The organism is Anaerotardibacter muris (assembly GCF_943192915.1).
In the GTDB taxonomy this organism is placed as follows: Bacteria; Actinomycetota; Coriobacteriia; order Coriobacteriales; family Eggerthellaceae; genus Anaerotardibacter; species Anaerotardibacter muris.
The window spans coordinates 57,672-173,014 of record NZ_CALPCD010000003.1; the positions used below are offsets into that span (position 1 = coordinate 57,672).

Below are 115,343 nucleotides of genomic sequence, written 5' to 3' on the forward strand. Positions count from 1 at the left end.
CTCCTATCTTGAAATGGGTATGCCGCGCTGCGCGCCTGAATGAAACCGAGGCGCTCAAGACCTTCAACATGGGCTTGGGTATGATCTTGGCGGTTGCCCCGCAGGCAGTTGAAGAGGTAGCTCAGATCCTGGCCGATGCAGGCGAAGAGGTATACCTGGTCGGTCAGGTGGTCCCTGGCACGGGCAAGGTCCTCTACGAAGACAAGGACCAGCTCTTCGTCGAGTATGTCGATGAAGACGAAGAAGAATAGAGCCGATCACTATAAACGTTGCGCTTCAGAGCGCGCGAAGGAGTTCAAATGACCCAAGACCTGCAGCGCACCAGCACCAGCCCGCTCAAGATAGGCGTGCTCATCAGTGGCAGTGGCACGAATCTGCAGGCGCTCATCGATGCTATCGCTGCTGGTCAGCTCAATGCGCAGATCGTGTTGGTCATCTCTTCTAAGCCTGATGTTCAAGGATTGATACGCGCCCAGAAGGCAGGCATCCAAACGCTATCGATGAACCCGTCGGTCTATCAGAACGAACGGGTTGCTAACGGTCTCATTGCCGAAGAGCTGCAACGTGCGGGCGCTGAATATGTGGTGATGGCTGGCTACATGCGCAAGGTCACCGAAGAGGTGCTCCACGCATTCCCTGACAAGGTGGTGAATCTGCATCCTGCGCTGCTTCCTTCATTCGTTGGGGCACATGCCATTCGCGATGCGTTCGAATCAGGCGTGAAGGTCACGGGTGTCACCGTTCATTTCGCCAATGAAGACTACGACCGCGGTCCCATCATTGCTCAGCGCGCGGTCTCCATCGAAGAAGAGGACACACTGGAAACGCTCGAACAGCGCATCCATGAAGTCGAGCACGTGCTCTTGCCTGAAGTGGTGCAGCTCATCGCAGAGGGCAGGGTAGTGGTGCGTGAAGACCGCACGGTCTCGATCTTGCCCCAGAGCTAAAGGCTGGGAATAGGAATACGAATAGAAATAGGAACAGGAAAGCTTCCGTGTCGAAGCGTCACGGAACGATCATAAGGAGTATCACATGGCAGATCCCGTAATCAAGCGAGCATTGCTCTCGGTCACCGACAAGACTGGCATCGTCGATTTTGCGAAGGCTCTTGTCGATGAATTCGGCGTAGAGATCATCTCGACTGGCGGCACGGCACGCGTGCTCGAAGAAGCGGGTGTGAAGGTCACTTCGATCGATGCTGTTACGGAATTCCCTGAGATGATGGATGGTCGTGTGAAGACGCTTCATCCGCGCGTTCATGGTGGCCTGCTGGCTCGCCGTGATCTTGAAAGCCATATGGAGCAGGCGAAAGAGCACGGCATTCAGATGATCGATATGGTTGTGGTGAACCTCTACGAATTCCAGAAGACGGTTGCGAGCGGGGCTGATTTCGCTGAGTGCATCGAGAATATCGACATCGGCGGCCCTTCCATGCTGCGTTCTGCTGCGAAGAATTTCGCTTCAGTTGCTGTGGTCACCGATCCAGGTTCCTACGACGCTATCTTGGCCGAGATGCGCGCTAACGGTGGCGCCACCACGTACGCAACGCGTCTTGACCTTGCATTCAATGTCTTCAATACCACTGCGCAGTACGACGGTGCCATTGCCGCTTGGCTCACGCAAGAGGTGAATCCTGCGGTCACGTTCCCTGAAGCGAAGGCAGTGAACCTCTCTAAGGTCCAAGACCTGCGCTATGGCGAAAACCCGCATCAAAAAGCTGCGTTCTTCCGCGTGATCGACTATCCGAATGCAGCTACCACCTTGGCTTATGCGCAGCAGAAACAAGGCAAGGAACTGTCTTACAACAACTATCTTGACCTCGATGCCGCGTGGACTGCAGTTCGCGAATATGACGAGCCTGCCTGCGTTATCGTGAAGCACCTCACGCCCTGTGGTGTTGCGGTTGCGGGTGATGTGGTCGAGGCGTACGAACGCGCTTACGATGCTGACCCAGTTTCTGCGTATGGTGGCGTGATCGCTTTCAATCGTCCCGTGAACGGGGAAGTGGTGGTGAAGATCTTCGACAACAAGCAGTTCGTCGAGGCTATCATCGCTCCTGAATTCGCGCTCGATGCGCTCGATATGTATACAGCTAAGCCCAATACGCGTTTGCTCGAGACGGGCGGCGTGAATCCTGCTGGCAGGGCTTATGAATACCGCGCGGTCGAAGGCGGCCTGCTCTGTCAAGAATCTGATGCTGTGCTGGAACCTCAGGATGAATTCACGGTTGCTACCAAGCGCGTGCCAACGGAAGCTGAGATGAAGGACCTTATCTTCGCGTGGAAAGCGGTCAAGTCCGTGAAGTCGAATGCGATCCTTATCGCGAAGGACGAAGTGAATGTTGGTGTAGGTGGCGGTCAGCCTAATCGCGTGAATTCGGCGCGTATCGCGGTCGAGCAGGCGGGCGATAAGGCCAAGGGTGCCGTTGCGGCATCTGATGCGTTCTTCCCGTTCCGCGATGGTCTTGATGAACTGGCCAATGCAGGTATCACCGCTATCATCCAGCCTGGCGGTTCTATCCGCGACGAAGAAGTGATCGAGGCTGCCAACGAACACGGCATCGCTATGGTCTTCACAGGCCACCGTCACTTCCGCCACTAGTCAACGGGGACAGGTCAAAAACTGTCCCGGACAAAAAAGGGGACAGGCCAATACATCGATCATTTAGGGGTCGGAGACAGAAGCGTCATGGATGTTTCTGTCTCCGCCCTTCTTTTATTCGAGACCTGTCCCCAAAGTTTCCCGGACAGTTTTGGACCTGTCCCCTTTATTGGTCGTTGATCTTTTGTTTCAGGGTCTTGATCAGGCGATAGTGCCGTTGCAGGTTGCTTATATCGAAGCCTGCAGCAATGGCGAAGAATGCAATAGTGATAAGCCCCGCAGGGCTATTCGCTACGGGCATGAACACGAACGCGAGCAACAATAGCGGCATTACCAGGAACGCGCTGAAGATGCTCAGGCGTTTATAGATACCCTGCCCGATAGAGATCACGGTATAAAGATAGAAGCCCAGCGCAGGGAGCGAGAACAAGCAACAAAGCGCAAGGATAACAGCCTTCACTCCGATGAATTCAAGGTCGACCTTCAGCGAGCGCTTCTCCTTGTCCAGCTGCTGCTCAGGTGTGAGCGGGGTGCCGAACCCTGAAAAATCGAAGGGGATAGAACCAGTGAAAGGATTCGCGGTACTGAAGGGATCGTTTGCTGAGCCCCTTCCGAAAGGATTCGATCCATCCCCAGGACGATAGGTGTGTGGATTGCCTTGTGCATCCCATGTTGTCCACACGAAGCTTGCACCTTCGAACGGCCAGCCTGCAAAGGGGTTTCCTGCGCCACCGTTTCCGCCTACGCCACCACCGCCAGTTCCGCTTGCAGGACGTGACGTGTAGGGATTGTAAGAGAATGGCGCACCATAGGGTGTGCCTGCTGTGGCATATTCAGGATCCCATTTGTGCGAGATCAGCACATCGCGCGCTTCGTTGATCAGCTTGGTCTTCTCTTCGGCTTTAGCTCGCGCTGCTTCATCCTGGCCGAACTTGTCGGGATGATTCTCGATCACGAGCTTACGATGGGCCTTCTTGATATCGTCATCACTGGCACCATCTTGCAAGCCAAGTATTTTGAGCGCTTCAGACTTCTTCATATCTTCACTATACCTAACATCATGTTCGTCCCAAGAACAAATGAGCATTTCCAGGGGGTCTCTACAAGGTTGCCACGATGACGTAATGGTTTCAGTTTTGCGGTGGAGCCCCTGATACAAGGCAATGAACTGATATCTTATAGACTGGGTCGTGTAGAATATATACGGTCTACTTTCTACTTAAGAGCTTCCGCGTTTCGGCGCGCGATCATACTTCAAAGCAAAGGTGCCATGAAGAAAGCGATCATCATACTTGTCATCATCATCGCAGCGGGCTTCATCGTTGCGAATTTTGACTATCTCATGAGCATCATCAATGCCATGCAGGGTGGTGCGCTCATTCCGCTGGTGGTGGCTATCATCATCATGGTGGCGCGTCATGTGGTCCAGGCGATGTCGTACAACGAAGCCTTCGGTGCAGTCGGTCATAAGACGGGCCTTTGGCACAACATCGTGCTGATCTTCTCGCTCGTGTTCATCAACACGTTCTGCCTGTTCTCAGGTGCAACGGGTGTGGCCTTCATCATCGATGACGCTCATCGTCGTGGATGCGATATCGGCACCTCTACCAGTGGCGCGATCCTCTCTCAGATCGGCTACTTCGCTGCGGTCTTCCTCATCTCCATCATCGGTTTCACCACCATGCTGGTCGCAGGCACCATGAACGTGGTGTTCTTGATCGGCGGCTTGTTGCTTGCGGGTACGTTGCTGGTCTTGCTCAGCTTCTTCTTCATGGGCTACTACAAGCCTGGTTGGCTGGTGAAGATCTTCCGCGTGGTCGAGAACATCATCAATAAGGTCATCGGTATCGTGAAGCGTCAACTGCCCAAGAATTGGGGCAAGTCCACGGCGCAGTCTTTCATCAATTCCGCGCTGGTGCTCGCCCATAATCCTAAGGGTGCGCTCATCACGGTGTTCTACGCAGCGGTCTCAGCGCTTCTGAACATGGCCTGTCTCATCGCCATCGGCGTAGCCTTTGGTTTCGAGGATATCCCCACGTTGGTGGCTGCTTTCTCGGTCGCCGCTATCGCGGTCATCTTAAGCCCTACGCCGCAAGGTGTTGGCGTGGTCGAGGCCGCCATCGCAGCAATCCTTACCAGCGCAGGTTGCTCGCTTTCGGTAGCAACTGCTATTGCGCTTGTCTATCGTGGCATCATGTTCTGGATCCCGTTCTGCATCGGTGCTATCTTGCTTTCCCAGTCGGGCTTCTTCCAGTCGAAGAAGGACACCTCGCTCAAAGGCAAGTACAAGGACACGGGCTGGATCGCTGGTACGTTGGTCATCATCACGGCCGTGGTGAACCTGGTCATGGCCTTCTTGCCCGATGTTGCTGACACCTACAGCATGCTCACGCAGTGGATCGACATCGGTAATGTGGTCGGTGGTCCGTTGCTCGTTGCAACAGGTGTGCTCCTGCTCATCCTTGGCGTAGGCCTTATCTTCCGCTTCCGTATAGCCTGGGCTTTTGCCCTTACGCTCATCGTCATCCTTGCAGGCTTCGAGTTCGTCTTCCATGAAACGGTGAAGGTCGCTATCCCTATGACGGCATTAGCGCTCTGGCTCTTCTTTAAGCGTGATGCCTTCAGCGAGCCGTTCACGTTCGACTACAAGAAGCGTGAAAGAGCGCTCGACCAGTCTGCTTCGCACGGTGAGAAGAAGCTTGAAGAAGCCAAGGATAAGAGGGACGAAGCGGTGGACGATCTGGTGCCTGAATCAGTGCGCGAAGGTGCCCAAGAAACCGTTGATGAAGCGGTGAAGATCAAGACCAAGATCGACGCTGAGATCAATAAGGCCTAGATACGTTGCATTGACCGCTACGAAGGAGCCCTGAGGGGCTCTTTTGCTGTATAATAACCTGGCTTTACACGATCCACTGAAACACACGTCAGACAAGGAGAGCATATGGCACGTCCGATGACCATGGCTGAAAAGATTCTTGCTGCTCACGCGGGCCTTGAAGAGGTCGTTCCGGGGCAGCTGATCGAATGCGATCTTGATCTGGTGCTCGCGAATGATATCACGGCTCCGATCGCGATCCAGGAATTCAAGAAGGTTGGTGTTGATGAAGTATTCGACCCCACCAAGATCGCGTTGGTACCCGACCATTATGCTCCCAACAAGGACATCAAGAGCGCTGAACAGGCGAAGATCGTGCGCGACTTCGCGCGCGAACAAGGCATCACGCATTATTACGAAGTGGGCTGCATGGGCGTTGAGCATGCGCTCCTGCCTGAACAAGGCGTGGTGGGCGCAGGTGATCTTATCATCGGCGCAGACAGTCACACCTGCACGTATGGCGCGCTTGGCGCATTCTCCACGGGTGTTGGCTCTACTGATGCGGGCATCGGTCTTGCCACAGGTAAGGCATGGTTCAAGGTTCCCGAATCCATCCTCTTCAATATCGACGGCCAGCTGAACCCAGGCGTTACGGGCAAGGACATCATCCTGCACATCATCGGCCTTATCGGTGTCGATGGCGCGCTCTATCAGGCCATGGAATTCCGCGGTAGCGCCATCGAGAGCCTGAACATGGACGAGCGCCTTTCTATCTCCAATATGGCTATCGAAGCAGGTGGCAAGGCAGGCCTCATCCCGGTCGATGATGTCACCCGCGCTTATATGGATGGACGCGTAGAACGCCCCTATACCGAATACCACTCTGACCCAGACGCGGAATACGCGCAGGTCATCAATATCAAAGCTGAAGACATCGTACCCACGGTAGCCTTCCCGCACCTGCCTTCCAACACGCGTCCTGCAAGCGAAGCGCGCGATATCAACATCGATCAGGCGGTCATCGGTTCGTGCACTAATGGTCGTATCGAAGACATGCGCCAAGCCGCTGCAGTGCTGAAGGGCCGCAAGGTCCATCCTTATGTTCGTTGCATCATCATCCCTGCTACTCAGCAGGTCTATCGTCAGTGCATCGATGAAGGCCTGATGGATATCTTCATCGAGTCGAATTGTGCGGTCTCCACGCCCACCTGCGGTCCGTGCTTGGGTGGCTACATGGGCATCCTCGCAGCAGGGGAGCGCGCTATCGCCACTACCAATCGTAATTTCGTTGGCCGTATGGGCGACCCCACCAGCGAGGTGTATCTTTCCTCGCCAGCAGTAGCAGCAGCTAGCGCTGTGCTGGGTCACATCGGTCTGCCTGAAGATCTAGATTAGGAGCACGCCATGCACTTCAAAGGAACCGTTCATCGCTATGGTCGAGACGTCGATACCGACGTTATCATCCCTGCTCGCTATCTGAACACCTCCGACCCAGCTGAACTTGCCAAACATTGTTTGGAGGATCTGGATCCCACGTTCGTGGAAAAGGTGCAGCCCGGCGACATCATCGTTGCTGAAGAGAACTTCGGTTGCGGTTCATCTCGCGAACATGCCCCTATTGCTATCAAGGCAGCGGGTATCGATGCGGTCATCGCGAAGAGCTTCGCCCGCATCTTCTATCGCAATTCCATCAACACAGGCCTTGCGATCCTCGAATGCCCCGAAGCTGTTGACGCTATCCAGGATGGACACGTGGTGTCGGTCGAGACCGAAACGGGCACTATCACTGACGAGACCACTGGTCAGACCTTCACGGCTCAACCGTTCCCGCCGTTCATCGCTGACATCATCGAGCAGGGCGGCCTGATCAATCGCACGCGCAAGGTCTTAGGCAAGAACTAAGCGCATCACAACAACCCACGAATACCAAGGAAAACAACAATGGCTCAAACCTTCAAGATCTGTCTTCTCCCTGGCGATGGCATCGGCCCCGAGATCATCGCTGAGGGTGTTAAGGTCCTTGACGCTATCAGCGAAAAGTATGGCGTCACCTTCGAATACACTGAAGCGCTCATCGGCGGTCGTGCTATCGATGAAACGGGCAACCCACTGCCAGAAGCAACGCTTGCACTGGCATCTGCCTCTGATGCGGTGCTGTTGGCTGCGGTCGGCGGGCCGAAGTGGGACACCACCGATCCTACCAAGCCGCGTCCTGAACAGGGTCTGCTCGCTATCCGCAAAGGTCTTGGTCTCTATGCGAACTTGCGTCCCGTGGTCATCTTCAATGCATTGGCCGATGCCTCTACGCTGAAGCCCGAGGTCATCGATGGTGTTGATTGCGTCATCGTGCGCGAATTGACCGGCGGTCTCTATTTCGGCGATCGCGAACGTTCCTTCGATGTTGAAGGAGCGGGCATGAATGGCACCGCAGGTCAGCAGGCCTACGACACGTTGCTCTATTCCGAATACGAGATCGAACGTATCGTTCGTCATGCGTTCGAGACGGCGCAGAAGCGTCGAGGCCGCGTGCATTCTATCGATAAAGCCAACGTGCTCGAGACTTCTCGCATGTGGCGCGAGATCACGCATCGCATTGCCGAAGAGTACCCCGATGTCGAGCTTATCGACATGCTGGTCGACAATGCCGCTATGCAGCTGATTAACGACCCGAAGCAGTTCGATGTTATGGTCACGGAGAACATGTTCGGCGACATCCTTTCCGATGAAGCATCCATGCTCACAGGCTCGCTTGGCATGTTGGCATCTGCTTCGCTCGGCGATGGCACGGCGCTCTATGAGCCCAGCCATGGCAGCGCGCCCGATATCGCAGGCCAGGGCATTGCCAATCCGCTGGCCCAGATCCTTTCGGTTGAGATGATGCTGCGTTATAGCTTCGATATGAACGAAGCTGCTGACAATATCGCTCAGGCAGTGAATGCGGTGCTCGACGAAGGTTGGCGCACGGGCGATCTAGCTAACGCAAGCACTCCTAAGGACAAGGTCGTTGGCACCAAGGCCATGGGTGACCTGGTCGTTAGCCACCTTTCGTAAGGTAGGGTAGGGCATGGCTATCCAAGCTCCTAAGGGCACTACCGATCTTCTACCTCGCGAATCGCGTATTTGGGATCACTTCAAGCGCACTGCGTTCGGGGTGTTCTCCCGTTATGGTTACGAACCTATCGAAACGCCCATCTTCGAGCAGACCGAGCTATTCGTGCGCGGCATCGGTGAAGCCACTGATGTGGTCTCCAAAGAGATGTTCTCCACGATAACGGGCGAGAATCTGAAGACGCTGCTCGGTGGCGGGCACGTGAAGAGCAACAGCCGATTCAGCTTGCGACCTGAAGGCACGGCATCGGTGGTACGCGCGGTGGCGCAGCATAACCTGGTAACTCCTGGTGGTGTGCCCGCGAAGCTCATGTATGCGGGTCCGATGTTCCGCGCAGAGAATGTGCAGAAGGGCCGTCAGCGCCAATTCAACCAAGTGGGCATCGAATGCTTGGGCTCGGTCGATCCAGCTATCGACGCAGAAGCCATCATCATGCTGATGCGCTTCTATCACAAGATCGGCTTGAAGCCCGAAACGCTGCGCTTGCTCATCAATTCCATGGGCTGCGAGAAGTGCCGTCCCGCTTATCGCGATGCGGTCGCTCATTTCTTGCTCGATCACGAATCGGAATTGTGCGAAGAATGCGTGAGCCGTGCTCATACCAATCCGTTGCGCGCTTTCGACTGCAAGAAGGAAAACTGCCGCGAAGTGATGAAGAACGCTCCGCTCATCATCGATGCGCTCTGCGAAGAATGCAAAGACCACTATGCTGCAGTGAAGGGCTATCTTGATGAAGCGGGTATCGCTTACATCGAAGATCCCACGCTGGTGCGCGGACTGGATTACTACACCCGCACAGTGTTCGAAGTGCAGGTCGTTGAAGGTATGGGTGCTCAGAATGCCATCGGCGGTGGCGGACGCTACGACAAGCTGATGGAAGAAGTAGGAGGCAACCCTACGCCAGGGCTTGGATTCGCGCTCGGTTTCGAGCGTTGCATCCTGGCGCTAGAAGCTCAAGGCTTCCAATTCGATGAAGCGCGCGTGCTCGAATGCTACGTGGCGTGCGTCGACCCTGCGGTGAAGCCGCAAGCCTTCATGTTGGTGCAGCGCCTGCGCGATGCAGGTTTTGCCACTGATATGGATCATCAAGGCAAGAGCCTCAAAGCTCAGTTCAAAGTTGCAGGCAAGCAGCATGTTCCTTATGTGTTCGTGCTCGGTCCTGACGAATTGGCCGCAGGAAGCGTTACCTGCCGCAACATGGATGCGCATGATGAAGTTACGCTCAACTTGGAAAAGCTCACCAAAGCGTTGGAACAAGCCGCTTTGACCGATGAGCCTACCGCCTTGGGCGATGTCATCACGCAATCGTCATAACACCCTGCTTTAATAGGGAGCCAAGCAAAGAACCACGCATCGATGCAGCGAACCTGCATCGTGCGCGAAAGTAATACGAAAACGAAGTACGGAATAGTACGCAAGGAGAGAATCGAGAAATGAGCGAACTTAACAACAAGTTCAGCATGCACACCAAGACCTGCGGCGAGCTTCGCAAAGAAGATATCGGCGAAGAGGTCACGCTTACTGGTTGGGTCTGGCACAACCGCGACCACGGCGGTCTGATCTTCGTTGACCTGCGCGATCGCGATGGTTATACCCAGGTTGTCATCGACCCTGATTGCGTCACTCCCGAAGAATTCCAGACGGCTGAACATCTTGGCCGTGAATGGGTCATCAAGATCACGGGCACCGTTCGCGCACGCCAGGAAGGCGCGGAGAACCCAGATATGGCCACTGGTCAGATCGAGGTGCTCGCTCGCGCGCTCAAGGTGCTGAACACGTCGCTCACTCCTCCGTTCTCCATCGAAGACGGTATCGAGACTGACGAGACCACTCGCATGAAGTGGCGCTTCCTCGATCTTCGTCGTCCTGAGATGTATCAAGCGCTCGCGCTGCGCCACACCGTGGCTCAGGCCATGCGCAAGGCCCTTAACGAACACGGTTTCCTCGAGGTTGAAACGCCCATCTTGGCGAACTCCACCCCTGAAGGCGCCCGTGACTATATCGTTCCCTCGCGTCCGAACCCGGGTACGTTCTATGCGCTGCCGCAGTCTCCGCAGCAGTTCAAGCAGATGCTCATGATCGGTGGCGTGGAACGCTATTACCAGATCGCACGCTGTTTCCGCGATGAAGACCTGCGCGCCGACCGTCAGCCTGAATTCACCCAGGTGGACATCGAGATGAGCTTCGTCGAAGGCGAAGACGTCATGAACATGATGGAAGAAGTGTTGCGCGAGACCCTTGAAGCGGTAGGCGTCGAACAGCAGTTCCCGCTGCAGCGTATGCAGTATCGCGAGGCAATGGATCGCTTCGGTTGCGACCGTCCTGACACGCGCTTCGGCATGGAGCTAGTCGACATCACCGACATCGTGAAAGATTCTGGCTTCAAGGTCTTTTCGAGCGTTGCTCAGTCTGGCGGCATCGTGAAAGCCATCAACGCGAAAGGCGCAGGCGACTGGAGCCGTGGCGACATCGAGAAGCTGGCATCTATCGCAGAAGCGAATGGCGCGAAAGGTATGGCTTGGATCGCCTTCACTTCTGATGGAAAGGAAAAGAGCCCCATCATCAAGTTCTTCTCTGATGAAGAATTCGAAGGCATCAAGAAGGCGCTCGATGTTGAGCCAGGAGACCTGGTACTGTTCGCAGCCGACACCTATGAAGTAGCGAATGCGGTGCTGGCGGCGCTTCGCTTGCACATGGCGGATGCGCTCGGTATCGAACGAAATGGCCACGAACTGCTGTGGGTGGTCAATTTCCCGATGTTCCGCTACGACGAAGATGAAGGCAAATATGCTGCTGAGCATCACCCCTTCACTCATGTGCTCGAAGAAGACCTGGACAAGATCGAATCCGATCCGCTGGCTTGCGGTAGCTATTCATACGACCTGGTCATGGATGGTTATGAAGTGGGCGGTGGCACCATTCGTATCCACGATGCTGAAGAGCAGAAGCGCATCTTGAAGGTCTGCGGACTTTCCGATGAAGAGATCGAAGAGAAGTTCGGCCATCTTATTCACGCACTCGAGTTGGGCGCACCACCTCACGGTGGCATTGCGCTTGGTCTTGACCGCTTGGTCATGCTGCTGGGCAACAAGCAGTCCATCCGTGATGTTATCGCGTTCCCGAAGACCTCTTCGGCTTCAGACCCGATGACGGGTGCACCGAACCAAGTAACCCCACGTCAGCTCAAAGAAGTTGGTCTTCGTATCCTCTAGGGGACCTGCAAACGTTCTTTGATGAAGGCGTAGGAAGTAGGAAGAGAGAAAGAACAACATGACAGAACATACGCAACCCGCCCATGCGCAAGCAGCAGCAGAAGCTGCAGTGACGGGTTCGACCGACGAACAGAAGAAGATGAGCACGGGCAAAAAAGCGTTGCTTATCCTTGGTGCGGTCGTTTTGGTTCTGCTGCTCGTGGTTTATGGCGCAGGCGCGGTGTTCTTCTCGTCTCATTTCTATCCGAATACGCGCTTCAATGCTCAGGATATCTCCTTCCAGGCAGATACGGAATTCGTCTCTGAAGTTGAGGCTTTGGTGCCTTCTTATCAGCTCACCATCACGGGCGACGGCTACGAACAGGTGCTCACATCTGAACAGATCGAATTCGGTGTCGATCCTGATCGCGTACGTACTGACGCACTGGCTTCTCAGAATATCTGGCTGTGGCCGATCGAAGCATTCTTCGACCACGACATCAGCGATGCCATCCATGCATACTTCAACCATCGCAAGGTCTCAGACATCATCACGCCTACCGTGACCGAATATAACAAGACCGCGAATGTGAGCGTTGATGCCACCATCGGCTATAACGAAGTGTTCAACACGGTGGTGGTCCAAGATGAGGTCTATGGCAACCAACTTGATCTGGACGCGTTCCTTGGCAAGATCGATGAAGCGCTCACGGGCATGGAGACTACCTATATCATCGATGGCGAGGCATGCATCCAGCCTGCTATCCTTTCTGACGATGAACGCTTCACAGCGGCGCTTCCTGCTGCTCAGACCATCGTTGGTGGTGATATCGACCTGACCATGGCAGAAGGTGCGGTCTCTGCGGGCAAGGTTTCCAAGGAGCTGTTGGTATCTTGGCTTACGCTCGATCCCGAAACGCTGATGCCTTTGCTCGATGAAGCGCTGGTGACTGCATGGGCTGATCAGAAGAGTGCAGAGCTGAATACGGTCGGCACCACCCGCAAGTACACACGTCCTGATGGCAAGAAGGTGACCGTTGGCGGCGGCGTGTATGGTTGGCGCGTGAATACGGCTGATCTGGCATCGACCATCATCGCGAACGCTACTGCGGGCAATTTCGAAGCCATCGATATTCCCTGTGAGCAAACCTCCGATATCTACAATGGTCCAGGTGGACGCGATTGGGGCGCCTATGTGGACATCGATCTATCCGAACAGAAGGTGCGCTATTTCAACGAGAACGACGAAGAGCTCTTCATAACCGATTGCGTGACGGGTAACATCTCTAACGGTCATGGCACGCCCACGGGCCTCTATTATCTGCGCATGAAGAAGAGCCCTGAAACGCTCACGGGTCTGAATGCAGACGGCTCGACCGACTACGAAACGAAGGTAACCTACTGGCTGCCCTTCATCCGCAACAGCATTGGTTTGCATGATGCCAGCTGGCGCGGCAATTTCGGTGGGTCTATCTACAAGACCAACGGTTCGCACGGCTGCGTGAACCTTCCTACCAGCGCTGCGAAATGGTTCTACGATAATCTTGAAACGAACGTAGCGGTCATCGTCCATGAATAGCGATCAAGAACAACCCTATCGTTTCTTCGGCACCCAAGAAGAAGGCATCAATGGTGTACGTTCGGCTGTGTTCGATAATGCGCCTATTGGAGTGTTCGATTCTGGTTTTGGTGGCCTTACCGTAGCGCGCGAGATAATGAAAGCGCTTCCGAATGAGAGCATCACCTATTTCGGTGACACGCTCCATTGTCCTTACGGTCCGCGTTCGCTCGAAGAGGTGCAAGGCTTCGTCGATGCTATCTGCACTTGGCTGATGGATCGCAAGGTCAAGATGATCGTGATAGCCTGCAACACGGCAACAGCCGCTGGTCTTGCATTCGCTCAGACGAAATTTCCGGTGCCTGTTATCGGCGTTGTCGAACCTGGTGCGCGTGCTGCCGCGCGTGCAACGCGCAATAGAAGGGTAGGGGTCATCGCCACCAAGGGCACGGTGGAATCGGGCGTCTACACCGATGCTATCCGCAACATCGATGCGGGGATCACCGTGTTCTCCACGGCAACGCCGCGTTTCGTCGAGATAGCCGAAATGGGCTTGCGCATGGCGAAGGGGCCTATCGAGAGCTACACCTCGCTTGCTTCGCAAGTCTATATTCGCCCCGAATTCCAAGAGATCGCCCAAGACTACCTTGATCCGCTACGCCGCTGCGATGTTGATACGCTCGTTTTGGGCTGTACGCATTTTCCGCTGCTGAAGTCGCTCATCGGTGGCGTGATGGGCAGGGATGTTGTCCTGATCTCTTCGGCTGCTGAAGTGGCGCGCGACTGTGTTGATGTGCTCACTCGTCAGGGAATCTGCGCAGAACAAGGGCACGAACCTATCTATGAATTCTTCACATCGAGCGAAGATCTTGACGATTTCCGTCGTTTTGGCGAGCGTGTGCTGCGTTTTCCGCTCGATGATCTTCAGCATATCGTTCTCTAAAGAGCGTTCTTGTAAGGAGCCGCCATGAAGCGCGTGATCATTGCTACGAACAATGCCCATAAGGTTACCGAGATTCGCGATACCTTCGCTGATATGGGTTGGGAATGCTTGAGCTTGAAGGAAGTTGGCATCCAGTCTGATCCAGAAGAGAATGGCACCACGCTGGTGGAGAATGCGCGCATCAAGGCACGCGCAGCCCATGAGCTTTCAGGGTGTGCGGTGCTCGCGGATGATTCTGGCTTGCTGGTCGATGCGCTCGATGGTGCGCCTGGTGTTTATTCCTCGCGTTATGCCGGCGAAGACGCAAGCGATGGCGACAACAACGAACTGTTGCTCAAGAATCTTGCGGAAGTTGCGCCTGAAGACCGTAAGGCTCATTTTTCTTGCGTGCTCGTTTTCATCGATGAAGATGGCAGCGAAACGGTAGCTGAAGGCCGTGTTGATGGTTTGATCGGTTTTGAAGAGCGTGGCAACGAAGGGTTTGGTTATGACCCGCTCTTTTTGCCTGATGATTTCGGCAACGAAAAGACCTTCTCTGAACTCGGCCTTGAAGAGAAGCAAAAGGTCTCGCATCGCGCCCGCGCTCTATCGCAGCTTGCCTCTCAACTTCAAGGATAAAAAGTTGCACGATGCTGCGGATGTAAGGTGAGGGTGCAGAACTTACTCTGAACACTAAATTGAATAATAGAATTCAGCAAAGCTGAATTCGCGTATCAATGCATGAGGCAGTGCAGCGCATGAGCCGAAGACGAACAGCGCCAGCGGGTAAGTTATGCAGCATTACCTTGCGGCCACAGTATCCCAGTAGACTAAAAAAGCCCTCATCCGAGGGCCTTTGTGTGATGGAGCGGGTGACGAGAATCGAACTCGCGTGACCAGCTTGGAAGGCTGGAGTTCTACCATTGAACTACACCCGCATATAAAAAATGGTCGGGATGACAGGATTCGAACCTGCGACATCCTGCTCCCAAAGCAGGCGCGCTACCAAACTGCGCCACATCCCGACGCGTGATAAATAATTATAACAAACGCATTTTTATTCAAAACTCTAATCTGGTAAACGGGTTCGCAGCTCCATATTGCGATATGATGGACATAAAGATATTTTGCTTCGCCTTCTCACGCAGAGCCATTCACCTGATTCATGCGCGAAGGGCAATGAAGCTGACAGGTGCGCATAAGGGAAACGCGCCAAGGAAGGGGAGCTATGCCTAACATCTCTGGACACACGAAGACGGTCTGCCTTATTGGCTCACCCGTCGAGCATTCGCTATCGCCAGCAATGCACACGTTCTCTTTTGAGCATCTTGGTGAAGACGCGGTCTACCTTGCCTACGAAGTGCTGCCTGAAGACCTTGAGGCAGCAGTCGCAGGCATGAAAGCGATGGGCTTCTTAGGCTTCAACGTTACCATGCCTCACAAGACCAATATGTATAAATACCTCGACGAACTTTCCGATGCCGCCGAGTTGATGGGCGCGGTGAACACTGTTGTTATCAAGAACGGCAAAGCGGTTGGCCATAACACCGATGGCGCTGGTTTCATGCGTAATCTGAACGAAAATGGCGTGCATGTGGTTGGCAAGAAGATGACGCTCATCGGTCCTGGTGGCGCAGGTTCCGCCATCTATGTGCAAGCTGCCCTCGATGGTGCCGCCGCCATCGATATCTTCCGCCGCAATAACGACCGTCAAGACGCTACGGTCGATCGCGTGAAGAAGGTGGCAGAAGCAACGGGTTGCAATATCCGTTTGCTCGATCTTTCTGATCAGGATGCTCTCAAGCAATCCATTGCTGAATCAGTGGTGTTGGTGAATGCTTCACAGATCGGTATGGGTGAAACTGAAGGTCAAAGCTTGGTTCCCGCTGAATTCCTTTGTGATGGTTTGGCGGTTGCTGATGTTATCTATGTACCGAGCAAGACCAAGCTGCTTGAAGATGCAGAAGCACGCGGACTGAAAGCGATTAATGGTTTGGGCATGCTGCTGTGGCAGGGTGCTATCGCTGAAGATATTTGGATCGGAAAAGAAATGCCCACGGATCTTGTCCAAGAGAAGTTCTTCAACTAGGGCTTGATAGGAAGGAATATCATGGCAGTAAAACTTGCAGTTTTGGGCCTAAATCAGGGCTCGAAGATCGCGCGTGACGCGAAGGCAAATGCAGATTTCGACCTGGTCGCAGTTGCAGGCTTTGGCCAGCAGGCTGAAGATGTTGCTGCTGAACTCGATGTACCGCTGTTCGCAGATTACAATGACCTACTGAAAGAGGTCGAACTTGATGCGGTAGCTATTGCGCTGCCGAATGGTTTACACGTAAGCGCAACGCGTGCATGCTTGGATGCGGGCATCAAGAACATTTTGCTTGAAAAGCCTATCGCGAACACGGTTGCCGAAGCTGACGAGATCATCAACATGTGTGCAGATGCGGACGCAACGCTGCTCATCGGGCATCATCGCCGTTCGTCTTCGAAGTACCTGTTCCTGCGCGACTTCATCGAATCGGGCAAGCTGGGCAACCTGGTAGGTATCCAGGGCACGTATGCCATTGCTAAGCCGTTCGCGTATTACGACATCGAATGGCACACCAAGAAGGGTGGCGGTCCATTCTTGATCAATGCTATCCACGATATCGACGACCTGAATTACACCACTGGCATGAAGATCGTGCGCGTCTATACGGCAGCACGCAACTTCATTCGCGGTAATGAGATCGAAGACTCCGCTTCGGTAGTGCTCGAATTCGAGAATGGCGTTACCGCAACTTATTTCATCTCCGATGGCACACCTGGTCCTTGGAATTACGACCTGGCGGCAGAGGAGAACGTTTTCTTCAAGTGGTGTCCGGGTGAGAACAGCCTGAAGTTCTTCGGCACGAAGGGCTCGTTCGGCTTCCCGAACATGGACTTCTATCACTATGCTGATGATGACCATTATGGCTGGGCTGAAGACCTTATCAAGGAACATTTTGTGGTTGAAAAGAATGACCCTATGACAGCAGAGATCGAGCATTTTGCCGACCTGTGTTTGGGTCGTGAGACGAAGCCACGTTGTACAGGTGAAGATGGGAAAGCGACTCTCAAGGTCATCAATGCGATCCTTGAGTCAGCAGAGACGGGCAATTTCGTCGATATCGATTAAGCCACTTTCCTTTACTTCAATACAGCGGGAAAAGACTCCTTCGGGGGTCTTTTCTCTTTTCGGGGCATACTACGCTGTAGGCTATGCCGCTGGTGGGGTATAATATGTGCGGTTTGCGCCCATAGCTCAGCTGGATAGAGCAGTGGACTTCTAATCCGAAGGTCGCAGGTTCGAATCCTGCTGGGCGCGCCAGAAACAACAAGCCAGAAGCCCTTCGCTTCTGGCTTTTTTTGTTGTGCGTGCTCAGGCGAATGATCCTGTAATGGTCAGGCAACGGATGCTGTTTCCGTTGTTGTCTAGCGAATAGATCGTAGCCAGTTGTGGTCCATTGATCGCCAAGAGTGCTTTACTCATATACCCCCAGGGGGTATAATCGCTCCAACGAACGAAGTGAGGAATCTCATGAGCGAACCATGTATCCATCATAAGAATACGCCGCGAAGCGAAGAGACCCAGGCGAACCTTCAGCGCCGCCTGAACCGCGTGATCGGCCAGCTCAACGGTGTGAAGGACATGATCGATGAAAACCGCTATTGCGGCGATGTGCTCACGCAGCTGGCTGCCGCCGAAAGCGCAGTGCGTCGCATATCTGAAATGGTGTTGCGCGAACATATGCGCACCTGCGTGGTCGAAGAGATCCAAACTGGAAACACCGAAGTGGTCGATGAAGTGATGGATCTGATGCGCAGGTTCTCTTAAGCCCGCACACGTTTTCGAAACCGACCCAGACGAACCAAGATAGGGAAGCAGACCATGGCTCAAACTATACGACTCGCGATCGAGGGCATGCATTGCGCTAACTGCGCTGCTAACATCGAACGCCATTACCGTGAAACTCCAGGTGTTGAAGATGTTGCGGTGAACTTGGCGAACAATACTGGCAAGGTGACCTTCGACCCCAACGTTGCCAGCGTCGATGATATGTTGCACGTCTTCGACGATCTTTCATTCACGGCAGAGGTCATCGCGGAAGATGCTCCGCTCGTTGACGAAAAGCGTCGCGCACGTGAAGCAGTTCGCGCAAAGCGGGACCTCTTCACGTTCATTCAAGCTGCAGTGCTCACTGCTATCATCGTTGCCATTGGTATGATTCCTGGCTGGCATATGGCGGTGGGTCATTGGCTGGCTGGCTGTGTGGTCGACCAGCCTACGCACGTGCAGTCGATGTTCGCGGGCAATATCCTGCTGCTCGTGCTCACGCTTCCTGTGCAGTTCGGCTGTGGTCTACGCTTCTATAAGGGCGCATTCAGCTCGCTGAAGAGCGGCAGCGCGAATATGGATGTATTGGTTGCCCTGGGCACCTCGATCGCGTTCTTGTTCTCGCTCTGGATCACGCTGCTGCCAGTGGTCACGAACAACTGGACTGATGCTGAAGTAGCGCTGGGTGTGAACGATGGGATGCCGTATTTCGAAACGTGCGCCATGCTCATCACCTTCGTGTTGCTGGGTAAGATCTTGGAAGCCCGAGCGAAGGGCGCCACCAATCAAGCTATCGAAGCGCTCATCAACCTTACTCCGCCCACCGCAACGGTGGTGCGCGGCGGCGTGGAGCAAGAGATCCCGCTGGCTCAGGTGGTAGTGGGCGACACCGTGCTCGTTCGGCCAGGCGAAAAGATCCCGGTCGATGGCAAGGTGGTCGAAGGCGTATCAGAGATCGATGAATCCATGCTCACGGGCGAGCCGCTTCCCGTCAAACGCACAATAGACGACGAAGTCACGGGCGGCACGGTGAACACCACGGGCACGCTCACCTTGCGCGCGCTTCACGTGGGTGCCGAATCAACGCTGGCTCGTATCGTTCGCGCGGTAGAAGACGCACAAGGATCGAAGGCGCCCGTGCAACGCATTGCGGACAAGATCGCTTCTATCTTCGTACCCGCTATTCTGATCATCTCGCTCATCACGTTCTGCGTATGGTTCTTCCTGGTTCCGCCCGAGGGCATGAATACGTTGCTGGCTCAGTCTCTTATGCCAGCAATTGCGGTCATCGTGGTGGCGTGTCCGTGCGCGCTCGGTCTAGCAACCCCTACCGCGTTGATGGTGGGCATGGGTAAGGGTGCTCAACTGGGTATCCTCATCAAAGACGGCGAAGTGCTCGAGCGTCTATGCAAGCTTGATGCTGCTGTGTTCGATAAGACGGGCACCATTACGGTTGGCGACCCGCAGGTAACTTCCTGCACGGTACCTGCGCGTGAATTGCGCCTTGCTGCTGCGATCGAGGCAAAGAGCGAACATCCGCTGGCACGTGCGGTAGTGAACTATGCGGCAGCTTCGGGAGCGCTGGGCGAGCGCGTACTGCTCGCCTATAAGACCGAGCACCATGGTGAAACAGTTGGCACTTCTACACCTGCGCAAGATTCGTACGCCAAGGTGCTCGCGGAAGAGCTGCCTGAAGTGAGCGATTTTCACGCCATCGTGGGCAAGGGTGTTGAAGGCGTGGTCGAGGGCCACAAGGTCTTCGTTGGTTCGAGCGTGGTGGTCGATGGGGAAGAGGTTGGCACGTTCACCTTCAAGGACGAACCAAAGCCAGATGCCCGCGCTGCTATCGAATCGCTCGATCGTGCGAGTGTTTCAACCTATATGGTCACGGGCGACAACCGCGAACAAGCAACCGTGATCGCAACCGAAGTTGGCATAGCGGCCGATCATGCATACGCAGGCATCAAACCGCTCGAGAAAGCTGAATGCGTGGATGAAGTACGCTTCGCTACCGCAGCTAAGCAAGGTCAAGGGAAAGAGCCGATCATCGCCTTCGTGGGTGATGGCATCAATGACGCCCCTGCGCTTGCAGCTGCCGATGTGGGCGTGACCATGGCTTCAGGCACCGATGTTGCTCTTGAGGCTGGCTCAGTGGTGCTCATGCGCAACCGTCTTACCGACCTGGTAACCACGCTGCGTCTATCGAAAGCAACCATGCGCAAGATCAAGCAGAACTTGTTCTGGGCTCTTATCTATAACTGCATCATGATCCCGCTTGCTGCCGTTGGCATTCTGGCACCCGCTCTTGCTGGGGCCGCTATGGCGCTCTCCAGTGTCTCGGTAGTGAGCAACTCCCTGCTCCTCAAGCGCTTCAAGTAAAATTCCTTCACCCGCGTGTGGACAAATTGGGGGCGTAGCCCTTTTTGTCCACACGAACAGCGAAACGGATGAATCCGAGACCCCACCCGGTCAGACAGCTCGCATGCGGTACAATGGTTCTTTCGCAAGATAGACCTTCAAGGAGGACCTATGTCACAGGCTTTGTCAGGCAGGCACTTTCTGAAGCTGCTCGATTTCACCCCGGCAGAGATCGCGGGGTTGGTCGACCTGGCTCAAGACCTTAAGCAGAAGAAGCACGAGGGCATTCCTCACCGCTATCTTGAAGGCAAGAACATCGTCCTCATCTTCGAGAAGACCTCCACGCGTACGCGCTGCTCATTCGAGGTTGCTGGTCATGACTTAGGCATGGGTGTTACCTACCTCGATCCTTCTGGTTCGCAGATCGGCAACAAGGAATCCATCAAAGACACCGCGCGTGTACTCGGTCGCATGTTCGATGGCATCGAGTATCGCGGCTACGGCCAAGAGATCGTCGAAACCCTTGCGGAATATTCTGGCGTTCCTGTTTGGAATGGCCTTACCAATGAATTCCACCCCACGCAGATGATCGCTGACTTGCTCACCATCCGCGAGAACTTCGGAAGCTTTCCAGGCTTGAAACTGGTGTTCATGGGTGACGCGAAGAACAATGTGGCGAATTCGCTCATGGTTGCTTGTGCCAAGATGGGCATCAATTTCGTGGCGTGTGGCCCAGCAGAATGCATGCCTGATGCGCAGCTTGTGGAGACCTGTCGTGCCATCGCTGCCGAAAATGGTTGCGAAGTGCAGTTGACCTCGGATGTTGAAGAGGCTTGCACGGATGCGAACATCATCTATACCGATATCTGGGTTTCCATGGGGGAGCCTGCCAGCCTCTGGGAAGAGCGTATCAAGTTGCTCTCACCCTACCAGGTGAACGCTCAAGTTATGAGCTACGCTGCCGATGATGCTATCTTCATGCACTGCCTTCCGGCCTTCCATGACACCGAGACCGCGGTGGCGAAGGATATCGAAGAGCGCTTCGGCCTAACCGAAATGGAAGTGACCGACGAAGTGTTCGAGTCACCTCGCTCGCGCGTATTCGACGAAGCCGAGAATCGCATGCATTCCATCAAAGCCATCATGCTGGCAACCCTGGGTTAATCAACTCTCAGCCCAAGCCATCGCACTCAAACCAACCAGTAGGGAAGGAACCGACGGATGACCGTTCGTAATTCGTTAGAAGATATTGTCGCCGCAGCCATTGCTGCCTCAGTCGAAGACGGCAGTTTGCCGCTTGAGGAGCTGCCCGCACCCAGCCTGGAGCGTCCGCGCGAAGAAGCGCATGGTGACTGGGCTTGTACGGTGGCCATGCGTTTGGCCAAGCAAGCGCATATGAATCCGCGCCAGATTGCGCAGATCATCGTCGACCATCTTCCTGCGAACACCATGATCGATCACTGCGATATCGCAGGTCCAGGCTTCATCAACTTCACGCTCACGCCGCAGTCCTTCCAGCAGGTGGTAAGCGACGTGCGTAGCCAGGGTGTGGAATACGGCAAGTCCACGCTCGAGGTGCCCTGTAAGGTGAACCTTGAATATGTGTCTGCGAACCCCACTGGTCCCATGCATGTGGGTCATGGCCGCTGGGCGGCGCTGGGTGATTCCATGGCTCGCGTGATGCGCCATGCTGGCTACAGCGTTGACGAAGAATTCTACGTGAACGATGAAGGCAACCAGATGAATGTGTTCGCCGATTCGCTAGTGGTGCGCTACCTGCAGGCGCTCGGTGAAGACATCGAGATGCCTGAAGCATCTTACGGTGGTGCCTATGTTACCGAACTGGCGAAGCAGATCGTTCAGACCGACGGCGAAAAGTGGCGCGATGTGGACCCCGAAGAGCGTCGTCGGGCATTCCGTGAGCGCGGCTATGCTGCCATGATGGATTCCGTCCGCGAAACCCTTAGCATCTTCGGCAACAACTTCAATACGTTCTTCTCCGAACATTCGCTCTTCATCCCCGACGATTCAGGCAAGAACAAGGTCCAGCAGGCCTTCGATGCCATGAAAGAGCGCGGCTACATCTATGAAAAGGATGGCGCCACCTATTTCAAGTCCACCGAATTCGGTGATGAGAAGGATCGCGTGCTGATCAAGCAGAACGGCGAGCTTACCTATTTCATGTCCGACGTGGCTTATCACTACAACAAGAAGCAGCGCGGCTATGATCTGCTGCTGGACATCTGGGGTGCCGACCACCACGGCTACATCCCGCGTTGCCAGGCTATGATGGCTGCGTGGGGTTACCCCAATGATCTTGAAGTGTTACTCGGTCAGCTGGTGAATCTCTACCGCGATGGCAAGGCGGTTCGCATGTCCAAGCGCACGGGTGAGATGATCACCTTCCGTGAGCTCATCGATGAAGTGGGCGTGGATGCAACGCGCTATCTTATGCTTTCGCGTTCGTCCGACCAGCCTATCGACTTCGACATCGAAGTGGCGAAGAAGCAAGACGCCAGCAATCCGGTCTACTACGTGCAATATGCCCATGCGCGTATCTGCTCCATCTTGCGCAAGGCAGCCCAAGAGCAGGGTATCGAAGGCGCGCAGAATATGTCGGCCGCAGAACTGGCTGAAGCGCTCGCGCTTGATGATGCTGCGCTCGACCTGCTCACTCACGAAAGCGAACTGGCATTGATGAAGCAGATCGACGGCTTTACTGACCTAGTGGCAGGTGCTGCCCGCGACCGTGCTCCGTTCCGCCTTACGCACTACGCACAAGAGCTGGCAGGCCTGTTCCATTCCTTTTACACCAACTGTCGCGTGCTCGACCCTGAAGCCCCCGAGCTTTCAAAGGCTCGCTTGGCGCTGGTCGACGCAGCTCGCGTGAACCTAGCCCAAACCCTGGGTCTTCTTGGCGTTTCCGCCCCTGAAGCTATGTAGAGTCCACCTGGGACCTCAGCTAGGGACGAATCGGGCAAAACAGGGACAGAAGCAAAGCTGCCTCAGTTGCCTCAAGAACCAACCACCGCACGAAGCGCCCCGCACAGGGCGCTTCTTTGTTACGGCTCTGTTAAAGCACGGCCAATTCTCTTTTCCACCCTTCTAAGTTTGGTTAGATTGAATCTGCAATCAAATCCACTAGGAGGTCACATGAGTTACGTCGATAATGTCATCGAATTGGTGAAGCAGAAGAACCCCAACGAGCCTGAATTCATCCAGGCTGTTACCGAGGTTCTTACTTCCTTGAAGCCCGTCATCGATGCACATCCCGAATACGAAAAGGCATCGCTGCTTGAGCGCCTGGTAGAGCCCGAGCGCGTTATCATGTTCCGTGTTCCCTGGGTAGACGACAAGGGCAACGTTCAGGTAAACCGCGGCTATCGTGTTCAGTACAACAGCTGCATCGGCCCTTACAAGGGCGGCCTCCGTCTTCATCCGTCCGTGAACCTGAGCATCATCAAGTTCCTGGGCTTCGAGCAGATCTTCAAGAATTCCCTCACCACGCTCCCCATGGGCGGCGGCAAGGGCGGTTCCGACTTCGACCCCAAGGGCAAGTCTGATAACGAAGTTATGCGCTTCTGCCAGTCCTTCATGACCGAGCTGTACCGTCACATCGGCGCAGACACCGACGTTCCTGCTGGTGACATTGGCACGGGCGCTCGCGAGATCGGCTATCTGTTCGGTCAGTACAAGCGCATCAAGGACGTTTGGGAAGGCGTGCTCACTGGTAAGGGCCTTTCCTATGGTGGTTCGCTTGCTCGTACCGAAGCAACCGGCTATGGCTTGGTCTACTTCACTCAGGAATACCTGAACTGCCACAACGATAGCTTCGAGGGCAAGACCGTATGCGTCTCTGGCTCTGGTAACGTTGCCATCTACGCTACCGAGAAGGCTCAGCAGCTCGGTGCTAAGGTAGTCACCCTTTCTGACTCTACTGGTTGGATCTATGATCCTAACGGCATTGACGTTGAACTGGTCAAGCAGATCAAGGAAGTTGAGCGCGGCCGCATCTCAGAATATGCAAAGCGTCGCGAAGGCGTTGAATACAAGGATGGCCGTGGCGTTTGGTCCATCAAGTGCGACATCGCGCTTCCTTGCGCAACCCAGAACGAGCTGAATATCGACGACGCAAAGCAGCTTGTGGCTAATGGTTGCAAGGTTGTTGCTGAAGGTGCGAACATGCCCACCACGCTCGACGCAACCGAGTACCTCATGGAAAACGGCGTGGTATTCATGCCAGGCAAGGCTTCCAATGCGGGTGGCGTTGCAACCTCTGGTCTGGAAATGTCTCAGAACTCTGAGCGTCTTTCCTGGACCTTCGAAGAGGTGGACAACAAGCTGCATGACATCATGAAGAACATCTACCATGCTGCAGACGACGCTGCGAAGGAATACGGCGTTGAAGGTAACTATGTGATGGGTGCGAACATCGCTGGCTTCAAGAAGCTTGCCGACGCCATGATGGCTCAGGGTATCGTCTAGTCACGACCTGAAGATCACTCGATCTTGAAAGGACCCACCACACGGTGGGTCCTTTTATTTTGGGATGATTGAGAAGTGTACGAAGCGGGACACTCGCGGGTCTGACTCGAAAGCTGTCACGCGAAGCGGGACTGTTTCGTGTCTGACCCGAAAACGTGTCCCGTTTCTGGTAAGAACCCCCAGGTAGTTTGACAACACGCCAAACCCCTTGGTAGGATAGACAAACATATCAAACGACTGGAGGAGACCATCATGCTCAACCCAACAATTTTGTGGGGGGGGCACATTCTAAAGCCAATTGTTGTGAATCCAAAAAATTTACGACTGCGGTAAAGCTTCAGATCCTTCTTCTCTCCCTCCTGTTCGCTTTCGCAGCAGCACTGTTGTGCGTTCCTGTGAAGAACGCGTATGCGGCTTATATCGTAGATAATGAAACAACAACCATAGATGGTGTTACATATACGTATCAAACATGGTCTGATGATGCTGCTATCCAGATTACAGAGATCGTGAGTAATAGCAGTTATGTCGCTGTTCCAGAAATGATTGATGGTAAATATGTTGTATATGTAGGAAATAATTCTATGGATTATTATCCGGTTAGCATAGGGAAGAATATCCGAACCCTTGATCTGTCGAAATGCACCCATCTTTTAAGCGTATCTATCACTGCTGATTTAGACGGAAATTCGAATCTTGAATCGATTAATGTCACGGGATGTAGGGCTTTAGAAACCCTACACTGCTGCGATACTAATCTCTCTTCTATAGATGTATCTAGCTTAGAATCTTTAAAAAATTTATGTACGAGTAACAGTCAGATCGCTTCTTTGGATGTTTCAGCAAATTCAAATTTGACCACTCTAGCTTGCTCAAACAACAAACTTACAACGTTAGATGTTTCAAGTTGCAAGAATCTGAGACATTTAGATTGCAGTAACAACAACCTGAACTCGTTGAATGTTCAAGGTCTTTCAAACCTTTATTGGTTCTACTGCGAATACAACGATTTAACCTCATTGGACATCACTGGTCTATCGAGCCTTGCTTGGTTCTCCTGTGCATATAATGCCTTTCCGAGTTCAATTGTTTCGCATCTTAAAACGGTTGCCAGTCAAAAAGGCTATGACATTATTACCGAAAAAGAGTATACGGATGAGGGTCTGATTACTGATGGAAATCCGCGTTGGTGGATCGACCCTCAAAAAGATCGGGGCACACAAGCACCTAGCAACCCAAATACTGGTAATAATTCTAGCGATGCCAATAATTCTAATCCCAGTACATCAAATAACGTTTCGGGCACCTGGAAGCACAACTCTAAGGGTTGGTGGTATGCCTATTCGGATGGCTCCTATGCCAAGGGTCTGACGAAGATCGGTATCGCCACCTACTTCTTCGACTCCAACGGCTGGATGAAGACCGGCTGGCAGCATGCCACGGGCAATAGCGATTGGTATTACTTCGGCACCAGAAACGATGGCGCTATGAAGACCGGTTGGCAGAAGGTCGGTGGCAGATGGTACTACCTCGGTACCGACGGCAAGATGCAGATCGGCAAAGTAACTATTGGCGGTAAGAAGTACTTCCTGGCGTCCTCTGGTGCTATGTGTACTGGCTGGGTCCAGAGCGGCAATGATTGGTACTACTGCAACTCCTCAGGTGCTGTCACTACTGGCTGGCAAAAGGTGAAGGGCAAGTGGTACCTAATGGCATCCGATGGCAAGATGCTCACCGGTAAGCAGACTCTCTCTGGCAAGAGCTACTTCCTCACCTCGTCAGGTGCCATGAAGACTGGCTGGAACAAGGAAAACGGCACCTGGTATCACTATGCATCCTCTGGCGCTATGTCCAAGGGTTGGGTGAAGAGCGGAGGCAAGTGGTACTACATGGATCCTTCCACTGGCGCCATGAAGACCAACTGGCTCGATCTTGGTGGCAAGACCTATTTTCTTTATGCGAGCGATGGCCGCATGCTCACCGGTTGGATCAAGGTCGATGGATCTTGGTATTACTTCAACAAGTCTGGCGTGATGCAAAAGAGCAAATGGATTGGCGATTACTACATCACCTCTAAGGGCACCATGCTCATTTCTGATTGGGCTGAGTATGACGGAATGCTGTACTGGTGTGGAGTAGATGGCAAATGGACAGGAACGATCGGATACCTTGGTGCCTATCCAGGCTTCGTTAACCCGTAAGCAAAGAGAGTTTTCTTATAGAAAGTGAGTGATTGAATATGATCATTGATGGAATCGAAATATCTGACCCTGAGCTTGAGTTGGATCGCAATATCGTAAGAGCTTTGGTTCAAAATCTCGCTGATACTAACGACTCGATCTCTTACGGCGAGCTTGCAACGTTGGCCTCAAGCTATGGTATTGAAGTACACTATCGTCAACTGGATATCCACCTTGAGCATATCCAGCGCTTTTGTAGAGAATGCAAGTTGCCAACATTGGCTACTATGGCGGTCAATGCTGAGTCTCGTATCCCAGGTCCAGGCTATTATGGTCTCTACCGTGAGCTTTATCCCGACACTATTGAGTTCTCGAATGAAGATATCGTCGCATCCTCACAGAAAGCCTGCAAGGATTGCACCGATTGGCAAAAGCTCTACAATTTCCTCGAGATTCCCGAGTCCGCACCATCGAAATAGCAGATCGAATGGTTAGAGGAAGGCTCGAACCATTTGCCTTTAAAAAGCCCGTACCCCCCCGCGGGCTTTTTGCTTTCCCCGGACACTTCGGGACTGGTCCTCAAACTGTCTGGGATAGCAACACCCCCGGCCTCAAACTGTCCGGGGCAGTTTGAGCCAGTCCTTGAAGTGTCTGAGCTACGATAAGTGTTAGAGGCTCAAGACTTTCAGCGCATGGGGGAGAAGAGTCACGTGGTAATCCAACGCTTCGATGGGTTCGCCGTCGAGCTGAGCGGGAACTGCGTGATCGAAGGATATCACCAGTTCTTTGGCTGTCTCGAAATGAATATGACTATTGTTCACGTGTTTGCCGCTCTTAGCTTTGATGAACACGCGTACTGCCTCGAAGCGTGAAAGCGGGGGAGCAGCGTAGCAGATATCGAACTGTCCATCATCAAGCTGCGCCTGTGGAGTGATATTGAATCCTCCTCCGTAGGTGGTACCGTTCTGTACCGCGAACGTATAGAAGCTCAATTTCTGAGGATCCCTGTTATCCAACTGCACCGTGGCATCGATGGCGTTCAGGTGATTCTTAATTTGGTTGAATCCACTCTCAATATAGAGGATGGTTCCCGTACGTTTGGTCTTCTTGCGCCTCTCCATGGTCTCGAGCGCAATGGCTGCATCCACGCCGAAGGAAAGCGTTTCAGCAAAGTAACGATCATTCACTTTACCAATATCGATGGTCTTCACTTTAAGGTTCGCGGCTTCCTTGAATACCTTCATCGGGTCCAGGGGCAACCCAAGGCTACGAGCGAAGTCGTTGCCCTGACCTGCAGGCAGCACGCCCAGACACGGGCGGTCCTCTTCGGGAATCTGCATAAGGCCATTCACTACCTCGTGCACGATACCATCTCCACCCAGCACGAACACCGTGTCGAAGTGTGGGCCCAATTCATGCGCGATGATCACCGCATCGAGCGGGTGTGATGTTTCGATCATCTCGTAGAAGTGTCCACGGTTCATATCGGTGATGTCTTTGAAGAACTGGCAAACATCATGGCGTGTGCGACGTGCTTTGCCGCTTCGTGCGGTGGGGTTGATGATCAAGAGGATATTTCCGAACATGTGTTTTCCTTACGCTTTATATCAAGCTTTCGCTTCGAAGCGACACAGTGTTATCTGTGCGCTAAAATCACTATAGAAGATTTGATGCGCGCGTGGTGAGGAACCAATATCGGTAACTAAACTGACACGCAGCTGCTAGATTCTCATCAGAAACACCAGCGCGCAACCACCGGGCACACAAGGCGAAAAGAGCATTTCATGGCAGAAGAGAAGAAGACCAAACGACGCGGCGCAGACACTATAGCAACCCTGGGTCAGGTCGATCCAGAGCATGCCACGTATTTCACCTATACCAAGGAAGACGGATCTGAGGTTCGTAAGCTGGTGCGCTATCCTGAGGTCACCTTTGAGCGCAACTACCTGCTCCATGAAGACGCCCCTGGCATCTTCCATAGCAGCTACAAGGTGAACGATTTCTACTTCACTGACCGCATTGATGAATTTGTAGCGCTCGACCCTGGCAAGCAGGCGCTCTTCGTGGATGTAGGCTATAGCGACTTGTGCGGCGTTGAATTCCTGGACGAAGCGCTCGATCAGCAGGGCATTGATTGGCATGATGCTGAACTGTTCATCACCCATTCTCACGATGATCACGATGGCAACACACGCTATTGTTTGGACAAAGGCGCGCGCAAGGTCTACATCGGTTTCATTCCAGACTACGAGCCCTCCATGACCACCGACTACATGACCATGACGGGTATCGAGCGATTCCCTCATAACGATAAGCTCTCGTTTTATGTGGATCGCTTGCTGAACCGCGAAGGCCAATTCGACGGCTACGAAGACCGCGTGCAGGTGATGCATGAGGGTGACCGTATCGAGGTGGGGGACTATAGCTTCGAAGTGCTGGAGACCCCGGGGCACACAGTGGACCATCTGTGCCTGCTCGATCGCGAGAAGGGCATCTTGTTCGCTGGCGACCACATCCTGGATACGGCACCAGGCTTGATGTCTTACTACGCCGACATTCATCTACTAAAGCGCTACCTGGACAGCATCGCTCATCTGAAGACCCTTGGTCTGAACCATGTATTCATGTGTCACACCGATTCCTTAGAGGGAGCCGAGAACATCAACGCCTTCCTGGACAAGATCCTGGCAACTTATGAACGCCCCATTCAAAAGATGGAATCCATGCTCGAGACCAAGCCTCTAACGGTCTATGAGCTGGCTAAGAAGTACTATTCCTACCTGCCTGATTGGGAAGGCCAACCTCCCATCCTCTTGTCCCGTCGAGTCTCCATAGCCTTCAGCTACTTAGACTACCTCTACGACACTGGCCGCTGCCGCCGCCGCCGCGCTGAAGATGGCGCCTTTGAGTATTGGGTGGATTAACCCTGCAACAAAGTAGAGATAGCTTAGATACCAGTGAGGTATCAGATTCTCTCGATGCACAAATACTTATTAGTAGAACATCGAGCGACCGCACGAGCCCGAAGGGCGAGTAGGGTAGCGGGAGAATATGAACCTCACAGGTACCTAAGCTATCGATGTTGCGTCGTTGAGACTAGGTTTTCGGGCAATAAAAAAGCTGGTCAAAGACCAGCTGAGAGTTTCTGGTGGATCGCCGGGGACTCGAACCCCGGACCTTGGGATTAAGAGTCCCCTGCTCTACCAACTAAGCTAGCGATCCGTGAAAATATGTTCTGCGTTTGAGCGCTTAGCTATTTTAGGCGATGAACCAAAACGGTGCAAGCGATTTCAAATAGCTTCTGCTCAAAAGCTGCGCTGGGGTGGATGAAGGGACTTGAACCCTCGATCTCCAGAGCCACAATCTGGCGCCTTAGCCAACTAGGCCACACCCACCATTTGCGCAAAAAACATTATATGGGAATTCGTCCAGCTTGCAAGCTTTCCCAGAAAACATGTGAATTGTGCGCAGCAGGCGGCTTCGAGCGGCAATCCATCGGCGCTATCTATTAGTGTAGAATTGAAGTGTGACGATTTTGAAAGGGAAGAAGCGTTGGCAACATTCGAACTGATATTGCTGCTTGCAGTGGCGGTTCTGTTGTCTTCAGTGCTCGATCAGATCGTGCCCAAGGTTTCGCTTCCGCTCATCCAGATTGGCCTGGGCTTTGTTATTGCCGCTCTGGCTTTTTCACCTATCAGCATCAACATCGAACCTGAGCTGTTCCTTATCTTGTTCATCGCGCCGTTGTTGTTCAGTGATGCAAAGGAAGCGAACAAGAAGAACTTATGGGACAACCGTGTGACCATCGTGTCCTTTGCTATTGGTCTGGTGCTTGCTATCACGCTCTGCGTTGGCTTCACGGTCCACTGGCTCATTCCTTCTATTCCGCTGGCTGCAGCATTCGCCTTGGGCGCAGCACTTGGTCCCACGGACGCGGTAGCGGTGCAATCTCTTCGCAAAGAAGCATCGCTGGGCAAGCGCGAAGGCGCCATCCTGCAGGGTGAAGCGCTGATCAACGATGCATCGGGCGTTGTCTCATTCCAGTTCTCCATCGCAGCTGCTATCACAGGTGCGTTCTCGCTGATCGATGCTACAGAATCATTCGCTATCAGCTTCTTCGGTGGTATCGCCTTCGGCATCTTGCTGGCAGCGGTCTTCCTGCTCATCTCTTCGAAGGTGCGCGATCTGGGCCTTGACAGCATCACCTTCCATGTGCTCTTCGAGATATCCATGCCCTTCGTGGTGTTCTTGGTGTCCGAACTCATCCATGTGAGCGGCATCTTGGCGGTGGTCGCGTGCGGCATCGTGTGGTCGCTCTATAACGATCGTAAGATATCGCCTTATCGTTCCAGCTTGAACATCGCGCTCTCAAGCGTATGGAAAGTGATCGGCTTCACGCTCAATGGCATCGTGTTCGTGCTCTTGGGCATGCAGCTTCCTATGGCCACGCAATCCATCTGGAACGATGTCTACATCAATAACATCGCGCTGATCGGTTACGTGCTGCTCATCACGCTGCTCATCGTGGTATTACGCTGGCTGTGGGCAATCCTCATGCTTCGCATCACCAAGAACCCAGAAACGCATAAGCGCGATCGCATCAACAAGCGTACGCTGCATAATGCCCTTGTTACCACCGTCGGTGGTCCAAAAGGCGCCATCACGCTCTCTATCATCTTCTCCATCCCGTTCTTGCTCTCCGATGGTTCTGCTTTCCCGCAGCGCTCGCTCATCATCTTCATCGCTTCAGGCGTTATCTTGTGCACGCTGCTGATAGCGAATTTTGCGTTGCCTATTCTGGCGCCGAAGCATGCTGAAGAAGATGAAGAAGAGATCGCGGAACTGGAGATGACACGCATCGAGATCTTGCGTACTGTTATCGAACGCCTTATTGCTGAATCTACGCCAGAGAACGACTACGCCACCAAGATCGTGGTGTCTTCGTACAACAATCGCATCGCCTCGATCCGCGATTCGGTCGATATTGAACATCCTTCGTCCACCCAGATCAGGATCCAGGTGATCAACCACCAAGCGAATATGCTCATCGAAGCTATCGAACAGCACGAAGTCGATGCCTACGAAGGTTTTGCCACCCTGCGCATGCTGCTGCATCAGAAGAACTTGCTCACGCATCGCAAGGAGCATTTCATATCCATGCGCATGGTGCTGATGACCATCAGTCGTTTCTTCAAGCAGCTTACCAGCAGCGTATTCAGCTTGTTCCGTAAGGAAGACAAAGAAGAGAGTGTTGCTCAGAGGATCATCCGTATCGCGTGCGAGCGTGAAGCCATCAATTATCTGCACACGCTGGTGGATGACCCGCGCTATCCCAGTGAAGTGGTTGCGAAGCTGCTCATCGCGCATGAGCGCACGTTGGCGGTGTTGAAGTCCAATGATGGCCTTGCGGATCGCGCAGTGAAACAGGCCACCACCAACGTGGAATCCATCCAGCGCACGGGCTTGCTCATCGAACTGGAAGTTATCGCTGACTACGCCACTGCGGGCCGTCTTACGCGCCAGCAAGCCAAGGAGATGCGCGACAACGTTGCACTGATGATGCTCGACCTGGACGATCATATCTAGCCAGTCCATAGCACGTTCACATCCGCGTGATACCATCCGAACTATCTTATGGAAAATCCAAAGCTCGAACAGATCAAGCAGCAACTGGCTTCGGTGCCTACGCTTCCTGGTGTTTACCTGTGGAAGGACAAGGACGGCAACGTTATCTATGTAGGCAAAGCCAAGCAGCTGCGTGCGCGCATGCGTCAATATGTGAACTTCCAAGATTCGCGCGAGAAGATCCCGCTGCTGGTCTCCCAGATCGATTCCTTCGAATACATCGTGGTGGAGAACGAGCATGAAAGCTTGGTGCTGGAAAAGAACCTGATCAACCAGTATTCACCGTATTTCAACGCCGACTTCAAAGACGACAAGAGCTACCCATTCATCGCGCTTACCACGGGCGATGTGTTCCCAGCCATCAAATACACGCGCGAGACCCACAAGGCCAACACGCGCTACTTCGGCCCTTATACCGACAGCCGTGCTGCACGCGAACTGGTGGACATCACGCGGCGTATCGTGCCCATCTGCGCTTCTTCGTGTGCCGATTGGCGACGCTTGAAGCGTAGGCTAGAGTCGTGCCCTTATGACGAATTGGAGCTTTCCGATCGCCCTTGCTTCGATGCTCATGTTGGCTTGGGGCCTGGTGCCTGCTGCGGTGATATCAACCCTGAAGACTACCAAGAATTAGTGAAGCGCGTGAGCCGTTTCCTTTCAGGCCAGCACAAGGAATTCCTTGATGAACTTGAGTCCAATATGGAACACGCCATCGCCGAATTGGATTTCGAGCAGGCAGCGCGCATCAAAGGGCGCATCGACACCATCAATTCTTTGGAGTCCAAGCAGCACGTGGTCTCCTCGCTGAACCTGAATTCTGATGTGATAGGTATCTATCGTGAAGAGACCATTGCAGGCATCTCCCTTTTGAACGTACGCGGCGGCAAGGTGATCAACACCAATGAATTCATCTTCAATAAGGGTAAGGACGTGCCCTTCGAAGATCTTTCGCGCATGTTCATCTTGCGCTATTACGACCAGACCGAGTCCATCCCTCACGAGATAATCTTGGATGAGATGCCTGAAGATGCCCAGGTCATGGAAGAATGGCTCACTGAAAAGCTGAACAGCCCTCATGGCGCTAAGGTAAGCTTCGTGGTCCCGCAAAGAGGGGAGCGGGCAGCATTGCTGCAAATGGCGAATACCAACGCGCGCCATGTGCTGATGCGTTATAAAGCGCGCAGCAACTATGATGACGATCGCATCAATGCGGCGCTGTTGCAGCTTGAAAGCGCGCTGGCCCTGGATAAGCCTCCCATGCGCATCGAGTGCTTCGACATCTCTACCATCCATGGCAAGCACTCGGTTGCTTCCATGGTGGTGTTCGTGAACGGAAAGCCAGATAAGAGCCAATATCGCCGTTTCAAGATCCGTATGGAGACCGAAGAGGCGAACGACTTTGCCATGATGAGCGAAGTGTTCGATCGCCGCTACAACCCTGAGAAGATGAAGGATGCTCGTTTCGCCCAGAAGCCCGACCTTATCATCGTAGACGGTGGCAAGCCTCAGCTTACGGCTGCGCTCAAGCAGCTGAAGGAATTGGGCGCGGACGACATTCCCGTTGCAGGTCTTGCGAAGCGCGATGAAGAGCTGTTCGTGCCATGGCAGGAAAGTGGCCCCGTGGTGTTGCCTGGTGGCAGTCCGAGCCTCTATCTGGTTAAGCAGGTTCGTGACGAAGCGCATCGTTTCGCCATCACCTTCCACCGCGAGCTTCGCCGTAAGGCCATGACCACGTCCATCATCGATGAAGTGCCTGGTATCGGTCCTAAGCGCAAGAAGCAGATCCTGAAGCATTTTGGTTCGTTCGGTGCTTTGAAGGCAGCCAGTTTGGAAGAGATCAAAGCTGCTAGAATAGTACCTGACCCTGTTGCAGAAGACCTGTATGCGGTCTTGCGACATTACGAAGCAGATGAAAGCGCCCCCAAAGAGAAGACTAAGACCAAGGCGAAAACCGAGGCAAAGACCGAAGTAGAGACCGAAGCGAGAACCGAAGCGATTTCGCCCGCGAACGCCAGCGTCGAAGAAGGATGACCACTATGGCCGAAGAAACGATCAAGCAGGAAACCCAATCCGTACCCATTCCTGAAGACAATGAACCCAATGTGGTCATCATCACGGGCATGAGCGGTGCGGGTCGTACCGAAGCGGTCCACACCTTCGAGGATCTGGGGTATTTTTGTATCGACAATTTGCCGCCCGAGCTCATTATGAGCATTGTTAGCTTGGCGAACATCCCTGGCCAGAACGAAGGCTCGCGCAAGCTGGCTATTGCTTGCCCGATCCGTACGCAGTACTACTACGATCAACTGGTGAAAGAGTTAGCGAACCTGGATGCTGCAGGCTTGAGCTACCGCATCGTGTTCCTTGACTCCAAAGACGATGCGCTCATCGCGCGTTACAAGGCTTCGCGCCGTCTACATCCCTTGAGCATGGATAACCATCTTTCCATCGCTCAAGCTATTGCGCGCGAACGAGAGCTGAACAAAGACCTGAAGAAGATGGCCGATTTCTATATCGACACTTCAGAGATCTCTACCAAGATCTTGCGCGATAGATTGCGCGAACTGTATTCCAGCGAGACCAAGCGCGAGGGCATGAGCGTGGTGGTCTATTCCTTCGGCTTCAAGCATGGCGCGCCCGTTGATGCAGACATCGTCATTGACGTGCGCTTCTTGCCAAACCCCTTCTATATCCCCGAGATGCGTCCCTTGACCGGCCTCGATGAACCTGTGCACGATTTCGTCATGTACAACTCCGAGACCGAATCGTTCTTGGCGGCGTGGAAGAACTTGCTCGACGTGGTCATGCCTGGCTATGTTGCTGAAGGTAAGCGCCATGTTGCCATTGGTGTGGGCTGTACGGGCGGCCAGCATCGAAGCGTAGTTCTGGCCGAACAGACCGCGAACTATCTGAAGGATGAAGGCTATAACGTTACGGCGTATCATCGCGATATCGCCTTGGCCGATACCGAAAAGGTGGCCACAAAATGAGCGAGGGTGCATTCATCCAGGAAGCTACGCTCACTACAGAGTTCAAGGCCTTGAAGCAGAATGGCCCGGAGTTTCCAAAGGAATATAAGCAGCTCAAAGCAGTGGTCATCGGTGGCGGAACAGGTGCGCCTGTTTCCATTCGTACGCTGCTTTCCATGGGTGTGCAAACTTCTGCCGTGGTTGCCATGGCAGACGACGGCGGTTCAACGGGCATCCTGCGCGCAGAAGCCAAGGTCACGCCTCCTGGTGACATTCGTAAATGTTTGGCAGCCTTTGCAGAAGACCCCGACGACCCCATGACCAAAGCATTCAAGTATCGCTTCGAATTCGCGCGCAACCATACGCTTGGCAACCTGATGCTCTCTGCGCTCGAAGAGGCAACGGGTTCGTTTCCTGAAGCGGTGAAGATCTGCGGCGATCTGCTGAACTGTCGCGGATATGTTTATCCTTCTACGTTGAACAACGTGGAATTGTGCGCTCGTACACTCGATGGACGTACGCTCCATGGTCAAGCTACCGCTTGCAAATCCAAGACCGCGCTTGAAGAGGTGTGGCTCGAATCCGCTGGTCAACCCATGCCTTATGTGGAAGCGATCCGTGCTATCTACGAAGCTGATTTCGTGGTGCTCGGTCCGGGCTCTCTGTTCACGTCCATCATCCCGAACCTGTTGGTTCCTGGTATTCCTGAAGCTATCGAGCGGACCAAAGCGAAGACCATCTTCGTGTGCAGCTTGGCCGACCAGCAGGGCGAGACCTGGGGTCTTTCAGCGTTAGAGCATGTGGATGCCCTGCGCCGCCATGGCATTGGGTCGAACCTTGATTATGTGCTGATCCATAGTGAAAATGAGCTGATCCCGCGTCAGCATATCCAAGACAGTTTCGAGGCTATCGCGGGTGGTGCGGCGCTCCAGTCTGCGCACCAAGAGAGCAAAGAGGGCAAGCCCCTTACTGCGCACATTCGCCCCGTGGAGATAAGTCACGAAGACATCCAACTGATCCAGCGCGATGGCACCATGGTGCTTGTGCGCAACATGGTGGATCCGCAGCGTCCCACCTGGCACGATCCCCGTGCCTTGGCTGGTGCGTTCTCTGATGTGTTCAAGCTCAATACTGAAGGCTAGAACGCAGTCATGTCCTTTACCACCGAGGTGAAAGAAGAGCTCTCTCGCGTTGCTCCAACGTGTTCCCATTGCGAAAACGCCACGCTTGCGGCGCTCATTCGCATCGAGGGCACGCTGCTGATGAAAGGGCAGGGGAAGTATGCGCTCGAGATCGCTACCGATTCCCCTGTGGTGGCACGCTTCATCATCAAAGCGCTCCATGAAAGCTATCAGCTCACCACCGATCTGACCATGCGCCGCAGCGTACTGCATAAGACGCCGAACTGGCTCATAGAAGTTCCTGCTCAGCCTGGCCTCAACGAAGCGCTCATCAAGCTGGGCGTGTTGGGTCGTGAAGGCGAAGGGCTTGAGCGTGGCATCGACCCCGACCTTATTCGTAAACAATGCTGCGCATCGGCTTACTTACGCGGTGTCTTCTTAGGCAGCGGCTTCATCTCCAACCCGCGTGGAGATTTTCATTTCGAACTGAAGGTGGAGACCCAGGCGACCGCTGACGCCATAGTTGCGATGTTGGCAGACCGCGGTATCAAGGCGAAGGTCATCCAGCGTCGTAACAGCTACCTTATCTACTTGAAGAGCGGTGCTGCCATCTCGTCATTCCTGGCCTTGGTGGGTGCGCATCAAAGCGCGTTGAAGATGGAGAACGAACGCGTGGTGAAGAGCGTACGTAACGATGTGAACCGTCGCGTGAATGCAGAGATCGCTAACCAGGCAAAAGCTTCCGCTGCTTCGGTCGACCAGATCATGACCATCCGTTATGTGCTCGATCATCGCGATATATCTGTGTTGCCCCAAGCGCTCCAAGAATACATCAAGCTACGTTTGGCCTATCCCGATGCCACGCTCAAAGAACTAGGTGAAGCAGCTGATCCTCCACTCTCGAAATCGGCCATCAACCATCGCGTTCGCCGGCTTGATCAACTTGCTCAAGAGATCGCACGAAGCGAACATCGCGCCTAATGATTCGCCTAACTTTGGTCAATCTTAAGAATCTGGGTATAAATTCGCTCATATTCACAGCAAGAATGCTTTAAGAAACACGTTTCTGATATGATGGTTTCAGTCAGATCGGCTGTTTTGTCGCGCCCTGCGCGGCAGGCTTTCGGTCCCGATCATTCGATCAATGAAAAGGCGTTTGCCTCTGAACCTGTGAAAGGGGAACTCTATGACAACCAAGGTTGGTATTAACGGATTTGGCCGCATCGGCCGTTTGGTATTCCGTGCGATGGAAAACGATCCTGATCTTGAAGTCGTTGCTATCAACGATCTGGGCGATATTCCTACGATGGCCCACCTTCTGAAATATGACTCCATCCATGGCCGCGTGTTCGAAGAGGTCGTTGCTCGTGAAGAGGGCTTCGAGGTCAATGGCCGTTTGGTCAAGGTGCTCTCTGAGCGTGATCCTAAGGATCTGCCATGGGGTGAACTGGGTGTTGAGGTGGTTGTTGAATCCACTGGTCTGTTCACCGATGCAGACAAGGCGAAGGCTCACCTGGAAGCAGGCGCCAAGAAGGTGATCATCTCTGCTCCGGCGAAGAACGAAGACATCACCATCGTCATGGGCGTGAACGACGACAAGTACAACCCTGCAACTGACAACATCATCTCCAACGCTTCCTGCACCACCAACTGCCTTGCACCTGTTGCGAAGGTCTTGCTGGATAACTTCGGCATCAAGCGTGGCTTCATGAACACCATCCACTCCTACACCAACGATCAGAAGATCCTCGATCTTCCTCATAAGGACCTGCGCCGCGCTCGTGCTGCTGCGCTGTCCATGATCCCCACCACCACGGGTGCTGCTCGTGCAGTCTCTTTGGTGTTACCGGAACTCAAGGGCAAGCTCGATGGTTTTGCAACCCGCGTTCCTACTCCTGACGGCTCCATGGTCGATCTTACGGTCGAGCTCGAGAAGAACGCTTCCATCGAAGAGATCAACGCCGCTATGAAGGCTGCTGCTGAAGGCCCCATGAAGGGTATCCTTGGTTACATCGACGAACCTATCGTTTCGGCTGACATCGTGGGCGATAGCCACTCTTCGCTCTTCGACAGCCTGCTCACTATGGTGCTGGGCGGCGAAGGTAACTTCGTGAAGATCGTTTCTTGGTACGACAACGAATGGGGTTATTCCAACCGTGTGAAGGACCTCGCGAAGATCTTGCTCCCGTAAACGCTTTAGGTAAGCAACCAGGCAAGCAAGAGCTCGGTCGAATACAGGAATGTCATTGGCATGATCCAGATCAACGGGCAGGGGAGACTCTGCCCGTTTTGTTGTGAAAGGAAGTATTGATGTCCAAGGTCAAGAGCATCGATGAACTTGATGCAAAGGGTAAGAAGGTCCTTGTTCGTGTGGACTTGAACACCCCGGTGAAGGATGGGAAGGTAACCGACGACACGCGTATTCGTGCCGCACTTCCCACCATCGAGAAACTGGTGAATGATGGCGCGAAGGTTATCCTGGTAAGCCATCGCGGCCGCCCTTCAGGTGAAGGCTACGAAGAGGAATTCAGCTTGGCTCCTGTGGCTCGTCGCTTACAAGAGCTACTGGGCAAGGATATCGTCTTGAATCGCGAACTTGTGGGCCCTGGAGCCCAGGAAGCGGTCGACGCGATGGAAGATGGCGATGTGGTCTTGCTCGAGAACATCCGCTTCGATAAGCGCGAGAAGAAGAATGATCCGCAGTTCGCAAAAGAGCTGGCAAGCTTGGCGGATGTCTACGTGAACGATGCATTCGGCACGGCTCATCGTGCTCATGCATCCACTGCAGGCGTGGCCGACTATCTGCCAGCCTATGCGGGGTATCTTATGCTCAACGAAGTGAATACGCTCACCTCCATGCTCGATGACCCTAAGCGTCCTTTCGTGGCAATCCTCGGTGGTTCTAAGGTTTCTGACAAGGTGAAGGTGATCGATGCGCTCATCGATAAGTGCGACAAGCTCATCATCGGTGGCGGTATGTGCTTCACCTTCCTGAAAGCACAGGGTTACCAAACAGGAACATCGCTCATGGAAGAAGATTGGGTCGAGCGTTGCGGTGATATGATCAAGAAAGCCGAAGCGAAAGGCGTTGAGCTGCTGCTTCCCTTGGATGTTGTTTGCGCAGATGAATTTGCTAACGATGCGAAGATCCATGTTTGCATGGTGGAAGAGATCCCGGCAGACATGATGGGCCTGGACATCGGGCCTGCAACGGCTATCGTCTATGCAGAAGCCATCCAGGGCGCTGCAAGCGTGTTCTGGAATGGGCCTATGGGCGTGTTCGAGATGCCATCGTTCGAAGGTGGTACGCGTGCTGTGGCTGAAGCAGTGGCGAACAACACCGAAGCTGACACCATCATCGGTGGTGGCGACAGCGTTGCAGCGGTCAATCAGTTCGATCTGGCCGACAAGATGACCTTCATCTCAACAGGTGGCGGCGCTTCGATGGAATTGGTACAAGGAGAGCTTCTGCCTGGCGTAGAAGCGCTCAAATAAGGAGGATAAGATGCGTAAGTATCTCATGGCTGGCAACTGGAAGATGAACAAGACCATCCCAGAAGCCATCGCGCTCTCTCAGCAGCTTTGCAACTATTACAATCGTGAATGGGACAAGGTGGACGTGGTACTGTGCGTGCCCGCCATCGACATCAAATCGGTCCATACCGTGCTCGATTTCGATAAGACCGACATCGAACTGGGCGCTCAGAACGTGCACCAAGAGCCTTCTGGCGCTTACACGGGCGAGATCTCCATCCCTATGATCAAAGATGCGGGTTGCACCTATTGCATCGTTGGTCATTCAGAGCGTCGTGAATACTTCGGCGAAACCGATGAAGATGTGAACTTGAAGGTCAAAGAGCTGGTGTTGAATAAGGTCAATGCCATCGTTTGCGTGGGAGAATCGCTCAATGTGCGCGATTCTGAACGCCACATCGAATTCGTCACTGCGCAGGTTCGTGCTGCGCTTGCTGGCCTTGATGTTGAAGACCTGGACAAGGTCGTTGTTGCCTATGAGCCTATCTGGGCTATCGGTACTGGCCGTACGGCAACCCCAGAACAGGCTGAAGAAGTTTGCGCTGCTATTCGCGCAACCATCGCTGGATCGTTCACGCAAGAAGCGGCTGATTCGGTCCGTGTGCTCTACGGCGGCTCCATGAACCAGGGCAACGTCGACTCGCTGTTAGCAATGCAGGATATCGACGGCGGCTTGGTGGGCGGTGCCTCCCTTGATGCGAATTCGTTCAAGCAGCTCATCGAAGCTGCAGCAAAGGCTTCCTAGGAGCTTCATCTATGACTGAACAAAACCCGGAGCTCACGCTTCCCGCGTGCCTCATCATCATGGACGGCTTTGGTCTTGCTGAACCTGGCAAGGGCAACGCCATCAGCTTGGCGAATACGCCCAATCTTGATGCGCTCTTCGCAAGCTGTCCGCATATCGAACTGGATGCATCAGGCAAGCCTGTTGGTCTTCCTGATGGCCAGATGGGCAATTCCGAAGTGGGCCATCTGAACATCGGCGCAGGTCGTACGGTGTTCCAAGAGCTTTCGCGCATTGACAATGCCTGTGCCGATGGCTCTCTGTTCACTAATGAGGTGCTGGTCGATGCCATGCAAGGTGTGGTCAAGGCAGATTCTACGCTTCATCTGATGGGATTGCTTTCTGATGGTGGTGTTCATTCCAACAACGAACACCTCTATTCGCTGCTCGAGATGGCCAATCAGCAGGGTGTGCGAAAGATCCGCGTGCACTGCTTCATGGATGGCCGCGACGTTCCGCCTCAAAGTGGCATCGAATATATCGAGCAGTTGGAGCAGAAGATAGATGAGATCTTCTCAGGTGACGATCGCGTTGATGTGAAGATCGGCGTGATCAGTGGGCGTTATTATGCGATGGATCGCGACAATCGTTGGGATCGTGTAGAGAAGGCATGGCGCTCCATCTGGTTGGGCGAAAACCCATCTACCAAGACCCCGCGCGAAGCCGTTGAAGCTTCCTATGCTGAAGGCGTGACCGACGAATTCATCGTGCCTGTTAATCTAACTGGTGAAGCGGTACAGTCGGGTGATGCTTTCATCTTCTTCAACTTCCGTCCTGACCGCGCACGCGAGATAACCCGTGCTATCTGTGATGAAGCATTCGACCATTTCGATCGTCCTCGTTGGGGGAAGCTCACGTTCGTGTGCTTGACCGAATATGACCCCACCATTCCTGCGCCGATCGCTTTCCCGAAGGAGAATCCCAGCCATGTGCTGGCTGATATCCTTTCTGAACACGGGCTTCGCCAGTATCACATCGCCGAGACCGAGAAGTATGCGCACGTCACATTCTTCTTCAATGGCGGTGTGGAGGATCCCAAGCCGCTCGAAACGCGCAAGCTCATCGCTTCACCCAAGGTTGCAACGTATGACCTGCAACCTGAGATGAGCGAACCTGAGGTGACTGATGCGCTCGTGGCTGCGATCGACAACGATGAAGCAGATGTCTACATCGTCAATTTCGCGAACTGCGACATGGTGGGCCATACGGGTGTGATCGATGCTGCTGTCAAAGCGGTCGAAGCGGTCGATGATGGCGTGGGCAAAGTGGTCGAGGCTATCAGGCGCAAAGGCGGCGTAGCGCTCATCACGGCAGATCACGGCAATGCAGATTGCATGATCGCAGAAGATGGCACACCTTTCACGGCGCATACCACCGCGCCAGTTCCGTTCATTCTGGTAGATGCAGCAGAAAAGGGCTATTCGCTCAAAGATACGCGTGGTATTCTGGCGAACATCTCACCCACGCTGTTGGAAATGATCGGGATCGCAGTGCCTGAAGAGATGACCGCTGGCTCTTTACTTGTGAAGTAGCTGCTTGAATTATGGTTCGCACTTTGCCATAATTGTCTATTTGTATGGCTTAAACGTATGAGATAAGGGATAACTTTGTCACCATTAGCAATCATCTTTTCTATTCTGCTCGTGCTCTCGGGCATCGGGCTGATCATCTTCATCTTGCTCCATTCGGGCAAGGGAACTGGTGTTTCTGACATGATCGCATCGAGCGTTTATGGCACCAATCAGGGAACGAGCATCGTTGAGAAGAACTTGGATCGTATCACCATCGTTCTGGTCGCGGTCTTCATCGTTTCGCTCATCGTACTGATGATCGTGTTCCCGCACGGTACCATCAATCCTGGTCAATAGATCATTTATTGACTTCAGCTTTAGTGGCTTCATTTTCGGTCTTATCTGCGGTTCGACCCTTCCGCAAGAAAATGATCCATGATCGCTTGCAGAAACGCTAACTTTTGATAAGATAGACAACGCTGAAAACACGTCGGAGTGGTGGAACGGCAGACACGCTAGCTTGAGGTGCTAGTGCCCATTTGAACGGGTGTGCGGGTTCAAATCCCGCCTCCGACACCAGCTAAAAGTTTAAGGCTCCCAGTTGGGAGCCTTTTTCGTATGTGGATGCCACAGAAGGGAAGATGCTAGGCATGGCAGCCTTGAGTTCACAAGCTGAAAACGCCCGTACGCAAGCCATCAAGCGTGTGCTCTTAGGTGTGTTGCTGCTGAACTTAGCAGTGGCGCTGGCGAAGTTCATCTATGGCACCATCTCACATTCTGCAGCGATGCAGGCAGACGGCATCCATTCTATCTTCGATTCAGCGGGTAACGTAGTGGGTCTCATTGGCATCAGCTTAGCCATGCGTCCGGCTGACCGTGACCACCCGTATGGTCATTTCAAGCTTGAGACCTTTGCGTCGCTCATCATCGGGCTCATGCTCATCTTCGCTGCCTATCAAGTTGGCTCGAGTGCGGTCGTGTCGCTGGTGCAGGGGAGTTACCACACTGAAGTTACCCCTATATCGTTCATCGTCATGGTAGGGACGCTCATCGTGAACGTAGGGGTTACCACCTACGAGCGCCGTATGGGTAATCGGCTGAAGAGCGATATCCTGAAGGCTGACGCGGCTCATACGCTCTCTGATGCGCTTGTTTCCATCGGTGTTATCGTGGGGCTCATTCTGGTCGCTTGCGGTATCGAGATGGCAGACGACATCATGGCCTTGGTGGTGATGGTGGCCATCTTGCTCACAGCCTTCGATATCTTCAAGAATTCTTTTGCTACGCTTGCGGATGGGGCTCGTATTCCTGAAGAAGAAGTGCGCGAACTGGTCGAGAGCATCGATGGTGTGCGCGAAGCCCACGAAGTGCGCACGCGCGGCCTTGAGAACGAGATCTATCTTGACCTGCATGTGCTGGTCGATCCGAACATGACCGTACAGGCCTCACATCAATTGGTCGACCATATTGAAAGCGTCATCAGCGATGCTTATCCCGAAGTCCAAGACATCTTGATTCACGTAGAGCCCGACGATGAAGCGCATCGTGAATTCCCTCACCACGATAAAGTTAAAGAAGCAATTAGATAGTTAGCTGATCGCTGTTGATAGTGCGCTTCTCTTAGTTGTTGGCGCCTTCGGGGGCTTGATATTCGATATAGGTGCTTACGGTGGGGTTTGCCTCAATGTAGGCGCGTAGCTTCTGGATATAGAGCTTCGCCAGTGGACTGAGCTCGCTGTTTGCCTGATGGATATAGCCTACGGTCATTTTCTCGTCCGATTCGAGTGGAATCGCCACGATGCCGGCGTTCATTTCATCGGATAACACACCAGTGGAAATGGTGTAGCCATCGAAATTCGTGAGCAAGTTTGAAAGCGTGCCGCGATCAGAATAGGTGATTTGCTTTTTGTGGGGTAGGTGGCTCAGCGGTTCTTCTGAGAAGAAGAATGAATTGTTCGAGCCCTGCTCGAAGGAATAGCGGGTGAATTCTTCAAGCTGGTCGGGGGAGATGCGCTGCTCATTCGCGAGCGGGTGGTGTTCACCTACAAACACGTGAGGTTCTGCTGCGAAGAGCGGCACGAATTCCAACCCTGCGTCAGTGATCGCCTTTGAGATAACACGATTGTTGAAGGTGCTTAGATACAGAATGCCCAGTTCGCTACGATAACTCTTCACATCTTCGATGATCTCTGATGTGCGCGTTTCGCGCAGCGTGAATTCATATTCATCCTTGTCGTATTCTTCGACCAGGTCAACGAAGGCCTTCACGCCAAATGCATAATGTTGAGAGGAAATAGAGAGCTTGCCGATCGAGCCGCCTGCGTAGTTGCTGTAGTGTGACTCGAGCAGGCTTACCTGCTCCAAGATCTGGCGCGCATAGCCTACGAACTCCATACCTTCATTGGTGAGCGTGATACCGCGATTGCTGCGGTTGAAGATCTCTATCCCCAGTTCCTGTTCAACATCCTTAATGGCTGTAGAGAGCGCAGGCTGGGACACGTAGAGGTTCTGGCTTGCAGCATTGATGGAGCCGCATTCCACCACTTCGGTGATATAGCGCAATTGTTGTAGCGTCAGATTCGACTGCATATAGCCTCTCCGTTCACGAACTGAGGTCATTGTACCTTATAAAGTAGAAAGGCCTGACAGGTGTCAGGCCTTTCGAGTGTATTTGGCAGGGGATTCCTAGAAGACGGCCAGTACTGCACCCTGATAATTATCGTTGATGTAGTCACGGACCGCATCGCTATTGAGCACCTCGGCAAGCGCCTTGATCTTCGCGCTATCCTGGTTGCCATCCTTCACGACCAGCAGGTTCGCATAGGTCTGAGCAGCAAGGGAGTCGCTTGTTTCCTTTGCCAGGATCTTATCGAGCAGGTTGCCTTCAAGAGCATAGTTCGCATTGATGCCAGCAACGTCAACGTCATCGATCACGGTAGGAACAACAGCAGCTTCCAGTTCCTTGAACTTCAGATTCTTGGGGTTATCCACGATGTCGTTCGGGGTGGCGGTGATGCCAGCGTCTTCAGAGAGCGTGATCAGACCTTCGTCCTGAAGCAGCAGCAGAGCACGAGCTTCGTTGGTTGCATCGTTAGGAACAGCGATGGTGGCACCATCAGGAAGCTCAGAAAGATCGGTGTACTTGGTGGAGTAGAGTCCGAAGGGCTCATAGTGGACGCCTACCACGTCGACCAGATGGGTGCCCTGTTCCTCATTGAAGTTATCTAGGTAAGGCTTGTGCTGGAAGTAGTTCGCATCGACTTCTTCAGCTTCGGTCACTGTGTTGGGCTGAACGTAGTCGGTGAATTCCTTCACTTCCAGGGTGTAGCCCTGTTCTTCAAGTGCTGGAGCAACAACTTCGGTCAGGATCTCGGCATGTGGAGTGGGGACCGCAGCCACGGTGATGGTCTTGTCTTCTTCAGAGGAGTTTCCGCCCGAGCAGCCTGTCAGAGCAACGAGCGAGAGTGCGATCGCGGCCACGGCTGTGACCAAGAGCTTGGGGAACTGTTTTGCCTTTGTCATTTCATTTCCTTTCTTCAAAAGCTTCGCCTGGGATGAGCGGCGAAGCTCACAAGGCGTTTTCAACGTTGCCTAGTCTAGTGAAGCGTCCAAGAGCGCACAATGCTTTTTGCTATCAGCGCTTCTTGTAACTGGTTATAGTGATCGTTGAGCTGGTATTTTATTCAAAACTAACCGAAATACCGTCTTCCGTTCACCTTGAAAACCGCCCTTAACCGCACCGCGCTTTTGGTCTATGATAGATACACTTTCATTACTAACTGATACCTCTTAAGAAAGGTTGTCTTATGGTCGATGTGAACGAATTGCGCAATGCCCCTATCGCGGTTCTTGGCGGTGGTGCAGTGGGGAAGACTTGCGGTGCGGATTGCGCACTAGCAGGACAAGAGGTGCGCATTTGCGACCTCGATCCATTCTTCGAGAGCACTTTGGGAACCGTTGAGCGCACGGGCATCATCATCGGTCAGAAGCTTCCTGGCACGCAGACCAAATTCGGGTTCGAGCGTTATGGCCGCGGTCGTTTTGCTATGGTCACCAATTCCATCGCAGAAGCCGTGAAGGGCGCTAAGCTCATCATCGTGGGCATTCCTTCGGTCGCTCACGAAGTATTCTTCAAGGCGCTCATTCCGTGCTTGGAAGATGGCCAGATCATTCACATCATCCCTGATAATTACGGCACCCTGAAGCTGCGCAAGATGATGCGCGAAATGGGTTGCACCAAAAAGGTCGTCATCGGTGGCTGGTCCAGCGCTCCCTATGGCACGCGCGTCGATGCTGAAGGTGGCGTGATGAATGCGCATGTCAGCTTGGTCTATCGCGCTATTACGTTGCGTGGTGCCGCACTTCCTATGACCGACCAGGAAGACTTCCTGGAAAGCTCCAAGGCGCTCGGTTGCTTTGATGCCATCACTGAAGGTGAAGGCGTGGTCGGTGGCAACACCGTGCTCGACATTGGTTTTTCGAACGTGAATCCGGTCATCCACGTTCCCGGCACTGTACTGGGCGTCTCCACCATGGAGAACTTCAACACCGTGCTTCACATGAACAAGCATGACTACAGTATCTATAGCCATAGTTTCTGCCCATCCATCTCTGAAGTGCAGTACCGGTTCTATAACGAAGAGATCGCGCTGGCTGAAGCTATCGGTGTGGGCATTCAGCCTTTTGACAAGGAAGTGTTCTATCAGCGCACCAGCGTGCTCGGCCAGGAATACATGGGCGAGGGCTGCACCGTTCCTTTCGATGAGGAATGGGAAGTGGGCTACGGCACTGGTCCGTTCACTATTCAGAATCGCTATGTTACTGAAGATGTGCCAGTAGGCTGTCATGTCTATCATGAACTGGGCAAGAAGTTCGGTGTGCCTACGCCTATCATCGATTCGATGATCGTGCTTGGTGGCGTAATGAACAAGACCAACTACTTCGAGTCGGGCTTGAAGCTCGAAGACTTGGGCATCGGACATATGGACAAGGACCAGTTGCTGGCTTACTTGAACGACGGTACCTACACTGAATAGACCTCCGAAAACGATCAAGGATCATCTTATGACCTGGCAAAAAGCTCTCACCACATCAGCGCACCTCGATGAAACGTTCGCGGTGCCAGCTCACTATACTTCTGGTCATGCTATCGGTGTGATCGCGATCGATCTGAAGTATCCGAAGCTGCCAGGCAACGTAGTGAACGCTACTACTTATGATTTTCCGGTGCTCTATAAGAAGGTGGAATTCGAGATCGAATTGCTCTTCCAGGGCGCAGCTGAACTAGAAGATATCGTCATAGCTGCTGCGAAGGAGCTGGAAGCCGAAGGAGTGCGTGCGATCGTTGGTGCATGCGGGTACTTCGTCCATTTTCAGGATAAGGTCGCAGCTGCTGTTGATGTGCCTGTGTACATCTCCAGCCTATGCCAGCTTCCCATCATCAAGCTTGGTTTGAAGCCTAACCAGAAGATCGCAGTATTCGCTGCAAGCGCTGACGACATCAACGACTCGGTGCTTGCGCAGGTAGGTGCCTCGATGGACGACATCGTGTTGCAGGATGTGGGCTCTATGGAGAGCTTCGCGCCGATCCGCTGGGGCAAGAACGAACTCGATAATGGCAAGCTTACCGCCGATCTGGCCGCCCTTGCCAAGCAGGTTGCAACCGATCATCCTGAAGTCGGTGCTCTCTTGCTTGAATGCAGTGATCTGCCGCCTTATGCCTATGCGATGCAAGCAGCAACAGGGCTTCCCGTCTACGATTTCATCACCATGATCAACTGGGCGCATTCAGCCCTGGTTCAAACGCCATATTATGGATATTTTTAAGCGGGGACTTGACGCGTAAAACAGTTCTAGTATACTAATCAACCGCTGATGCGATACGTATTCAGCGTCTCTGTTTAAGTGGGCGATTAGCTCAGCGGGAGAGCATCACCTCGACACGGTGGGGGCCACTGGTTCGATCCCAGTATCGCCCACCATTTAAACAGATAACATATGCGGACGTGGCTCAGTTGGTAGAGCATCACCTTGCCAAGGTGAGGGTCGCGGGTTCGAACCCCGTCGTCCGCTCCAGATCTTCAATGACCGGCTAATCCCGGTCATTTATTTTTATCCAGCTTGCATTGGATTAGCTCTTCGGTATAATTGGTTCTTGCGCGCGGACGTGGCTCAGTTGGTAGAGCATCACCTTGCCAAGGTGAGGGTCGCGGGTTCGAACCCCGTCGTCCGCTCCAGTGCATGACCGGGCCGTCCAACGTTTCAGCTGACGGCTTTTTTATGGCGACGTGGCCAAGTGGTAAGGCAGAGGCCTGCAAAGCCTTTACCCCCGGTTCGAATCCGGGCGTCGCCTCCAAGTTTACGAAAGACCGCACTGCGGTCTTTTTTTGAAGGATGGCGTTTTTCGTGATAGATCTTTCCATCTTCGCAACAGCAGAAGCCTGGATCAGTCTTCTCACGCTGCTGTTCTTAGAGATCGTACTCGGTGTGGACAATCTGGTCTTCATCGCCATCACCACCGACCGTCTAGCTCCCGAAAAACAGCACATCGGCCGCAAGCTTGGTTTGCTCGGTGCGCTCGTGATGCGCATCATCTTCCTATGTTTCGCATCGTTCTTGGTCCATATGACCCAGCCCTTGTTCACCATCCCATTCATCGAGATCCATGGGGAACCCATGGGCTTTTCCGTACGTGACCTGGTATTGCTCGTTGGTGGTATCTATCTTATCTATAAGGGTATCGTTGAACTTCGCAGCGTCTTGAACCTTACCGAAGAGAAGGAAGAGCACGAATCGCGTGAAAAGCGCGGTAGCATCGGCTTAGGACAGGCTATCGTCACCATCATGGTCATGGACCTGGTCTTCTCCATCGATTCCGTCATCACTGCCGTGGGGCTGGCACAACACCTCATCATCATGATCTTGGCGGTGATCATCGCCGTGGTGCTGATGATGATCTTCGTGGACGCTATTTCGAATTTCATCAACACCCATACCGAGATCAAGATCTTGGCATTGGTGTTCATCGTTACGATCGGCGTGTTGCTCACCCTTGATGGACTGGGTATCCATTCTGGTGTTGAGCTGCTCGACATGCACGTAGAGAAGCTGATGGTCTACTTCGCCATGGTGTTCTCGGTCATCATCCAGCTCATTCAGATGCGCTACAAGAAGAACTACCAAGCCTGGGTAGAAGAGAAGAATCGCGAGCTAGACAAGTCCTAGCCCTTGCCCCCGTCTTTGATCTTGTGCGCAAGCACCAAGGATATATGGGTAGGGTCGTAGATTCATTCTGAACACCATCAAACAAAAGAACCCAGCAAAGCTGGGTTCCGTAAAAAGCATGAGGCAGTGCAGCGCATGAGCCCGAAGGGCGAACAGTGGAACGGATGAATCCGAGACCCTGCCCATGTAGCCTTGGTGCTTGCGGGACCGCTACTCTTGGTTCTCGAAGTACTTGATGCAATCTTCTGAAACGATGAAACGGGCTGCTTTGGGCAAGCAGCGTACGGTGAAGGGCGTATGGATGCGCGTTGGTTCGCCATCGTATTCCATATACATCTCAGGCGTTGCCTCGATGGTCACCTCGCGTCCGCGATAGATCTCAAGATTTCCCAGCTTATTCGACAGATTACCCGTATGATCGACCGCCTTGGCCAGTAGTGTAGGCAGAAGTTCGAGCGCTGTGTTCGTCTTGATGATGACGATATCCAACAGCCCGTCTTGGGGCAGGTTCTTATCGGAGACCATCAGGTCGAATTGCAGGCGCGAGAAGTTCGTGAATACCACGCCGATGCCGGCGCTTTCGATCACTTCGCCATCGATGGTCAGCCTGAATTGCGAATGAGGTGGCGTGGGGTTGGTGAATGCGGCGTGGAAGTAAGCCATGGGACCGAGTAGCTGCTTGTGTTGCTCGGCAAGACGCATGATTATCTCATCGTAACCGCAGCCTGCCATGATGGTGAAACCGAGCGATCTTTCACCAGCAACGATCTCGCCGATATCGAAGTACATGGTCTCACCTTGGTCGGCCACCTTGCACAGCGCGTGCGGTTCAGTGGGTGAAGAGAGGTTCATGGCCAGGAGATTCGCCGTGCCAGAAGGGAAGGGCAGGATAGGAATGTTGGTGTAGCGCAGTGCATAGGTGACTGCTGCAATGGTCCCATCGCCACCGCTCGCAACTACGAAATCATAATGACGAGCATCTTCGACCAGTTCGATGAAAGGCGTCTTACCATTGAACGTTCGCAGGGTGATCATATCGCCGTCTTCAGCATAGCAACGCATGAAGTCATAGATCGCTCCCGCGCCATGACCTGAGGCAATGTTATGGATGACGAGAACTTTCAACCGATACCCCTTCAAGCCCAATCGTAATCGTCTGCAATGCATTATAGTAGTTCGTTGTCGAAACTATGGTCACAATGGTTAAGTTGCCAGGTGCAGGAACCACTATCTGCAGCGGAGGCGGCGGCCATCGTAAACGCTCAAGAACAGAAGATGACCCGATGATTGAACCACAGCTTATTGAATCGAATGTTGCGCTGGCTACTTTTGCGGAATCATGCATGAACAGCCCCTATATGGCTATCGATACTGAATTCCTGCGCGAGAAGACATACTATCCCAAGACCTGCCTTATCCAGATCGGTATCGAAGGTCATATCGCTATCATCGATCCGCTTGCGGTGACCAACCTTGACGTGCTCGCACGCCCGCTCACTGATCCAGGCATCGTGAAGATATTCCACGCTTGTACCCAGGATATGGATATCATCTTGCGCGAAACGGGTGTTCTGCCTGCGCCCGTGTTCGACACGCAGATCGCCGCAACGCTGCTCGGTAAGAACCAGCAAGCATCCTACGCTACGCTGGTCTCGCAATATTGTGGTGTCGAGCTTTCTAAGAAGGACTCCTTCACCGACTGGTCACGCAGGCCGCTCTCACCTTCGCAAGTTCAGTATGCTTCCGATGATGTCCTCTACCTGCCCGAGATCCATCAGAAGATGGTAGAGCTGCTCGAAGAGAAGAACCGCCTTGATTGGCTCACGGATGCTTTCGAGGAACTGAGCAGTCCTGAGAAGTATGTTGTCGACCCTTATACGCGTTACAAGAAGCTCAAGCGTGTGAACCAGCTGAAACCACGTCAGCTTTCTGCTGCACGGGAATTCGCTGCATGGCGAGAGCTGAAAGCGCAATCGCGCAATATTCCGCGTAAGTGGGTGGTCTCAGACGAACAGATCGTAGAAGCGTGTCGCCGTGAAGCGTGCACGCTCGATGAATTGTTCATGGTGCGCGGGCTACGTGATTCGCTCAAGACTAGCGATGCACGTGAAGTGGTTGAATGCATCAAGAAGGGGCTTGACATACCTAAAGATGAACTCCCAGTGCTCCAGGGTAAGGCACGAAGCGAAGCTAACGTTGACGCGATCGTTGATGTGCTCAGCGGTATGGCACGCAAATGCGCTAAAGAGAATGACATAGCTCCGCAAACTCTTGCTTCGCACGCTGAGCTTACCAAGCTCGCGCGTGGTCACTACGATGACTGCGAATTGCTCAAAGGTTGGCGTCGGCGCCTGCTCGGTGACGAACTGCTCGATTTTCTTGCGGGCAAGCTCTTGTTACGGATCGCTGACGGAAATTTGGAGATTGTCAGCTCTCAAGATTAACGCCATCGATTAACGCTAAAGTGGAGCATCATACGAATTTATTCGCGATTCGCTTTGCGTTTCGCCCTGTAGCATAAGAACGTATCCTCAAGGAGGAAGAACCTATGTCCTATCTTCTGCTCATCTTGGTCACGCTTGCTATCGGTTTTGGCGCACAAGCGTATGTGAATCGACAGCTTTCGAAGTACTCGCATGTGCCGAATTCATCGAACATGACCGGCCGCGATGTTGCGGTGGGTATGTTGAACTATTACGGCATCCAAGGCGTTGAGGTACGCATGGGTAAGCATGGTGAAGACTTCTTCAACCCTAAGGACAATTCCATCACGCTCGGTCCCGATTCTTACAATGGACGATCCATCACTGCAACAGCAACTGCGTGCCACGAAGTTGGTCACGCATGCCAGTTCGCTCAAGACTATAAGCCCATGAAGGTGCGCTCTGCGCTCGTTCCTGCTGTCAATCTTGCCTCCAATGCATGGATCTTCATCCTGCTCGCTGGCATCATCTTGAACGTTGTGGGCTTGGTTGATCTTGCTATCATCCTCTATGCGGTAGCGGTGCTCTTTCAGATCGTTACGCTTCCCGTCGAATTCAATGCTTCTCATCGCGCCATGGACTATATGGCTTCCACGGGTATCCCTGGCGGCGAGCAGGCGGGCGCTTGGAGCGTCCTGCGTGCCTGCGCATTCACCTATGTCGCTGCTGCGCTCGTTTCTATACTTCAGCTGCTCTATCTGCTCTCAGCACGCGATAACTAGGAGCAAGCATGGTCGATACCCGCGAGGGCTCCTCAGATAACCAGCGCAAAGCGCTCAGCGTTTCTGCCGCGGTCAATATTGCAAAATCGGTCCTTTCAGAGCACACCTTCCACATCGTAGGTGAGGTGAGCGAACTCAATCAAAAGCCTGGCTATAAGGCGGTCTACTTCACCATCAAGGACGAAAGCGCTTCGCTGCCATGCCTTATGTGGATCAGTCGCTACAAGAGTGCGGGCGTGCCTTTGCGCCTTGGTGCGCGGGTGGAAGTGGTCGGTCGTTTCACCATCTTCGCGCCAAAGGGGCGTATGAACTTCGATGTCTCTTCGCTCCGTTTGGCTGGCGAAGGTGACTTGCGCGCGCAAGTGGCGCAACTAGCGCTGAAGCTACGCAATGAAGGCTTGATGGATGCAGCCCGCAAGCGCCCCGTAGTACCGTACCCCCAGCGCATCGGTTTGGTCACCTCGCCTCGAGGTGCTGCGGTCCATGATGTTCTGCGCACGCTTCGTCGTCGTTATCCGCTGGCCACCATCTTGTTCGCTGGCGTTCCTGTTGAAGGCAAGCAGGCTGCACAAGGTCTTATCCAGGGTCTTCAGACCGTCATCCAAGCAGGTGCTGAAGAAGTGCTGCTCGTTCGTGGTGGTGGCTCCTTCGAAGACCTCATGCCCTTCAATGATGAAGCGCTTGCTCGATTCATCGCTTCAAGCCCTGTGCCCATTATCACCGGCATCGGACACGAACCCGATACTTCTATCGCTGATATGGTGGCTGACCTGCGCGCTTCAACACCAACAGCAGCTGCAGAGGCGGTTAGTCCCAGCAAGGAAGACCTATTCGCAACGCTCGATTCGATGGCACAGCGCATGACCGCGGTCTTCACGCATCGCATCAGCCGTTCGATCAATTACGTGCAAGCTTATGAATCGCGTCCGATCTTCCGTGACCCGAACTATCTATTCTCGAATGACCTGCAGCTTGCCGACCATTATCAGACCCGTCTTGAGCAAAGCATGGGCAGATTCGGTGTTACGGATGCATCAAGGCTTGAGCAGATGCAGCTTCGCTTAGGCCGTGCGATCCCGCAAAGCCTCGAAGACCAGAAGCGCGCGCTTGTTCAAGCGGCGCAACGTTTGAATTCAACGCTTGGCAATCAGCTGACCGTGCATGAGCATGCCCTTTCATTGCGTTCGCTCGCGCTCAACCAAACGGGCAAGACCTTGCTCGATCCGTACAAGCAGTGCGCTGCGCTCATCACGTCACGCTTACAGGACCTTTCTCCACTAGCAGCGCTCGAGCGCGGTTGGTCCATAACCAAGGATGATCGAGGTGGGGTAGTGCGCTCGATCGATCAGACCAAGCCTGGTGCGAAGCTAGCGGTCCAAGTGACCGATGGTGTCATCGATTGCACCGTAGATGAGACCACACCGAATCCCTTGATAGCGATCCAGGACCTACCCTGATCGCTGCCATCACCGAATCCATCTTCCATTTCACAACACAGTCAAAAAGGAGAGACCATGGCCGAAGAACCGATGAACCTTACCTTTCGAGAAGCGATGAATGAGCTCAACGCTATCGTTGAAGCGCTCGAGAGCAACACCTTGGAACTTGAAGAGAGCTTGACCAAATATGAACGCGGCGTAGCGCTGCTTCGTTATCTGAAGACGAGCCTTGCTGATGCCCAGCAAAAAGTGGAGGTCTTGATGGGTGAGCTCGACACTTCAGTAGACGACGCTCAGACAGATACTGAACTGTCGAAAGCCTAGATCCATCAACAGCACTACATTCAACTAAGGTGAGTGCAGTGCTGTGGCTGTAGGGTATGGGTGCAGAACTTACTCTGAACACTAAATTCCAATCCAGAATTCAGCAAAGCTGAATTCACGTAATAACGCATGAGGCAGTGCAGCGCATGAGCCGAAGGTGAACAGCGAAACGGGTAAGTTATGCAGTCTTACCTTACAGCCGCAGCATCCCAGTTACCGAATAAGGCTCTAGCCCGCTAAAGTAGCTCCTAACCAGCAACGTATAATCGTATGAACACCTCTGGAAGGAGTTTCGTTGAACATCCTCGTTATCAATGCGGGCTCTTCATCCCTTAAGTATCAGCTCGTCGATATCGATACGAACAAAGTCCTTGCGCGCGGTCTTTGCGAGCGCGTAGGTTCTCCCGATGGCATCCGCAAGCATGTGGTCGACGACAATGAAGTACGCGTCGAGCAACCCTTGAAGGATCATACCGAAGCACTTGAGCTGGTCATCAATTCTCTCTTGTCAGGCGAAGATGCGGTCATCGAAAGCCTGGACGAGATCGGCGCAGTGGGCCATCGCGTGGTCCATGGTGGTGAATACTTCAAGAAGTCAGCGCTCATCGACGACGAGGTCATCGCTAAGATCGATGAACTTGCTGAACTCGCTCCCTTGCACAACAAAGCAGCGCTTGCAGGTATCGAAGCCTGCCGCGCGCTCATGCCTGAGACCCCCATGGTTGCCGTGTTCGACACTGCATTCTTCCAGTCCATGCCTCCCAAGTCGTATATGTATCCGATCCCGTACGAATACTATGAAAAGTACGGCATCCGCAAATACGGCTTCCACGGCACGTCCCATCGTTACCTTTCCGAACGTGCGGCCGATATCCTAGGTGAAGACATTCGCGACCTGCGCATCATCACCTGCCATCTTGGCAATGGTTGCTCCATCGCTGCTATCGATCATGGTGTGCCGATCGATACTTCCATGGGATTCACTCCGCTCGATGGTCTGATGATGGGTACGCGCTCTGGTTCCATCGATCCCGCTATCGTTACCTTCCTCATGGAGCACGAAGGCTTGAGCGCTGAAGAGATGAACAATATCCTGAACAAGCAATCAGGCTTGCTTGGCGTTTCTGGCATCAGTAATGATTTGCGCATGGTGCGCGATGCGTCCAATGCGGGCGATGAACGTGCGATCCTTGCTTACGAAATGTATTCCTCCATCTGCAAGAAGTACATCGGTCAGTACATGGCGCTCATGTCGGGTGCCGATGTCATCGTACTTTCCGCAGGCGTGGGCGAGAATTGTCAGAAGATGCGTCGCATGATCTTCACGGGTTGGCAGCCCCTTGGCATTATCCTCGATCAAGAGAAGAACAAGCAGCGCGGTTTCGAGCGCATCATCTCGCAAGATGACTCCGATGTTGCCATCATCGTCATCCCGACCGATGAAGAATACATGATCGCGCGCGATACATACGAGATCATCCATGAGAATTCTCAGATCGTTCCTATTTCGGCGGTCCAGAACGAATTCGTATAAACTTCTGTGTGTTTGGTCCAGCTTGGTCGTAGCCATGCGTCCAGGCTGGTCTTTTGTTACCAAGGCCTGGTGGCATCATTGGTCATCCGAGGCCAGAAAGAGAGCATGACACATGTCAAAAGGTACTTACGCGATCACCACTCCGATCTATTACGTCAACGCAGCTCCGCACCTTGGCACGGCTTACACCACCATCGCGGCGGATGCGGTCGCACGCTATCAGCGTATGAACGGCTACGATGTCTCGTTCGTCACTGGTATGGATGAGCACGGCCAGAAGGTCGCAGACACCGCAGAAGCGAACGGTATGGACCCACAATCGTGGTGCGATTCGATGGAGCCAGCATTTCGCGATGCTTGGGATATGCTCGACATCACCTATTCCGATTTCGTGCGTACCACCGAGCCGCGCCATGCTGAATCGGTGAAGAAGTTCTGGAACGATCTGTATGAAAAAGGATACCTCTACAAAGGTGCCTATGAAGGCTGGTATTGCGTTCATGAAGAAACGTACTACGCTGAATCCGATCTAGAGAAGAACGAAGAGGGCGTGTTCGTCTGTCCTGACTGCAAACGACCTGTTCAGAAGACCAGTGGGGAAGAGAACTGGTTCTTCAAGCTTTCCGATTTTGAAGACAAGCTGCTTGAATTCTACGAGCAGAATCCTGACTTCATCCGTCCCGAAACGCGCAAGAATGAAGTGGTCTCATTCGTGAAGAGCGGATTGAAGGATCTTTCCATCTCGCGCTCCACGTTCGATTGGGGTGTACCACTGCCTTTTGATGAAGGTCATGTTGCTTACGTTTGGGCGGATGCGCTGCTCGCATACCTTACGGGTATCGGCTACAGCGATCCCGAGCGAGCTGCAGAATTCGAAGCAGCGTGGCCCATGCAATACCACTTCGTCGGCAAGGACATCATCCGCTTCCATTGCGTGATCTGGCCAGCGATGCTCATGGCGGCTGGTATGCCCATCACCCATACGGTCTTCGGTCATGGCTTCTTGCTCACCAAGGGCGAGAAGATGTCGAAGTCGCGTGGCAATGCGCTGAAGCCTGCAGACCTGGTCGAGGTCTTCGGTGTCGACCCTTATCGCTACTATTTCCTCTCTGACGTGCAGTTCGGTCATGATGGTTCTATCTCTATCGAACGCATGGTGCAGGTCTACAACGCCGATCTGGCTAACACGTGGGGCAATCTTGTTTCGCGCGTATTCAATATGACCGACAAATATTTCGATGGTCAGGTTCCCACGCCTCCTGCAGGCGCTGAGGATAATCCGCTGGCGGATATTGCGCGCGATCTGTACGAAGAGTACGACGAAGCTATGGCCAAGGTCGATTTTTCGGCTGCTGCTGCAGCTGTTCAGAAGCTCGCTGGGCGTGTGAATCTCTACGTCGAGGATTCTCGTCCATGGGATCTGGCAAAGGATGAAGCGACCGCTGATGAACTTGCCGCGGTCATCTATAATTCGCTCGAGGCGATCCGTATCATCGCGCTGTTCATGGCACCATTCATGCCGAATACTTCGGCTGAGGTCTTCGACCGTATGAGCTTGGGAGATATCTCTAGCATCACCAACATCGAAGAAGCGAGCAAATGGGGGCAGCTTCAGCCTGGGTCGAAGATCAGCACGGGTACGCCGCTCTATCCGCGATTGGACGTCGATGCGATCGACTTCTCCCTTGAATAATCAAATGTCTGATGTGGCATATTCTTTTGGCGAAAGTGTCCCGTTCGATTCGCTTGGCGAATTCGAGCGGGATATGCTCTTTTACCAGAAACGCAAGAAGGGTAAGATCCGTTTTGCGAACCCTCCGCAGCTTTGCGGGCCGGTGGCAGACACGCATGCGCATCTTGATATGCTCAGTGATCCTGCGTTAGCCTTAGCGCGTAGCGCGTACTATGGTGTCTCGTTCATTTGCACCATCATGGATGTGCAGGAGGACCATCGAACTACCTTCGAAAAGCTCCCGCTGTGGTTCGATCGTGCATCAGAGATATATCAGCACTTTGATCTTGGTGATTTCAAAGAGGTCGCTCCCACTGTGCGTGTAGGCATAGGGTGCCATCCTCACAACGCAAAGCACTACGATGATGCATTGGAAGAGCGTTTGCTCGAGGTTCTGAAGAACCCGCTGGTAGCCGCTATCGGTGAAGTGGGCCTCGATTACCATTACGATCACTCACCACGGCCCCAGCAGCGAGAGGCGTTTCGCCGCCAGATCCGTTTATCCCATGAAACTGGTCTGCCTCTTATCTTGCATCTGCGCGAAGCGCACGATGAAGGCTTCGCCATCCTAACCGAAGAGGGCTTTCCCGAAGCTGGTGTTCTGCTTCATTGCTTCAATCTTGATGCTGACGTGCTTCGTCCCTGGCTTGATGCTGGCTGCTATGTGGCCTATGGCGGGCCGCTCACCTTCAAGAATACGCCTGAAGTGCGAGAAGGTGCACTCACAGTTCCTACAGACCGTTTGCTCACAGAAACGGATTCACCGTTCATGACGCCCGAACCTTTGCGCGGCATCGAATGTGGACCCGAATACACGATCTTCACGGCTGCGAAGCTGCTCGAGATCTTCGACCGCACGACTCCTGAAGAGCAACGTATCCTTCTCGAGCAGGTCTTCTCGAATGCCCTCTCTCTGCTCGATCGCGAGGCAACACCATGGCAGCGTGCGTGATCATCTCTGGCTCGCCTTACGCGCAAGGGAAGTGCGCACGTTCAGCACGAGCTATTGCAAAGGCACTTGGCGCAACCTCAGGCACTACGGTTACGTTATTCTCCATCGCTGAAATGGATATTCATGGGTGCATTGGGTGCGATACCTGTAAAGACACGGGTACGTGCATCTATGAAGACGACGAAGTTAAGGTCCATGCTGCTATCGATGGCGCCGATCTTGTGGTCATTATTTCGCCCATTTATTTTGCAGGAGTTCCGTCGCAGCTAAAGGCGCTGCTCGATCGCTTTCAGCCGTACTTCTGGAAGCGCCAGGAGCTCATCGCTGATCAACAATCACTGCCCCCGAAGCGCCCGCTTATCCTTGGGCTTGTAGGCGAAGGGGGAGACCCCTACGGAACCGAAGCTGCCTTTGTTACGCTTGCTTCGCCTTTGGCGCTCGCGGATCTGGGCGTTGTTGACAGATTCTCGTTCATCCAGGCGAGTGAAACTATGATCGTCGAACAGTTAAAAGTATCGATAGAGAAGATACAAGGAGGCGAAGCTTAGATGCCGCGGCTTTCTTCCCTTGCTTCTGTTGCTGACACACGCGCTGTTCTTGATCAGTTTGGCCTTATGACTAAGAAGGCGCTTGGTCAGCATTTCCTTATCAATGATGGTATCGTAGCCCGTATCTGCGCTCTTGCTGAGCTCACCAAAGAAGATAAGGTGGTCGAGATAGGTCCTGGCATCGGCACGCTTACTGAAGCGCTCCTTAAAGAGGCGGGAGAGGTGGTGTCAATCGAGCGCGACACAGACCTTCCTGCAGTGCTCGCTCAAACGCTCGAACCATGGAGCTCGTCTTTCACGCTGGTTGCAGCCGACGCGCTTGAGGTATATCCCGCCGATCTTCCTTTTGCTCCGAACAAGCTGGTGGCGAATCTTCCCTACGCGGTAGCAGCAACACTGGTGCTCGACTATTTCGAGCGCTTCTCGTCCCTTCAGAGCGCCACTATCATGGTGCAAGCGGAAGTAGCTGAACGTATGAGCGCGGCGCCAGGCACGAAGAACTACGGAGCTTATACGGTCAAGCTGAATCTTTTTGCGCACGCTGCGGGCAAGTTCTCGGTCGCCGAAAGCAATTTCTTTCCTCCGCCACGAGTGAAGAGCACGGTGATCCGTCTTGATCGTAATGAAGACCCGCTCGACCCTGTACTTGCTCAAGCAACGATGACCATGGCAGATGCAGCTTTTGAGAACCGTCGTAAGACCCTCTCGAATTCCATGAAGACCTACTTCGATCGTATGCGCCCCGATCTTGATGTTGCTGAGATGCTGCCCTTCCTCTTTGAAGAAGCCAGTATCGATCCTAAAGTAAGAGGGGAGAAGCTCAAGCTGAGCGAATATCTGCGTCTTGGCGAAGCTTTCTTGCATTTCACTGATCACAAGAACTGAATATGAAGACCCATTGCGTCATATCAGAGCAAGTCGCATCAAACCATCGTGAACAATATCAGTTGTCTTCAAGCTATAAAACCGACCGTTTGCAAGTATGAAGAGGGTATCTTTGTACAAACACCCGGGTGCGTGTTACTATAGATGAGTTTTACTGTGTCGATTTGAGGAAGTGTTTATGGATTTAGCAAAGCAAGCGCAGATCGTAGATGGTATTCATGATGTTCTTTCCGATTTCGTCGGCCAAAAATTGCGTGTTCGTGCGAATATGGGCCGCTCAAAGATCGTTGAGAGTGAAGGCGTATTGAAGCAGGTTCATCCTCGACTCTTCATCATGGAAGTGAAGCGTAAGCGCGGCGTTGCTGCTCGACAGTCTTATCAGTATGTCGACATCCTTACTGGCATGGTCGAGCTCAGCCAGAATGGTGAAGCATTGTTCGGTCCCTTCATCGAAGAACCTGAAGCCGAAGAGCTCGTTCCCGTAACGACCGATAGCTCTGTTTCTGTTGAGGCTGCTAGCGCTACTACGGTCGCTCCCACACTCTAAACGTACTAACCTCATTACCATAGAACAAACCCCCGACAGCGCTTGCTCTCGGGGGTTTTCTATTCAAGGGCTTATCGAGTTAGATCAAGCGTTTTGCTGCATGCGCGCGTAGAGACGATTGTTGGTATCGAGCCAGCTTTCGATCGTGCCCGTATCGAAGCCATCTTCTTCGTCGATGACGAGCGCATACATCTCTTCTTCTTTGAGCGCCTCAGCAAGCGCGTCAGTAAGCTGGATCTCTCCACCTGCACCAGGAGCGGTTTCTGCCAACAGCTCCATAACGCGCGGTGAGAGAAGATAGCGACCGAATGCTGCTAGATTGGTGGGAGCATCTTCAACTGCAGGTTTTTCAACGAGCGAGGATATCTTCCACACGTCATCTTCTATCTGGGCACCATCGATAACGCCAAAACGATCGACCTGGTCCTTGGGAACAGGCAGCACCGCAATGACATTCGCGCCATCATGTTGGTCTGATATCTCTTTCATACGAACGAGCATCTTGTTCTCTGGAACGAGCACATCACCTAGGAGCACGAAGAACGCCTCATCTTCGATCTTGTCTGCAGCGCAATGCACCGCATGGCCAAGACCCAAAGGTTCATCCTGGTATACGTAGCTCACGTTAAGGCTCCCAGCATGAGCCACTTTATCGGCATAAGAATCCTTACCGCGGCTGCGCAATTCAGCTTCCAGTTCTGGGTTAGGCGTGAAGTGTTCCTCGATGGATTTCTTGTCACGGCTGTTGATGATGATGACTTCGTCAGCGCCTGATGCCAGCCCTTCTTCCACTACATACTGGATGGCAGGCTTATCGACCACTAAGAGCATCTCTTTAGGTTGAGCCTTCGTAGCCGGCAAGAACCGACTCCCCAGTCCCGCCGCAGGAATGAGCGCCTTCATAAAACTACCTCGTTGTTTAAGTAACTAGTAATGCAAAACAATCTTACCAAATATAATCCCCATCACCATAGAGTGGTTTCTTTTTGCCCTCCAAAAATCTCCTGCGCAAACAGCGAGGATGTAGGGGTAGGGTCGTAGATTCACTCTGAACACTAACTTGGAAAAGATAGAATCAATCGAAGATTGATTCGCGTAATAATGCATGAAGCAGTGGAGCGCATGAGCCGAAGGCGAACAGCGAAACAGGTGAATCCGAGACCTCACCCCTGCAGCCTCGCTGCTTGCGGTATGACTTAATAAGGGCAAAAAGAAACCCGGCAAACACCGGGCAACTTTTTCGATATGCGGACGGATCCGTCTTAAAACAAATGATAGGGAAGGGTTATTCTTCGCCGTCTGCAGCTTCAGCCTCTTCGATAGCTTCAGCTTCGGCAGCTTCCTGAACTTCCTCTTCCTGGGCTGCTTCTTCTTCAGCAGCAGCTTCTGCTTCGGCAGCTGCCTCGGCTTCAGCCTTCTTCTTTGCGGCAGCAGCTTGCTCCTTCTGGGTCTTCTTGCGGCGCTTGTCCTTTTCAGCGGATGCAGCAGCCATGGCTTCCTTGCGAGCAGCCTTAGCAGCAGCCTTCTTGGAGCCAGTCTTTTCAGGAGCCTTCTTCTCCTTGGGCTTGTAAGCAGCAATATCTTCAGGAGTGACGATGGTGTTGACGAGCTTCATGATGCCAGACTTACGGTTAGCAGCCTGATTCTTATGGATGACACCCTTGGTGACCGCACGATCGAGCAGGCGGCATGCAGCAAGCGCTGCAGCGTAAGCTTCTGCGCCAGCCTTAGCTTCAACAGCTTCATGGACTGCGCGGGTAGCGGTCTTCAATTCAGAACGCACTGCACGATTGCGCTTGCGAGCTTTCTCGTTGGTGATGATTCGCTTTTTTTGACTTTTGATGTTCGCCACGTTTTATCCTCCATTGAAATACAAGTTGTAGACGAAAGCCTTAGAATCGTAACATAACTTTTTGAGTGCGTGTAGTTTTGGTCGATAAATTGTTCGCCAAGGCAGCATTGTGGTGGTCGGATGGGCTAGAATCGTATCTTGCACCTCTTCAAGCAGCTATGCGCCAAGAGAATGCGAACCTTTGATACGCGTTGGTCATCTCGAACCGAAGGATAGCAACCTCTATGTCCATCGATCCCCAATACATCCGCAATTTCTCGATCATTGCGCATATTGACCATGGCAAATCCACCCTGTCAGACCGTATCCTCGAACTGACCGAGACCGTTTCTTCGCGCGACATGAAAGAGCAGGTGCTCGACTCCATGGAGATCGAGCGCGAACGCGGCATCACCATCAAGAGCCAAGCAGTACGCGTGGATTATCGTGCTGAAGATGGACAGCTCTATCACTTCAATCTTATCGACACGCCTGGTCATGTCGACTTCACCTATGAAGTGTCTCGCTCTTTGGCAGCGTGTGAAGGCGCTGTGCTCGTGGTCGATGCTACGCAGGGCGTAGAAGCACAGACTGTGGCCAATGCCATGATGGCGATGAATGCCAACCTTGAGATAATCCCGCTGATCAACAAGATCGACCTTCCTGCAGCAGACCCAGAGCGTGTGCGTGCCGAGATCGAAGACGTGCTCGCGATCCCAGCCGACGATGCGATCTTGGCGAGCGGTAAGACTGGTGAAGGTATCGACGACCTACTCGAGGCTATCGTGTACAACATCCCTGCGCCAGTGGGGGAAAGCGATGCTCCACTGCGCGCGCTCATTTTCGATTCTTATTTCGATGCGTATCGCGGTGTTGTGGCGCTCGTACGCGTGGTCGATGGGTCTTTGCGAAAAGGTCAAGAGATCCGCATGATGGCAACCAATACCACCACGCTCGTTGAAGAAGCTGGCGTGCGCAAACCTACGGAAGTTCCGGTCGAATCGCTCGGTGTGGGCGAAGTAGGGTATCTGGTCACGGGCTTGAAGGATCCCGCTCAAGTGAAAGTGGGTGACACCATCACCAATGCGGTGGGGGGCTGCGAAGAGCCGCTGCCTGGCTATCGCGATGTGAAACCTATGGTCTTCACAGGCTTGTTCCCGATCGATGGCGATCAGTACGAACCGCTCAAAGATGCGCTCGAGAAGCTTTCCCTGAACGATCCTGCGCTCATCTATGAAGCAGAGACCTCCCATGCACTTGGCTTTGGCTTCCGTGTTGGATTCTTGGGATTGCTCCATATGGAAGTGATCAAGGAACGCCTTGAGCGTGAATTCGGTCTTGACCTGCTTGCTACTGCACCTTCCGTGGAATACCACGTCTACAAGACCAATGGTGAGATGATCTCGCTCCACTCTCCTCAAGATATGCCCGATGCTGCCGAGATCGACCATATCGAAGAACCGTATCTGAAAGCTAAGATCCTCATCCCGCCCGATTATGTGGGTGCGGTCATGGACCTTACCGTGGCGCGTCGTGGCAACTTCATCACCATGAACTATCTCTCTACCACTACCGTGGAGATGCTCTGGAACATCCCGCTCTCTGAACTGATCATGGACTATTTCGATCAGCTGAAGAGCAGGACCAAAGGATATGCATCGCTCGATTACGACTTCGATGAATATAAGACCTCGAAGTTGGTGAAGCTTGATATCCTGCTCGCTGGAAAGCCGATCGATGCACTTTCCTTCATCGTGCATAACGACAAGGCATACGATCGCGGACGCGTACTGGTGGAGAAGCTCAAGGGCATCATCCCACGTCAGATGTTCGAGATCCCCATTCAAGCAGCAGTGGGTTCTCGCGTGCTCTCGCGACAGACCGTGCGCGCTATGCGCAAGGACGTTCTTGCCAAGTGCTACGGCGGTGACATCACCCGTAAGCGTAAGCTGCTGGAGAAGCAGAAGCAAGGTAAGAAGCGCATGAAGAGCATCGGTAGCGTTGAGGTGCCGCAAGAAGCATTCATGGCTATCCTCAAGGTAGACGAATAGGCCTGCTTGCCTATGAGCACGAATGATCTCTACCAGGATAGACGCATCATCCTTGCCCCCATGGCAGGGGTGAGCGACGATGCGTTTCGCGAGATCTGCCTTTCATTTGGTGCGCAGCTCACCTACACCGAGATGGTATCAGCGAAAGCTTTGAGCTATGGGAATGTTAAGACGCGTGACTTACTCGCACTAGCACCTTCGGAAGATAAGGTAGCAGTACAGATATTCGGTCATGAACCCGACACCATGGCAAACGAAGCTTACGAGCTCGAGCAGGCCATGGGTGATGCGATCTTCTCCATCGATATCAATATGGGTTGCCCAGCGCGCAAGATCGCTGGCAAAGGCGATGGCTCTGCGCTCATGCGCGATCCCGTTCTTGCAGCCAAGATCGTGAGTGCTGTTGAGAACAAAGTTGCAGCTCCTGTTACCGTTAAGATGCGTCGTGGATTCGAAATGGGCCACGAGACCGCTCCTGAACTAGCTCACATCGTCGAAGGGTCGGGAGCTGCTGCGGTGGCGGTCCATGGCCGTTTCGCCCAACAGTTCTATCAAGGCGATGCCTGCTGGGACACCATCGCTCGCGTAAAGGAACGTGTCTCTATTCCAGTGGTCGGCAATGGGGATATCACTTCAGGAGCACGCGCGAAGGCGATGCTCGAACAAACTGGCTGCGACGCCATCATGGTAGGGCGGGGTGCTGAAGGAAACCCCTGGATATTCACCGATATCAAGGCGGTATTAGAGGGCAGCGAAGTGCCGACTGCACCTTCTGCGAGCGAACGCATCGATATCGCATTGAAGCATGCTCGGATGCTCGCTGATCAATATGACGACAACATCGTGAAGATGCGCAAGCATGCCATGTGGTATTTGCGCGGTCTACGCGGAGCGACCAAGGCCCGTCGCGCCATCAATGATGCCGTCACCTATGATGATTTTGCTCGTATCTTCCAGGAAGTGCTCGAGCTCCAAGATCAGCCTGAAGCGTCTAAGGTGGAGGAGAATCGATGAAGATCCCTGGGGGAGATATACTAGAGGATCAATACCCCTACAAGGCTCTTTACCTGCATATTCCTTTTTGCAAGAGCAAGTGCCTCTATTGTGATTTCAACAGCGAAGCTATCTCATCGAATGATGAAGCAATCGAGCGCTATGTGGATGATCTGATACTACAGATCCGTGCGGCTTCACGCGCAGACTTGCTCGGCTCGCTTGATACGGTCTATATCGGTGGAGGCACGCCAACGCACATAGGGAACAAAGAGCTGAGTCGTTTGCTCTATGGTCTTTCGCTCTCCATGCACCTCACACCAGAGGTCGAATGTACTTTGGAAGTAAACCCTGAAAGCTTGACCGAGGCGATGGTGAAGGATCTCTTCGCTCTGGGCGTTACGCGACTTTCGATCGGCGTCCAGTCTTTTGACGATGAGGTCTTGAAGACCCTCGGGCGTGCGCATGATGCAGCTCAAGCTAAACGCGCTATCGAGCTTGCTCAGATCCGATTCACCAACATAAGCGTCGATCTGATGTGTGGTCTTCCTGGTCAGACGAAAGAATCATTCATCGCCTCGCTCAAGACAGCGGTCGATCTTGGTGTTACCCACATCAGCATCTATCCGCTCTCCATCGAAGAAGGAACACCATTGCATGGGCTCATGGAGCGTCAAGCTTTTGCTGAAACAGAAGACGACCTTGGAGAATATGCCGCAGAGATGATGCTGCTCGCACAGGAGTATCTTGAGACACAAGGTTTCCATCGCTACGAGGTAGCGAGCTACGCCAAACCAGGTTTCGAATGTCGTCATAATAAGGCCTATTGGACTGGTAAACCATATCTCGGTATCGGTCGCGCTGCAGTGACCATGAAACAAAACTACGATGAACGCATTCGCATGATGGATAGCCAGGTCCAAGAAGAGCTATCGCGGCCTGAGTATCTGGTAGAGGATCTGATGCTGGGGATGCGTATGAGCAGGGGAGTGTCGGTGAAGTTCGCCGTGCAGGTAGACGAAGAAGTACCGGGTGCTCTCGATGCTTTCAAAGAACTGATCGATTCTGGCTATGTGAAAGAGGTTGATGGTAGATTCGAGCCCACCGAGAAAGGTTGGCTCTGGGGTAATGCGCTCTATGGTCGTTTGCTCGAACTTGCCTGAACCCCTACGGGCTTATGCCGACCATTTACTGTCAACCATATAAGTAGATTCCTTGCCGATGGCGTTTTTGTTCTGTGTAGGATTAGCACTCTCATCTCTACATTGCTAAAATGCCTTGTAACGAAAGGAGGAACGTGCTCTCAGACCGCCGACAGATCGTGCTCAAGATGCTCATCAATGAGTATATCGCTCATGCGCTTCCTATTGGTTCGCGTACGCTGATCGATCGCTATCAGCTCGACATCAGCTCGGCGACCGTACGTAACGAGCTCTCACATCTTGAAGATGCGGGTTACCTCACGTCTCCGCACACTTCCGCTGGGCGCGTTCCTACCGATTTCGGTTATCGAACCTTCGTTGATGATCTGCTCGAGAACCTTCCCGATTCCCCTGATCCAGCGATCCTGCGCGAATTGTATCAAGATGCTTCTGAATTGGATGATCTACTCGATAAGACCTCTCAGGTGCTCGCGCGATTCACGAACTGTTTGACCATGATCGTTCCGAATACGCTCACCAATGTTGCGATTTCGCGCATCACCTTGGTCATGGTCTCCACCTCGCGTCTGGTCGCGATCATCGTAAGCGAAGATGGCACGGTGTTCGACCAGGCGATCGATACCACTGAAGCTATTACCCCTGAACATGTGGCAGCGATCGAGACCGCATTGAACGAACTTTACGCAGGGGTGACCATCGCAGCCGATGCTGCAACATCATCCGAGCAAAACTCGATGCGCACGATGGCTTCGCTCAACGAGATGCGAAAAGATCCGCTCTTCCTTCTGGTAGAACAAGAGGTTCTTTCATGCTGCGCTCATCAAAAGACACAGCATGCTCATACGCTTGGTCTTTCGCGCCTGCTCGATCAGCCTGAATTCAGCGATTCATCTCGTCTTTCTCCTGTGGTCGAAAAGCTAGAGGACGAAACGATCCTCTTCCATTTGATGAACGATGCGCCTGAGAGCGATCTGCCTATCGTACGCATCGGACACGAGAATCCCGCCTCTGAGCTTTCTGCGATCTCGGTAGTAGCAACCCCGTATTCGTCAGGCACACAACGAGGCATGATCGCGGTCATCGGCCCTACACGCATGAATTATGAACAAGCGATCAAGGCGGTTCGTGCCGCCAAGACGCTCCTGCAAGACTCATAAGCCACGAATACGAACGAAGAACAGAAAGAACACTCCATGGCTCAAGACCTCTACGAAATCCTCGAAGTTGACAAGAATGCTAGCGATGATGAGATCAAGCGCGCCTTCCGAAAAAAAGCGCGTACGCTCCATCCTGACGTGAACAAGAGCCCTGATGCGGAAGATCGCTTCAAAGAGCTCAATGAAGCATACGATGTCCTGAGTGACCCTTCCAAGCGAAACCACTATGATCGCTATGGTACGGTCCCTGGCGCGGCCAGTGGGCCTGGTGCTGGTTATGTCGACCTGGAAGACCTCTTCGGTGGAGGTTTTGGCATGGGGGATCTGTTCAGCTCCTTCTTCGGTGGCGGCATGGGCCGTTCTGCCAACGTGCGTCGAGAAGGTCGCGATATGGGCGTAGGTCTTACGCTCACGCTTGAAGAAGTGGCCGCTGGTGTGAAGAAAGAGATCATCTATGATCGCCTTGCACCGTGTCCTGAATGCGATGGCACGGGCTTGGGTGAAGACGGCGAAGAGATCACGTGTCCGGAATGCGATGGCACTGGTCGTGTAGTAACGGTGCAGCATACCTTCTTAGGTGACATGCAATCCGCTACCACCTGCCCGAATTGCCAGGGTTCAGGTGTGGTCATCGAAAACCCCTGCCCTGAATGCGATGGGCAAGGTCGCGTTCCTGACCGTCAACGTCTTTCAGTTGAGATCCCTGCGGGCATCCATGACGGACAGCAGCTGCGTATGAGCGGGTATGGAGAAGCGGGTATTCGCGGTGCGGAATCGGGCGATCTGATCGTTACGTGCAGGATCGAACCTAATGAATATTTCCGCCGTGAAGGCAACGACCTGCATGTGACCACGGTCATATCCATGGTTCAGGCTGCTCTTGGTGCAGATATCGAGATCGATGGTATCTTCGAAGATGAAGTTGTCCAGATCAAGGTTCCGAAAGGCTGCCAATATGGACAGGTCGTGAAAGTGAAGAACCATGGCATGCCCAAATATGGCAGCGATGCTCGCGGTGACCTCTATGCTCATATCGAAGTAGAGATTCCCAAGCGTCTATCCAAACGCGAACGCGAATTGCTCGAAGAGCTTGCTGAAGAGATGGGCGAGGACTTCGCTGAAGCACGCACACCACTCAAGAAGCTTCGTAATATGTTCAACTAGTTAGTGCACCCATGTCCCTTCATCAGCTCTTTTGTTCAAATCCATCTTTAGAAGCCGAAACACATGACTCGTTTCAGCTTCAGCTCGATCCTGATGATCGCAAGCACGTAAAGGCATTGCGTCTTGAAGTGGGCGAACACATTGCCGTTGTGGATAAGAGTAGTGATTATTTCGAGGTCGAGATCGTTGATATTCGTGACGGGGAGCTGTGGGTAAGGATCGCGCAGCATCTTGACCAGCCTCGCAACAACGCGTGCGTCTATCTGGTCCAAGGTTTAGCCAAGGGCGAGAAGATGGATACCGTGCTTCGTCAGGCTACCGAGCTTGGCATAGCAGGCTTCGTGCCTACGGTGATGGATCGCAGCATCGTGCAGCTCGACCAAAAGAAAGCAGAGAAGCGCGCGCTGCGCTTTGCATCCATTGCTCGTAATGCGAGCATGCAGTCGGGGCGCACTTCGCTTCCTGAAGTGTTCCCGTTCCTTGAGCTTTCTCAGATTGTCGACCAGTGGCGATCCGATGATGCTGTCCTTCTCTTTTGGGAAGAAGCTCCGCTTGAACAGGGGGTCGTTGAACTCTTTTCGGACCATGAAACAGCAAAGACGCTCGTAGGTGCTTCGCGCATCTGGATCGTTATCGGTCCAGAAGGTGGCATAGCGCCAGACGAGGTAGACCGTATCGAACAGAGCACTGCTCGCGTATTCATGGTCTCGCTTGGACCCACGATCCTTCGCACTGAAACTGCTGGCGTGGTCTCATGTGCGCTCGTACTTAGCCAGCTGCGCGCGCTTACGCAAGACAAAGCCCAAGGATAGCAACCATGAAGTTTCATGTCGTGAACCTTGGCTGTAAGGTGAACAAAGCAGAATCCGATGCCATCACGGCTAACCTGCTCGCTCAAGGCAATAGTCTCGTAGGCGAAGAAGAGGCCGATACCATCATCATCAACACATGCACCGTGACTGGCGATGCCGAGAAGAAGACCCGCAAAGCGGTTCGACACGCTCTTCGCGAGAATCTTCATGCTTCAGTGATCGTGACAGGTTGCGCTGCTGTCATCGATCCAGGATTCTATCAAGGACTTGATCCGCGCATCAGCGTTGTTCAAAAGGACAAGCTCACTCGCGGTAGCGATGCCTTACGCGTAGGAGAGCTGTTTCCGCAGCGCGTTTCAGTCAAGGTGCAGGATGGTTGCAACCATGCTTGTACGTATTGCATCGTCCATATCGCACGCGGCAAGGCATGGTCACGCCCGCTAGACGAGATACGTAGCGAGGTGCGAGCGCTCGAAGCTGCTGGTATCCATGAAGTGATGCTCTCAGGGATCGACCTGGGTTCATATAGCTACGAATCTAGTCACCTTGACGATCTGCTCGAGCTGTTGCTTGAGAGCACGGATGAAATGCGCTTCCGTATCTCATCCATCGAACCATGCTCGATCAGCGATCGCACCATCGATCTGATGGCAAATGCCCAAGGACGTATCTGCCGACATCTTCACGTGCCACTCCAGGCGGGTTCGAGCAAGGTGCTCTCCGAGATGAACAGACCCTATAACGCTGCATTCTATGGCAAATTGGTCGATCGACTCTACGCCGCAATGCCTGAGCTTTCGCTTTCCACTGACATCATCGTCGGATTCCCAGGAGAGACCGACGATGATTATCACGAGACCCTCAAGATGGCGAAGCATGCTCGCTTCTCGAAGATCCATGCTTTTCGTTATTCCATGCGTGAGGGAACTCCAGCAGCTGCGCGTAGCGATCAGATCGACCCACGAATAAAGGAGCAGCGCCTACGAACACTGTTCGATCTTGCCGATGAGCTGCGCTTACGTGATGCCCAACGACGTATCGGCACGATCGAAGAGATCCTCATCGAACAGCCCGGGATCGGCACGAGCGAATCCTATTTTCGTGTCGAGGTTCCTGCCGATCTTCAAGTTGGCAGCCTCGTGCCCCTTTCCTTAACAGCAGTCGATTCATCTTGTATCATGAGAGCATGAGTGAACTTACCAAACAGACCATCAATCTGAACAACCATACCGTGCTCGCATCGTTGCTTGGCGCAGGGGATGAGAATCTCCGCTTCATCCAAGATGCCTTCCAGTCGCGCATCACGGTACGAGGCACTTCTATCGAGATCGAGGGATCGCCCATCGAAGTGAGCTCTATCACAACGCTCGTATCTGATCTGCTATCCGACATCGAGCAAGGCAGCGATCCCGATATCGAATCGATCAAGCGCGCGCTCGCGCTGCTCCATGAAGGCGAATATGCACCCAAGGAACTCCATAACGATGTGGTGCTCTCTTATAAAGGGCGTGTCATCAGGCCGAAGACGCCTATGCAAAAGGAATACCTGGACTACATCCGCCAAAAGATCATCACGTTCGGTATCGGTCCTGCTGGCACAGGTAAGACCTATCTTGCTATGGCTATGGCCATTGCGGCGCTCAATCGAAAAGAGGTGGGCCGTCTATTGCTCACGCGTCCTGTCGTCGAGGCGGGGGAGAACCTAGGCTTCTTGCCTGGTACGCTCACGGAGAAGATCGACCCCTATATCCGGCCGCTCTATGACGCGCTCTTCGACATGATGGACCCCGTCCGCGCCAACAAGCTCATCGCTGATGGTGTCATCGAGATAGCTCCGCTCGCGTTCATGCGCGGTCGTACCCTGAACGACAGCTTCATCATCCTTGATGAGGCGCAGAATACCACGCCTCAACAGATGAAGATGTTCATCACGCGTTTGGGCATGGGTTCGAAGATGGTCATCACGGGTGATATCACACAGACAGACCTACCCAAGGGCATATCAGGTCTCAAGACCGTGCGCCAAGTGCTCGAAGGTATCGATGAGATCGGCTTCATCGAATTCCACAACCGTGATGTGGTGCGCAATTCCCTCGTTTCCAAGATCATCGCTGCCTACGCTCAGGCCGAAGCGAAGAACCTGCGACTCTAAGGCACTGGTATGGATATCGCTCTTCGAATCGACCATGGAAAGCAGCAGCTCAACGCGTTACCCCTTAAAGCGCTCGCGCAATATGTGCTGACCGAGTTGAACTACCCACAGAACACGAGCGTATCGATCACTTTCGTAGACAATGATCGCATCCACGAATTGAATCGCGACTATCGCGGTATGGATAAGCCTACCGATGTGCTCTCCTTCGAATGTGACAATGTCCCTTTCGAAGACGAGTCCCTTGAGGAAGTTGCTGAATATGAGCTGGGGGATGTGATCATCGCTACCGATGTTGCCGTGGCGCAGACTGAAGAATTCGGCACTTCGCTCGAAGAAGAGGTGAGCCTCTTGCTCACCCATGGGCTGCTCCACCTTTGCGGCTATGATCATATCGAAGATGCTGAAGCCGAAGAGATGGAAGCTTTAGAGGACCAGCTGCTCAAAGCCTGGTTCGGCGGTATCCGTCCAGCATCGGATGCGATGCAGACCGAAAAGGACGCTTAGCTCTATGACCATGCCTGACGATAATAAGAAGTTCACCTTCATCGATGCGGTCCGTTGCGCGCTCAAGGGCGTGGCTCTTGCGAGCAAGGAGCGCAATTTCCGTATCGATATGGTCTTCGCGCTGTTCACTATCGTACTTGGTCTTATTTGCAGCATCAGCACGCTCGAGTGGCTCGTCGTGTTGGTCTGCTTCGGACTTGTCCTGGGTGGAGAAGCCTTCAATACCGCTATCGAGCATATCGTTGACCTGGTCAGTCCTGAATATCACGTACTTGCAGGTAAAGCGAAGGATTGTGCTGCAGGAGCCGTATTACTCTTCGCTATAGCAGCATTCGTTGTTGGCTGCATCATCTTCATTCCGAAATTGCTAGCCCTTCTCTTTGGAGCGTAGTCTCATGGATAACAAGGATTTCAGATCAGGTTTCGTCACGTTGCTCGGACGCCCGAATGCAGGCAAATCAACGCTGCTCAATGCCATCATGGATCAAAAATACGCCATCGCTTCTCCCACCGCACAGACCACACGCCATCGTTTTCGTGCGATCAAGACCACGGACGATTATCAACTCATCATCGTGGATACGCCTGGCGTCCACAAACCCCATGATGCGCTTGGTGAAGAGCTGAACACTACTGCATTGAAGTCGCTCGAAGGCATCGATGTGATCGCGTTCCTACTCGATGCTCACGAGCCACTTGGACGAGGGGATGAATGGGTCATCACGCAGCTCAAGGCGGTCAAGAACACTCCGAAGATCTTGGTCATATCCAAATCTGACCTCGCCACCGAAGACCAGATCGAAGCACAGATCGCCAAAGCGAACGAACTTATGGAGTGGGATGACACTATCGTGCTCAGTGCAGTCACTGGTTATCATGTGGACGAATTCATAGATACCGTCGTCTCTTATCTACCTGAAGGACCACTATGGTTCCCTGCAGATATGCAGACCGATCAGCCACAAGAGGTCATCATCGCCGAGTTCATCCGCGAGAAGATCCTCTTCACCGTCCACGATGAAGTTCCTCATGCTATCGGTGTTGTAGTGGATGAGATGAGCTACGACCGCAAGAAGGATCTGTATCGTATCTTCGCCACCATCTATGTCGAGCGCGATTCTCAAAAGGGGATCTTGGTAGGGAAGGGCGGTCGCACCATCAAGCATATCGGCATCGAAGCGCGCAAGGATCTGGAATCCTTATTGGGCACGAAGGTGTTCCTCGATCTGCAGGTGAAAGTTAAGAAGAACTGGCGTCGCGATCTTAATCTGATTCGTCGCTTCGGGTATGGCGAAGGCGCCTAGGGTCCTGTGGCTTCTCCTACCGAGACCATCACTGCGCTCGTATTGAGACGTACCAAGCTAGGCGAAAGCGACGTTATCGTCACGCTGCTCACTAAAGATGGCTCACTACGCAAAGCAGTAGCGAAAGGCGCACGAAAGCCCACATCAAGCTTTGCTTCCAGGCTGGAATTGTTCTCGGTGGCAACGCTGCTGCTCGCTCAAGGCCGCTCGCTTGACATCGTGAAAGAAGCGCGCCTTATCGAGGGCAATAGCGACCTGCGCAGCGATTTCATCCTCTCGAGCGCTGCTTCTCCTTTGGTCGAGCTCCTGAGCAAAGCAACGTTCGAAGACCAACCAACACCGCGACTGTTCGACCTGGCTGTCCGCTCGCTCAAGAGTCTTGGTGAGACTCATGAAAACCCACTCACTATCACACTTGCCGCACTCTTGAAGACCCTTGCATTCCTTGGTTTTCGTCCCACCTTCCAAGAGTGCATCGAATGTGGAAGCGCTCTTGATCTGGCCCATCAAGGGGTTCAATCTCTTTCCTATTTCGATGGTGGATCGGTCTGTTCTCAGTGCACTCCTCACCATGAGACCACTCTTCTAGACGCTCAGATGCTCCTGTGGTGTCATGTGCTGCTCTATTCCACGCTCGACGAAGTCTGCACCTTTCAGATCCCCGACCAAACGCTTGCAAGCGCGTTTCGCTTCGTGAACGAATGGATCAACCTTCACCTTGGCATCCGCATGCGCTCGATCACCTTCCTATTCAAGAACATCCTCCCTATGAGCTAAATGCTGTGCACAATCATCGGGGATGCAGGGGGTAGGGTCGTAGATTCACCCTGAACACTAGATCGAAAAGATAGGACCAGCTGAAAGCTGGTTCGCATAAAAATACTGGAGAGCGTCCCCAATCATGAGCAGGGTAGCGGGTAAATTATCCACCCTTACCCTGCAGCCGCAGCACCCCAAAAGATTTTCTTGCTAATGTGCCGTTCGCGTGAATTTGGGTTGTTCGTGCTGGACGTTATATATACAATAGAGCGGCTGTGAAAACAGTGGCTTGGTACTTAGCTCATATGCACCACCGCTTATGGGCTCAGTTCGCAAGGCATGAAACGAAGAAAGGTGGAAATCATGGCAAACAAGGACAGCATCTCCAAAGAGCGTACTGCAGAGCTCATCGCAGAGTACGGCAAGAACGCTCAGGACTCCGGCAGCGCAGAGGTTCAGGTGGCTATCCTCACCGAGCGTATCCGCAACCTCACCGAGCATCTGAAAGAGCATCCTAAGGATCATCACACTCGTCGCGGCTTGCTCATGTTGGTTGGTAAGCGCCGTCGTCTTTTGGTCTACATCAAGAATCGCGACATTCTCGAGTATCGTGAACTCATCAAGAAGCTCGGTATCCGCGACAACATCTAGTCTTAGTCCTAGCATCACTAGCCCGCGTTTCGCGGGCTTTTGTGTATAAGCGGTCGGCATCGTAGAGACGATGCTGCTCGTGTGTTCTTCCGAACACGAAGAAGCTTCATCGCAATACGGCATGAAGGAAGAAGGAAGAGAAAGAATATGAAGAAAATCACCAAGACCTTCGAACTCTACGGCAAAGAGTACTCGATCTCGACAGGCGAGCTTGCTAAGCAGGCATCTGGTGCGGTCGTTGTCACTCAGGGCGACACTACAGTGCTGGTCACTGCAGTCATCTCCGACTCTGAGAAGGACTTCGACTTCTTCCCGCTCACCGTCGACTTCATCGAGAAGATGTATGCGGTCGGTCGCATTCCTGGCGGTTACCTCAAGCGTGAGGCAAAGCCTTCTGACCACGGCATCCTCACTGCTCGTATGATCGACCGTCCGATCCGTCCTGGCTTCGCTGATGGCTTCAAGCAGGAAGTTCACATCGTCGCAACCCCGCTCGTGCTCGATGGCGAGAATCTACCTGATACCATCTCAGTCATGGGTGCATCCGCTGCGCTCATGTGCGCGAGCGCTCCCTTCGATGGTCCAGCAGCTTGCGTACGCATCGGCCGCAATGTTGAGACTGGCGAATTCATCGTGAATCCTACCCTCGAAGAGGATGAGAATTCCGATCTGGAACTGACCATCGCTGGTACTGCAGACTATATCTCCATGGTCGAAGCAGGCGCGAAAGAGATCTCTGAAGACGACATGTTGGCTGCTATGACCTTTGGTCAGGAAGCTATCAAAGCATTCTGCGAGCAGCAGAGCGCATTCCTTGCTGAAGTTGCTCCCGAACCCAAGGAATGGCCTGTTCATGTTGCTGATCCTTCGATCGCTGAGCGTGTTGACAAGTTCTTCGATCAGATGAGTGCAGCACTCAAGGATGCCGACAAGCATGCTCGCATGGCTAAGGTCGACGAATTGAAGGCTTCCATCAAGGAAAACGAATTCACCGAAGAAGAACGCGCTGCTTGGGGCTCCGATATCGCCGCTGCACTGAAATCACTTGAGAAGCACGCGATGCGCGCTATGGTCATCGAGACGGGTGAACGCGCTGACGGCCGTAGCTCTACCGAGATCCGCCCGCTGCACATCGTAGCAGGCTATCTACCGCGTGTTCATGGTTCTGGTCTGTTCCAGCGCGGTCAGACCCAGGCACTTTCCGTATGTACACTCGGTATGCTCAACGAATGGCAGCGCCTTGACACCATTTGGCCCGAAGAAGGCAAGCGCTATATGCACCAGTACAACTTCCCGCCCTATTGCACCGGTGAAGTAGGCCGCATGGGCGCTCCTAAGCGTCGCGAGATCGGTCATGGCGCGCTCGCAGAACGCGCTATCCTTCCAGTTCTTCCCGATGAGGACGAATTCCCTTATGCTATCCGCGTCGTTTCCGAGGTGCTCGAATCGAACGGCTCTTCATCCATGGCTTCTACCTGCGGTTCTACGCTCGCTCTGATGGATGCTGGTGTACCTATCAAGGCTCCCGTTGCTGGTATCGCCATGGGTCTTATCAAGGAAGGCGATGATATCGTCATCCTCTCCGACATCCAGGGTCTTGAAGACTTCCTGGGCGACATGGACTTCAAGGTCTGCGGTACCGCTAAGGGCATCACCGCATTGCAGATGGACAACAAGGCTCGCGGTCTTTCTGTTGACATCCTTGCTCGCGCGCTCAATCAGGCTAAAGAAGGCCGTGCATTCATCATGAATGCCATGCTCGAAGCTATCGCAGAGCCACGCGCTGAACTTTCTCCCTACGCACCTCATATCGAGACCATCCATATCCCGGTCGACAAGATCCGTGACGTCATCGGTGCAGGTGGTAAGGTCATTCGTGGTCTTCAGGAAGAAACGGGTGCCACCATCGAGATCCAAGAAGACGGTACGGTCCATATCGCTTCTACCAACGCCGAAAGCGGCGACGCTGCACGCGAAGCCATCCTTGGCATCGTGAAGGTTCCCGAGGTAGGGGAGATCTACGAAGGCGAGGTTGTTGGCATCAAGGACTTCGGCGCTTTCATCCGCCTTACTCCGGGCAAGGACGGCCTGCTCCATATCTCTCGCATGGCGAATGGTCGTGTAGCTAAGGTCGAAGATGTCATGAACATCGGCGACACCGTACGCGTTGAAGTGATCGAGGTGGGCGACAATGGCAAGATCTCACTCGACCGCTTGGACAAGCCCGACGTTAAGAGTGACGCTCCCCGTGGCGACCATAACGGCAACAAGAGCAACGATCGCAAGCCCCGTCGCCGTCATAACTAAGCACGAACTTCTCTAGCTTCTGCTCATCAAAGCCCCTTGCACGCGTCAAGGGGCTTTTTGTTGTGTTCGTCTAGTAAAACCCCTGCGCGGATCATCGTTTGTTCGTAAATGGACTAAACTAATACCATCAACTTCACACTACAGAAGTCTCCAGTGAAGGAGCAATGCAATGTATAGCTTCAAAACCTCAGGCACCTGTGCACGAACCATCGACTTCGATATCGATGACGCAGGCATCATCACCGCTGTTTCATTCCAGGGCGGATGCAATGGCAATCTTCAGGGCATCTCACGTTTGGTGGTCGGTCGCCCAGCAACCGAGGTCATCGAGACCTTGAAGGGTATCACCTGCGGGAACAAGTCGACCAGCTGTCCCGATCAGCTCTCCATCGCACTCGAAGAAGCATTGAACGCACTTTAAGCGTGCTCGCATCAAAAGGAAGGTTATCCATGATCAACGTAGCAGTAGCAGGGTATTCAGGACGCATGGGATCGGCGGTCGTCGATGCGGTCACTGAAGCAGACGGCATGCAGGTCATCTGCGGTATCGATCCATATATGACCGATCAACCCTTTGCGGTCTACCGAACCATCGATGAAGCCATCGAAGAATCCCAGATCGACGTGCTCGTCGATTTTACCCAGCCTGATGTAGTGGCAAAGACGCTCGAGCGCGCCCTGCCCGCGGGGGTCGATTGCGTGGTAGGCACCACTGGCATGACCAACGACACGCTCCAAGCCTTGGCTGATTCCGCTGCTGAAGGCACCTGCCTGTTCTATGCACCGAACTTCACCACAGGTGCTGTATTGATGATGGAATTCGCGAAGGCAGCAGCACCTTATTTCCCAGAAGCCGAAGTGATCGAGTTCCATCACTGCAATAAGAAGGATGCTCCGAGCGGCACCGCTATCCGCACTGCAGAGATCATCCAAGAAGCACGTGGTCGCAATAGCGAAGCACCTGGTAAGGAAACCGAGAACGCGGGCTGCGAAGGCGCTCGCGGCGCGCTCGTGGCAGGAGTTCCCGTGCATTCGGTTCGTTCGATGGGTTATGTTGCCTCTCAAGAGGTCATCTTCGGCTCGATGGGGCAGACCCTTACCATCAAGCACGATTCATGGGATCGCACCTCGTACATGCCTGGTGTCATCCTTGGTATTCGCAGCGTTGGTGAACTAAGCGGTCTTATTGTCGGTTTAGAGAACTTTATGTAAGACCAACGGCAACTCGTGCGATAATGAGAAAAGATTTCTCAGGCACGTTGAGCTACACACGTTGAATGCGGTCACAGGGCCGCGTGGTTAGGAGAAGAGATGTCAGCAGCAACAGAGCCTCGTTTCGGACGCATGATCCCGGCAATGGTCACTCCTTTCGATCAGAACCTGGAACTTGACCTGAAACAAGCTCGTGCGCTCGCTCGTCGCCTGGTCGATGGGGGAGCTGATGCGCTCATCATCAATGGCACCACAGGCGAAAGCCCCACGGTCTTCTATCCTCAGAAGATGCAGCTCTTCGAAGCGGTCGTGGGCGAGATCGATGGCCAGGTTCCCGTCATCGCCAACGTTGGAGATAATTGCACTGCTGATACGGTGGATTTCGCACGTGATGTACAGAAGCTCGGAGTCGACGGTTTCATGCTGGTGGTACCGTATTACAACAAGCCTCCTCAAGAAGGCTTGTATCAGCATTTCAAGACCATCGCGAATGCGGTCGATCTTCCCTGCATCCTTTACAATATCCCGGGTCGTTGCGTTATCAATATGACCGCTGAGACCACCCTTCGTCTTGCCAATGATGTAGAGAACATCGTGGCCATCAAGGAAGCGTCAGGTGATCTAGAACAGGTTGCCACCATCATCGAAAATGCTCCCGCAGGTTTCGATGTCTACTCAGGAGACGATGCGCTCACCTACGACATGATGAAGCTCGGTGGCGCTGGCGTTATCTCCACTATCGGCAACGTTGCACCAGCACGCATGAAAGAGATCGTCGATCTGTGTGCAGCTGGTAATTTCGAAGCTGCAGCGCAAGCTAACGAAGCGTTGATGCCACTCATGGACGAGCTGTTCATCACCTCGAATCCCATCATGGTCAAAGAAGCGCTCAACTTGCTCGGATTCCCTGTTGGTGGCGTACGCTTGCCGCTCGTCAATGCCACACCTGAACAGTCGGCAGAATTGGAAGAAGTAATGCGCCAAGTAGGCGTATTGGAATAATCGCTATCGAAAAACAAGCCCTTCATCAGCCATAAGAGGGGAGTCACTTGTTTAGAAATGAGAGGAAATGGCGCAAGAGAAGACAGAATCGAAGAACCAGAAGAAACGCAACAATGAAACTGTCAAGCACGTTCAGCTTGAACGAAAGCGCCCCAAGCTTTCAAAAGTAAACGACTCTAAACAGAGCAACAACAATAACAGCAAGAAGAAGCCGCGCCGTCGTAAGCCGGCTCAGGAAAAGCGCGACCCTAAAGCAGTACTGCGCATCATTCCTTTGGGCGGTCTTGATGCTATCGGTAAGAACATGACCGTGTTCGAGTGCAAGAATGACATGGTGCTCGATGACGCAGGTCTGATGTTCCCTGACGACGACCATCCTGGCATCGACCTTATCTTGCCCGACTATACCTATGTGCTTGAAAATGCTGACAAGCTTCGCGGCATCATCATCACGCACGGGCACGAAGACCACACTGGCGCGTTGCCGTATCTTTTGAAGGACCTGGACCGTCAGGTGCCTATCTATGCTACCAAGCTCACGCTCGGACTTATCGAAGGCAAGCTGAAGGAACACAAGATCAAGAACGCCAAGCTTTGCGAAGTGAAGCCTGGCCAGGTCATCGATCTTGGTTGCATCAAGGCTGAATTCTTCTCGGTGAACCATTCGATCCCCGATGCGGTAGGCGTGTTCTATCGCTCTCCTGCAGGCAACGTTTTGCACATGGGCGACTTCAAGCTCGACCAGTCTCCGATCGACGGCATCCAGACCGACTTCGCCGCCCTAGCGCGCTTCTCGAAAGAAGGCGTTGATCTGATGCTCTCTGACTCGACCAACGCTACCAACCCTAACTTCACACCCTCTGAGGCTGAAGTGGGCAAAGCTCTCGATACCATCATCTCGGGCGCTAAGGGTCGCGTGATCGTGGCCTCGTTCGCATCTCACATCCATCGTATGCAGCAGATCTGCGACGCGGCGGTCAAGAATGGTCGCAAGGTGGCAGTCACCGGCCGCTCCATGGTGCAGAACACTGACATCGCTCGTCGCTTGGGTTACTTGAATATCTCCGACAACGACATCATCGATGCTTATGACCTGAAAGGTATGCCACCTGATAGCTATGTGGTCATGTGCACTGGTTCGCAAGGCGAGCCGCTCTCGGCCCTTGCACGTATCGCTGGCGGCAACCATAAGACCATCTCCATCGAAGAAGGGGATACGGTCATCATCTCGGCAACGCCGGTTCCCGGTAATGAAAAGGCCGTTACTCGCGTGGTCAATTCTTTGGCGAAGATCGGTGCCGATGTGTACGATAAGTCGCGCGCTCGTGTCCATGTTTCTGGCCATGCTGGCGCCGAAGAGTTGAAATTGGTGCTCTCGATCGTACGTCCGCAGGCATTCTTGCCCGTTCATGGCGAAGCGACCCACCTGCGCGCCCATGCGAACCTTGCAAAGGACACGGGTGTTGAAGCAGAGAATATCTATATCTTGGAAAACGGCGAATCCATCGAACTGAGCCCCCAGGGAATCAAGATCGGAGAGGCGGTACCGAGCGGCATCGTCTTGGTAGATGGATTGAGCGTTGGAGATACCTCTGAGGCCGTGCTCCATGAGCGATCGAGCCTGGGCGCTCAAGGTGTTGCGAGCATCGCTTGCGCGATCGACCGATCGAAACATGAGCTCATCTCACCTGTTGTGGTCGAGATGCACGGCATCCCTGGCGGCGATGATCACGAGCTTGTGAAGGCTGTTCAGAATGCAGTTTCAAGCGCGATCAAGCGGTCGCTTTCCAAGCAAGAATCCTGGAAGGAAACGAAGAAAGTGGCACGTAGTGCGCTCCTTTCGGTACTGTGGGAGCGTACGAACCAAAGACCGCTGGTCATCGTGAACATCCTTGAGCTTTAGTCTATAATTCGATGAAGAACTAGTTAACGAAGAAACCTTACACGAACGCACTCTAAACACACTAAGGAAAGGTTTTATGGCGCGAACGCAAAACAATCGCACCCGTTCTACTTCCCAGAAAAGATCCAAGGGTTCTGCTCAGAAGCGCTCGACCCAAGGTGCCATCAAGGGAAAACCTGGTAATTACAAGAAGTCCTCAGCCGCTCCGAAGCAAGAGCTGCTCGATTCTCGTACCAAGCATGACATCGTAGGTGTCGTGCTTGCGGTGTTGGCAGTCGCGCTATTCATCACGGCGCTGCTCCCTGCCGATGGCATGGTCACCTCACTGCTTGGGGTAGGGCTTCATAGTGCTTTCGGTATCGGTGCTTACATCTTGCCATTCTTCTTGCTCGCCGTGGCTATCTCTTATTTAGTGCGCTTCGATGCAGGGTTGGTGCCCGCGCGCACGGCATTGGGTTCGCTCATCATCTTCCTTACGTTGCTCACCTTGTTCTCGACCATGATCCCGAACGCGGAATCGGATCCGAACATCGTATTCAGCCCACTCTATCTGACCAGCTTTGGCGGCTATTGCGGTGGTGCCTTTGCTTGGGTGTTCTTGCGCCTCTTCGGCTTCACCGTAACGCTGATCCTCATCATCGGGTTGTTCATCGTGGGCATCCTCATCATCGGCTTCTCGATCTCAGCCGCCTTGGAACGTATCCGTGAAGAGCGCCTCGCACGCGAAGAGCAAGAAGAGAGCGCCGAAGCTCTTTTCGCTCGCATGAATCTCGCTCATACCCAAGACCAGAATGGCCTTCCACGACGCCGCATATCGAAGAAGGCGATCGATCCGAATAAGTTACCTAATATTGCAGATCAGATGCCTGTTCAGGCTCCCGCTGGCAAGCACGCTGCAGATCAGACCATCGTACTCGATCACGATAACGCAAAAGACGCGCAAGCGCTCACTCGTAAGCTCGGCCCGCGCAAACGCAAGCTCGATGACGCAGTAGAACCTTCGAAGAACGACCAAAAGACCATCGTGCTCGACACGGATGCGGTCAATGATGCGGTAGAGAAAGCAGCCTCTGCTCCAGCTAAGAAGAAGAGACCGAAGACTCCAACTGCAATCCCTAAGCCCATGGATGGTTTCGAGCTGCCACCGTTCGATCTGCTCAACGTTAGCTCTGCTGCTGATGCCAAATCTGAGACCGATGCAACGCTCAAGATGGTCGCACAGAATCTCGAAGACACCCTGCACGATTTCGGCGTCGATGCCGATGTGGTCGGTTGGGTCGCTGGCCCTACGGTCACGCTCTTCAAGGTCGATCTTCCTTCAGGCGTACGCGTGAACCGTGTTTCGAACCTTACCGACGATATCGCTCTTGCGCTCGCATCCCCTGGCGTGCGCATCTTCGCTCCGATCCCTGGCACGAACTACGTTGGTATCGAAGTACCGAATCAAGTGCGTCAAACCGTTTACCTGGGCGATGTGCTCAAGGATGCCACAGGAGGCCCGCTCGAGATAGCTATCGGTAAGGACGTAGAGGGCGAGCGCATCGTTTCTGACCTGGCCACCATGCCACATCTACTCATCGGTGGTACCACAGGCTCTGGTAAATCGGTGGCCATCAATGGCTTCATCATGTCCATACTTATGCGCGCGACCCCTGCAGAAGTACGCTTCATCATGATCGACCCCAAACGCGTCGAGTTCACACCCTATAACGGCATCCCGCACCTGTATGTACCCGTGGTCACCGAAGCTCGTGAAGCTGCGAGCGCGCTTTCCTGGGCGGTCGCAGAGATGGAGAAGCGTCTTAAGGATTTTTCGAAGATCGGTGCGCGCAACATCGGTCAATATAACGCCAAAGCTCAAGAGTCGATCAAAGCTTACGAAAAGGATCCAGAGAACACCCAGCTGCTCGAGGAATTGCCTTATATCGTCATCATCATTGATGAGCTTGCTGACCTCATGATGAATGTAGGCAAGGAAGTCGAATTCTCCATCTCGCGCTTGGCGCAGCTTGCTCGTGCAGCAGGTATTCACCTTATCGTAGCTACGCAGCGTCCTTCCACCAACGTGGTCACGGGCCTCATCAAAGCCAATATCACCAATCGAATCGCCTTCAACGTAGCATCGGGCATCGACTCGCGTGTTGTGCTCGATACCCCTGGTGCCGAGAACCTCATCGGCCTGGGTGACTTGCTGCTTTCCAAGCCTGAACTGGCAAAACCACAGCGCATCCAAGGCTGCTTCGTCTCCGAAGACGAGATCACAGCAGTAGTCGAACACCTCAAAGAACAGGGTGAACCCGAATACCACCATGACATCCTGAAGACCAATCTCATCACCTTGGGCGACACTGCACCTGATGGAAGTGGCGGAAGTGCTGGGGGAGAAGACCCCTTGTTCTGGGATGCTGCCGAGATCGTGTGCTCATCGGGCATGGGCTCCACTTCCAACCTTCAACGACGTTTGAGCGTTGGTTATTCCCGTGCAGGTCGTATAATGGATTTACTCGAAGCAAAAGGAATCGTTGGTCCGCCCAATGGCTCCAAACCTCGTGAAGTGCTCGTCGATCCGGTCGAACTCGAATCGCTCCGCGCTCTTGAGGAAAATGACTAACACTACCTGGAGGGTCATCTGTGAACCATATCAGTTTTGGCAGTGTGCTCAAAGAGGCACGCATCTCGAAAGGTTATGAGCTCACCACGGTGTCGCGTCGTTTGCGAATTCGCCCCGACATCCTTGAGGCTATCGAGAACAGTGATTTCGAACGAATGCCACCACGCGGCTATTCGCGCAACATGATCAACGCCTATGCGCGTTTCCTTGGCTTGAACGCTAACGATGTCACGCGCATGTATCTGGACGAAAGCTATGCGAACCAGATCGGTCGCGCTCACCAGAATGCTATCGAGAATCGCTATATGCACCGCAACACCTCGCAAGCCACCTCGCGTCCTGGCAAGCGTCAACCTACCAATCAATTCAAGGCTGTTTCTTCCACGCGTCAGCGCATCGATGATGGCACGACAAGGCAGAACGGCCGTCGTATCTATTCCGATACTCCTGACGATGTTTCACGCGCCTCGGCAGCTCGCGCTCGCGCTGCAGCTCGGCTCAACCGCAATGACGATCCACAGCTGCATCCTGCGCGACGTGAAGCTATCCCTGACGGCAAATACGTGAACCTCTACGCCAATCCAGCGCGTGGTATGGGCCATGCACCGCGAAACATGCTTCCGGTCATCATCGGCGGCGCGATCGTCGTCATCATCCTCATCGCCATCATCGCCTCGGTCGTCTCATGCTCTGGAAACGATCAAGATGTGCAGAATATTCCTGTTACGGGGATCGAGAACCAAGATGGCGAAGGCCAGGGAGAAGAGACACAACCTGCCGCCGTGGCTCCCACTGACTTCACGCTCACCTATGAGGTCGAAGCTGGTAAGACTGCCTATATCGAAGTGATCGTGGACGGGAAGACCAAAGAGGCGGGCGATGTTACGGGCCAGGCTTCCCAAACCTACACCAGCTCGGGCACGATCAAGTTCGTCACTTCAAACCCGAATAACCTGGTGCTCAAGGTCGATGGGGAAGAACAGACCCTTGAAGAGAACAGCCGTGGCGTTGCGAGCGTCACCTTCAATTTCAACGAGATATTGAATAAGTGGTACGCCGATCATCCTGAAGTACAACGACCTGCGGGGTCAACAACCTCTACCACGGGCACCTCAACAGGATCGACCACCACTCCAAGCACGACACCCACCTCGACCAGTAATAACAGTTCGAGCAATTCCAACAGTTCGAACTCTGGGTCATCTTCGAATTCCACCAATTCCAGCCGCTCGGGCGACTAACCCCACGAGCACCTGAATCGAAAGGATAATCCATGGCAAAAGATTCTAGCTTCGACGTCGTATCGCAGGTTGACATCCAAGAAGTCGACAACGCATATGGCCAGGCCACCAAAGAGATCGCTCAGCGCTACGACCTGAAGGACTCAGGTGCCACCATCTCGCTCGATAAGGCGAACAAGACGCTCACCATCAATGCACCGAGTGATTTCGTAGCGAAACAGGTCATCGACATCATCAGCTCGAAGCTCGTCAAACGCGGCATCGATCTTGGTGCGGTATCTTGGGGCAAGGTCGAGGCAGCTTCTGGCGGTACCGTGAAGCAGACCGCCACCATCGTTGATGGCATCGACAAGGAAACTGCCAGCAAGATCAACAAGGATATCAAGGCCACGAAGCTCAAGGTGAAGGTCACCATCGAAGGCGATAAGCTTCGTGTTTCGGGTCCTAAGCTCGATACGCTCCAAGAAGTCATCGCATTCTTGAAAGAGCAGGACTACGGTCAACCGCTCCAATTCAACAATTATCGCTAGGCTTGCTTCATGTCCAAACGAGTATCCTTCATCACGCTAGGTTGTGCCAAGAACGAGGTAGATACGGCGCATATGACCGCTCGTCTTGTCCAAGCAGGCTATGAGGTGCTCGATTGGGAAGACCTATCGCCTGAAGCGATCGATGGGGGAGAAGCACGGCTCGATGCCATCATTGTGAATACCTGCTCGTTCTTGCGCGAAGCGATCGAAGAGAGTCTCGATACCATCTTTGACGCTGCAGGACTACCGAGCGTTGCTGATGGACGCACGAAGCTCGTGGTAACAGGCTGTCTTCCAAGCCGCTTTGGCGATGATCTCGAATCTGAACTGAGCGAGGCCCAGGCATTCATTCCGTGCAAAGACGAGACGGCTATCGTTGCCACGCTCGATCAGCTCTTCGGTATCGTTCGAGACTCGCGCACCGAAGATACCACTGGATCTATCGCGCGCACTTCGCGTCTTACCACCGCCCCAAGTGCCTATGTGAAGATATCAGATGGATGCGACCGATTCTGCTCTTTCTGTGCGATCCCCTTCATCCGTGGACGCTACCACAGCTTTACGTATGAATCCATTCATGAAGAAGTTCAGCAGCTGGTTGAACAGGGAGTGGTCGAGGTCGTTCTGATCGCACAAGATACGGGCATCTGGGGCAGCGATCTTGAACCGAAGCGAACGCTCGCAAGTCTTCTTGACTCACTTGCATCCTCTTTCCCAGGAACATGGTTTCGCGTGCTCTACATTCAGCCTGAGCACGTGAGCGAAGAGCTCTTAGCCACCATCGCTTCCCATGAGAACATCTGCAATTACCTCGATATCCCCTTCCAGCATGTCGATCGATCGCTTTTGAAATCTATGAATCGTCAAGGCTCGCGCGAAGAATTCTTGCAGCTCATCGATCGGATCAGAACCATCTTGCCCGAGGTCGCACTGCGTACCACCTATATCGTAGGTTATCCAGGTGAGACCGAAGAGCAATTCGATGCACTCTGCGATTTCGTCTCCGAGACCGATTTCGATTATGTAGGCGTATTCGCTTTCTCACCTGAAGATGGGACCCGCGCAGCCGAATTGCCCGATCGGGTCGATGAAGACACCAAACAAGAGCGGTTGCGTACGCTTCGCGAACTGGCTGATACTGTTTCTTCGAGTCAGCTCAAGCGTTTCATCGGACAGACCCTTGATGTGCTCGTCCTTGGCTGGGAAGAAGACGGGCAGTTGCTGGGACGAAGCGGATTCCAAGCACCTGACGTTGATGGCGTCACCTATCTTGATAAGGGAACTCCAGGCCAGGTCTTGCCCGTGCTGATCGAAGACACGCTCTATTACGAAATGGAGGGCACCTGTGAAGGATAAAGCTTCACCCACTAAACCCACCAACACCATCTGGACTCCCGCGAACATCGTTACCTTGGTTCGTATCTTGCTGGTACCGGTGTTCTTCGTCGCTATCATCAGCCCCTGGCCTGACTGGTTCCCCGAATGGGATGAAGCTGAAGCAGTGAAGCCGTGGTTGGCGGCGCTGCTCTTCGCTGTGCTCGCCTGTACCGATGCCCTGGATGGCTATCTTGCGCGCAGCAGGGGAGAAGTGACCAACTTCGGTAAATTCATGGATCCCCTTGCAGATAAGATCCTCGTGGCTGCTGCATTGCTCGCGCTCTGCGAACTTCAAGTGCTCCCTGCCTGGGTCGCACTCGTCATCCTTACGCGTGAATTCATCGTGTCTGGTCTACGCATGCTCGCGGCTTCTGAGGGTGTCGTGGTCGCAGCAAGCTGGTATGGTAAAGCAAAGACGGTCTTCCAGATCATCGCCATCTTGTTGTTCATCGTGAAGGACTCCCAGCCTTTCATCCAAGACCCATCCATCGAGGGTCCGCTCTATGTCATCTCCTGGATCTTCATGGCTATCGCTCTTGCGCTCACGGTTGTTTCACTCGTTGATTACCTGGCGAAATGCCGTAATATCCTTCGCTTCACACCAAGCGATACACAGAAAGGCACACCTGAGGTCATAAGCTATAGGGCCGATGGTCCTGGTAATGAAGGCTCGAAGCGAAGCTCGGAAGCAGCTCAGCTTGCCAAGCAGGTCATCGTGCTCGCGGAGCAGAAGCGAGCGAAGCTCTCGACCGCTGAGAGTTGCACGGGCGGCCTTATCGCTGGTGCGCTCACTGCTATTCCGGGCAGTTCAGCGGTGATTGAAGGCGGTATCGTTAGCTATTCCAATCAGGTGAAGCATGCAGTGCTCGGGGTTCCAACCGACGCTCTCGAGCGGCATGGTGCGGTCAGCGAACCCGTTGCCAAAGCGATGGCTGAAGGGTCGCGAAAGCATCTCAGCACCACTATCGCTGTTGCGGTTACAGGCATTGCTGGTCCTGGGGGAGGAAGCGCTGAAAAGCCCGTCGGAACAGTCTGGTTTGGCATCGATGGGCCTTCGGGAGCCTCCGCAGAAATGCTTCATTTCGATGGCGATCGCGATGAGATACGTCAGCAAACGGTCGTTCACGCCCTTGAGATGTTCAAGGCGGCACTCGAGAATATCTAAGCGCTCGCTTGGATCGTTCCTGTGATCCTTGATCGGACGATGCCTTCTCACCTGGCGATTCGTTATCCTGTTGCTGAAAAGTTCAAACAAATATGAGCTCGATGAGAGTTTTTCTTCAAAAATTATTAAGGTTCTCTCTCTATTATTTCAGGTAGAGATATTGAAATCGAACACCTGTTCGGTTATCGTATGATGTATCAGCTCAAGTTCTGATAAGGAGAACCAATGATCAAGGACAAAGAATCAACGCTCAAGATCACAACTGACGAGATCGAACGCAAATTCGGTAAAGGTTCGATCATGCGCCTTGGCGAGAGCACCGCACTGCAAGTAGAGGCGATCCCTACGGGTGCACTGCCGCTCGACATCGCATTAGGTATCGGGGGAGTGCCACGTGGCCGTATCGTCGAGATCTATGGTCCTGAATCGAGCGGCAAGACCACCGTTGCCCTTCACATCATCGCTGAAGCGCAGGCTGCTGGTGGTATCGTCGCGTTCATCGATGCAGAGCATGCCCTTGATCCTGTTTATGCAGCCCGTTTGGGTGTTGATGTCGATGAATTGCTCATTGCTCAGCCCGATACCGGCGAACAAGCGCTCGAGATCTGCGACCTGCTCGTACGCAGCGGTACCATCGATTGTGTGGTCATCGACTCCGTTGCAGCCCTTGTCCCTCGTGCAGAGATCGAAGGCGAAATGGGAGATACTACCGTTGGTCTGCAAGCGCGTCTCATGAGCCAAGCATTGCGCAAGCTCACGGGTTCGCTTTCAAAGTCCAATACCACCTGCATCTTCATCAATCAGTTGCGTGAGAAGATCGGCGTCATGTTCGGTAATCCGGAGACCACTACTGGTGGCCGTGCGCTCAAGTTCTATTCTTCGGTCCGTATCGATATCCGTCGAATCGAATCGATGAAGAAAGATGGCGAATTCATCGGCAACCGCGTGCGTGCGAAGATCGTGAAGAACAAGGTTGCTCCACCTTTCCGTCAAGCTGAATTCGATCTCATGTATGGCGAAGGGATCTCGCGTGAAGGCTGCGTACTCGACATGGGTGTCGAGGCGGGCATCGTCAACAAGAGCGGTTCATGGTTCAACTATGGTGAGGAACGTCTGGGGCAGGGTCGTGATGCGGCGAAGCGTACGCTCAAGGAAAATCCAGATCTGCGTAACGAGATAGAGAATAAGGTTCGTGAACACTTCGGTCTGTCTCTCATCGATCGCAATGGCACCCTTGAAGCCGCTCCAGAACCCGCTCCCTCTGATGTGGAAGCTTAAACTGGTCGCACATGTACATCGATAAGGAATATATCGAAAAGAGCCTTCTTCCAAACGAAGAAGGCTCTTCAGAGCAAGAAGATTCATCTGCCGCGTTCTCTGGAAGTTATATCCTAGACGAATACAATGACAGCCCCGAAGACGCCTTTCGAAAGATCGAACGCCTGTTGTCAGTTCGCGACAGATCCGTCAATGAGATCACCAGTCGTCTCCAGCGCGATAAATATACTGAACGCGCTATTACTGAATCGGTTGAACGAGCTCTTCGTTGTGGCTATCTTGATGATGCACGTTTCGCTGATGGATTCATCCGAAGTAAGCTTCGTGCATCGAAAGGGATCAACGGGATCGTGCGCGACCTCAAAGCTCACGGCATAGATGCTTACAGCATCCCTGAATTTCCCGATGCCTACATAGAAGAGCAGGGTGGTCAGCTCGAAAATGCCATTCATCTGCTCAAGCGCAAACCACCACGGGCGAAGAACAAGCGTCAAGCTGCTTATGCCAAGCTCATCCGTAATGGGTTCTCCTCGAGCATCGCGTCAAGCGCAGTCCGCTCATGGCTCACCGAATGCGAAGAAGACATGCATTTTGCGTGAGTTCGCCTAGAATGCGGTCGCTTTAGCTAGGCAAGCGAGGGTTATTCCTATATTATTTTCAGTGCTTGAGTTTTCGCGTCAACAGACGCTTGCTATAAACATATTCACTATCGTTGATCTACGCATAGCATCTGCGCGTACTCTTGCCTGGTTGTATCTGGGCATTTTTTATGCACAAAACACCAGCTAACTGCCAATAAATGGGAAGGAATACTCATGTCACTTGAGATCATCATCGGAGTTGCTGCCGGCGCGATCATCATTGGCTTCCTCATCGGTTTTCTTCTGATGAAACAGATTCAAAAAGGCCGTTCGAAAGCTGCCGCCAAAGAAGCGCAATCGATCGTTTCTGAAGCACAGCGCGAAGCCGAGAATCTCCGTCGTGAAGCTATGGTCGAAGCGAAGGACGAAGCACTTCGTGTCAAAGCAGACCTGGAAAGCGAAAGCCGTGAGCGCTTGAAAGAGATCCGCTCTACCGAGAACCGTCTCAATCAACGCGAACAGAGTCTGGATAAGCGCAGCGAATTCATGGACAAGCGCGAACATCAGATATCTTCGTTGCAAGGTCAGCTCGAGAAGAAGCAGCGTGACCTGAAAGAATCTCAGAACGAGATCAATCAGCGTCTTGAGCGCATCGCAGGTCTTTCGAGCGAAGAAGCTAAAGTGCAGTTGCTCGAAGGCCTGAAAGAAGACGTGGTCCACGAATCCGCTACCATCATCCGCGATGCAGAGATGCGCACGCGTGCTGAAGCTGACAAGAAGGCTCGTGAGATCTTGAGCATGGCCATCCAGCGTATCGCAGCGGACTATACCAGCCAGATCACGGTATCCACCATCCACATTCCTTCTGATGATCTTAAGGGCCGCATCATCGGTCGCGAAGGTCGCAACATCCGCTCCTTCGAACAGATCACAGGTACGAATCTGATCATCGATGACACCCCTGAAAGCGTCACCGTATCCTCGCATGACCCAGTGCGTCGCGAGATCGCAAGCGTCACCATGCAGAACCTCATCGCTGACGGCCGTATTCATCCTGCACGCATCGAAGAGATGTACAACAAAGCAAAGAAGCACGTTTATCAGCAGATCAAAGAGGCTGCTGCTCAAGCAACCTTCGATACCGGCATCCATGACCTTCATCCCGAACTTGAGAAGACCTTGGGCCGACTACGCTACCGCACTTCTTATGGTCAAAACGTTCTGAACCATTCTCTTGAAGTTGCCTACTTGTGCGGCATCATGGCCTCAGAGCTTGGCCTTGACCCTGTTCCTGCCCGTCGCGCTGGCTTGCTCCATGACCTTGGCAAAGCTATCGACCACGAAGTCGAAGGCTCTCATGCGGTCATTGGTGCCGACCTTGCTCGTCGCTATGGTGAAGACCCCGCTATCGTGCATGCGATCGAGGCTCACCACAACGACATCGAACCCACCAGCGTCATCGACGTGCTCGTTCAGGCTGCAGACGCAGTTTCAGCTGCTCGTCCTGGCGCCCGTAAAGAGAATCTCGAATCATATATCAAGCGCCTTGAGAAGCTCGAAGAGATCGCGAATTCTTATGACGGCGTCGAGCAGACCCACGCTATCCAGGCAGGTCGTGAAGTTCGCGTCATCGTTACCCCTGACAAGGTCGATGAAGCACGTGCTACTGTTCTTGCTCACGATATCGCTGCTCAGATCCAGAACGAAACGAAGTATCCTGGTCAGGTGAAGGTCGTTGTCATCCGCGAAACGCGTGCAGTTGATTTCGCGAAATAGTCGATCGAATCCTTTGGTCCGCTCATGACCACGAACGATCTTTCATCCTTCATCGAAGATGTTACTGGCGAAAGCTATCTCCGAGTTCAAGAGAATCTCGGGGATGGCTTCGTTCGTTTACGCGCAAAAGAAGCCCAGCGACGTCAGGCCAAACAAGACATCACCTGCTTTGAAGATGTCGTGCTCGAACTGCTCCGTAATTCACGTGACGCAGGAGCAACTGCCATCTTTGTTGCAAGCTGGAAAGAGCAGGGTAGACGTTTTCTTACCGTGCTCGACAACGGAGACGGTATCCCCGAACACCTTCACAGCACCATCTTCGAACCGTTCGTTACCTCAAAGCTCGACACCTTTCATGAGGATCGCTGGGGCGTTCATGGCCGCGGGATGGCTCTCTATTCGATCAAAGAGAATGTTGATGAAGCCCTGATCCGCTATTCGCAGCTTGGAGCAGGTACGGCACTCTCCGCACATGCACTCAACACTAAATTGGGGGAGAAGATCGACCAATCCACGCTACCCTACATTCATTTCAGCGAAACAGGGGAGCGCATCATGCGCGGTCCGCGTAATATCGCGCGCGTTGCCATGGAGTTCGCTTTGGATTCTGCTGGTGATGTTCAGATATTCTTCGGTAGTCCTGTTGAGATAGCTGCAACCCTCTTGCATTTCGATGAGGAGAGCGAAAGCACCCTTCACCCAAGCGAAGGCGATACCGTGGTGAACTATCTGAAATACATCTATGATCCTGAAGCATTTGCTGAGCGTGCTGGCGAGCTTGGTCTGCCCTTATCTTCACGCAGTGCACGCCGTATCTTGAATGATCAGATCGAACCTCTTGAGCCTTTCATCACGCGCCTTGCCTTCGAGAATGCCCGCGGGGAGCTTATCTCGCAAGATCCACAGGAATCGAACAATACCGATCAGGATCGAACTGCTGAGAACATATATCGTGACCAGCGCAAACTGAAGATGAGCAAAGATGATCTTGAAGCTTTTCAAAACGCGCTCGAAGATGCTTTTGCAACACTAGCCGAGCATTACTATCTTGAACAGACCGAAGCCCCGAAGTTCCGCACTTCCTCAGACAAGCTCACCATAACCATACCGTTCAGGATGTTACACTGACCCTCTTCGTCTCCTCACAACGGTCAGGTTTGCAGAATTGTCCCTGAATCGGTAAAATACCATATCAACAACACTATGAATAAAGCTCAACTGCACTACAAATTTTGAAAGAAACGCTGATGCCAAACACCAACCCACAGAGCAACTACGCGCACCCGTCCGAAGCGCACTGTCTCAAAGTCTCTTCTAAATCATCTCCCGCATCAGTTGCAGGTGCCGTTGCAGGCATGATCAAAGACGGCGTTCCTGTAGAGATCCAATCTGTCGGTGCAGGTGCGGTCAACCAAGCCGTAAAAGCGATCGCTATTTCTCGCGGATTCCTCTCTCCAGTAGGTATCGATATCGTTTGCATTCCTTCTTTTGCAGATATCGTCATCGATGGGGAATACCGCACTGCTATCAGGTTCAGTGTTCAACCTCGCTGATCCATCGAGAAGGTTCCTATGACCACTGGTCACCACCTCGACAATCGAACATTTCACGTAATCACCTTCGGGTGTCAGATGAACAAGCACGACTCAGAGCGTATCGTTGGCATGCTCGAATCCTATGGCGCCCGACAAGTTCAAAGCGTCGAAGAATCAGAGATCGTCATCTTCATGACCTGCTGCGTGCGTGCCGCTGCTGAAACGCGCTTGAAGGGCCATGTGGCCTCCCTGAAGAACATCCCTTTGCCTGAAGGTTCAACGCTCGATCAGCGCATCATTGCTATCGGCGGCTGTATAGGACAGAACGAAGCTGGAGCTCTCATCGACGAGCTTCCGCATGTTAGCGCAGTCTTTGGCACCTTCAACCTCTCGAGCGTACCTGAGCTGCTCGCTCAAGCGCTCGAGACGCATTCTCCAGCAGTAGAAGTGCTCGAAGCGGCCGATGAATTCCCGACCTGTTTGCCTTCTCATCGGGAAGTTCCCTGGTCAGCATGGCTCCCTATTTCTATAGGATGTAATAATTTCTGTACCTATTGCATCGTGCCCTACGTGCGTGGCCGAGAGAAATCTCGCACCCTGGAAGACATCACCGCTGAGGCTCAGACGCTGGTCGATCAGGGCGTGAAAGAGATCACGCTGCTCGGTCAAAACGTCAATTCCTATGGGCGAGACCTCTATGGAGAACCTCGTTTCGCTGATCTGCTCAAAGCAGTATCAGACACTGGCATCGAACGCTTGCGTTTCGCCACTTCACACCCTAAAGATCTTACCGATGAGGTGATCGCAGCCTTTCGCGATCTACCCAATGTGATGCCTGCGCTCCACTTGCCGGTCCAATCGGGATCGAATCGCATCCTCGACAAGATGAACCGTCGTTATACGCGTGAGCATTACCTTGGTATCGTCAACAAGCTTCGAGAAGCCTGTCCAAATATCGCGCTTTCTACCGACATCATCGTTGGATTTCCTGGAGAGACCGAGCAAGACTTTCAGGATACCTATGACCTGATCGATGAAATAGGCTACCATCAAGTCTTCACGTTCATCTATTCGCCTCGCGAAGGAACACCTGCGGCCGAACTTACGCAAGACACCCCCCGCGAAGTCATCCAGGAGCGATTCGACCGTTTGGTGAATCTTGTTCAGGCAAAAGCCTATGACGCCAATCAGGTCGATGTCGGTGCGCGCATCCCTGTGCTCATCGAAGGGGTATCTAAACGTGACAGCTCGATCCTTGCAGGCAAGAGCCCCAAGAATCAAACGGTGCATGCCCCCATTCCTGAAGGAACTGATCTTGACGAGCTGCTTGGAACCATTGTTGAGGTCGAGGTCGATGAAGCAAAGACGTGGTATCTCAAAGGCCACATCATCTAACCATGGCCACGATGAACACATCCTCAAGTCATACTCCACTCGATGCTTTTGAGCGACCCGTCATCGCCATCACCGGCCCTACTGCCTCAGGAAAATCAACCCTGGCTCAAGAGGTTGCACTTCGGCTTGATGGGGAAGTGGTCTCAGCTGATTCCATGCAAATCTACCGTCACATGGATATCGGCACTGCAAAGGTGCTTCCAGAAGAACAGCAAGTTCCTCATCACCTGATCGATATCCTTGATCCAGGCGAATCGTATTCGGCATCGCTCTTTCAAGAACAATCGCGTGCCGCTTTCCAAGATATCTACGACCGCGGCAAGGTTCCCATCCTTTGCGGAGGTACAGGGTTCTACGTACAATCTTCTTTGGAAGATATGCGGTTCCCTGACGGCGAGCAAGACGACAACCCGCTACGTGAAGCATACGAAACGCTGCAGCGGGAACAAGGCAATGAAGCCTTATGGAGCATCTTGAACGAAAAGGATCCCGCAGCCGCAGCGCTCATCCACCCCAATAATTTCAAACGGGTCATTCGTGCTATCGAGATGCACGAAGAGGGCATATCCTATGCTGACCAGGTAAAGAACATCAAGGCGCTTCCAGAAGCGGTCTGGTCGCTGCGTTTCTTCCTTCAAGTTGACCCTTTTATGCTTGCCGATCGCATCAACACCCGCGTTGATGCGATGATCGATGCAGGGCTTATCGAAGAAGTCGAAGCGCTCCAAGCGCTTGGATTCGAAGGGGCTCTCACTGCACCGCAAGCTATCGGCTACAAAGAGATCATCGCTGCAAAAAGGGGAGAGATGACCCTCGAACGCGCTATCAAACAGATAAAGATTGCTACCAGGCGTTATGCTAAACGACAACGAAGCTGGTTTCGGCGTGATGACCGCCTTATCATTCTTGACGCAGACGATCTCACCACGAATGAGCTTGCGGATATCGTTTGTGAGCACTATCAAGCAGCCTTGAAACAAGGGCCTCTGCGCTAGAATACAGCTAACCGAGCCAATACGAGATAGACTAAGGAAGCCTTGACCAAACTTCACGTGAAAAGAATCGAGCAAGATCTTGCAGAACGCGCTGTGCTGGTTGGTGTCAAACGACCAAATCAGCAATGGCCAACAGAGTCCTCCTTGCTCGAACTTGCGCGCTTAGCTGATACCGCAGGCGCAGAAGTGGTCGCAACCACCTTTCAAAAGCTCGATTCACTTAATCCTAAGACCTTCATCGGTTCGGGCAAGGTTGAAGAAGTAGCCGATCTCTGTCGGTCATTTTCTGCCGATGTGGTCATCTTCGATGATGAACTTTCCCCATCGCAGCAATCGAATCTGGAGAAGCTGATCGGTAAGGATATCAAGATCATCGATCGCACTGCTCTTATCTTGGATATCTTCGCCCTGCACGCTACCAGCCGCGAAGGACGCCTGCAAGTGCGTCTCGCACAAAACGAATATCTCTTGCCACGTTTGCGCGGCATGTGGGCCCATCTTGCCTCTAATCGCATGGGCGGCGGTGTCGGATCGCGCTTTGGTGAAGGTGAGAGCCAGCTCGAAGTTGACCGCCGCATGGTCCGCAAGCGCATCACCTCTATCAAGCGAGAACTTGCCGATATCGCAAAGACTCGTTCGCTCCAGCGCAAACAGCGCTACCGATCAGGCATCTACAAGGTTGCGCTAGCAGGGTACACTAACGCAGGTAAATCAAGTCTGCTCAATACCATCACCGGATCTGAAGTGCTCAGCTATGACAAACTGTTCGCTACGCTCGATTCCACCACGCGCCAGCTCGTCATCCCAGATGGACGTGAATTGACCCTCACCGATACCGTAGGGTTCATCCAGAAGCTCCCTACAACACTGGTCGAAGCATTCAAATCTACCCTTGACGAGATATGCGGTGCAGACCTTATCCTGCAGGTAGTGGACAGCTCAGACGACAACTTCATGGAACAGATCGACACGGTCAATGAAGTGCTCGAGCAGATCGGAGCTGAAGAGATCTCGCGTATCCTTGTCTTCAACAAGATCGATCTTTTAGCACTTGAACAGCTTACCGCCTACCAGAAGCGCTTCCCTCAGGCAGTATTCACCTCGACCGTTGATCATCACGGTATCGATGACCTGATCAAGCGCATCGGCATAGCCGCAGAAGCTCATCAAGTATTCCTTGAGGTGCTGATACCGTTCACGAGGGGAGACCTGGTCTCATTCGCCCACAAGCGTTGCTCGATCCTTTCCGAAGAGTACACCGATCAGGGCACGAAGATGAGCTTGCGGGTATCACCCGAGTTCACGGGACAATTCAAAGAGTTCGTCGTAGAGAGCGACCCAGTCGAAACAGAGCATCAATCCAATATATAGCCTAGGCTTTGAACCATGCTCACACGCGCGTTCAGGCACAAACCGAACATGAGGCTCGATATTTTAGATCCATGATAGCGTGAAGGGATACGAGCTTAGTAGACCTTGCGCATTACCGCTACGACCTTGCCAACGATCGCGCAATCTTTTACGATGATGGGCTCCATCGAGGAGTTCTCAGGCTGTAAGCGGATATGATCGGCTTCTTTGAAGAAGCGCTTCACCGTTGCACCGTCTTCTATGAGCGCAACCACTATCTCTCCGTTGCGTGCTACCTGTTGTTCCTTCACCACCACGTAATCGCCATCATTGATACCAGCTTCGATCATCGAATCTCCGCGAACTGACAGGATGAACGATGCAGAATCTCCCACCAATTCAGTGGGGAGCGTGAGCGTATTCTCGATATTCTGCTCAGCCAGGATAGGTTCTCCTGCAGCAACATTCCCGACCACTGGAAGGGACACCACATTCTCATATGCAGCAGATCCATGAGCAGGCGATCCATCCTTGTGAGGCAGCGCAATAGAACGCGATTTCAAGGAGTCGCGAACGATATACCCCTTTTCTTCGAGCGTACGAAGATGGACATGGACCGTTGATGGGGAAGAGAGGTTGACCGCATCGCAGATCTCACGCACCGTAGGACCGAAGCCCTTATGTTCGATATATTGCTCGATGTAGTCGTAGATCTGCTGCTGGCGCTTAGTAAGTGTAGCCATGATTTTCCCTCTCTACAAACATTTGTTCGTTTTTTCGTTGACAAGAACGTATGTTCGATATAAAGTATACACGAACAAAAGTTCTATGCAAGAGGGAGAGACGGATCATGGCACAAACACAGCACAGTTTTCACACCGATGGCTCGAACGCACTTAAGGCTCAGGAAGCAGCCTATGATGTATTCGTCAAACCTCAGTTTTCATCAGAACGATCAGTTTCGATCATCGATTTCGAGGATGCTCGTCACGGCATCGTTGGACAGATCGGATCAGAAGAAACACCCTTGTTCACATTACACGGATCAGATGCTTCCGATTCTCTCGCATCACGGATCGTATCCAAGGTCAAAGGCGATCATTTGCTGAAGGACCTGTTCTCGCAGCACGAAAAGGGTAGTTACCGTTCTGCTGACCTGGCATTATTCGCTAAAGGTTTCTCTTTCTGTGGACTAGCTACCTTCGTTATGATCCTTTTTGGTGCATAATACCAGTTCAGATGCTATTTTTTACCTGAATCCAGTTGTCGAAGTTTCTTGTAGCACGTTTTCATACACAAGATATTGTGGTACCGTATGTTCAAGACGAACAAAGGAGCCTCATGCGTTGCCCATCTTGTGGTTATATTGAATCTAAGGTCGTGGACTCACGACCTGCAGATGAAGGCGCTTCGATCCGTAGACGCCGCGAATGCCTTGAATGCGGAAATCGTTTCACTACCTATGAACGCTTAGGCGATAACCCATTCGTTATCACGAAGAGCGATAATTCCTCTGAAGCCTACAATCGTGATAAATTGTTCCGCGGCATCCTCATTGCATGCGCAAAGCGTCCGATCACTCCTGAACAGATATCAGAGATCGTAGACAATATCGAACGCGAATTACGTTCTAATGTGAAGAATGAGATCTCATCTAAAGAACTTGGCGACCTAACCTTGTCTTATCTTGCAGATCTTGATGAAGTTGCCTATATCCGTTTTGCGAGCGTCTATAAAGACTTCCAAAACATCGAAGAATTCAGCGACGCGCTCACCGCGATCAATAAATAGGTCATCGATCGCTCCCTGGATCGCTCATTTTCACTGTTTGAAAAAATGACGCTCTGAGAGCGTTTCTAAGGCGTTTTAAGCATTATGGACGATATCTTACTCATGAATTTTACCAAGACGGCCTCAGAAGCCGTTATACCGTCTCGTGGTCGAAAAGGCGATGCTGGGTATGATCTATCGAGCATCGAGGATGTTATCCTGCAGCCATTCGAGCGAAAGCTCATTGGGACTGGCATCTCGATCGAGCTTCCCGAAGGCTATGGAGCGTTGATCCTACCAAGAAGTGGCAATGCCATCAATAAGGGTCTGTCATTGGTGAACACGCCAGGACTGATCGATTCTAACTATCGAGGCGAACTTAAAGCGATCGCCATAAATCTTGACCCAAAAGAACCGATCAAGATCTCTAAAGGCGATCGTATCGCGCAACTCATAACCATCAAAGTCGCAGACGTGCATTTCAATGAGGTAGGGTCTTTGGAAGGTACGAACCGCGGTGACGCAGGTTTTGGCTCCAGTGGCCAATAGTCGCTCCCCTCGTATAGTAACGTTATTATTCGATAATATATCTTATGTAAACTAGCATTATTCATTCATACCCCCTGTTCAGAATGCGGTTTCAGAAACTACCCTGGGAAACCCTTAAGCAAAATATCGTTTGCGCAATGCGAGCAAGAAGATAACGCAAACGATGATGGAGAGCACTTCAGCAACGGGCACTGCGCACCAAACACCAGTGACACCCCACCAATTCGAGAACAAGATAAGACACGCCAAAACGAACACGAAGCTGCGTAGCAGTGAAATGGTCGCCGAGACCGCGCCGTTAGAGAGCGCCGTGAACATGTTGGAGGTCATCAGGCTTACTCCAGCGAACAAGAAGCCTGCGGCAAAGATACGCAAGCCCTGGCTTGCCATATAGAACAGATCGGTCCCAGGAGTTGCGAAGATACCCACAAGGAACTCATTGCCGATCATGCTAATTGCATAAACGATGATCGACCCCGCGATAACGAAACCATAGGCATCCTTCACTATGCGTTTGAGCTGGTCCTTCTTACCTGCACCATAGTTGTAGCTGATGATGGGAGCGATGCCGCTTGCAAACCCATAAAAACCTGCAGTGAACAGGAATTCTAGATAGAGGATGACCGTGATGGCAGCCACACCTTGCTCCCCCGCCAAACGGATCATGATCAAGTTGTACGAAAGCGTGATGACCATCGCAGCAAGATTCGAGATCATCTCAGAGATACCATTGGTGCAGCTCTTCAAGATCATACGGATACATCTCACGGGACGTTCGAAATGCAAACTATGCTTCTTGTTGAAGAAATACACTAGACCGACTATCACAGGAATGCATGTTGCAAGCCCCGTTGCGATGGCCGCGCCTTTGATGCCTACATCAAACACCACGATGAGGAAGTAGTCACCCACCATATTGAACAGACCCGAGCAAAGCGTAGCAATAAGGCCGAGCTTTGGCGTACCCGCCGTGATGAAATAGCTGCTGAACATCAGCTCCAGCACCCATGCGACCAAGAAGGGCATGATGTACCAGCAGTATTCCTCACACAGCGGCAACAGCACCTCGGTCGCACCCAAGGACACCAGCAACGCATCCATGAACAGGACCAACACGATCATCAGCACCAGGCCCAGCAAGACACCGAAAAGCACGAGCGTGCTCAAGTTCTGACATGCTAGCTTCTCATCCCCCTCACCGATGTTCTTCGCCACAACAGCCGAACCACCAGCACCGAGCATCACACCAAAACCCATGACGAACGAGAACATCGGGTTGACGATATTAAGAGCGGATAGCGCATTCACTGATACGAATTGCGCCACGAATACGCCATCGACCATCGTGTAGATGGACGTGAACAACATCATGCAAACGGTAGGAAGGGCGTATCTCAAGAGCCCTAGCGCGCCAAAATTCTGCGCGATCCTATTTTCAGACATACGAATAACTCCCCAGATAAAGAGATAAGACTATGGGTTCATCCGGCGCAAAAACGCCACATAAGCTCGTAATCTACATCGATCCCTCCATCAAGCCTTCGAGTTATGCTCAGGCTTGCGCCTGTTCGATCTCAAGATACTTCTCATAAAGGCCAGGTAACATCTTCTTGATCGAGCGTGGCTTGAAATCGCCCGCTTGAACCAAACAATGGGTCGTCGATCCTTCAACGCGCGGCTTAGTGGTCTGAGGATCATCGCCCTTAAGAAATACACGGTAGCTATACGTGGTCTTCACGGGTGTGGTATGAGAAATGCGAGTATAGATAGTAGCCGTTTCACCGAAGCGAAATGGGATACCGTACTGGATCTCAGCCTTCACGACCGGGCACAAGAATCCGTCAGCTTCGATCTGCGGATACGGAAAGCCGATCTCTTCGAGCAATCTGCAACGTGCAACGTCGAACCAGCTGAAATAATTGGAATGATAGACAACGCCCATGCAATCAGTCTCAGAATAGCGAACTTCCATTTCCGACTGGAACTCCATTAGTGCACTTCCCTTCTCTTGCAACTCCTGATAAATACTAGCTTATATAATGGAGGTTGCATGAAACGATTGTTTAAGCGAGGCGATTCTTTGAACCAACGACCGCAGAGCCGCAAGCCGTCCCCTCAGTATGAAACGCTCACCCCACGTCTTGCATTCCAGCTGATGGCGCCTCATACGCTCGCGCCTTCGATCTTGGCGGTGCTCTTCTCTATCGTCTATACCGCGCTCTCATTCTCAGGAACCATCAATCTGGCGCTTTCGGTCGTGCTGTTCTGCATCTGCGCGCTGATGCAGGCGGCGGCGAATACGCTGAACGATTATTTTGACTACAAGAAGGGCACCGATTCGCTCGATAATTCATCGGACGACTCCTTTGATGCGGTGCTCGTGTACAACAAGCTCGATCCCAAACATGTGCTCATCTTTGCGATCGCGCAGTTAGTGCTCGCAGCCGCTCTTGGTGCCTACATAGTTTTTGTTTCAGGCTATATTCCCCTGGTCATCGGCATTATCGGCGCCATCGTGGTGGTCATCTATTCTGCAGGCAAGACCCCCCTCTCCTACTTGCCCATTGGTGAGATTGCCATCGGATTCACGATGGGCGGTCTTATTCCACTCGCATGCGCATATGTGCTCTCAGGCGTGCTCGACTGGTCGATGCTGGTCATCGCGCTTCCGCTCATGATAGGTATCGGTATGATCCTTGCCACGAATAACACCTGCGATATAGAAAAGGATATAGAAGCAAGAAGGCACACGCTCGCTGTATCGCTTGGCCGCGCACGGGCAGTAAGTCTCTATCAGATCATGGTGGTCGTGTGGATGGCATGCATCATCGTGCTTGAACTGGTGTTCTACACCAAAGGTCTACCCTTTGGTCTTCTGATGCTGGCTGCTGCATTCCCTGTGCTCAGGGCTCTTCTGAAAAATCCGCTCATCCAAGCATCACGTGATGGCGCAATGGCGCAGATCATCAGCTTGAACGTCATCTTCGCATCATTCTATTGCCTTGCCATTGCGATGACCAACTGCATCACGTACATCATCTGATCACGCGAACGCGATCATCGCGGAGCGCGCCAAACTATCTTGCGCACATCATGCAGTGCATCGAGATTCGCATAGCGTTTAAGCTGTTCAAGGCTCATTGGCTCACGTTCAGGAATGATCCCGCCTAAATACGCCAGGTAACCCAGAATATCTCGCGGACCCATACCGAGCTGTTCGATCAAATGCTCGAGCGATGCGTCTTCATTGCGTTTCGAAAGCTTGCGGCCCTCTTCATCAACGAAGAGAGGAACGTGACCGTATTCAGGTGTTCCAAATCCTAAGAGCCGCTGCAGGTATATCTGTTTGGGAGTCGAGGTGAGCAGATCAACGCCACGGACCACAGATGTTACCCCCGTTGCCGCATCATCTACTACCACTGCGAGCTGATATGCGAACACCCCATCACTGCGACGCACGATGAAGTCTCCCGCACAACAAGGCAGATCATAATCCCGCTCCCCCTGGAAGCGATCATCAAAAGAAATAACGCCTGCATCCTTAACATCGAGACGTAAAGCAGGATCGCGCGTGAGCGCTCGCTCCGCACGTTCGGAGGCACTCAGATGTTTACAGGTATTCTGATAGATGAATTCCTCGCCTCTGTGTGGCGCACGGGCGCTGTGAAGGTCTGCGCGCGAACAGAAACATGGGTAGACCAACCCCTGATCCTCAAGCGATCCGAGTGCTGCCGCATATGCCTGTTGGCGCTGTGCGGCGCTCTGATAGAGCACCTCCCCTACCCATTCGAATCCGAACCAGTCCAGATCGCGCATCACTGCATCCACGAATCGCTGCTTGGACCGATCGGGATCAAGATCCTCGATGCGCAAGATCATCTTGTCAGCCACCAAAGCAGCGATCATGCTCGAGAAGATATTTCCCACATGAAAACGTCCTGACGGGCTGGGCGCAAAGCGGCCGACCAGTACAGGACGTTCATTGTTCGATCCAGAGCTCATGATGTTATGCGCATCTGCGCGAAATAGCTATTTACGAAGGTCGGTAACGTGCTTGGTCTTACCAAAGCTGCGTTCGATACCACCTGGCTCGATCAACTTGACATCAGAGGAAACGAGCATCGAATCCTTGAGCGTTGATTGGATATGCTTGCGGAACTTATCCATCTCTTCAAAAGAATCAGTGAATGCTTCTGGCAGCAGTTCGACCATGATGGTCATATGATCAAGGCCCGATTCGTTATCCACTTCGATACGATAATGCGGGCTCACGCCTTCGATACCCGCCAGAATGTCTTCGACCTGGGAAGGAAATACATTCGTACCGCGAATGATGAGCATATCGTCTGTGCGCGTACGCACCTTCTTCATGCGCGCATGAGTGCGGCCACAGGCACAAGGTTCGGTCGTTACATAGCTCAGGTCGTGCGTGCGATAACGGAGCACTGGAAACGCCTGCTTATCGAGCGGGGTGAGCACCAGTTCGCCAGGTACACCCTCTGGCAGCGGCTCGCCCGTTTCAGGGTCGACGATCTCCCACAAGAAGTGATCTTCTGCGATATGCTGCATATCGCGTGAAGCCAAGCATTCACCTGAAACACCAGGACCCATCACTTCGGTAAGGCCATAGTTATCGGTACAGGTGATATGCATACGGCTCTCAAGCTCTTCCTTCAGCGCAGGCGGACACGGCTCACCGCCGAACAGACCCACGCGCAAGCTAGAGTTCTCCCAGTCAAAGCCGTGCTTTTCGCCATATTCGCACATATGCATGGCATAAGACGGTGTCGCGATCAACACCGTTGTCTGATAATCGTTGATCATCATCAGGTGACGCTCCGTATTGCCTGATCCCGCTGGCACCACCATGCAACCCAGATGCTCGCAGCCATAGTGCAAGCCAAAGCCACCCGTGAACATGCCATAACCAAAGGCCATCTGCACGCGGTCAGACGGAACAACGCCCGCCATCTGAGCTAAGCGCGCGATACAGTCGCGCCAAACATCAAGGTCATGCTCGTTATAACCAACAACGATCGGCTTTCCCGTAGTACCAGATGAAGCATGAAGGCGCACCACATCGTCCATAGGGATCGCAAAGAGCCCAAAAGGATAAGTATCGCGCAACACCGACTTGTCAGTAAAGGGCAGCTTGCGAATATCATCGAGCGTCTGGATATCGCCAGGCACCACGCCCATTTCGTCCATCTTCTCGCGATACCACGGTACGCGTTCGTAGGTCCACGCAACCTGATCCTTCAGCTTGCGAAGCTGCAACGCACGGATCTCATCGCGAGACATGGTCTCGATCTCGGGTTGGTACATCGGGGTCTTTATAGCATCGTTCATGAGTTCACGATTCCTTCGATACGGATCCTAAGAAGAGAAGTCGACCTGAGAGACCAGTTCGACAGGCTGATTGACAAGGGCAGATTCCGCTTTCACAACATCGTCCACACCTATCGCGATATACGTGGATATGAGCGAATAGCTATACTTCACGTTCATGTCCTGTTTTGCGATAACATCGAAGACGCGCGCTAGCTCGCCAGGAACGTCCATGAGCTTCAAGCACAGCACATCGGTCTGCTTGACCGCTGCGCCCATGCCTTCGAGCACGGTAAAAGCCCGTTCAGGCTTGTCCACCACGAAGCGCGCGATGCCGTAATCTCCCGTATCAGAGAGCGCATAGCCTTTCACGCTGATGTCATTCTCTACGAACGCATCTAAGATGCGCTTCAAGTGCCCGACTTTGCTCTCGATGAAAACACTCAGTTGCTGAACAGCCATGTTCTACTCTCCTTGCGCATATGCTACACCCAGGCGGAATGCCTCGATGTTGATATCGATGGTCTTGGGAGGCACGTTCTCACGGATGACGTCTTCCCAGATCTTGAATTCGAATGGCAGGCTTGGGGCAAGCGCTCCTAGCAATACCACATTCGCACATTTCGCGGTGCCCGCTTCACGGGCGAGCGCGCCAGCTGGGATGAGAGTAGCCCCCATCTCCACCAAGCGCTCGCGCGCATGAGCTGGCATCGACGCCTTGCCTGTAAGAACGGGCAGCGGCTTGATCTCTTCGTCATTCACCACCAGCACACCATCTTCCGCAAGGAAAGCCAGATTGCGCAGTGCTTCTGTTATCTCGAAAGATACGATGTTGTTCGCACAGCCTTCATCGCAGACCATGGTGGATACTTTGTCTCCGAACCGAACCACTGTGGTGACCGCGCCACCTCGCTGAGCCATACCGTGGATCTCGGAGACCTTGCAGCATTTGCCAGCAGCGCTCGCAACACGCGCGAGCAGATCGGCTGCCGTGATGGTGCCCTGTCCGCCAACACCACAGAGAAGGATGGTATAGGTTTGAGATTCTGACATGAACATTCCCCCTATGCCTGCTCAATAGCGCCGAAAGCGCAGTACTGTTCACACTGCCCGCAGCCATTGCACAGCTCGGGATCGATAGAAGTGAAACCACTTTCGCGATCGGTCGAGATGGCAGGGCAACCAAGCGATACGCATACACCGCATGCACGACATTTCTCATTCACGAAATATGTTGGCTCCTTTTCCTTGCTCAGCAATACGCATGGTGACTGGAAGATGATCACATCAAGCTCATCGCGGCTGACCGCTTCTTTGAGCGTAGCGCGCACTGCTTTCATATCAAGCGGATCGACCACGCTCACATGATCGACACCAAGCGCTTCAAGGATCGCAGGCAGGTTCAACTCAGTGCTCTCTCGATCCTGCAAGGTGATCCCGTTGAAGGGGTTACCCTGCTGGCCGGTCATAGCGGTGGTGCGATTATCGAGGATGCAGATCGTGCCAGCACCACGGTTGTAGACCGTATTCACCAAGCTCGAAAGACCCGAATGCGCGAAGGTCGAATCGCCGATGACTCCCACAACAGGACGATGTTCGCTGCCCGCGAGCGCCAACTCGAAACCGTGTGCCATAGAGACTGATGCACCCATATCGAGCGTCGTATCCATGGCTGATAACGGCGGCAGAGCCCCCAGGGTATAGCAACCGATATCGCCAGTAACGATAGCTTTCAAACGAGCAAGCTCCTTGAAGACCAAGCGATGTGGGCAGCCCGGGCACAGCGCTGGTGGACGACCAGGAACATCTTGAGGAGTGTCACGATGAGGCGGCAGTGGTCTTCCTAAAGAGCGCAAGATGTCTTCAGGATGCACTTCCCCATCAGGTGGCAATGGCACCACGAATTCGTCCAGCGCCACACCACAAGCACGCACTGCGTCAGAAAGATAAGTCGAAGCTTCTTCGACGACGTAGACCTTGTCCACGCTTTGAGCGAAATCGCGCAAAGCTTGCGCAGGCAAGGGCCAGGTAACACCAAGCTTGAACACTGAAACATCAGGGCAAGCTTCTTTGATATGCTCATATACCGCACCCGCGCAGATGATACCGATAGAGTCATCTCCACGTTCGATACGATTGAACGGGCAAGTCTCTACCCATTGTTTCATCGCCTCAACACGTTTCACCACCACTTTGCGGCGCGGCTTCGCGAACGCAGGCATCATCACCCATTTCGCGGGATCGGTCTCATAAGGCTTTACAGGAACCGCTTCGCGCTGGCCAACTTCAACAGGAGTCTTCGTATGCGAGATGCGCACGGTCGAGCGGATCATGAACGGAACATCGAACTCTTCGGAAAGACCGTAAGCGGCTTTCGCAAGATCATAGGCTTCCTGAGAGTCGCTCGGTTCAAGGATGGGCACGAGCGAAGCCATGGCGTAGTAGCGGCTATCCTGCTCGTTCTGAGAGGAGAACATCCCTGGATCATCAGCTGCGAGCAACAGCAGGCCACCATTCACGCCCGTATAAGAAGCCGTGAAGAGCGGGTCTGCACATACGTTCACGCCCACATGCTTCATGGTCACAAGAACACGTGCGCCCGCTGCCGAAGCGCCCATGGCAACCTCGAGCGCGACCTTCTCATTCGGGCACCATTCAGCATACACATCAGGAAGCGTTGCGAAGGTCTCCATGGTCTCGGTCGAAGGCGTGCCCGGATAAGCCGTACCGATGTGGCAGCCTGCTTCCCAGGCGCCACGCGCGATAGCTTCATTACCCGATAAGAATTCCATATTCTATCCTTTGATCGATATGACGCAGCGGACCATGCAGCCCGCTCACTAGGTCGACGAATGGCATTGCCATCATTCAGAGAAGCGAATGACGAAACAACCGATCTGCAGCAGATCTCCACTATGGAGGACCGCCTGTTTGACTGGCTGGTTATTGACCCAAACCCCATTGAACGAATCGCAGTCGTTGATCACCCACTCGCCATTGATCTTGGCAAGTTCTGCATGCACACGCGAGACGGTCATATCGTTGAGCATGACGCCGCACTTAGGAGAGCGACCCAGCTGCACTAGATCAGAATCGAGCTTGAAGACCAAACCCTCCTGCTTGCCATAGCACATGGTCAAAGTAGCCACTGAAGCATCTTCAGCAGCAGGCTTCGCCTCTTCAGGATCGACGGTTATCGCGGCGAACTGTTGGGTGGCCTCTTGGAAGTGGTATCCGCAAGCCGAACAGGTATCTCCATCATTGTTCGCTTCGTTCATGCAAATTGGACATTTCATGATCTATCCTCTTACTTCATCGACTCTCTATCGAGCTGCATCTGCACCATAGATGATGGGCATCGTGGCGACCACTTCACTAGCAGCCTCCGATGCTCCTCCCGTGAGCCTGCTCCACCAAATGCCGATACCTTCGAAGAAATTCGGACCCGCACAGTCTTCAGCAGCCACCAGATCCATCGTCTTGATGATCTCGTTGTTCTGATAGAAGTTTACCGTACCGACCTTGTCTCCCACGCGCACGCTCGAGGTAACGTCATCAAAAATGACCTCTTGGCTCACATTTCCCTCATATCGGAACACTTCTACGGTCTCTTCAGGGTTCGCAAGCGTTGCGCGGAAGGTGGTATCGGTCCATCCTTTGTGGCTCACATGCGCCACCACAGGCGCTTCTACCTGGTTGCCATTGAGCATGCACGTTACCACTTCATCAGAGGTGACGAGCGGCACATCGACCGTGTTGTTATAGACCCAATCCCAGAGCGCTTGGCAGTCAGCAAAACGCTGTGATTCGGTCGTAGAATCGAGCACGATCGCATAGAGCGTCACGCCATCGCGTTCGCATGCGCCCGCAAAGCACTCCCCCGCCATCTCGGTGAAACCAGTCTTGATGCCACAGGCTCCTTCATAGTTTCCCAGCAGCACATCGGTCGATTCAAGTTCGATGTCGATCCACTCACCATCGCGCTGAACAGGGATCTTGGTCTTGGCTGTAGCGACGGTCTGACGGAACAGTTCGTTTTCCATGGCGGCACGCGACATGGTCGATACATTCTGCGCACTGCAATGCATATCCCCTGAATATTGATCATAGTCAAGTCCGTGCGGATTGCTGAAACGCGCGTCGTTCATGCCAAGGCTGAGCGCTTTCTTGTTCATGGCGTAGACGAATGCATCGTAACCATTTTGCGGCATCTCGTCTTCAGGGATGCTCGCATCGCGTTGGAGCTCTTCGAGGATGCGTCCACCCAGCGATTCCGCAATAGCTTGAGCAGCATCATTTCCCGAGCAGATCATCATCGCTTTGATAGCAGACTCGAGCGAAAGCTTGTCGCCCGCCTTGAGCATAGCGGATGATTCACCGATCGAAGCAGCTGCCTGGCTCACCTCTATCTCAGTCTGCGAAGGGTCTCCTCCGTATTCGAGCGCGACCACGGCGGTCATGATCTTCGTAATGGAAGCGATGTGAACCTGCTCGTAGGGGTTTCGCGCGAAATAAGTAGTGCCATCGCTCGAGATAAGGTAGGCATATTCGGCAGCGATATTCGGTGCCTGAGAAGCTGTGAATCCTTGGGCTTCGATGGTCTGACCGAGCACTACGTCAGAATTGCGCACCTCAGCTTGCGCCGCAGCAGGCAGCACGCATAGGCTCACGATAAACGCAAATACGCAAGCAAGGATGCCTGCGTATCGTGCGCGTGTATTCATGGGATGTTCTCGACTAGTCAACAAGGTACACATCTTCTGGTTTGCAAACCTCGAATCCTTCAGCTGCAAGCTTCACATCAAGAGCAGGATCGTTGACCTTTAGGATATCGATAGCGTGATCGCCCACGATGAAGCAGTGAGCGTATTCCACGTTCACATCTTTACTATCGAGATAGTCGAAGAGCTTAGAAAGCGCGCCGGGGACGTTATCGACCTTCACCGCGACCACATCGACCAAACGAGCCTGGTAGCCTTCATCTTTCAAGATCTTGCAAGCTTTCTCTGGCGTATCGCAGAAGATGCGCAAGATACCGAAATCCTTAGTATCGGCCAGGAACATCGCTTGCATATTGATATCTGCACTGGCAATAGTACGCACTGCAGAGGCTAGATGGCCTTCACGATTCTCAAGGAATACCGTCAATTGGGAAATCATTATTTCAGCCCTTCTCTTAGGTCGATGATACGCTTCGCCTTACCTTCGGATCGCTCGATGGTCTTCGGTTCAACGATCTTGACATCAACTGCGATCTGCAGGTTATCCTTCAGTGCCTTCTCAAGATCCTTCTTCAGCTGCTGCAAACGTGCTACCTCATCGAAGGGGAAATCGGGCACGGTCTCCACCTGCAGTTCAACATGGTCGAGCGCGCCACGAGTAGTAAGGATGAGCTGGTACTGCGAAACGATCTCGGGGAAAGAAACGATCTCTTCTTCGATCTGGGACGGGAACACATTCACGCCACGCAAGATCATCATGTCATCGGTACGACCAGTGATACGGTCCATACGTCGGAAGGTACGACCGCATTCGCACTGACCCGTGATGATGCGCGAGATATCGCGCGTACGATAACGGATGAGCGGCGAACATTCTTTGGAAAGCGTGGTGAAGACCACTTCGCCCCATTGGCCATCTGGAACTGGCTCGAGCGTTTGCGGATCGACGACCTCGATGATGAAATGATCCTCGCATACATGCAGACCATCCTGCATCTGGCATTCGCACGCAACACCAGGACCCATGACCTCGGATAGACCATAGATATCGAACACCTGGATGCCCAGCTTGTCCTGGATCTCGGAACGCATGGCTTCTGAGCAAGGTTCTGCGCCTAAGATGCCTGCGTGGATATGGAAGTCCTTAGCAGGATCGAATCCTTCTTCGATGGCAACATCGGCGATATTGAGCGCATAGGAAGGGGTACAAGCGAGCACATCGACCTTGAAATCGTGCATCAGTCGCACCTGACGCTTAGTGTTACCGCTCGACATAGGAAGAACGGTAAGACCACCCCTTTCTCCACCCTGATGGGCGCCCAGACCACCCGTGAACAGGCCATAACCATAAGCCACCTGAACGATAGCATCTGGGCCGCAATCGGCAGCATAGAGGAAGCGTGCGAAGCAGTCGCCCCACACCTCCAGGTCCTTAGCGGTATAACCGACCACCGTTGCGGTGCCCGTGGTTCCCGATGAGCAGTGGATACGCGCAACTTCGGATTGCGGCACTGCGAACATCTTGAACGGATAAGCATCACGAAGGTCTTGCTTGGTGGTGAACGGCAGCTTCACAAGATCGCTCAAGCTCTTGATGTCTTCTGGCTTCACGCCTGCTTTGTCGAAGGCTTCTTTGTAGAATGGGATGCGTTCATAGACGTATCCCACAAGATGCTGCAAACGATCCAACTGAAGCTGATCGAGCTCCTCGCGCGGCATCGTTTCTAATTCAGGCTGATAGAACACGCGTTTCTTCCTCTCCCCTTGGCGACATGCACCATAGCATGTCTTTGATACGTATGGCCCTACTGTGCGGACCCTTGAACGATGACCTTATTGTTCGGTCGATAGTTTGAATTGAATTCTTTCTCTCGAATTATATTGCCATATCGGTCCTTAACGGTACGGACAATTGTTATCGAACGCCCATCGGTGCCTTGAGTCTCGACGAATTCCTTACCCACGGGCCAATCGGAATCCTGACGGATCACGGTCTTGAATGGTTCACCAGCTTGCCATTCGCCATACGTAGTGGTCACCTCATATCCAGGATCGGTTCCATACAGCGTCGCAGTGACCGACGAATTCGTATACGACATCACGAGCAGCACGTCAGAATCGGTATCGTTTGACCAGATCAGATCCATATCAGGGTACGCGATAGCCGCATCACGTCCTTCAGGATAGCTCGCAATGTAGAGCGAGTGATTATAGCGCTTCTCGATCGGATATCCTGCTTCGTAGACCGCATTGAACACTGTTGTGGCCACCTGGCAAATGCCGCCACCGATCGCATCGGAGTATTCTCCACTCACGATGGCGCCTGCATCTTGATATCCCTTATCAGCAGTGGTCTCGCCTGAAAGCGCCAAGAATGACCAACTCTCCCCTGCTTTGCAGATCGAATCATCGAGCGCATCGGCCGCTACATGGATGTTGTTGTTTCGTGCACTAGCCCCCGATGCATACTGCGTGGTAAAAGAGGATATCTGTACGACAAGACCATAGTCACGCGCTTCGTCGAAGGTCATGCGATCAGGTATCTCAGCAGATGTGATATCCGTCGTAGGAGCCGCACTGCGACCATGCTCTGTGAAGAATGTTCGATTGAGTTCGGATATCGCAAGGCGAACCTGAGGAACCGTGCCTGTTGCGTTGGTGTTCACCATGATGGTTCCGTCATCATTGGTGAACTGCACGGTATAGTTGGAACCCGTGAACGTGAAATCGAAGCCAGCGATGATAGCCTTGTTCGCTTTGGTCTCGTCGAAGAGCGGAGTGAGCGCATAGCCATTTCCATCCTCCTGGACCTCGGTATAGGTCCAGTCAGCGAGCGTAGCCGCATCCGCAAACCACTGAGCGTCATCATATTGGAAGAGCGCCCCAGTAGGCAAAGACGCATCGATCAGAGATGCAGTATGCTGAGCCGCGGCTTCATCGATCTGCACAGGCACATCTTCCATGCTCACGATGAAACGCGATTCACCTTCTTTGTCCAAGAAGCCTTCGTTGAGGTGATCGGTCAACCATTCTTGAGGCACTTCATAGCCGTCATGACCCTGAGTGACGGATGCTCGTCCATCCTTCATCTCGACATCGAAGTTGACCATCTTCGTACCCAATGCCGCGATGATCTCGTTGCGCAATTCGTCAAAGGATGTCGCATTGAAGGTGCATTCAGGTTCGATATCGATGCCTGAGGCCTGTGCTTGAAGACGACCGAATAGCCAGCCATCATTGCGTCCCACCTGGTAAGCCATCTCGGCGTACATCGCCGAATCGAAGGTGGCGCCGATATGCTGAGCATTCACGGTCCACCGATCGCGAGAGGCAAGCGATTCTTCATAGCTGATCTGCTCTTCGAGCGTATCGCGCTCTTCACTGTGAGCCTGAGCATCAGAAGCCACCTGTTCATTGGCGCAAAAGACGATCGTGTTGCCCGAAACGCGTGGCTCATATTCTTGAGCGATCAGGGCTGTTGCCTCATCGACGGTCTTGCCTGAAAGGTCGATATCACCCACGCTCACACCTTGGTAGATGCGATTCATGTTAGCGAGCGCATCGACCGAACCTACCAGCACCACCACGATGACCAGCGCAAGTGCCACAGAGACCGCTTTGCTCTTATGCCACAACCAAGCGCACGCATGTCCGATGCCTCGCGCTGCTCTTGCTGCCTTCGAAGGCTCATCGCCCTGCTGCTTATAACCTTGCGATGGGTTCTTCAGCACGTTGGCAGGGATACCACCTGTGTGCGTTGGGCTGCTATCACGAGCAGCTCGCCGTGAGCGCGATGCAGTATCAGTTCGTCCTGCTTGATCGCTTCGAGCTCTTGTTCGCGAAACTTGGCTGCGAGTGCGCTGGGCATCAGAAGGATCAATCGTATTGCGACGAGCACGAGCTGAGCTGGTCGCAGAGACAGTGTCGCGGCGCGTAGTGCGCTGTGATGCAGCAGATCGTTGTGCACCAGAACGCGTCGACCGCGATGCACGTGATGTACGTGATGTACGAATTGGATCGTTCGTCGCACTAGAACGTGCTCGTGAAGAGCTCCCATGAACGCTTCTCGTACGCTCAAGATCCTTTTGTGATGCTGCATCCGCGCTGCGACGAGAGGCGACTCGACGAGTGCCTGCAGGGCGGTCTGAAACATTGCCTGATCGACCAACACGCGATGCCTGAGCCTTACGCCCAGAGCCTGCCTGAGATGCGCTACGAGCCTGATTCGATCCTTGCCGCTTTCCCATGCGATCGCGACCGCCGCGGGCGTTAGATTCGTTCCTAGCCATGCTCTTGTCCGCTAGCTTCCTGCTTACGAGCTCGCTTCACACCCTGAAGCCCTTTGCCGATGTAATAAGACGTGGTGAAGATGTTCAAGATGATGCCCGCATAAGCGAACCAGAAACCCCAAGAGTAGAGTTCTGCTGAAAAACCTGGCAACCAAGGAAGATCGCAAACGCCAAGACCAGGCAACAAGGGGAAATTGAGCAAGATGCCTGCAAAACCTATATAGAGCAGTGTTGTGGCAACCTTGCCAAGATAGATGACCGGAACACGCACCTTATAGCGCTCCAAGATATAAGCGCCACCCACGAGCAAGATAAGATCGCGGATGAGCACGAAGAGGATGATCCACAAAGGCAAGCGCCCGATGAAAAAAAGGCCCGCTACACCCGAGATCATCAGAAGGCGATCAACAGCAGGATCGAGAAGCTGCCCTAAGCGCGATACTTGATTGGTACGACGTGCCACCTGACCGTCTACCCAGTCGGTCGATGCTGCAATAGCGAAGACGAGCGTGGCAGCCAAATTGAAGTCGTTGAAGAGAAGGACCAAGAATACGGGGATCATGAGCAGACGAATGAATGACAACACGTTCGGAAGCGTGAAGATCTTATTCGAAACTTCATACGTCTCGTGCGTTGACATTATCCCTCCTCAGTGAGCAAAATCGGGCCCGTAGGCCCGATGCTGGAAACGATTGCGTGCTGGAAGCCTGTTATTCCGCTTTATCTGCGGCTTCTTGCTTCGCCTTCTCACGCGCCGCCTTTGCTTCCATGGCTGCTTTAATTCTAGCAGCTCGCTCTTCTTCTTTACGCGCCATCTCAGCTTTTTCTTCTTCGGTCGGCTCGGGCTTCGTAGTGATCGAAACGACCTTCGAAGT

General features: G+C 53.1%; 104 protein-coding genes and 10 tRNA genes (2 of these 114 cut by a window edge). 88 read left to right on the top strand and 26 right to left on the bottom strand.

Translation table 11 applies throughout. From position 1 onward, the window contains the following. From purM to purH, 3 genes are all read left to right on the top strand, one after another. Positions 1 to 251 carry the final stretch of a phosphoribosylformylglycinamidine cyclo-ligase gene (purM, locus tag NFR25_RS03380; protein ID WP_251197846.1) on the top strand. It extends 910 nt beyond the left edge of the window, so only the last 251 of its 1,161 coding nucleotides appear in the window; the start codon falls outside the window, past its left edge; its stop codon occupies positions 249 to 251. A gap of 48 nt (positions 252 to 299) precedes the next feature. Then, a complete protein-coding gene (gene purN, locus NFR25_RS03385; RefSeq protein WP_251197847.1) occupies positions 300 to 947 on the top strand; it encodes a phosphoribosylglycinamide formyltransferase in 648 nt (215 codons plus the stop codon). Positions 948 to 1,032: 85 nt separating this feature from the next. Further along, positions 1,033 to 2,601, top strand: coding sequence for a bifunctional phosphoribosylaminoimidazolecarboxamide formyltransferase/IMP cyclohydrolase (gene purH, locus NFR25_RS03390; RefSeq protein ID WP_251197848.1), 1,569 nt, complete (start codon positions 1,033 to 1,035; stop codon positions 2,599 to 2,601). 166 nt (positions 2,602 to 2,767) lie between these two features. Here purH and NFR25_RS03395 read toward each other — a convergent pair whose 3' ends face one another. Next, positions 2,768 to 3,640, bottom strand: coding sequence for a J domain-containing protein (locus NFR25_RS03395; protein ID WP_251197849.1), 873 nt, complete (start codon positions 3,638 to 3,640; stop codon positions 2,768 to 2,770). A gap of 231 nt (positions 3,641 to 3,871) precedes the next feature. On the opposite strand from NFR25_RS03395, the gene NFR25_RS03400 reads away from it, so the two are divergent. The 9 genes from NFR25_RS03400 (at position 3,872) to rdgB (ending at position 14,835) form a co-directional block, all read left to right on the top strand. Next, on the top strand, positions 3,872 to 5,437 hold the full coding sequence (locus NFR25_RS03400) for a lysylphosphatidylglycerol synthase transmembrane domain-containing protein (protein WP_251197850.1): 1,566 nt from the start codon (positions 3,872 to 3,874) through the stop codon (positions 5,435 to 5,437). A 105-nt stretch (positions 5,438 to 5,542) separates the two neighbouring features. After that, on the top strand, positions 5,543 to 6,811 hold the full coding sequence (leuC, locus tag NFR25_RS03405; RefSeq protein ID WP_251197851.1) for a 3-isopropylmalate dehydratase large subunit: 1,269 nt from the start codon (positions 5,543 to 5,545) through the stop codon (positions 6,809 to 6,811). 9 nt (positions 6,812 to 6,820) lie between these two features. After that, positions 6,821 to 7,318 (top strand): 3-isopropylmalate dehydratase small subunit, encoded by a 498-nt coding sequence (locus NFR25_RS03410; RefSeq protein WP_251197852.1) that lies wholly within the window; start codon positions 6,821 to 6,823, stop codon positions 7,316 to 7,318. 39 nt (positions 7,319 to 7,357) lie between these two features. After that, the gene (gene leuB, locus NFR25_RS03415; RefSeq protein ID WP_251197853.1) at positions 7,358 to 8,467 is read left to right on the top strand and encodes a 3-isopropylmalate dehydrogenase; all 1,110 of its coding nucleotides are present in this window, start codon (positions 7,358 to 7,360) and stop codon (positions 8,465 to 8,467) included. A gap of 13 nt (positions 8,468 to 8,480) precedes the next feature. Next, positions 8,481 to 9,839 (top strand): histidine--tRNA ligase, encoded by a 1,359-nt coding sequence (gene hisS / locus NFR25_RS03420; RefSeq protein ID WP_251197854.1) that lies wholly within the window; start codon positions 8,481 to 8,483, stop codon positions 9,837 to 9,839. Between the two features lie 119 nt (positions 9,840 to 9,958). After that, positions 9,959 to 11,737: an aspartate--tRNA ligase gene (gene aspS / locus NFR25_RS03425; protein WP_251197855.1), complete on the top strand. Its 1,779-nt coding sequence runs from the start codon at positions 9,959 to 9,961 to the stop codon at positions 11,735 to 11,737. 58 nt (positions 11,738 to 11,795) lie between these two features. Next, on the top strand, positions 11,796 to 13,295 hold the full coding sequence (locus NFR25_RS03430; protein ID WP_251197856.1) for a L,D-transpeptidase family protein: 1,500 nt from the start codon (positions 11,796 to 11,798) through the stop codon (positions 13,293 to 13,295). After that, the gene (gene murI, locus NFR25_RS03435; protein ID WP_251197857.1) at positions 13,288 to 14,217 is read left to right on the top strand and encodes a glutamate racemase; all 930 of its coding nucleotides are present in this window, start codon (positions 13,288 to 13,290) and stop codon (positions 14,215 to 14,217) included. Before NFR25_RS03430 ends, murI begins: the two co-directional genes overlap by 8 nt. A 24-nt stretch (positions 14,218 to 14,241) precedes the next feature. Then, on the top strand, positions 14,242 to 14,835 hold the full coding sequence (gene rdgB, locus NFR25_RS03440) for an RdgB/HAM1 family non-canonical purine NTP pyrophosphatase (RefSeq protein WP_251197858.1): 594 nt from the start codon (positions 14,242 to 14,244) through the stop codon (positions 14,833 to 14,835). Between the two features lie 225 nt (positions 14,836 to 15,060). On the opposite strand, the gene NFR25_RS03445 is transcribed toward rdgB, so the two are convergent. After that, a tRNA-Gly gene (locus NFR25_RS03445) sits at positions 15,061 to 15,134 on the bottom strand. A 10-nt stretch (positions 15,135 to 15,144) separates the two neighbouring features. Continuing rightward, positions 15,145 to 15,221, bottom strand: a tRNA-Pro gene (locus tag NFR25_RS03450). 203 nt (positions 15,222 to 15,424) lie between these two features. Between NFR25_RS03450 and aroE the strand changes: the two genes are divergently transcribed. The 10 genes from aroE to NFR25_RS03500 all read left to right on the top strand — a co-directional run bounded on the left by aroE (position 15,425) and on the right by NFR25_RS03500 (position 27,554). Next, positions 15,425 to 16,285: a shikimate dehydrogenase gene (gene aroE / locus NFR25_RS03455; RefSeq protein WP_251197859.1), complete on the top strand. Its 861-nt coding sequence runs from the start codon at positions 15,425 to 15,427 to the stop codon at positions 16,283 to 16,285. A gap of 21 nt (positions 16,286 to 16,306) precedes the next feature. Next, on the top strand, positions 16,307 to 17,353 hold the full coding sequence (locus NFR25_RS03460; protein WP_251197860.1) for a Gfo/Idh/MocA family protein: 1,047 nt from the start codon (positions 16,307 to 16,309) through the stop codon (positions 17,351 to 17,353). A gap of 115 nt (positions 17,354 to 17,468) precedes the next feature. Further along, positions 17,469 to 17,545: transfer RNA gene (locus NFR25_RS03465), tRNA-Arg, on the top strand. A 210-nt stretch (positions 17,546 to 17,755) separates the two neighbouring features. After that, positions 17,756 to 18,052 carry a metal-sensing transcriptional repressor gene (locus NFR25_RS03470; protein WP_251197861.1) on the top strand — a complete coding sequence of 99 codons (297 nt, stop codon included), beginning with the start codon at positions 17,756 to 17,758 and terminating at the stop codon, positions 18,050 to 18,052. Between the two features lie 54 nt (positions 18,053 to 18,106). Beyond that, positions 18,107 to 20,431, top strand: a complete 2,325-nt coding sequence (locus NFR25_RS03475; RefSeq protein WP_251197862.1) for a heavy metal translocating P-type ATPase — start codon at positions 18,107 to 18,109, stop codon at positions 20,429 to 20,431. A 150-nt stretch (positions 20,432 to 20,581) separates the two neighbouring features. After that, positions 20,582 to 21,574 (top strand): ornithine carbamoyltransferase, encoded by a 993-nt coding sequence (gene argF, locus NFR25_RS03480; RefSeq protein WP_251197863.1) that lies wholly within the window; start codon positions 20,582 to 20,584, stop codon positions 21,572 to 21,574. Between the two features lie 57 nt (positions 21,575 to 21,631). Continuing rightward, positions 21,632 to 23,353 carry an arginine--tRNA ligase gene (argS, locus tag NFR25_RS03485; RefSeq protein WP_251197864.1) on the top strand — a complete coding sequence of 574 codons (1,722 nt, stop codon included), beginning with the start codon at positions 21,632 to 21,634 and terminating at the stop codon, positions 23,351 to 23,353. A gap of 210 nt (positions 23,354 to 23,563) precedes the next feature. Continuing rightward, positions 23,564 to 24,895, top strand: coding sequence for an NADP-specific glutamate dehydrogenase (gdhA, locus tag NFR25_RS03490; protein WP_251197865.1), 1,332 nt, complete (start codon positions 23,564 to 23,566; stop codon positions 24,893 to 24,895). 1,019 nt (positions 24,896 to 25,914) lie between these two features. Beyond that, positions 25,915 to 27,096 carry a hypothetical protein gene (locus NFR25_RS03495; protein WP_251197866.1) on the top strand — a complete coding sequence of 394 codons (1,182 nt, stop codon included), beginning with the start codon at positions 25,915 to 25,917 and terminating at the stop codon, positions 27,094 to 27,096. 38 nt (positions 27,097 to 27,134) lie between these two features. Beyond that, the gene (locus tag NFR25_RS03500; protein ID WP_251197867.1) at positions 27,135 to 27,554 is read left to right on the top strand and encodes a hypothetical protein; all 420 of its coding nucleotides are present in this window, start codon (positions 27,135 to 27,137) and stop codon (positions 27,552 to 27,554) included. Between the two features lie 189 nt (positions 27,555 to 27,743). On the opposite strand, the gene NFR25_RS03505 is transcribed toward NFR25_RS03500, so the two are convergent. Then, positions 27,744 to 28,661 (bottom strand): diacylglycerol/lipid kinase family protein, encoded by a 918-nt coding sequence (locus NFR25_RS03505; RefSeq protein ID WP_251197868.1) that lies wholly within the window; start codon positions 28,659 to 28,661, stop codon positions 27,744 to 27,746. Positions 28,662 to 28,859: 198 nt separating this feature from the next. Between NFR25_RS03505 and NFR25_RS03510 the strand changes: the two genes are divergently transcribed. After that, positions 28,860 to 29,999, top strand: coding sequence for an MBL fold metallo-hydrolase (locus NFR25_RS03510; protein WP_251197869.1), 1,140 nt, complete (start codon positions 28,860 to 28,862; stop codon positions 29,997 to 29,999). 222 nt (positions 30,000 to 30,221) lie between these two features. Here NFR25_RS03510 and NFR25_RS03515 read toward each other — a convergent pair. Continuing rightward, positions 30,222 to 30,297: transfer RNA gene (locus NFR25_RS03515), tRNA-Lys, on the bottom strand. Positions 30,298 to 30,393: 96 nt separating this feature from the next. Further along, positions 30,394 to 30,470: transfer RNA gene (locus NFR25_RS03520), tRNA-His, on the bottom strand. 157 nt (positions 30,471 to 30,627) lie between these two features. Between NFR25_RS03520 and NFR25_RS03525 the strand changes: the two genes are divergently transcribed. From NFR25_RS03525 to NFR25_RS03580, 12 genes are all read left to right on the top strand, one after another. Next, positions 30,628 to 32,661: a Na+/H+ antiporter gene (locus NFR25_RS03525; protein ID WP_251197870.1), complete on the top strand. Its 2,034-nt coding sequence runs from the start codon at positions 30,628 to 30,630 to the stop codon at positions 32,659 to 32,661. A 48-nt stretch (positions 32,662 to 32,709) separates the two neighbouring features. Further along, positions 32,710 to 34,731, top strand: coding sequence for an excinuclease ABC subunit UvrC (gene uvrC, locus NFR25_RS03530; protein WP_251197871.1), 2,022 nt, complete (start codon positions 32,710 to 32,712; stop codon positions 34,729 to 34,731). Between the two features lie 5 nt (positions 34,732 to 34,736). Next, the gene (gene rapZ, locus NFR25_RS03535) at positions 34,737 to 35,690 is read left to right on the top strand and encodes an RNase adapter RapZ (RefSeq protein ID WP_251197872.1); all 954 of its coding nucleotides are present in this window, start codon (positions 34,737 to 34,739) and stop codon (positions 35,688 to 35,690) included. Further along, positions 35,687 to 36,811 (top strand): gluconeogenesis factor YvcK family protein, encoded by a 1,125-nt coding sequence (locus NFR25_RS03540; protein ID WP_251197873.1) that lies wholly within the window; start codon positions 35,687 to 35,689, stop codon positions 36,809 to 36,811. The genes rapZ and NFR25_RS03540 overlap by 4 nt, the downstream gene beginning before the upstream one ends. 9 nt (positions 36,812 to 36,820) lie before the next feature. Beyond that, positions 36,821 to 37,771 carry a DNA-binding protein WhiA gene (gene whiA / locus NFR25_RS03545; RefSeq protein WP_251197874.1) on the top strand — a complete coding sequence of 317 codons (951 nt, stop codon included), beginning with the start codon at positions 36,821 to 36,823 and terminating at the stop codon, positions 37,769 to 37,771. A 205-nt stretch (positions 37,772 to 37,976) separates the two neighbouring features. After that, positions 37,977 to 38,981 carry a type I glyceraldehyde-3-phosphate dehydrogenase gene (gap, locus tag NFR25_RS03550; protein ID WP_251197875.1) on the top strand — a complete coding sequence of 335 codons (1,005 nt, stop codon included), beginning with the start codon at positions 37,977 to 37,979 and terminating at the stop codon, positions 38,979 to 38,981. Between the two features lie 119 nt (positions 38,982 to 39,100). Further along, the gene (locus NFR25_RS03555) at positions 39,101 to 40,285 is read left to right on the top strand and encodes a phosphoglycerate kinase (protein WP_251197876.1); all 1,185 of its coding nucleotides are present in this window, start codon (positions 39,101 to 39,103) and stop codon (positions 40,283 to 40,285) included. Positions 40,286 to 40,295: 10 nt separating this feature from the next. After that, positions 40,296 to 41,069, top strand: a complete 774-nt coding sequence (tpiA, locus tag NFR25_RS03560; protein WP_251197877.1) for a triose-phosphate isomerase — start codon at positions 40,296 to 40,298, stop codon at positions 41,067 to 41,069. A gap of 11 nt (positions 41,070 to 41,080) precedes the next feature. Beyond that, positions 41,081 to 42,640: a 2,3-bisphosphoglycerate-independent phosphoglycerate mutase gene (gpmI, locus tag NFR25_RS03565; protein WP_251197878.1), complete on the top strand. Its 1,560-nt coding sequence runs from the start codon at positions 41,081 to 41,083 to the stop codon at positions 42,638 to 42,640. Between the two features lie 75 nt (positions 42,641 to 42,715). Continuing rightward, positions 42,716 to 42,976 (top strand): preprotein translocase subunit SecG, encoded by a 261-nt coding sequence (secG, locus tag NFR25_RS03570; protein ID WP_251197879.1) that lies wholly within the window; start codon positions 42,716 to 42,718, stop codon positions 42,974 to 42,976. 132 nt (positions 42,977 to 43,108) lie between these two features. Continuing rightward, positions 43,109 to 43,198, top strand: a tRNA-Leu gene (locus NFR25_RS03575). Between the two features lie 71 nt (positions 43,199 to 43,269). Further along, entirely contained in the window at positions 43,270 to 44,208 is a 939-nt protein-coding gene (locus NFR25_RS03580; protein ID WP_251197880.1) for a cation diffusion facilitator family transporter, read from the top strand. A 31-nt stretch (positions 44,209 to 44,239) separates the two neighbouring features. Here NFR25_RS03580 and NFR25_RS03585 read toward each other — a convergent pair whose 3' ends face one another. After that, a complete protein-coding gene (locus tag NFR25_RS03585) occupies positions 44,240 to 45,208 on the bottom strand; it encodes a LysR family transcriptional regulator (RefSeq protein ID WP_338024379.1) in 969 nt (322 codons plus the stop codon). Positions 45,209 to 45,304: 96 nt separating this feature from the next. After that, entirely contained in the window at positions 45,305 to 46,141 is an 837-nt protein-coding gene (locus NFR25_RS03590) for a MetQ/NlpA family ABC transporter substrate-binding protein (RefSeq protein WP_251197881.1), read from the bottom strand. 284 nt (positions 46,142 to 46,425) lie between these two features. Here NFR25_RS03590 and NFR25_RS03595 point away from each other — a divergent pair, with 284 nt between their 5' ends. From NFR25_RS03595 to NFR25_RS03625, 7 genes are all read left to right on the top strand, one after another. Then, positions 46,426 to 47,655, top strand: a complete 1,230-nt coding sequence (locus tag NFR25_RS03595) for an NAD/NADP-dependent octopine/nopaline dehydrogenase family protein (protein WP_251197882.1) — start codon at positions 46,426 to 46,428, stop codon at positions 47,653 to 47,655. 28 nt (positions 47,656 to 47,683) lie between these two features. Next, positions 47,684 to 48,445 (top strand): aspartate/glutamate racemase family protein, encoded by a 762-nt coding sequence (locus NFR25_RS03600; protein WP_251197883.1) that lies wholly within the window; start codon positions 47,684 to 47,686, stop codon positions 48,443 to 48,445. An 80-nt stretch (positions 48,446 to 48,525) separates the two neighbouring features. Next, a tRNA-Val gene (locus NFR25_RS03605) sits at positions 48,526 to 48,600 on the top strand. Positions 48,601 to 48,618: 18 nt separating this feature from the next. After that, positions 48,619 to 48,694, top strand: a tRNA-Gly gene (locus NFR25_RS03610). Between the two features lie 85 nt (positions 48,695 to 48,779). After that, positions 48,780 to 48,855 (top strand) — tRNA-Gly (locus tag NFR25_RS03615). Positions 48,856 to 48,900: 45 nt separating this feature from the next. Continuing rightward, a tRNA-Cys gene (locus tag NFR25_RS03620) sits at positions 48,901 to 48,974 on the top strand. A 50-nt stretch (positions 48,975 to 49,024) separates the two neighbouring features. Further along, a complete protein-coding gene (locus NFR25_RS03625; RefSeq protein WP_251197884.1) occupies positions 49,025 to 49,843 on the top strand; it encodes a TerC family protein in 819 nt (272 codons plus the stop codon). Positions 49,844 to 50,053: 210 nt separating this feature from the next. Here NFR25_RS03625 and NFR25_RS03630 read toward each other — a convergent pair whose 3' ends face one another. Further along, positions 50,054 to 50,968 (bottom strand): diacylglycerol/lipid kinase family protein, encoded by a 915-nt coding sequence (locus tag NFR25_RS03630; protein WP_251197885.1) that lies wholly within the window; start codon positions 50,966 to 50,968, stop codon positions 50,054 to 50,056. Positions 50,969 to 51,126: 158 nt separating this feature from the next. On the opposite strand from NFR25_RS03630, the gene rnd reads away from it, so the two are divergent. The 10 genes from rnd to NFR25_RS03680 all read left to right on the top strand — a co-directional run bounded on the left by rnd (position 51,127) and on the right by NFR25_RS03680 (position 61,009). Then, positions 51,127 to 52,287, top strand: coding sequence for a ribonuclease D (rnd, locus tag NFR25_RS03635; RefSeq protein WP_251197886.1), 1,161 nt, complete (start codon positions 51,127 to 51,129; stop codon positions 52,285 to 52,287). Positions 52,288 to 52,391: 104 nt separating this feature from the next. Next, positions 52,392 to 53,048: a zinc metallopeptidase gene (locus NFR25_RS03640; protein ID WP_251197887.1), complete on the top strand. Its 657-nt coding sequence runs from the start codon at positions 52,392 to 52,394 to the stop codon at positions 53,046 to 53,048. 8 nt (positions 53,049 to 53,056) lie between these two features. Next, complete coding sequence (xseA, locus tag NFR25_RS03645; RefSeq protein ID WP_251197888.1) at positions 53,057 to 54,505, top strand: exodeoxyribonuclease VII large subunit; 1,449 nt, start codon at positions 53,057 to 53,059, stop codon at positions 54,503 to 54,505. Positions 54,506 to 54,562: 57 nt separating this feature from the next. Continuing rightward, the gene (xseB, locus tag NFR25_RS03650) at positions 54,563 to 54,811 is read left to right on the top strand and encodes an exodeoxyribonuclease VII small subunit (RefSeq protein WP_251197889.1); all 249 of its coding nucleotides are present in this window, start codon (positions 54,563 to 54,565) and stop codon (positions 54,809 to 54,811) included. A 295-nt stretch (positions 54,812 to 55,106) separates the two neighbouring features. After that, positions 55,107 to 56,345 (top strand): acetate kinase, encoded by a 1,239-nt coding sequence (locus tag NFR25_RS03655; protein WP_251197890.1) that lies wholly within the window; start codon positions 55,107 to 55,109, stop codon positions 56,343 to 56,345. A gap of 112 nt (positions 56,346 to 56,457) precedes the next feature. Beyond that, positions 56,458 to 58,038, top strand: a complete 1,581-nt coding sequence (metG, locus tag NFR25_RS03660) for a methionine--tRNA ligase (RefSeq protein ID WP_251197891.1) — start codon at positions 56,458 to 56,460, stop codon at positions 58,036 to 58,038. A 4-nt stretch (positions 58,039 to 58,042) separates the two neighbouring features. After that, positions 58,043 to 59,029, top strand: coding sequence for a TatD family hydrolase (locus tag NFR25_RS03665; protein ID WP_251197892.1), 987 nt, complete (start codon positions 58,043 to 58,045; stop codon positions 59,027 to 59,029). Continuing rightward, a complete protein-coding gene (locus tag NFR25_RS03670) occupies positions 59,014 to 59,577 on the top strand; it encodes a flavodoxin family protein (protein WP_251197893.1) in 564 nt (187 codons plus the stop codon). The genes NFR25_RS03665 and NFR25_RS03670 overlap by 16 nt, the downstream gene beginning before the upstream one ends. Beyond that, positions 59,578 to 60,462, top strand: a complete 885-nt coding sequence (gene rsmA / locus NFR25_RS03675) for a 16S rRNA (adenine(1518)-N(6)/adenine(1519)-N(6))-dimethyltransferase RsmA (protein WP_251197894.1) — start codon at positions 59,578 to 59,580, stop codon at positions 60,460 to 60,462. It begins immediately after the preceding gene. A 178-nt stretch (positions 60,463 to 60,640) separates the two neighbouring features. Then, positions 60,641 to 61,009: a Veg family protein gene (locus tag NFR25_RS03680; RefSeq protein ID WP_251197895.1), complete on the top strand. Its 369-nt coding sequence runs from the start codon at positions 60,641 to 60,643 to the stop codon at positions 61,007 to 61,009. Between the two features lie 84 nt (positions 61,010 to 61,093). On the opposite strand, the gene NFR25_RS03685 is transcribed toward NFR25_RS03680, so the two are convergent. Beyond that, complete coding sequence (locus NFR25_RS03685) at positions 61,094 to 61,912, bottom strand: UTP--glucose-1-phosphate uridylyltransferase (RefSeq protein WP_251197896.1); 819 nt, start codon at positions 61,910 to 61,912, stop codon at positions 61,094 to 61,096. Positions 61,913 to 62,294: 382 nt separating this feature from the next. Further along, complete coding sequence (rpsT, locus tag NFR25_RS03690) at positions 62,295 to 62,861, bottom strand: 30S ribosomal protein S20 (protein ID WP_251197897.1); 567 nt, start codon at positions 62,859 to 62,861, stop codon at positions 62,295 to 62,297. A gap of 224 nt (positions 62,862 to 63,085) precedes the next feature. Between rpsT and lepA the strand changes: the two genes are divergently transcribed. From lepA to hflX, 31 genes are all read left to right on the top strand, one after another. Beyond that, on the top strand, positions 63,086 to 64,891 hold the full coding sequence (lepA, locus tag NFR25_RS03695; RefSeq protein ID WP_251197898.1) for a translation elongation factor 4: 1,806 nt from the start codon (positions 63,086 to 63,088) through the stop codon (positions 64,889 to 64,891). 12 nt (positions 64,892 to 64,903) lie between these two features. Beyond that, a complete protein-coding gene (dusB, locus tag NFR25_RS03700) occupies positions 64,904 to 65,905 on the top strand; it encodes a tRNA dihydrouridine synthase DusB (RefSeq protein ID WP_251197899.1) in 1,002 nt (333 codons plus the stop codon). Continuing rightward, entirely contained in the window at positions 65,902 to 67,047 is a 1,146-nt protein-coding gene (gene hemW / locus NFR25_RS03705; RefSeq protein WP_251197900.1) for a radical SAM family heme chaperone HemW, read from the top strand. The genes dusB and hemW overlap by 4 nt, the downstream gene beginning before the upstream one ends. A 134-nt stretch (positions 67,048 to 67,181) precedes the next feature. After that, the gene (gene hrcA / locus NFR25_RS03710; RefSeq protein WP_251197901.1) at positions 67,182 to 68,204 is read left to right on the top strand and encodes a heat-inducible transcriptional repressor HrcA; all 1,023 of its coding nucleotides are present in this window, start codon (positions 67,182 to 67,184) and stop codon (positions 68,202 to 68,204) included. A gap of 36 nt (positions 68,205 to 68,240) precedes the next feature. Then, positions 68,241 to 69,368 (top strand): molecular chaperone DnaJ, encoded by a 1,128-nt coding sequence (gene dnaJ / locus NFR25_RS03715; protein WP_251197902.1) that lies wholly within the window; start codon positions 68,241 to 68,243, stop codon positions 69,366 to 69,368. A gap of 11 nt (positions 69,369 to 69,379) precedes the next feature. Continuing rightward, a complete protein-coding gene (locus tag NFR25_RS03720; RefSeq protein WP_251197903.1) occupies positions 69,380 to 70,180 on the top strand; it encodes an RsmE family RNA methyltransferase in 801 nt (266 codons plus the stop codon). A 5-nt stretch (positions 70,181 to 70,185) separates the two neighbouring features. After that, positions 70,186 to 71,370: a MiaB/RimO family radical SAM methylthiotransferase gene (locus NFR25_RS03725; RefSeq protein ID WP_251197904.1), complete on the top strand. Its 1,185-nt coding sequence runs from the start codon at positions 70,186 to 70,188 to the stop codon at positions 71,368 to 71,370. Beyond that, entirely contained in the window at positions 71,367 to 72,332 is a 966-nt protein-coding gene (locus NFR25_RS03730; RefSeq protein ID WP_251197905.1) for a PhoH family protein, read from the top strand. The genes NFR25_RS03725 and NFR25_RS03730 overlap by 4 nt, the downstream gene beginning before the upstream one ends. Positions 72,333 to 72,341: 9 nt before the next feature. Then, positions 72,342 to 72,839 (top strand): rRNA maturation RNase YbeY, encoded by a 498-nt coding sequence (gene ybeY / locus NFR25_RS03735; RefSeq protein WP_251197906.1) that lies wholly within the window; start codon positions 72,342 to 72,344, stop codon positions 72,837 to 72,839. Positions 72,840 to 72,843: 4 nt separating this feature from the next. Continuing rightward, positions 72,844 to 73,230, top strand: a complete 387-nt coding sequence (locus tag NFR25_RS03740) for a diacylglycerol kinase family protein (protein WP_251197907.1) — start codon at positions 72,844 to 72,846, stop codon at positions 73,228 to 73,230. 4 nt (positions 73,231 to 73,234) lie between these two features. Next, on the top strand, positions 73,235 to 74,143 hold the full coding sequence (era, locus tag NFR25_RS03745; protein ID WP_251197908.1) for a GTPase Era: 909 nt from the start codon (positions 73,235 to 73,237) through the stop codon (positions 74,141 to 74,143). A gap of 6 nt (positions 74,144 to 74,149) precedes the next feature. Continuing rightward, positions 74,150 to 74,920 (top strand): DNA repair protein RecO, encoded by a 771-nt coding sequence (recO, locus tag NFR25_RS03750; RefSeq protein ID WP_251197909.1) that lies wholly within the window; start codon positions 74,150 to 74,152, stop codon positions 74,918 to 74,920. A 345-nt stretch (positions 74,921 to 75,265) separates the two neighbouring features. Continuing rightward, entirely contained in the window at positions 75,266 to 75,553 is a 288-nt protein-coding gene (gene rpsO, locus NFR25_RS03755; RefSeq protein WP_022363707.1) for a 30S ribosomal protein S15, read from the top strand. A gap of 147 nt (positions 75,554 to 75,700) precedes the next feature. Then, complete coding sequence (locus tag NFR25_RS03760) at positions 75,701 to 77,860, top strand: polyribonucleotide nucleotidyltransferase (protein ID WP_251197910.1); 2,160 nt, start codon at positions 75,701 to 75,703, stop codon at positions 77,858 to 77,860. 169 nt (positions 77,861 to 78,029) lie between these two features. Then, positions 78,030 to 78,281, top strand: coding sequence for a TIGR03905 family TSCPD domain-containing protein (locus tag NFR25_RS03765; protein ID WP_251197911.1), 252 nt, complete (start codon positions 78,030 to 78,032; stop codon positions 78,279 to 78,281). Positions 78,282 to 78,310: 29 nt separating this feature from the next. Then, positions 78,311 to 79,072 carry a 4-hydroxy-tetrahydrodipicolinate reductase gene (gene dapB / locus NFR25_RS03770; protein WP_251197912.1) on the top strand — a complete coding sequence of 254 codons (762 nt, stop codon included), beginning with the start codon at positions 78,311 to 78,313 and terminating at the stop codon, positions 79,070 to 79,072. Positions 79,073 to 79,171: 99 nt separating this feature from the next. Further along, the gene (dapA, locus tag NFR25_RS03775; RefSeq protein ID WP_251197913.1) at positions 79,172 to 80,074 is read left to right on the top strand and encodes a 4-hydroxy-tetrahydrodipicolinate synthase; all 903 of its coding nucleotides are present in this window, start codon (positions 79,172 to 79,174) and stop codon (positions 80,072 to 80,074) included. Positions 80,075 to 80,141: 67 nt separating this feature from the next. After that, complete coding sequence (locus NFR25_RS03780; protein ID WP_251197914.1) at positions 80,142 to 81,977, top strand: ribonuclease J; 1,836 nt, start codon at positions 80,142 to 80,144, stop codon at positions 81,975 to 81,977. Between the two features lie 76 nt (positions 81,978 to 82,053). Beyond that, on the top strand, positions 82,054 to 84,588 hold the full coding sequence (locus NFR25_RS03785) for an FtsK/SpoIIIE family DNA translocase (RefSeq protein WP_251197915.1): 2,535 nt from the start codon (positions 82,054 to 82,056) through the stop codon (positions 84,586 to 84,588). A gap of 20 nt (positions 84,589 to 84,608) precedes the next feature. After that, on the top strand, positions 84,609 to 85,829 hold the full coding sequence (locus NFR25_RS03790; protein ID WP_251197916.1) for a helix-turn-helix domain-containing protein: 1,221 nt from the start codon (positions 84,609 to 84,611) through the stop codon (positions 85,827 to 85,829). Between the two features lie 32 nt (positions 85,830 to 85,861). Then, positions 85,862 to 86,359: a YajQ family cyclic di-GMP-binding protein gene (locus NFR25_RS03795; protein ID WP_251197917.1), complete on the top strand. Its 498-nt coding sequence runs from the start codon at positions 85,862 to 85,864 to the stop codon at positions 86,357 to 86,359. A 9-nt stretch (positions 86,360 to 86,368) separates the two neighbouring features. After that, on the top strand, positions 86,369 to 87,715 hold the full coding sequence (rimO, locus tag NFR25_RS03800; protein ID WP_251197918.1) for a 30S ribosomal protein S12 methylthiotransferase RimO: 1,347 nt from the start codon (positions 86,369 to 86,371) through the stop codon (positions 87,713 to 87,715). Continuing rightward, positions 87,705 to 88,901, top strand: coding sequence for a CDP-diacylglycerol--glycerol-3-phosphate 3-phosphatidyltransferase (gene pgsA / locus NFR25_RS03805; RefSeq protein WP_251197919.1), 1,197 nt, complete (start codon positions 87,705 to 87,707; stop codon positions 88,899 to 88,901). The genes rimO and pgsA overlap by 11 nt, the downstream gene beginning before the upstream one ends. A 225-nt stretch (positions 88,902 to 89,126) precedes the next feature. Further along, on the top strand, positions 89,127 to 90,179 hold the full coding sequence (gene recA / locus NFR25_RS03810) for a recombinase RecA (RefSeq protein WP_251197920.1): 1,053 nt from the start codon (positions 89,127 to 89,129) through the stop codon (positions 90,177 to 90,179). An 11-nt stretch (positions 90,180 to 90,190) separates the two neighbouring features. Next, positions 90,191 to 90,778, top strand: a complete 588-nt coding sequence (locus tag NFR25_RS03815) for a regulatory protein RecX (protein WP_251197921.1) — start codon at positions 90,191 to 90,193, stop codon at positions 90,776 to 90,778. Between the two features lie 216 nt (positions 90,779 to 90,994). After that, positions 90,995 to 92,536: a ribonuclease Y gene (gene rny, locus NFR25_RS03820; protein WP_251197922.1), complete on the top strand. Its 1,542-nt coding sequence runs from the start codon at positions 90,995 to 90,997 to the stop codon at positions 92,534 to 92,536. 24 nt (positions 92,537 to 92,560) lie between these two features. Continuing rightward, positions 92,561 to 93,664 carry an ATP-binding protein gene (locus NFR25_RS03825; protein WP_251197923.1) on the top strand — a complete coding sequence of 368 codons (1,104 nt, stop codon included), beginning with the start codon at positions 92,561 to 92,563 and terminating at the stop codon, positions 93,662 to 93,664. A 119-nt stretch (positions 93,665 to 93,783) separates the two neighbouring features. Continuing rightward, positions 93,784 to 94,089, top strand: coding sequence for a stage V sporulation protein S (locus NFR25_RS03830; RefSeq protein ID WP_251197924.1), 306 nt, complete (start codon positions 93,784 to 93,786; stop codon positions 94,087 to 94,089). 18 nt (positions 94,090 to 94,107) lie between these two features. Beyond that, positions 94,108 to 95,466: a tRNA (N6-isopentenyl adenosine(37)-C2)-methylthiotransferase MiaB gene (miaB, locus tag NFR25_RS03835; protein ID WP_251197925.1), complete on the top strand. Its 1,359-nt coding sequence runs from the start codon at positions 94,108 to 94,110 to the stop codon at positions 95,464 to 95,466. A 2-nt stretch (positions 95,467 to 95,468) separates the two neighbouring features. Then, on the top strand, positions 95,469 to 96,461 hold the full coding sequence (miaA, locus tag NFR25_RS03840; protein ID WP_251197926.1) for a tRNA (adenosine(37)-N6)-dimethylallyltransferase MiaA: 993 nt from the start codon (positions 95,469 to 95,471) through the stop codon (positions 96,459 to 96,461). Positions 96,462 to 96,503: 42 nt separating this feature from the next. Further along, entirely contained in the window at positions 96,504 to 97,832 is a 1,329-nt protein-coding gene (gene hflX, locus NFR25_RS03845; protein ID WP_251197927.1) for a GTPase HflX, read from the top strand. A gap of 95 nt (positions 97,833 to 97,927) precedes the next feature. Here the strand turns inward: hflX and lexA are convergent, their stop codons facing one another. Next, the gene (gene lexA / locus NFR25_RS03850) at positions 97,928 to 98,554 is read right to left on the bottom strand and encodes a transcriptional repressor LexA (RefSeq protein ID WP_251197928.1); all 627 of its coding nucleotides are present in this window, start codon (positions 98,552 to 98,554) and stop codon (positions 97,928 to 97,930) included. A 107-nt stretch (positions 98,555 to 98,661) separates the two neighbouring features. On the opposite strand from lexA, the gene NFR25_RS03855 reads away from it, so the two are divergent. The 3 genes from NFR25_RS03855 (at position 98,662) to dut (ending at position 100,130) form a co-directional block, all read left to right on the top strand. Continuing rightward, positions 98,662 to 99,039 carry a hypothetical protein gene (locus NFR25_RS03855; RefSeq protein WP_251197929.1) on the top strand — a complete coding sequence of 126 codons (378 nt, stop codon included), beginning with the start codon at positions 98,662 to 98,664 and terminating at the stop codon, positions 99,037 to 99,039. 113 nt (positions 99,040 to 99,152) lie between these two features. Then, the gene (gene nrdR, locus NFR25_RS03860; RefSeq protein WP_251197930.1) at positions 99,153 to 99,602 is read left to right on the top strand and encodes a transcriptional regulator NrdR; all 450 of its coding nucleotides are present in this window, start codon (positions 99,153 to 99,155) and stop codon (positions 99,600 to 99,602) included. A gap of 84 nt (positions 99,603 to 99,686) precedes the next feature. Beyond that, entirely contained in the window at positions 99,687 to 100,130 is a 444-nt protein-coding gene (gene dut, locus NFR25_RS03865; RefSeq protein ID WP_251197931.1) for a dUTP diphosphatase, read from the top strand. A 114-nt stretch (positions 100,131 to 100,244) separates the two neighbouring features. Here the strand turns inward: dut and NFR25_RS03870 are convergent, their stop codons facing one another. Together NFR25_RS03870 and NFR25_RS03875 are read right to left on the bottom strand one after the other, a co-directional pair. Next, positions 100,245 to 101,573: an MATE family efflux transporter gene (locus NFR25_RS03870; protein ID WP_251197932.1), complete on the bottom strand. Its 1,329-nt coding sequence runs from the start codon at positions 101,571 to 101,573 to the stop codon at positions 100,245 to 100,247. A gap of 109 nt (positions 101,574 to 101,682) precedes the next feature. After that, the gene (locus tag NFR25_RS03875; RefSeq protein WP_251197933.1) at positions 101,683 to 102,120 is read right to left on the bottom strand and encodes an acyl-CoA thioesterase; all 438 of its coding nucleotides are present in this window, start codon (positions 102,118 to 102,120) and stop codon (positions 101,683 to 101,685) included. 60 nt (positions 102,121 to 102,180) lie between these two features. Between NFR25_RS03875 and NFR25_RS03880 the strand changes: the two genes are divergently transcribed. Further along, complete coding sequence (locus NFR25_RS03880; protein ID WP_251197934.1) at positions 102,181 to 103,173, top strand: prenyltransferase; 993 nt, start codon at positions 102,181 to 102,183, stop codon at positions 103,171 to 103,173. A gap of 14 nt (positions 103,174 to 103,187) precedes the next feature. On the opposite strand, the gene gluQRS is transcribed toward NFR25_RS03880, so the two are convergent. The 10 genes from gluQRS to NFR25_RS03930 form a co-directional block, all read right to left on the bottom strand. Further along, positions 103,188 to 104,132, bottom strand: coding sequence for a tRNA glutamyl-Q(34) synthetase GluQRS (gluQRS, locus tag NFR25_RS03885; protein WP_275556936.1), 945 nt, complete (start codon positions 104,130 to 104,132; stop codon positions 103,188 to 103,190). Positions 104,133 to 104,159: 27 nt separating this feature from the next. Next, entirely contained in the window at positions 104,160 to 105,479 is a 1,320-nt protein-coding gene (locus NFR25_RS03890; RefSeq protein WP_251197936.1) for a phenylacetate--CoA ligase family protein, read from the bottom strand. A 27-nt stretch (positions 105,480 to 105,506) separates the two neighbouring features. Next, a complete protein-coding gene (locus NFR25_RS03895) occupies positions 105,507 to 105,920 on the bottom strand; it encodes an amino acid-binding protein (RefSeq protein ID WP_251197937.1) in 414 nt (137 codons plus the stop codon). A gap of 3 nt (positions 105,921 to 105,923) precedes the next feature. Next, positions 105,924 to 106,511: an indolepyruvate oxidoreductase subunit beta gene (locus tag NFR25_RS03900; RefSeq protein ID WP_251197938.1), complete on the bottom strand. Its 588-nt coding sequence runs from the start codon at positions 106,509 to 106,511 to the stop codon at positions 105,924 to 105,926. Between the two features lie 11 nt (positions 106,512 to 106,522). Beyond that, complete coding sequence (locus NFR25_RS03905; RefSeq protein ID WP_251197939.1) at positions 106,523 to 108,250, bottom strand: thiamine pyrophosphate-dependent enzyme; 1,728 nt, start codon at positions 108,248 to 108,250, stop codon at positions 106,523 to 106,525. A gap of 72 nt (positions 108,251 to 108,322) precedes the next feature. Continuing rightward, positions 108,323 to 108,754 carry an FHA domain-containing protein gene (locus NFR25_RS03910; protein ID WP_251197940.1) on the bottom strand — a complete coding sequence of 144 codons (432 nt, stop codon included), beginning with the start codon at positions 108,752 to 108,754 and terminating at the stop codon, positions 108,323 to 108,325. Between the two features lie 27 nt (positions 108,755 to 108,781). Beyond that, on the bottom strand, positions 108,782 to 110,182 hold the full coding sequence (locus tag NFR25_RS03915; protein WP_251197941.1) for a D-alanyl-D-alanine carboxypeptidase family protein: 1,401 nt from the start codon (positions 110,180 to 110,182) through the stop codon (positions 108,782 to 108,784). A gap of 13 nt (positions 110,183 to 110,195) precedes the next feature. Continuing rightward, positions 110,196 to 110,618: an amino acid-binding protein gene (locus NFR25_RS03920; protein ID WP_251197942.1), complete on the bottom strand. Its 423-nt coding sequence runs from the start codon at positions 110,616 to 110,618 to the stop codon at positions 110,196 to 110,198. Further along, the gene (locus NFR25_RS03925; RefSeq protein WP_251197943.1) at positions 110,618 to 111,925 is read right to left on the bottom strand and encodes a phenylacetate--CoA ligase family protein; all 1,308 of its coding nucleotides are present in this window, start codon (positions 111,923 to 111,925) and stop codon (positions 110,618 to 110,620) included. Before NFR25_RS03925 ends, NFR25_RS03920 begins: the two co-directional genes overlap by 1 nt. Positions 111,926 to 111,984: 59 nt before the next feature. Continuing rightward, positions 111,985 to 113,910, bottom strand: a complete 1,926-nt coding sequence (locus tag NFR25_RS03930) for a VanW family protein (RefSeq protein ID WP_251197944.1) — start codon at positions 113,908 to 113,910, stop codon at positions 111,985 to 111,987. Between the two features lie 311 nt (positions 113,911 to 114,221). Here NFR25_RS03930 and NFR25_RS03935 point away from each other — a divergent pair, with 311 nt between their 5' ends. Then, positions 114,222 to 114,452 (top strand): hypothetical protein, encoded by a 231-nt coding sequence (locus NFR25_RS03935; RefSeq protein ID WP_251197945.1) that lies wholly within the window; start codon positions 114,222 to 114,224, stop codon positions 114,450 to 114,452. Positions 114,453 to 114,460: 8 nt separating this feature from the next. On the opposite strand, the gene NFR25_RS03940 is transcribed toward NFR25_RS03935, so the two are convergent. Next, complete coding sequence (locus tag NFR25_RS03940) at positions 114,461 to 115,108, bottom strand: CDP-alcohol phosphatidyltransferase family protein (protein WP_251197946.1); 648 nt, start codon at positions 115,106 to 115,108, stop codon at positions 114,461 to 114,463. A gap of 70 nt (positions 115,109 to 115,178) precedes the next feature. Further along, positions 115,179 to 115,343 carry the final stretch of a 4Fe-4S dicluster domain-containing protein gene (locus NFR25_RS03945; RefSeq protein WP_251197947.1) on the bottom strand. It continues 303 nt past the right edge of the window, so only the last 165 of its 468 coding nucleotides appear in the window; the start codon falls outside the window, past its right edge; it ends in the stop codon at positions 115,179 to 115,181.

Coding starts and splice junctions, on each gene's coding strand:
- purN (WP_251197847.1), top strand. CDS start 300: ATGACCCAAGACCTGCAGCGCACCAGCACCAGCCCGCTCAAGATAGGC.
- purH (WP_251197848.1), top strand. CDS start 1,033: ATGGCAGATCCCGTAATCAAGCGAGCATTGCTCTCGGTCACCGACAAG.
- NFR25_RS03395 (WP_251197849.1), bottom strand. CDS start 3,640: ATGAAGAAGTCTGAAGCGCTCAAAATACTTGGCTTGCAAGATGGTGCC.
- NFR25_RS03400 (WP_251197850.1), top strand. CDS start 3,872: ATGAAGAAAGCGATCATCATACTTGTCATCATCATCGCAGCGGGCTTC.
- leuC (WP_251197851.1), top strand. CDS start 5,543: ATGGCACGTCCGATGACCATGGCTGAAAAGATTCTTGCTGCTCACGCG.
- NFR25_RS03410 (WP_251197852.1), top strand. CDS start 6,821: ATGCACTTCAAAGGAACCGTTCATCGCTATGGTCGAGACGTCGATACC.
- leuB (WP_251197853.1), top strand. CDS start 7,358: ATGGCTCAAACCTTCAAGATCTGTCTTCTCCCTGGCGATGGCATCGGC.
- hisS (WP_251197854.1), top strand. CDS start 8,481: ATGGCTATCCAAGCTCCTAAGGGCACTACCGATCTTCTACCTCGCGAA.
- aspS (WP_251197855.1), top strand. CDS start 9,959: ATGAGCGAACTTAACAACAAGTTCAGCATGCACACCAAGACCTGCGGC.
- NFR25_RS03430 (WP_251197856.1), top strand. CDS start 11,796: ATGACAGAACATACGCAACCCGCCCATGCGCAAGCAGCAGCAGAAGCT.
- murI (WP_251197857.1), top strand. CDS start 13,288: ATGAATAGCGATCAAGAACAACCCTATCGTTTCTTCGGCACCCAAGAA.
- rdgB (WP_251197858.1), top strand. CDS start 14,242: ATGAAGCGCGTGATCATTGCTACGAACAATGCCCATAAGGTTACCGAG.
- aroE (WP_251197859.1), top strand. CDS start 15,425: ATGCCTAACATCTCTGGACACACGAAGACGGTCTGCCTTATTGGCTCA.
- NFR25_RS03460 (WP_251197860.1), top strand. CDS start 16,307: ATGGCAGTAAAACTTGCAGTTTTGGGCCTAAATCAGGGCTCGAAGATC.
- NFR25_RS03470 (WP_251197861.1), top strand. CDS start 17,756: ATGAGCGAACCATGTATCCATCATAAGAATACGCCGCGAAGCGAAGAG.
- NFR25_RS03475 (WP_251197862.1), top strand. CDS start 18,107: ATGGCTCAAACTATACGACTCGCGATCGAGGGCATGCATTGCGCTAAC.
- argF (WP_251197863.1), top strand. CDS start 20,582: ATGTCACAGGCTTTGTCAGGCAGGCACTTTCTGAAGCTGCTCGATTTC.
- argS (WP_251197864.1), top strand. CDS start 21,632: ATGACCGTTCGTAATTCGTTAGAAGATATTGTCGCCGCAGCCATTGCT.
- gdhA (WP_251197865.1), top strand. CDS start 23,564: ATGAGTTACGTCGATAATGTCATCGAATTGGTGAAGCAGAAGAACCCC.
- NFR25_RS03500 (WP_251197867.1), top strand. CDS start 27,135: ATGATCATTGATGGAATCGAAATATCTGACCCTGAGCTTGAGTTGGAT.
- NFR25_RS03505 (WP_251197868.1), bottom strand. CDS start 28,661: ATGTTCGGAAATATCCTCTTGATCATCAACCCCACCGCACGAAGCGGC.
- NFR25_RS03510 (WP_251197869.1), top strand. CDS start 28,860: ATGGCAGAAGAGAAGAAGACCAAACGACGCGGCGCAGACACTATAGCA.
- uvrC (WP_251197871.1), top strand. CDS start 32,710: ATGGAAAATCCAAAGCTCGAACAGATCAAGCAGCAACTGGCTTCGGTG.
- rapZ (WP_251197872.1), top strand. CDS start 34,737: ATGGCCGAAGAAACGATCAAGCAGGAAACCCAATCCGTACCCATTCCT.
- NFR25_RS03540 (WP_251197873.1), top strand. CDS start 35,687: ATGAGCGAGGGTGCATTCATCCAGGAAGCTACGCTCACTACAGAGTTC.
- whiA (WP_251197874.1), top strand. CDS start 36,821: ATGTCCTTTACCACCGAGGTGAAAGAAGAGCTCTCTCGCGTTGCTCCA.
- gap (WP_251197875.1), top strand. CDS start 37,977: ATGACAACCAAGGTTGGTATTAACGGATTTGGCCGCATCGGCCGTTTG.
- NFR25_RS03555 (WP_251197876.1), top strand. CDS start 39,101: ATGTCCAAGGTCAAGAGCATCGATGAACTTGATGCAAAGGGTAAGAAG.
- tpiA (WP_251197877.1), top strand. CDS start 40,296: ATGCGTAAGTATCTCATGGCTGGCAACTGGAAGATGAACAAGACCATC.
- gpmI (WP_251197878.1), top strand. CDS start 41,081: ATGACTGAACAAAACCCGGAGCTCACGCTTCCCGCGTGCCTCATCATC.
- NFR25_RS03580 (WP_251197880.1), top strand. CDS start 43,270: ATGGCAGCCTTGAGTTCACAAGCTGAAAACGCCCGTACGCAAGCCATC.
- NFR25_RS03585 (WP_338024379.1), bottom strand. CDS start 45,208: ATGCAGTCGAATCTGACGCTACAACAATTGCGCTATATCACCGAAGTG.
- NFR25_RS03590 (WP_251197881.1), bottom strand. CDS start 46,141: ATGACAAAGGCAAAACAGTTCCCCAAGCTCTTGGTCACAGCCGTGGCC.
- NFR25_RS03595 (WP_251197882.1), top strand. CDS start 46,426: ATGGTCGATGTGAACGAATTGCGCAATGCCCCTATCGCGGTTCTTGGC.
- NFR25_RS03600 (WP_251197883.1), top strand. CDS start 47,684: ATGACCTGGCAAAAAGCTCTCACCACATCAGCGCACCTCGATGAAACG.
- rnd (WP_251197886.1), top strand. CDS start 51,127: ATGATTGAACCACAGCTTATTGAATCGAATGTTGCGCTGGCTACTTTT.
- NFR25_RS03640 (WP_251197887.1), top strand. CDS start 52,392: ATGTCCTATCTTCTGCTCATCTTGGTCACGCTTGCTATCGGTTTTGGC.
- xseA (WP_251197888.1), top strand. CDS start 53,057: ATGGTCGATACCCGCGAGGGCTCCTCAGATAACCAGCGCAAAGCGCTC.
- xseB (WP_251197889.1), top strand. CDS start 54,563: ATGGCCGAAGAACCGATGAACCTTACCTTTCGAGAAGCGATGAATGAG.
- metG (WP_251197891.1), top strand. CDS start 56,458: ATGTCAAAAGGTACTTACGCGATCACCACTCCGATCTATTACGTCAAC.
- NFR25_RS03665 (WP_251197892.1), top strand. CDS start 58,043: ATGTCTGATGTGGCATATTCTTTTGGCGAAAGTGTCCCGTTCGATTCG.
- NFR25_RS03670 (WP_251197893.1), top strand. CDS start 59,014: ATGGCAGCGTGCGTGATCATCTCTGGCTCGCCTTACGCGCAAGGGAAG.
- rsmA (WP_251197894.1), top strand. CDS start 59,578: ATGCCGCGGCTTTCTTCCCTTGCTTCTGTTGCTGACACACGCGCTGTT.
- NFR25_RS03680 (WP_251197895.1), top strand. CDS start 60,641: ATGGATTTAGCAAAGCAAGCGCAGATCGTAGATGGTATTCATGATGTT.
- NFR25_RS03685 (WP_251197896.1), bottom strand. CDS start 61,912: ATGAAGGCGCTCATTCCTGCGGCGGGACTGGGGAGTCGGTTCTTGCCG.
- lepA (WP_251197898.1), top strand. CDS start 63,086: ATGTCCATCGATCCCCAATACATCCGCAATTTCTCGATCATTGCGCAT.
- dusB (WP_251197899.1), top strand. CDS start 64,904: ATGAGCACGAATGATCTCTACCAGGATAGACGCATCATCCTTGCCCCC.
- hemW (WP_251197900.1), top strand. CDS start 65,902: ATGAAGATCCCTGGGGGAGATATACTAGAGGATCAATACCCCTACAAG.
- dnaJ (WP_251197902.1), top strand. CDS start 68,241: ATGGCTCAAGACCTCTACGAAATCCTCGAAGTTGACAAGAATGCTAGC.
- NFR25_RS03720 (WP_251197903.1), top strand. CDS start 69,380: ATGTCCCTTCATCAGCTCTTTTGTTCAAATCCATCTTTAGAAGCCGAA.
- NFR25_RS03725 (WP_251197904.1), top strand. CDS start 70,186: ATGAAGTTTCATGTCGTGAACCTTGGCTGTAAGGTGAACAAAGCAGAA.
- NFR25_RS03730 (WP_251197905.1), top strand. CDS start 71,367: ATGAGTGAACTTACCAAACAGACCATCAATCTGAACAACCATACCGTG.
- ybeY (WP_251197906.1), top strand. CDS start 72,342: ATGGATATCGCTCTTCGAATCGACCATGGAAAGCAGCAGCTCAACGCG.
- NFR25_RS03740 (WP_251197907.1), top strand. CDS start 72,844: ATGACCATGCCTGACGATAATAAGAAGTTCACCTTCATCGATGCGGTC.
- era (WP_251197908.1), top strand. CDS start 73,235: ATGGATAACAAGGATTTCAGATCAGGTTTCGTCACGTTGCTCGGACGC.
- rpsO (WP_022363707.1), top strand. CDS start 75,266: ATGGCAAACAAGGACAGCATCTCCAAAGAGCGTACTGCAGAGCTCATC.
- NFR25_RS03760 (WP_251197910.1), top strand. CDS start 75,701: ATGAAGAAAATCACCAAGACCTTCGAACTCTACGGCAAAGAGTACTCG.
- NFR25_RS03765 (WP_251197911.1), top strand. CDS start 78,030: ATGTATAGCTTCAAAACCTCAGGCACCTGTGCACGAACCATCGACTTC.
- dapB (WP_251197912.1), top strand. CDS start 78,311: ATGATCAACGTAGCAGTAGCAGGGTATTCAGGACGCATGGGATCGGCG.
- dapA (WP_251197913.1), top strand. CDS start 79,172: ATGTCAGCAGCAACAGAGCCTCGTTTCGGACGCATGATCCCGGCAATG.
- NFR25_RS03780 (WP_251197914.1), top strand. CDS start 80,142: ATGGCGCAAGAGAAGACAGAATCGAAGAACCAGAAGAAACGCAACAAT.
- NFR25_RS03785 (WP_251197915.1), top strand. CDS start 82,054: ATGGCGCGAACGCAAAACAATCGCACCCGTTCTACTTCCCAGAAAAGA.
- NFR25_RS03795 (WP_251197917.1), top strand. CDS start 85,862: ATGGCAAAAGATTCTAGCTTCGACGTCGTATCGCAGGTTGACATCCAA.
- rimO (WP_251197918.1), top strand. CDS start 86,369: ATGTCCAAACGAGTATCCTTCATCACGCTAGGTTGTGCCAAGAACGAG.
- recA (WP_251197920.1), top strand. CDS start 89,127: ATGATCAAGGACAAAGAATCAACGCTCAAGATCACAACTGACGAGATC.
- NFR25_RS03815 (WP_251197921.1), top strand. CDS start 90,191: ATGTACATCGATAAGGAATATATCGAAAAGAGCCTTCTTCCAAACGAA.
- rny (WP_251197922.1), top strand. CDS start 90,995: ATGTCACTTGAGATCATCATCGGAGTTGCTGCCGGCGCGATCATCATT.
- NFR25_RS03825 (WP_251197923.1), top strand. CDS start 92,561: ATGACCACGAACGATCTTTCATCCTTCATCGAAGATGTTACTGGCGAA.
- NFR25_RS03830 (WP_251197924.1), top strand. CDS start 93,784: ATGCCAAACACCAACCCACAGAGCAACTACGCGCACCCGTCCGAAGCG.
- miaB (WP_251197925.1), top strand. CDS start 94,108: ATGACCACTGGTCACCACCTCGACAATCGAACATTTCACGTAATCACC.
- miaA (WP_251197926.1), top strand. CDS start 95,469: ATGGCCACGATGAACACATCCTCAAGTCATACTCCACTCGATGCTTTT.
- lexA (WP_251197928.1), bottom strand. CDS start 98,554: ATGGCTACACTTACTAAGCGCCAGCAGCAGATCTACGACTACATCGAG.
- NFR25_RS03855 (WP_251197929.1), top strand. CDS start 98,662: ATGGCACAAACACAGCACAGTTTTCACACCGATGGCTCGAACGCACTT.
- nrdR (WP_251197930.1), top strand. CDS start 99,153: ATGCGTTGCCCATCTTGTGGTTATATTGAATCTAAGGTCGTGGACTCA.
- dut (WP_251197931.1), top strand. CDS start 99,687: ATGGACGATATCTTACTCATGAATTTTACCAAGACGGCCTCAGAAGCC.
- NFR25_RS03870 (WP_251197932.1), bottom strand. CDS start 101,573: ATGTCTGAAAATAGGATCGCGCAGAATTTTGGCGCGCTAGGGCTCTTG.
- NFR25_RS03875 (WP_251197933.1), bottom strand. CDS start 102,120: ATGGAGTTCCAGTCGGAAATGGAAGTTCGCTATTCTGAGACTGATTGC.
- NFR25_RS03880 (WP_251197934.1), top strand. CDS start 102,181: ATGAAACGATTGTTTAAGCGAGGCGATTCTTTGAACCAACGACCGCAG.
- gluQRS (WP_275556936.1), bottom strand. CDS start 104,132: ATGAGCTCTGGATCGAACAATGAACGTCCTGTACTGGTCGGCCGCTTT.
- NFR25_RS03890 (WP_251197936.1), bottom strand. CDS start 105,479: ATGAACGATGCTATAAAGACCCCGATGTACCAACCCGAGATCGAGACC.
- NFR25_RS03895 (WP_251197937.1), bottom strand. CDS start 105,920: ATGGCTGTTCAGCAACTGAGTGTTTTCATCGAGAGCAAAGTCGGGCAC.
- NFR25_RS03900 (WP_251197938.1), bottom strand. CDS start 106,511: ATGTCAGAATCTCAAACCTATACCATCCTTCTCTGTGGTGTTGGCGGA.
- NFR25_RS03905 (WP_251197939.1), bottom strand. CDS start 108,250: ATGGAATTCTTATCGGGTAATGAAGCTATCGCGCGTGGCGCCTGGGAA.
- NFR25_RS03910 (WP_251197940.1), bottom strand. CDS start 108,754: ATGAAATGTCCAATTTGCATGAACGAAGCGAACAATGATGGAGATACC.
- NFR25_RS03915 (WP_251197941.1), bottom strand. CDS start 110,182: ATGAATACACGCGCACGATACGCAGGCATCCTTGCTTGCGTATTTGCG.
- NFR25_RS03920 (WP_251197942.1), bottom strand. CDS start 110,618: ATGATTTCCCAATTGACGGTATTCCTTGAGAATCGTGAAGGCCATCTA.
- NFR25_RS03940 (WP_251197946.1), bottom strand. CDS start 115,108: ATGTCAACGCACGAGACGTATGAAGTTTCGAATAAGATCTTCACGCTT.